Source organism: Streptomyces sp. 8N616, from assembly GCF_052246385.1.
Lineage (GTDB): Bacteria > Actinomycetota > Actinomycetes > Streptomycetales > Streptomycetaceae > Streptomyces.
On sequence record NZ_JBQQBY010000003.1, the window covers coordinates 1 to 115343 of the forward strand.

Consider the following 115343-nt stretch of genomic DNA (forward strand, 5'->3'; position numbering starts at 1 on the left):
CTTCAAAGGAACCTCGCCCCAGACCATCACGGCCCGGAGACGGGGTATCAACATATCTGGCGTTGACTTTTGGCACGCTGTTGAGTTCTCAAGGAACGGACGCTTCCTTCGAAACCACAGTACTTCGATTAACCGCAGTACCGGTTTCTCCGGGCGCTTCCCTTCGGTGTTTCCAACTCTACCAGATTCTCATCCCGGTCTTTTCCGACCCGAATTTTTCTGATGGCCGTTGGAAGGCCATGACGCGCCCCAGCAGAAAGTTCTGTCCGTCTGAAGCGCAGTGGATTCTAGCTCCTGCGGTTGAGCCTGTCCAGCTCCCCGCAACCGTTCGAATCTACCTCCCCAGTCTACCCATGTCAACAGGCTCCCGGGGCGAAGAGGACAGTACCAGCTCACTGCCGCCCGACGCACATCAGGCCGCCGTCGGGAGCTCGGCGCTGCGGTCCGCTGCCTCCACGTCCCCAGTCTCCCCCGTACGAGCCGCGCAGCGGCCGACCACGTACACGTACACAAGGAAGGCCGCCTCGGCCGTGACGCCGATGGCGATGCGGGCCCATGGGGGCAGCCCGGACGGGGTCACGAAGCCTTCGAGGGCGCCCGATACGAAGAGCACCACGGCCAGCCCGATGGCCATGCCGATCGCGGCCCGCCCCTCCTCGGCGAGGGCGGAGCGCCGGGAGCGCGGACCCGGGTCGATGACGGTCCAGCCGAGCCGGAGTCCGGTGCCTGCGGCGACGAAGACCGCGGTGAGCTCCAGCAGGCCATGCGGCAGGATCAGGCCGAGGAAGGTGTCGAGGCGGCCTGCAGCGGACATCAGGCCGAGTCCGACCCCGAGGTTGAGCATGTTCTGGAAGAGCACCCAGAGCACGGGGATGCCGAGGAAGGCACCGAGGACCAGGCAGGTCGCGGCGACCTGGGCATTGTTGGTCCAGACCTGGGCGGCAAAGGATGCCGCGGCGTTGCTCGAGTAGTACGTCTCGTACTCGCCGCCCGGGCGGGTGAGCTCGCGTAGTTCCTCGGGGGCGGCGATGGTGGCCTGCACCTCGGGGTGCGTCCCGATCCACCAGCCGATCAGGACCGCGAGCACCGTCGAGACGACTGCCGTCGAAACCCACCACCACCGTGTTCGATAAAGCGCGGCCGGGAACCCCGCGGCAAGGAAGTGGGTGGCGTCGCGCCAGCTTGCTTTGCGGGCCCCGGTGACGGCGCTGCGCGCGCGGGCGACAAGCTGGGTGAGGCGGCCCGTGAGCTGCGGGTCCGGGGCACTGGACTGGATCAGGGACAGGTGGGTGGCGGTGCGCTGGTACAGGGCCACGAGCTCGTCGGCTTCCGCGCCGTTAAGGCGCCGCTGGCGGCGCAGCAGCGCTTCCAGGCGGTCCCACTCGGCTCGGTGGGCGGCGACGAAGACGTCGAGGTCCATAGGGCGCTGCTCCTCAGGGTCCGGATGCCGACTCAGCTTGGCAGACGGGCACAGGTGGGCGGCAGACTGGTCGTACGGGCGTACGGTCCGTACGGGTCAGGGGTGTGGGTAGGACCCGGGGAGAGGGAGGACACCGCACGTGAGCGAGTTGGTGACCGGTGAGGCGGTCGTTCTGGGGCTGCGGCCCGCGAAGCTGCCGAGCCGCGCCCTGGCGGTCTTCATCGATCTGGTCATCGTCTTCGCCGTCTACATAGCGGTGTCGGCAGGGCTGGTCGCCGCCACGGCGTCGCTCGACAGGGCGGCACGCGCTGCGGTGGCTGTGGCGACGTTCGTACTGGTACTGGTCGGGGGCCCGATCGCGGTCGAGACGCTCAGCCACGGGCGTTCGCTCGGGAAAACGGCATGCGGGCTGCGCGTGGTGCGGGACGACGGGGGGCCGATCCGCTTCCGGCACGCTCTGGTGCGCGGCGCCATGGGGATGGTCGAGATCCTGATGACGTTCGGCGTCGTCGCGGTGATCGCCTCACTGGTGTCGGCACGCGGGCGGAGGCTGGGGGACGTCTTCGCGGGGACTCTGGTCGTACGGGAGCGAATACCGGTGCCCCATGCGGTCCGGATGCCTCCTCCGCCGCCTTGGCTGGGCGGCCAGTTCGGGAGGCTCGACCTGTCCCGGGTGCCTGACGGGCTGTGGCTGGCGGTGCGGCAGTACCTGACGCGGATGGGGCAGCTCGATCCGCAGGTGAGCTGGAATCTGGCCCAGCGGCTTGCGGGCGACGTGGCGGCGTTCACGGGGGCTCCGGTACCGGTCGGGGTGCCGCCTGCGGTCTATCTGGCGGGGGTCGCGGGCGAGCGGCAGGCGCGGGATGCGCACCGGGCGTTCGGCGGTGTGCACCGGAACGGGGCTGGGGCGGGCGGCAGTGCATGGACGGCGAACGCCGGCGCCTGGGCTGCCGCCGGTACGTGGGGTGCCGCCGGTACGTGGGGTACCGCCGGTGCCTGGGCTGCGCCCACTGAGCCCGCTCCGACCGGGCAATCCGTACGGACGGCGCCTCCCGTTGTGGGTTCCACGCTGAGTTCCGTAGGTCCCGGGGGCGATTCCGGGGTCAATTCCGGCGTGCATCCCGCTGGTCCGGGCGGTGTCGAGGTCGCACGGTCCGAGCCTGTCGACGAGGTGTCGGCGACGGCGGCAACAGCGGCGGCGCGGACGGGGTTCGTACCGCCCGCGTAAGTCGCATTGCGGCCGTCCGCGTGTGAGTCGTCGAGCTGCGCGGCCGGCGTCGCGGCGGGCCGTTCTCACCGGGCCGGCGCTCAGGTGAAGACGGACGGCGGGGATTCGAGCTCTTCGAGTTCGATGCCGGGGGCGGCGAGGACCACGTCTCCGGCGATGTGGACGGCGTGCCGTTCGCCTGTGTCCAGCTCGGTGACCTGGTATTCGTCCACGGTGAGCGGGCCGCTGTCAGTGGCGTGTGCTTCGCTTTTCAGCAGGGCCCAGGACTGGTCGAGCGTTCGGGGGGCGAGTACGGGCTCGGTGAAGGCGACGAGGCGGACGCGGGTGGCGGGGGCGCCGGGGGTGAGGCGCAGCAGCCGGGCCGTGGCGACGAGGAAAGCGGGGGATGCACCGGTGAAAGCGTGGGCTCGGACTTGGCCTTCCGTGGCGTGCTCGCCGGTGGGGTCGGTGCGGACCCAGGTGACGCCCTCGAGGGCCGCTCCGCGGACCTGCCAGCCACCGGCGTGGAGTTCGAGGCGGACAGGGCGGCCGAGTTCGTCGGTGGTGAGGTCGACGGAGCCGGTGACTGTGCTTTCCCGGGGAGCGCCGTTGTCCCGGGGAGCACCGCCGGATCCTGGGCCAGTGGGAGCGGTGATCTGGGAGACGTAGCGCCATCCGGAGGTGCCGGTGGCGCAGTGGAAGTGCTCTTCTCCGAGGGGGGTGTGGTCGTGTGTGTCGTGGCGGGAGTAGCGGCCGCGGGGCATGGTGGGGTCCTTGAGGGGCCGGGCCCCCGCCGGCGGCGGGGGCCCGGTCTCATCGGCTGGAGGCTGTTGTGCCGTCTGCTTTTGGCAGCGCTCCTGGTAGCGCCTTCAGTGGCGCACTGGGCAGCGCTCTTAGTAGCGGTAGTGGTCCGGCTTGTACGGGCCCTCCACCGGGACGCCGATGTAGGCCGCCTGTTCCGGGCGGAGCGTGGTCAGCTTGACGCCGAGCGCGTCCAGGTGCAGCCGGGCGACCTTCTCGTCCAGGTGCTTGGGCAGCACGTAGACGCCGATCGGGTAGGACTGCGGCTTGGTGAAGAGCTCGATCTGCGCGATCGTCTGGTTCGCGAAGGAGTTGGACATCACGAACGACGGGTGACCGGTGGCGTTGCCGAGGTTCAGCAGGCGGCCCTCGGACAGCACGATGATCTTCTTGCCGTCGGGGAAGGTCCAGGTGTGGACCTGGGGCTTGACCTCGTCCTTGACGATCCCGGGGATCTTCGCGAGGCCGGCCATGTCGATCTCGTTGTCGAAGTGGCCGATGTTCCCCACGATCGCCTGGTGCTTCATCTTGGCCATGTCGGAGGCCATGATGATGTCCTTGTTGCCGGTCGTGGTGATGAAGATGTCGGCGGTCTCGACCACGTCGTCGAGGGTCGCGACCTGGTAGCCGTCCATGGCGGCCTGCAGGGCGCAGATCGGGTCGATCTCGGTGATGATCACGCGGGCGCCCTGGCCGCGGAGCGACTCGGCGCAGCCCTTGCCCACGTCGCCGTAGCCGAAGACGACCGCGGTCTTGCCGCCGATGAGGACGTCGGTGGCGCGGTTGATGCCGTCGATCAGCGAGTGGCGGCAGCCGTACTTGTTGTCGAACTTCGACTTGGTCACGGCGTCGTTGACGTTGATCGCCGGGAAGAGCAGCGAGCCCGCCTGCTGCATCTCGTAGAGGCGGTGGACGCCGGTGGTGGTCTCCTCGGTGACACCGCGGATCTCGGACGAGAGCTGGGTCCACTTCTGCGGGTTCTCGCCGAGGGTGCGGGTCAGCAGCTGCAGGATGATGCGGTACTCGTCGTTGTCGGCGGAGGCGGGGTCCGGGACGGCCCCGGCCTTCTCGAACTCCACGCCCTGGTGGACCAGAAGCGTGGCGTCACCGCCGTCGTCCAGGATCATGTTCGGACCGCCGGTGGCGGCGTCCGGCCAGGTCAGCGCCTGCTCCGTGCACCACCAGTACTCCTCCAGCGTCTCGCCCTTCCAGGCGAAGACCGGGATGCCCTGGGGGTTCTCCGGGGTGCCGTTCGGGCCGACGGCGACGGCGGCCGCGGCGTGGTCCTGGGTGGAGAAGATGTTGCAGGAGGCCCAACGCACCTTGGCGCCGAGCGCGACGAGGGTCTCGATGAGCACGGCGGTCTGCACGGTCATGTGCAGGGAGCCGGTGATACGGGCGCCCGCCAGGGGCTGGGCGGCTGCGTACTCCTCGCGGATCGCCATCAGACCGGGCATCTCGTGCTCGGCGAGGTTGATCTCCTTGCGGCCGTAAGCGGCGAGGGACAAGTCGGCGACCTTGAAGTCCTGACCGGTGGCGGCTGTCGTCATACGGGCTGCTCCTCGTGGATTCCAGCGAGAGGTGGACACGGCTCGTCTGCGGCAGTGGGGACACGGGTCCCCCGGCCGCAGCGCAGTCCGTCGGAGGCCCTCTCTCCCTCGGCCGACCCGCAGCGCGGACCGCCCGACCGCCATCAGCAGCGACGTCTGTCTGGTGACGAATCTACACCGATCGGCCCGGCGGGCCCCAGCCGGGACCCCCGGGCCCCGCAAGGCTTTCGGCCACATCGGGGTCTCGGGGCGGCGGTCCCAGGTTTGATCCCGTCCGCAGGTATTGCAGGATGCGGGCCCCGCGAGAACACTTGCACGATCTCGCGTGCGCACAGCTGTAAGGAGAACCACGTGACCAGTCCGGCTGATCCCCCCAGGGCTGCGGGGACGAGAGGGCAGGGGCTGAAACTGCTCGCAGTGACCGCCTGCCCCACCGGCATCGCCCACACCTATATGGCCGCAGAGAAGCTGGCTCAGGCCGCGGAATCGCTCGGCCACCACATGAAGGTGGAGACACAAGGCTCGATCGGGGCCGAGAATGTCTTGTCTGACAACGATGTCAAAAACGCGGACGGCATCATCATCGCGGCCGACAAGGACGTCGACCGCAGCCGCTTCGTCGGCAAGAGGGTGCTCGTGGTCGGTGTCGCCGAGGGCATCCACCACCCCGAGCAACTGATCGAGCAGGTGCAGAACGCGCCCGTGTACCGGGGCGGCGGGGGCGGTGCGTCCGCCGGAGCCGCGGCGGCCACCGGCGGCGGCAAGCAGCGCAGCACCACGTACAAGGCGCTGATGAACGGCGTCTCGTACATGATTCCGTTCGTCGTGGTCGGCGGTCTGCTGATCGCGGTGTCCCTGGCGCTCGGCGGCGACCCGCAGGCGGACGGCGGCCTGGTCATCCCGGACGGCTCGTTCTGGAAGCACGTCAACGACATCGGCGTCATCGGCTTCACGCTGATGATCCCGGTCCTCTCGGGCTATATCGCGTACGCGATCGGCGACCGGCCCGCGCTCGTACCGGGCATGATCGGCGGCTGGATCGCCAACACCGGAGCGCTGTACGACTCCGAGGCGGGCGCCGGCTTCATCGGCGCCATCGTCACCGGCTTCCTCGCCGGCTACATCGTCCTGTGGATCAAGAAGGTCAAGGTACCGAAGTTCGTCCAGCCGATCATGCCCATCATCGTGATCCCGATCGTCGCGACGACCTCGCTGGCCCTGTTCTTCGTCTACGTCATCGGCAAGCCGATCTCATGGGTCTTCGAGCACCTCACCAGCTGGCTCGGCGGCCTGACCGGGACCAGCGCGGCGCTGCTCGGCATCATCCTCGGCCTCATGATCGCGTTCGACATGGGCGGTCCGGTCAACAAGACGGCGTTCCTCTTCGGCGCGGGCCTGGTCTCGAAGAACCCGGAGATCATGGGCATGTGCGCGGCGGCCATTCCGGTGCCGCCGCTCGGCCAGGGCATCGCCACGCTCATCCGCCGCAAGTTCTTCACCGAGCAGGAGCGGGAGACGGGCCTGGCGGCACTCTTCATGGGCTTCTTCGGCATTACGGAGGGCGCGATTCCGTTCGCCGCGGCGCGGCCGGCTCGGGTTATTCCGGCGAACATGCTCGGCGGCGCCGCGGCCGGTGCCGTGGCGGGTCTCGCGGCGGTCGCGGACAGCGTGCCGCACGGCGGGCCGATCGTGGCGGTGCTGGGTGCGGTCGACGGGGTTCCGATGTTCTTCGTCGCCGTCGCCATCGGCTCGGCCGTGACCGCGCTGACGACCGTGACGCTCATGACGCTCGGCACGAGCGCCATCGGCGCGGAGGAGGCGGCGCCCGGCGGGCCGACGCTCGCGGCGCCGGAGCCGGTGCTCGCCGGAGTGGGCGTGGGCGGGGCCGTCGGTACCGGGGGCGGGGCCGTGGCGACGGTCGTCACGCCCGCACCGGCTCGTACGGCTGCGGCTGCGGTTCCGGCCACGGCTGCAGCCACCGGTACGGCCACTGCAGACGCGGCAGCAGCTGAAGGAGCCGACCCCGGGGAAGCTGCCGCTGACGAGACGCCAGTCCTGTCCGGGCATCTCACCGCGCAGACCGTGAAGGAGCAGCTCGCCGCGGACACCAAGGACGCCGCGATCCGGGAGCTGGCCGGGCTGCTGGCCGCAACCGGCAAGGTCGCGGACGTCGAGGCCCTCGTACGGGCGGCGTTCGCCCGCGAGAAGCAGGGCACCACCGGGCTCGGCGAGGAGATCGCCATCCCGCACGCCAAGACGGACGCCGTGACGGCCCCCGTCGTCGGCTTCGCGCGCTCCGCCGACGGCATCGAGTGGGGTTCGCTGGACGGCACGCAGGCCAAGCTCATCTTCATGATCGCGGTGCCCGAGGCCGCGGCGGGCGACGAGCATCTGCGGATCCTCGCGCTGCTGTCCCGGAAGCTGATGGACACAGGCTTCCGGGAGCGGCTGACGGCTGCCGAGGGGAAGCCGGAGATTCTGCGGATTCTGGGCGAGATCCGGTAGGCCCCGACGGTTGGTACAGCCCGCAACGGGCGAAGCGAAGGCCCCCGCATCGCGCGGGGCCTTCGCTTCATGGGTGCGAGTTACGGGTGCGGGCCCGCGGTCGGTCCGCAGGTGCGGGCCGGTGGTCGGGCTGTGCCCACCCGTTCCGCCCTGCGGAACGACTGCCCACACCCGCCGCTCAGGTCTTCGCCGGGTCCTGGCCCGCCGCCGCGGTGGCCTCGTCGTAGATGTCCGGCTCGAGGTAGATCACGCGGGCGATCGGAACCGCCGCACGGATGCGGTCCTCTGCCGCGTTGATCGCCGCCGCGACCTCGGCCGCGGTGTTCTCGTGCCGCAGCTCGACCTTGGCGGCGACGAGCAGCTCCTCCGGGCCGAGGTGCTGCGTGCGCATGTGGATGAGCCGGGTCACCGTCTCGCCGTCGACGACCGCCTCGCGGATCTTCTCGTCGGTCTCGGGCCCTGCCGCCTCGCCGAGCAGCAGCGACTTGGTCTCGGCCGCGAGCACGAGCGCGATCAGGATGAGCAGAATGCCGATGAAGAGGGTGCCGATGCCGTCCCAGACCCCGTTGCCCGTGGCGATGGCGACGCTGACACCGACGAGCGCCAGGACGAGGCCGACGAGCGCTCCGAGGTCCTCCAGCAGCACGACCGGCAGCTCGGGCGCCTTGGCACGGCGTACGAACTGGGGCCACGACTGCCTGCCGCGCAGCTCGTTCGACTCCTTGATGGCCGTACGGAAGGAGAAGGCCTCGGCGATGATCGCGAAGACGAGAACGCCGATCGGCCAGTACCAGTCCTCGATCTCGTGCGGGTGCTTGATCTTCTCGTAGCCCTCGTAGATGGCGAACATGCCGCCGACCGAGAAGAGCACGATCGAGACGAGGAAGGCGTAGATATACCGCTCGCGGCCGTAGCCGAAGGGGTGCTCGGGGGTCGCCTCGCGCTTGGCCTTCTTGCCGCCGAGCAGCAGCAGTGCCTGGTTGCCCGAGTCCGCGATCGAGTGCACGCCCTCGGCCAGCATCGACGACGAGCCACTGAAGGCGAAGGCCACGAACTTCGCTGCGGCGATGGCCAGGTTGGCGCCCAGCGCCGCGACGATCGCCTTGGTTCCGCCTGATGCACTCATGAGTGCCGAGTGTCCCTTCCGTCGGCCCGACCCGGGAGCTTTGCTGCCCCTTTACTGAGCGGACATTCTTGCAGCCCCGCCAGTGGCCGTCGCGCCGGGCCCGGCCCCGCCCGCTCCCCGGGCCCGCGAGCCCGGCTCAGACCACCACCGTCGCGCGGAAGAGCGTGCCCCGACCGCTGAGCACGATTTCCTCGCCCGCCGGGACGAAGGCCGACTCGCCCTGCCCGAGGCTCAGTTCCTTCGTTCCCTTCGTTCCCTTCATGGCATTCATGGCATTCGTGGCCGCCGGGTCTCCCGTCTCCCCCGTGCCGCCGGAGCGCAGCATGGCCGTCCCCGCCGTGCAGAGCAGGATCTGCGGGGCGCCGGACGTGAGCCGGCGCGGCTCGCCGCCCTCGGCCAGGACGTACCGCGACAGCCGGAACTCGTCGATCGGGGTCTCGTACGTCTCCTCGCCGTCGACGGCCTCGGGGCGCAGCACGCCCGGCGCGGTGGGCTCGAAGCGCACGATGCGCAGCAGTTCGGGTACGTCGATGTGCTTGGGGGTGAGGCCGCAGCGCAGCACGTTGTCGGAGTTGGCCATGATCTCGACGCCGAGGCCGCTGAGGTAGGCGTGCGGGACGCCGGCGCCGAGGAAGAGGGCCTCGCCCGGCTGCAGCCGTACGTAGTTGAGGAGCATGGCCGCGATCACGCCCGGGTCGCCGGGGTAGTGGCGGGCGATCGAGGCGTAGGCGGCGTACGCGTCCCGGTGCGGCCCTTCGACGGCGGCGAGCCGTTCGGCGGCCGCGGAGGCCTGGGCCACGGTCTCGGCCATGGCGGTCTTCTCGGCGGAGAGGACAGCGGTGAGGACCTCGCGCAGCGCGTCCGTCTCCGGGTGGGCGTGCAGGAGGTCGACGTACGGCTTGAGGGAGTCCACGTCCAGGCCCGCGAGCAGGTCGGCCGCCTCCGTCTCGGGCCGGAAGCCGCACAGCCCGTCGAAGGGCGTGAGCGCGCAGATCAATTCGGGCTTGTGGTTGGCGTCCTTGTAGTTGCGGTGCGCGGCGTCGGCGGGGACGCCGCGGTGCTCCTCGTCGGCGTAGCCCGCCTTGGCCTGCGCGAGGTCGGGGTGCACCTGGAGAGAGAGCGGGGAGTCGGCCGCGAGGACCTTGAACAGGAACGGAAGCCGGGGTCCGAAGCGGCGGACCGCGGCCTCGCCGAGAACGCCTTCGGGGTCGGCCGCGATCACCTCGGAGAGCGCCACGGGTCCCTTGGCGCGCTCGACCCGCGAAGGTGCCCCGGGGTGCGCGCCCATCCACAGCTCGGCCTGCGGCTCACCGGTCGGCTCGGTGCCGAGCAGCTGCGGAATGGCGGTGGTGGAGCCCCAGGCGTAGGGGCGCACGGTGTTGGCGAGGCGGTCCATGCGGTGCGGTTCCTGACTGTGCGTACGAGAGGGGGCCGGGGTACGAAGGGTGCCCCGGGTACGGGGGGCGCCCCCGGGCACGGGAGGTGCCCTGGCGGCGTGCGGTCGCGCCGCGCTACGGCCGGCGGCTGCGACTGCTCATGATCTCTCTCCCGAGGCGAGCGCCAGGTAAACGGCGGCGAAATCCGTGATGGCGAGCAGTTCAGCGGCGGATTCCAGCACACCGCCACCGGACGGCTCCAGCTCGCTGATCGCGGTGTCGTGGCTGAGGGCCAGCTCGCGGGCGGCGGGTGTAGGCGAGTGGTTGCCCAGCAGGGGCTGATCGCGCAGCAGGACCACGCGCGCGTGCAGCGGCTGGGCCTCCTCGACGCGGTCCCGGAAGAAGTCGTCGGGGTCGGCCCCGGCTGCGAAGGCCCCGGCGAGCAGCGTGCCGTGGGCGGTCAGAGCGTCGGGCAGCTCCGCGGCGAGCGCCGGGCGGCCCGCCACGGCCGCCAGGGCGCGCGCGAAGTGCCGTCCCACGGCGCCCGCGAGCGCACCTTCGCTCCAGAGGAGCGGGAGGGTGTCCGCGAGTTCGGCCGCGAGGGTCTTCGCCGGATTGCTGTAGGTGGCGATGGCGGGCCCGCAGCGCTCGGCGGTCCGGTCCAGGCGGTCGGCGACCGACTGGATGGCGGGCTGTGCGGCGGGGAACAGGCCGATCCGGTCGATGAGCACGAGCAGCGGCGTGAGCAGGGCCCACAGCGTCCCCGGCGGTTCGGTGTCCGGCGCGGAGCGCAGGCCGGTCGCCGGGAGCGGCTGGTCCTCGGGCACCTCCTCGTACGACGTGGGGGCCAGGGGCACCACCAGACCGTGCCGGCCGCCGGCCTCGTCGGTGAGCGGGGAGCGGGGCGGGGTCACGGTCACGACGGCGCAGCCGCGCCGGTACGCCTGCTCGACGAGCGCGGAGAGGCCGGGTTCTGTGCCGTCCGTGGTGATGACCAGCAGCAGGTCGAGCGGGCCGACCCAGCCGGGCAGTGTCCACAGCAGCGCGCCGGGGGCGGCGAGCGCGCCCGTCGGGCGGATCAGGCTGACGGGGGCGTTGCCGCCCGCGAGGGCGGACAGCAGGTCGGCGATGCAGCCGGTGGTCGGTCCTGAACCGGCGATGTGCAGGGCGCGGGGACGGCCGTCGGGCTTGAGGTCGGCGAGCCCCGACTCGGCGGCGGCGCGGACAGCCGTACGCACCCGGGCCCCGGACTCGGCGACGCCGCGCAGGAGGCCTCGGTTGTCTGCGCGGGCCAGCGCCTCGGGGGCGTCGAGCAACGACTCGTCGAGCATCGTGGGGAGCCTCCGATCGCCGGTGTGGGGCGGTGGTTTCCGGGGTTTCCGGGCGCGGCGTCCGTACTCGGACCGGCTCTCAGGCCGGGCGTCGGGCCTCGTCGACGAGCAGGACCGGGATGCCGTCGCGGATGGGGTAGGCCAGGCCGCAGCCGGCTCCCGTGCACACCAGCTCGCCGGCGGCGGAGTCTGCCGCGGAGTCTGCGGAGGTCTCGCGGAGGGGGGCGTGGCACGCCGGGCAGGCGAGGATCTCCAGGAGACCGGCTTCGAGCGGCATGGGGGATTTCCCTTCGGGTGAGCCCCTCCTGCCCGGAGGCTGGGGGAAGGAGTGTTCGGCCTGGCCAGCGTACCGCCGGGCCGCGCCGCGAGCGCGGGGCGGCCGGGCGGTAAACCTTGCCGGGCACCACTGGTACGGGCGTCGGGCGAGAGGTCCTTACGGACGTCAGGCGCGGACGATGGCGAGGACCTCGTCGCGGACCTTCTCGACGGTGGCCGCGTCCCGCGCTTCGGCGTTCAGGCGCAGCAGCGGCTCGGTGTTGGAGGGGCGGAGGTTGAACCACCAGTCGGCGGTGGAGACCGTGAGCCCGTCCAGCTCGTCGAGCTCGACGCCCGGCCGCCCCTCGTACGCCGCCTTGACGGCAGCGGCCCGGCCCGCCTGGTCGTCGACCGTGCTGTTGATCTCGCCGGAGGAGGCGTAGCGGTCGTACTGCGCCACCAGCGCGGACAGCGGGCCCTCCTGGCCGCCGAGCGCGGCGAGCACGTGCAGCGCGGCCAGCATGCCCGTGTCGGCGTTCCAGAAGTCGCGGAAGTAGTAGTGCGCGGAGTGCTCGCCACCGAAGATCGCGCCGGTGCGGGCCATCTCCGCCTTGATGAAGGAGTGCCCGACGCGCGTACGGACGGGGGTGCCGCCGTGCTCCTTGACGACCTCGGGGACGGACCAGGAGGTGATGCAGTTGTGGATCACCGTGCCGCTGCCGTGCTTGTCCAGCTCGCGGGCGGCGACCAGGGCCGTGATCGCGGAGGGGCTCACCGGGTCGCCGTTCTCGTCCACGACGAAGCAGCGGTCGGCGTCGCCGTCGAAGGCGATGCCGATGTCGGCGCCGGTCTCGCGGACCTTGGCCTGGAGGTCGGTGATGTTCTTCGGGTCGAGGGGGTTGGCCTCGTGGTTGGGGAAGGTGCCGTCCAGCTCGAAGTACATCGGCACGAGATCGACGGGCAGCCCGTCGAAGACGGTGGGGACGGTGTGGCCGCCCATGCCGTTGCCCGCGTCCACGACGACCTTGAGGGGGCGGACGGCGGTGAGGTCGACGAGCGAGCGGAGGTGGGCGGCGTAGTCGGCGAGGACGTCCCGCTGGGTGATCGCGCCCGGGGTTTCCGCGGGCTCCGGCGCCCCGGACCCGGCCCACCCTTCGACGAGGGAGCGGATCTCGGCGAGCCCGGTGTCCTGGCCCACGGGGGCGGCGCCGGCCCGGCACATCTTGATCCCGTTGTACTGCGCGGGGTTGTGGCTGGCGGTGAACATCGCGCCGGGCAGGCCGAGTTGACCGCTCGCGAAGTACAGCTCGTCGGTGGAGCACAGGCCGATCTCGGTCACGTCCACGCCACGGGCGGCCGCGCCGCGGGCGAAGGCCCGGGAGAGGCCGGGCGAGGACGGCCGCATGTCATGGCCGACGACGATCGCGGTCGCGCCGGTCACCTGCGCGAACGCGGCGCCGAAGAGCTCGGCGAGCGACTCGTCCCACTGGTCCGGAACCACGCCGCGTACGTCGTAAGCCTTTACGATCTGCGACAAGTCGGGCACGGTGCACGCCTCCTGGAGTTCTGTTGTTCCCCGGTGTGTTCCCCCAGGAAGCACAGTACTCGCAGGGGGTTACGGGCCGGTTCAGGACTCGGGCGAGCGCAGGACGCGGAGGTGGCCTCGGCGGGCGACCTCCATCGGGTCGGCCTCCCGGCCGCCCATGCCGACGCCCCCGCCGCCGGCCGCGCCCGCGGCGCGCTCCTGCGGGCGGGCGGCTTCCCGTACGGCGTTGGCGAGCGCCTCGAGGTCGTCGCCGGTGGGGCGGGCGGGGCCCGAGTCGACGGCGAGGCGTACGACGTCCCAGCCGCGGGGGGCGGTCAGCCGGTCGGAGTGCTCGGCGCACAGGTCGTAGCAGTGCGGTTCTGCGTAGGTGGCGAGCGGTCCGAGGACGGCGGTCGAGTCGGCGTAGACGTACGTCAGTGTCGCAACGGCAGGGCGTCCGCAGGCGGTGCGCGAACAGCGACGTACAGGGCTCACGACGTTGGACGGTACCGCACTCTTGAGCGGGCCGCGACGACTCTCCACGAGCTCACTCCGCCGTGTCGTTCCGGCCTCCATACCCGCCCTGACCTGCGGACAACCGAGCTGACCTGCGGGGAGGCGGGGACCCCGGAATGACGCCGACGATGAATGCGGTCACCACTCGATCCAAATAGTGTCATTCGTCTCGAGATCGGCGGTCTCAAGACCGAACAGATTCGGGCGCAACTATGGCTGGAATGCTCATCTCCCGACATGACGCGGGGTGCCCGGCCTGGGCATCCAGCGCCTGGGCGGACAGCTACCCTCAGAGGTGATGGACAGCCGCGTACCTCCCCGCCCGCCCGAGCCGCGACCACGACGGCGTGACCGTCACGGACGCGGCATGCGTGGACCGGTCGCCCCGCCTCAGGTGCCTCTTGCGGCCAGCCGGGCGGAGGCCTTCATCGATCTTGTGCACGACTCCGTCGACCGGCTGGAGCGGCGCTGGCCGCAGCTGTCGGACGTGGAGTTCACGGTGCGCGAGGTGCCGCCCCCGGACGGCTCCGATCAGGACGGCGGGAGCTCCTGGGACGACGGGACGGTGCCGCTCGGCCGGCTGGTCACCGCGGGCGGGAGGCGGCCCGCGCGGATCGTGATCTACCGGCGGCCCGTCGAGATCCGCACCAAGAGCAGGGACGAGCGCGCGCTGCTCATCCACGAGGTCGTGGTCGAGCAGGTCGCCGAACTGCTGGGCCTGGCGCCCGAGTCCGTCGATCCGCGGTACGGGCAGGACTGACCGGCTGGATCGGACCGGATCCGGCCGAATCCGGGGGGTGGGTCGGAGCCGGGCGGATCGGGTCGGAGCCGGGCCGCGGCCCGGGCTCGGTGGTCCCGCTCAGTCGTTCAGCAGCGACAGGTCCTCGCCCGCGTCCGGAACCGCGACCGTCCCCCGGTCGTCAGGGAGGGTCTGCACCGTAAACATCGGAACGCCACCCTCCGGAAGCTCCAGCATCCGGGAGGCGTGCACGGCCCCGCCGGACTCCCGTACGACCGTGACCGCGAAGCTCCCCTTGACCCCGGACGGGACCGGCGGCGTGACGGAGAGCGTCGTGCCGCCCTTGACCGCGTACGTCTTGCTCGCCGTCGCGCCGCCCGCGCTCCCCGCCGAGGAGACGACCTTCACCTTGGCCGCCTTGCCCGGTGCCACCAGGGAGAGGACCGACCCCTTGGCCCGGTTGTCGGCCGCGGTGGCGCGCTCCTCGATCGCGGCGGTGGCCGGGATGAACGCCGTCTCCTGCTTGTCGCCCTTGCCGCGGGTGACACGCAGCGCCGCCACGAACGGGACCGGGTCGCTGCCCTCGGCCGGGCTCAGCACCAGCGAGCCGGGCTCGCCCTTGGTGACGTCACCGAGGTCCACGGCCGTCGTCATGCCGCTCTTCGCGTTCAGCGTCTCGTGACCGGCCGGAGTGATCGGCCCGGAGGGCCCCGCGAGCCGCACTGTCAGGTCGGCGTCGTCGTCGCCGGTGGCCATCGCCACCAGCCGTACGGAAGTGGCGTCCTTGGGGATGCCCGGCAGCACGGCGGTTCCGGCGGGGTCGGCAGAGGCCGGCAGCCAGTCGCCGCCGAGCTTGTCGTCATCGGCCTGTACGGAGGCGCCGACGCGGCCCGCGCGCGCCACGACATGCAGGGTGACGTTCGCTGTCGGCTCGTCGGTGAGGGTGGAAAGCAGCACCGGGACACTGCTCTTGCCCGGGATCGTGATCTCCTCGCCAGCCGTGGTCTTCAGGAGGCCGTCCTTGCCGTACATCTCGAGGTCCACGACGGCCGCGCCGTCGTCCGGGTTCGTCAGGTGGACGTAGTCCTGGCGCTCCCTCACGGTGCTCGCGCCCGGGAACCAGAACTCGCTGTCCGGCGCAGTGCAGGTCGCACCCAGCACCGCCCGCCCGCTGCCCGCGCCGATCACCGTGGTCTGCTGGGTACTCCAGCCGGGGGCCAGAGCTCCGTCCGCCGTACCGATCAGGGCGGGTGCCTCGGGGTCCGAGGAGGTGGCGGTGACCGGCTTGCCGGGCTCCTTCAGCGCCACGACCGGCTTCTGCGCACCGCCCTTCCGCTCCTGGCCCTGCCGCTCGCCGTCCTTCTTCTCCGCGGGCAGGAGTTCCGCACTGCTCTTCTGCGCGGCCGCGCCCGCGACCTCGCCCTCCGGCGTAAAGGAGGTGTACGTGGTCTCGGCGAGGTCGGAGGAGGACGGCGCAGGGCAGAGCAGGGCCGAGCGTTCGACGGGCAGCCGGGCCGCGGTGGCCCGGGAGTCGCCGGAGTCCGCGTCGGGGACGGTGAGGGCGGCGAACCCCGTGACGGCTGCCAGCGCCGATGCGGCGCAGATCAGGGACAGGGTCGTGCGGTTCACTGCTGGTCGCTCCCGTCGCGGCGGGGGCCGGGCTCGGTGCCGTCCCCGTACGTCGTGTCGCCGTAGGCCGTTTCGCCGTACGCCGCGTCTCCCGGGCCCTGGCCCTGGGCCGGGTAGGCGCCGTCGGCGTAGGGCTGCTGGGCGGCATAGCCGTACGGGTCGGCGTACTGGCCGCCTCCGTACTGGCCGTACTGCCCGGCCTGGGCGTCGTACTGCCCGCCCTGGTAGGCATCGGCGGGATAGGACGCCCCCTGATACTGGTCCGGATACTGGCCCTGGTAGGTGCCCTGGTCGCCCTGGCCGCCGTACTGCTGGCCGGGATCGGCGTACGCCTGCGGGTCCCACTCCCCGTACGGCTGCTGCTGCGGGACGGCGGCGTACGCGTCCTGGTACCCCTCCTGTACGGGCGCGGGCTCCTGCCCGGCCGGCCCAGCGGGCTCCGGCACCGGCGCCCCATGCCCAGCGGGCACCGGCGCCCCCGGCTCGTCCGCCCCCGGTCCACCGTCCGCGCCCTGCCATGCGGCCGGTTCCGCCTCCTGTCCCCCCTGGGCCGCCTGCTCCGCCTCCGCGGCCGCCCGCAGCCTGCGCGCCCGGCGCCCCTCGCCCTCGACCGCCTGCGCGGGCACGGCCGCTGCCTCCTGGTCCGGCATGTCGTCGTCGACGTCCCGCCGCCGCCCCGGCAGCGCCAGCACCAGCACCACGAGCGCGAGCAGCCCCTGCGCCCATACCCAGGCAGTGCGGGTGAACGGGGTGTCGTACGTCAGGTCCAGCCGGCCGCCGCCCGCGGGCAGTTCGAAGCCCTGGGCCCAGTCGTCGACGGTCGTCGGGGTCAGCTGTGTGCCGTCGAGGGTGGCCTGCCAGCCCGGGGCGGCCCGGTCCGCGATCCGCAGAATCCGGCCCTCCTGACCGGCCGGGATGTCGGTGTGCACCTCGACGGGCTCGGCGGCCACCGGCACCGCCTCGACCTCCTGCGCGGTCCCCCCGCCCTGCTCGCCGCCCTCGCCGGGCACGATCGTCACGCGCGCGACCTTCTCGTCCACCCGCCACAGCGCGCTGCCGTCCTCCTGGCTGAGCCTGGTCAGCCCCGGCGTCGCGTCCAGCACGCGGCTCATCTCGCGCGGCGCGCCGTCCCGTACGAGCACATAGCGCACGGAGTAGCCACCCAGCTGCCGGGTCTGGTCGGCGCCCGAGCCCGCGACGAGGTTGGCGACGATGCCGGCGAGCCGGGTGTCTCCGCCGCTCGCCACGGCCAGTTCGGCGTCGCCGAGCCGCGCGCCGGAGCCCCGCACGAGCGCGTACGAGACCTCGGCCGCCCGGTCGCCCCCGATGACGAGGGTGCGGGGCTGGTCGCGGGTACCGCTCTCCTCGGCCACGAACGCTGGGACCTGCACCGGCTCGCGCCGCTCGACCGGGCCGTCTGCGCCGCTGATCATCCAGCCGAACGCGGCGAACAGCGGGGCCGCCGCCGCGGCGAGGGCGACGAGGCCCGCCACCGGCTGTCGCCAGCCGAAGCTCTGCGCCTCGACGCGCTCGCGCGCGCCCTCCGCGCCCACCGCGGCAGCCGCGATCAGTGCGAGGCCGTAGACGAGGGTGGCGGGCCCCGCCCAGCCCGAGCTGTTGGCGAGTGCCGCGAACAGCAGGCCGGTGAGGGCCACGGCCCACGCGGTGCGGACCGCCTGCTGCCGCTCGCCGCGCAGCAGGGCGGCGAGCGCGGCCAGCACGACTCCGATCAGCAGCAGCCCGCCCGTGGCCTTCGGGCCGCCGGGGCTCAGCGCCAGCAGGTCGAGCGCGGAGGCGGAGCCGGTGCCGTAATTCAGCCCGGCCTCGCGGAAGAAGCCGGAGGGGCTGGTCAGCAGGGACAGCGACCAGGGGGCGAGGACGGCCATCGGCGTCCCGAGCGAGACGGCGAAGCGCAGCACGTACGCCGTCAGGTTGTCCCGCCGGCGGGCGCGGAGTACGAGGAGGGCGATGCCCAGGACGAGGGCGATCAGCCAGACGATGGGCGTGAAGGCGGTGATGAGGGTCAGCAGCAGCGCGTACGCCCAGGCGGCGCGCCAGCTCGGCCGCGTGCCCCCGCTGCCCTGCCGCCTGAGGCGCAGCCCGGTCGCCGCCACGCCCGCGCGCGCGAGCAGCGGCAGCAGCACGGCGAGCATCGCGGTGCCGAGCCTGCCGCCCGCGAGCGCGCCGGTGGCCGCGGGGAGGAAGGCGTACGCGACGCTGCCCCAGGCGCGCAGCAGCCGGGAGTCGGTGAGCGGCCGGGATGCGAAGTACGCGGTGAGCCCGGCGAGCGGCACCGAGCAGACGAGCAGCAGCGTGATGGCGAGGCCGGTGCTGCCGAAGAGCAGGGTCGCCAGGGACGCGACGACCGCCAGATAGGGAGGCGCGGACGCGGTGCCGCCGACGCCGACGGGATGCCAGCCGGAGGTATACGTGTCCCAGAGCGCCGAGGCGTCGGCAGGGGCGGGCAGCAACGCGCCGCCGGACAGGGCGCCGGGGCCCAGCAGTCCGCGGCAGGCGATGAGCGAGACGAGCAACAGGACGAGGAAGAGGACCGGGCCCGGTTTGCGCGCGATCCGCTTGAGCCGCGCGAACTGCTCGACCTCCATGAAGTCCGCGTCGTCGCCGCCGGGCCCCGACTCGACGGCGCCGTGGCGTCCGCCGGACGCCAGTTCGGGCTCGGAGCGCCCGACGAAGTTCCCCGCGACCGACTCCACGGTGGCCCGCAGGGTCGCGCCGGGCGGCGGGAACAGCGGCCGCAGCTCACTCGCCTCCACCAGGGCTCTGCCGCGCCGCCTGCGCGCGCCGAGAATCCGCCCGGGCCGCAGCAGTACGCCGAAGAGCCCCGCGACCTCGTCCAGCGCCTGCCCCGGCACCTTGCCCACCAGATAGGCGAGGGTGCGCAGCAGGGTGCCGAGGACGAGCCGCAGCAGTACGTACGGCAGCACGGCGCCGCGGCTGTTGACGAGCATCGTGTAGACGGCGCCGGCCTTGTCGACGCGGTGCGGGCTGGCGACCGACCGGCCCGCGCAGTCGATGGGCCGGCGCTCGCGGGCGGACGCCTCGGCGTGCCGCACCACGGCGTCGGGGGCGATGAGGACCCGGTGCCCCGCGGCCTGGGCGCGCCAGCACAGGTCGACGTCGTCGCGCATGAGCGGCAGCCGCCGGTCGAAGCCGCCGAGCTCCTCCCACACATCGCGCCGGATGAGCATGCCGGCGGAGGAGACGGAGAGGACGGGCCTGACCTGGTCGTGCTGGCCCTGGTCCTGCTCGCGCCGCTCGAGGCCGGTCCAGCGGCGGCCGCTGTTGGCGATGGTGACGCCGACTTCGAGCAGCTGCCTGCGGTCGTACCAACCGCGCAGCTTGGGTCCGACGATGACGGTGGAGGGGCTGGCCTCGACGACGCGCAGCAGCTCGGCGAGCGCGTCCGGCTCTGGGGCGCAGTCGTCGTGCAGCAGCCACAGCCACTGGACCGGCTCGCCGTAAGGCAGCTCCGGCATCTCGTACGCCTCGTCGCGCCAGGTCCGGTTGACGGGGTCCCAGCCGCTGGGCCGCTTCAGATAGGGCAGCTCGTCGGGGGTGAGCACACCGGCGGTGCGAACCGCCTCCTCGACGGCCGTGCCGAAGCTGCTACGGCGGGCGAGGTGGAGGACCCGCTCTGGCCCGAGGGAGTCGGTGAGCAGTGCGGCCGATTCGTCGGCGCTGCCGGTGTCCGCGGCGATGACGTTCTGGACCGGGCGCTCCTGGCCGATGAGTCCGGAGAGCGCCCGGGGCAGCCAGCGGGCGCCGTCGTGGGAGACGAGCACGGCGGTGACGACGTGCCGCGGGAACTCGGGAGCGGCGGCCCCGTAGTGGGCCGTCGGGTGGCTGTGCACGGACATCGAGGTACGGGCCCCTCCGGCCGGGGTACGGGGTCGCCCCCGGAAGACGGCTCTGCTGACTGCGGTCGACGCGCACGGCCCATGGGGGTGTTGGCGCATCGTGGACGGCCACCCACACTAACGGCTCGCCAGGACCCGGCGACCGCCCTGTGGACAGCGGTCCGCCTCCCGTGCGGAGGGCACGGGAGGCGGACCGGGTGGATTTGTCGTGGATTACCGGATGGCCGGCCGAAGGGCCGTCAGACCGCCGCCTTCTTCAGGCGCCGGCGCTCGCGCTCCGACAGACCGCCCCAGATGCCGAACCGCTCGTCGTTGGCGAGGGCGTACTCGAGGCACTCGGAGCGGACTTCGCAGGCCAGGCAGACCTTCTTCGCCTCACGGGTGGATCCGCCCTTCTCCGGAAAGAACGACTCGGGATCGGTCTGGGCGCACAGTGCGCGCTCCTGCCATCCGAGCTCCTCGTCCGCCTCCTCGACCAGCAGTTGCTGGAACAGCTCGGTCATGTGCGCCCCTCGTCAGTCTTTACGTCCCCGTGATGCTGCCGTTACCGATGCCCCGTTCAGTCATCGCGGGCGGTGAACGACACGAGTGAAATTACAAGTGTGCGTATCCAGGCCAGTCAAGCCGAGATCTGCTATTGGGGCCCTTATTCACTCTGCGGAACCAAGGCCATGCGGAAAGTGTGCCAATCGTCATAAACCATGACAGCACCGCAGGCCCTCATCCGCGGTCCACGTCCTCGCATATAGGGACGCGAGCATCGCCCATCCCGTTGCGATCCGATCACGGAAGCGAAGCGGATCACAGTGTGATCACGAGACGGCAACGGCGTTTGCGGGTACGACTGCTGAGCGGTCGCCGAGCGATTGGTGCGCCACCTCTCCGCGGCCAGAGCTGAACAAACCTTTCAGCGGGCACAGCAACCGGATGAGGTGAATCATTGCCGCCGAATCGGGCACCAAGTTGACACGGCGGGGCCGAACCGCTCCACTTAAGGGCATGCCAGTGACCCACGCGCCCTTCGGGACCCGCCCTCGCACTCTCTGCGATGCCGCGGCCCGCTGCGCCGTGCAGGCTCACTGTCGCTGTTCCAGCTGTTGATGCCACCGCGCTCCAGCTATCTGTGCCCAAGCACTTCTGCCGAGGAAACCTTCCGCACATGAACAGCGACGTCCAGATCGCCGGCGACCCGCTCGCCATCCCCCACCTCCTGCCGCCCGTCCCCGTACACCCGGCCACCGTCGCCGAGTTCGCGGGCCTGGCCCGTACCATCGCCGCGGACCGCGCGAGCTGGGCGCACCTCGTCCAGTACGACGCCACCAGCCGCTGGTACCACCGGCTGCGCACCGGGCCCGGTTACGAGGTCTGGCTGCTCAGCTGGGTGCCGGGCCAGGGCAGCGGGCTGCACGACCACGGGCGCTCCTCCGGCGTACTGACCGTCCTCGAGGGCGAGTTGACCGAGCACACCGAGCGCGGCCCCCGCTCGCTCGGGTCCGGCGCGCAGCGCGTCTTCGCGCCCGGATATGTGCACGAGGTGGTCAACGACGCGCTGACTCCCGCCGTCAGCCTGCACATCTACTTCCCGGGCCTGACCGAGATGACGATGCACGCGGCTGGGGTCTCCCACGCACATTGCCAGGGGAGCTCGCCCAGTGCTCTGGAGACCGTCTCCGGCTGAAACCCCCGCCCATCACCCACCGCCACCCTCAACGGAAGCCTTCGGCTGACAGACTGTCCCCATGCGCATTGTGGTTCTGGCCGGCGGCATCGGCGGCGCCCGCTTCCTCCGCGGTCTCAAGTCGGCCGCCGGAGACGCGGACATCACGGTCATCGGCAACACCGGTGACGACATCCATCTCTTCGGGCTCAAGGTCTGCCCCGACCTCGACACCGTGATGTACACGCTCGGCGGCGGCATCCACGAGGAACAAGGCTGGGGGCGCGCCGACGAGACCTTCACCGTGAAGGACGAGCTCGCGGCCTACGGCGTCGGCCCCGAGTGGTTCGGGCTCGGCGACCGCGACTTCGCGACGCACATCGTCCGTACGCAGATGATCGGCGCGGGCTATCCGCTCAGCGCGGTCACCGAGGCGCTGTGCGCGCGCTGGCAGCCGGGGGTGCGGCTGCTGCCGATGACGGACGACCGCGTCGAGACTCACGTGGCCGTCACTCTGCCCGACAGCGGCTCCGCCGCGGGTCCGGGCGAGCGCAAGGCCATCCACTTCCAGGAGTACTGGGTGCGGCTGCGCGCGTCCGTGCCCGCGCACGCGGTCGTGCCCGTCGGCGCGGACCAGGCCAAGCCCGCGCCCGGCGTGCTCGAGGCCATCGCCGACGCGGATGTCGTCCTCTTCCCGCCGTCCAACCCGGTCGTCAGCATCGGGACCATCCTCGCCGTACCTGGCATCCGCGAGGCCATCGCCGACGCCGGGGTGCCGGTCGTGGGCCTCTCCCCCATCGTCGGGAACGCCCCCGTGCGGGGCATGGCCGACAAGGTGCTCGCCGCGGTGGGGGTCGAGTCGACGGCCGCCGCTGTCGCCCAGCACTACGGGTCCGGGCTGCTCGACGGCTGGCTCGTCGACACGGTGGACGCCGGCGCTGTGGACGAGGTCGAGTCGGCGGGCATCCGCTGCCGGGCCGTACCGCTGATGATGACGGACGTCGAGGCCGCGGCCCGGATGGCGGCCGAGGCGCTCGTGCTCGCCGAGGAGGTACGGGCGTGACGGGGGCGGGTGCGGCGGACGTGCCGTCGTATCAGGTGTGGGCGCTGCCCGGGTTCCCTGAGGTGGCGTCCGGGGACGACCTGGCCAAGCTCATCGCCGACGCGGCCACCGCGCACGGCCTGCCCGGGCTGGCGCACGGCGACGTCCTGCTCGTCACCTCGAAGATCGTCAGCAAGGCGGAGGGGCGGATCGTGGAGGCCCGGGACCGCGAGGCGGCGATCGACGCCGAGGCCGTACGGGTCGTGGCGCGGCGCGGGCCGCTGCGGATCGTCGAGACCCGGCACGGCTTCGTCATGGCGGCGGCCGGGGTCGACGCGTCCAACACCCCTGCGGGAACCGCGCTGTTGCTGCCGGAGGATCCGGACGAGTCGGCGCGGCGGATCCGGGAGGGTGTACGGGACGCGCTCGGCGTGGAGGTCGGGGTCGTGGTCACGGACACGTTCGGGCGGCCCTGGCGCAACGGGCTGACGGACGTCGCCATCGGCGCGTCGGGGGTGCGCGTGCTCGACGACCTGCGGGGCGGAACGGACGCGCACGGCAATCCGCTGAGCGCGACCGTCGTCGCGACCGCCGACGAGCTGGCCGCGGCCGGGGACCTGGTGAAGGGCAAGGCCGCGGGGCTGCCGGTCGCCGTGTTGCGCGGGCTGCCGCACCTCGTGGAGGAGGACGCCCAGGGCGCGCGGGCCGTGGTGCGCACCCCCGCGGACGACATGTTCCGGCTCGGAACCTCGGAGGCCGTACGGGAAGCGGTGACACTGCGGCGTACGGTCCGGGAGTTCACGGACGAGCCGGTGGACGCGGCCGCGGTACGGCGCGCGGTCGCGGCCGCGGTGACGGCGCCCGCGCCGCACCACACGACGCCGTGGCGGTTCGTCCTGCTGGAGTCGCCGGAGTCGCGGAAGCGGCTGCTCGACGCGATGCGGGACGCGTGGGTCGCGGACCTGCGCGGGGACGGCTTCTCGGAGGAGAACATCGCGAAGCGGGTGCGCCGGGGCGATGTGCTGCGGAACGCGCCGTATCTGGTGGTGCCGTGTCTGGTCATGGACGGCTCGCACACGTATCGCGACGAGCGGCGCAACGCGGCCGAGCGGGAGATGTTCGTGGTCACGGCGGGAGCCGGGGTGCAGAACCTGCTGGTGGCCCTGGCGGGCGAGCGGCTGGGCTCGGCGTGGGTGTCGTCGACGATGTTCTGCCGCGATGTGGTGCGGGAGGTGCTGGGACTTCCGGGCGACTGGGATCCGATGGGGGCGGTGGCGGTCGGGCATCCGGCCGCTGCGCCGAAGGCGCGGCCCGCGCGGAATGCCGACGCGTTCGTGGAGGTTCGGTAGCGCCTCCCGCTGTGGGGCGCGTCGGCGGCTGACCCTCGTCTCGGCTACAGGACGCTGATGTCCTTCGGCGCGAAGCGTGGGGCGCGGCGGGGTGGGGTGCGGCCGGACAGGAGGATCAGGCGGCAGGCGCGGTGGCGCTGGCCGTCGCCCTGCTCGGCGTACGGGGCCAGCAGCTCCAGCATCCGTTCGTCGTCCGCACCGCGCTCACCCGTCAGCGCGTAGCCGACGATCTTCGGCACGTGCAGGTCGCCGACGGTGATCGCGTCGGCGGCGCCGTTGCTGCGCTGGAGCGTCTCGGCGGCCGTCCAGGGGCCGATGCCCGGGATCAACTGGAGGCGTGCCAGGGCGTCGGGGAGGTTCATGGCCGTGGCCTCCTCGAGGCGGCGGGCCACGCGCGCGGCGCGGACGATCGTCGCCGCGCGCTTGCCGTCGACGCCGGCACGGTGCCACTCCCAGGACGGGAGCATGGCCAAGCCGCGCGCGTCGGGCATCGCGTACAGCCGGTCGAGCGGGCCCGGGGCGGGCTCGCCGTGGCGCTGGAGGAGCAGCCGCCACGCGCGGTACGCCTCGTCGCTCGTGACCTTCTGCTCCAGGATCGCGGGCACGAGGGATTCGAGGACCAAGCCGGTGCGGGTGAGCAGAAGGCCGGGGCAGCGGCGCTGCATCTCGTGCACCAGGCGGTGGCGCGGGGTGAGGGCCGACGGGTCGTCGTCCGCGCCGAGCAGCGTGGGCAGGCGGTCGAGCATCCAGTCGCCGCCCGGCCCCCAGGCCTCCGCCTCGACCTCCCCGCAGCGGACGGACAGGCGCAGGGTGCCGGGCCCCGCAGGCGTACGGCTCGCCCGCCAGACCGAGCCGTCGGGGGTGACGCGGAAGGCCGGGTCGCCGGGGCCGCGGCGCAGCGGACCGACCGTCAGGCCGAGATCGAGGGCTCCCGGCGGCGTCCAGCGTCGGCACCGGGACGCGGTCGGCGTCTGTCGCGGCCGCGGAACAGCCGCGGGCACCTGCGAGGCCCCGCCGCGCACGGCGGTCCGGGGCGCGCGATGGGCTCGTCGGTTCACGGGGGCCTTCCTCCAGTCGCCTACGAGCCTAGGGCCAATGGCGGTGACTTAGCGAGCCGTTCGAGGCTCTGACGTGCGCAAACATCGCTTCTGAGCGCATTCCACGGGATGGCGGACAGCCGCCGACGAGACGGCCCGCGACCCGCTACTCGTCCGACGAGAAGCGGATCGCCCGCTCGGCGATCCGCGCCCCGCACCAGACCCGCACACCGTCCCGCAGCTCGTTGTCCGCGCCGATCACCGCCCCGTCGCCGATCACCGCGCCCGCCAGGACCGTACGGGCGCCGATGTGGGCGCGCGCTCCGATGAGGGAGTCGTGGATCTGCGCGCCGGGTTCGACGACCGCGCCTTCCAGGACCGTGCTGCCCTCGATCCGCGCGCCCTCGCCGATGACGGCGCCCGCGCCGACCACCGTGCCGCCGGTCAGCTTCGCGTCGCTCGCCACCTCCGCGCCGTCGAGCACGAGCCGGTCGCCGCAGCGGCCCGGGACCGCGGGCGACGGCGCGCGGCCGAGGACGAGGTCGGCGGAGCCGCGGACGAATGCCTGCGGGGTGCCGAGGTCGAGCCAGTACGTGGAGTCGACCATGCCCTGGAGGTGGGCGCCCGAGGCGAGCAGTCCGGGGAAGGTCTCGCGCTCGACGGAGACGGGGCGACCGGCCGGGATCGCGTCGATGACGGAGCGGTTGAAGACGTACGCGCCCGCGTTGATCTGGTCGGTGACGATCTCCTCGGGCGTCTGCGGCTTCTCCAGGAAGGCCGTGACCCGGCCGTCGTCGTCGGTCGGTACGAGGCCGAAGGCGCGCGGGTCCTCGACGCGCGTCAGGTGCAGCGAGACGTCCGCGCCGCAGGACGCGTGGGTGTCGACCAGGGCGCGGATGTCGAGTCCCGTGAGGATGTCGCCGTTGAAGATGAGCACCGGCTCGTCGGGGCCCGAGCGGAGGTGCGAGGCGACGTTGCGGATCGCGCCGCCCGTGCCGAGCGGCTCCCGCTCGGTGACGTACTCCAGGTGCAGCCCGAGCGAGGAGCCGTCGCCGAAGTACGGCTCGAACACCTCGGCGAGGTACGACGTGGCGAGCACGATGTGCTCGACACCGGCCGCCCTGGCGCGCGCCAACTGGTGGGTGAGAAACGGCACGCCGGCCGCCGGGACCATGGGCTTGGGCGTGTGCACCGTCAGCGGGCGCAGCCGCGTACCCTTGCCGCCCACCAGGAGGATCGCTTCTGTCACCTTGTCTTCTCTGCTTCCTGCCGGGGCCGGTCGTGGTCGGCGGCCAGTGTATGCAGACGGCGGACGGCCGACGTGGACTGACGCAAGCCCCCACGGAGGCGGCCCCGGCATCGGCGGCTCAGCGTGCCGACGGCTCAGCGGCTCAGCGTCCCTGGAGCTTGGCCGAGGACCAACGCGCCGCGCCCAGCTTGCCGTAGAGGCGGGCTCCCGGGCAGTCCGTGACGAATCCGTCCCGGTGCCCGGAGATGACGTTGAGCTGGACGTTGGCTCCCTTTCTGTACTTGTTGCTCCCGCCCGAGACGAGTGTGACCTTGCCGCGTGGATTGATGCCGAACAGCCCGAGTTTCCAGGCGGTGAGGCGGGCGACGGCGCCGACCGCGGCGGTCGGCGGCTCGGATCTCGAATACGTCCCGAGAACGGCGATGCCCATGCTGTTGGTGTTGAAACCGAGCGTGTGTGCGCCCATGACGGGTCTGGCCACGCCACCGGCGCGCCCCTCGTAGATGGTTCCGCACTTGTCGACCACGAAGTTGTAGCCGAAGTCGCGCCAGCCGCTGCTCTTGACGTGGAAGCGGTAGATGCCGCGCAGGATCGACGGGACCTGCCTGCAGGTGTAGTTGTTGCCGGTCGCGCTGTGGTGGACGAAGGCGGCCTTGACCGTCTTGGTGTAGAGGAACTGCCGCTCGCGCAGCTTCTCGTCGGCGCCCCAGCCCGCCCGGGTGACGATGCGCGGCCGCGGGCCGATGTAGGGCCGGCTCGCAGCGGAGCCGCTGGTGCCCGTCACCTCGTCCGCTTCCGCAGCCGTCGCCTCCTTGCCGAGGGCCGTGATCTCGGCGGCGCCCAGCGGGGCGAACTCGGCGTTGACTGCGGAACTCGCGGACTCCTCGGGGGACAGGGAGGTCCGGCTCTTGGGGTTCTCGTCCTCGGGATCGTCACCGGGGTTGACGAGTTCGATGCGCAGGCCGCGCGGAAGCCCGCCGGGGCTGGTCCGACCGTGTGAACCCTCGGCCAGAGCCCGTACCTGTACGCCGATGGAGTCGCCGACCCACAGCGGGGCAGTGCTGCCGCGCGCCCGCCCGGACCGCCGGTCGGGCGAGCCGGGGTCGGGCAGGTCGTCGTTGTGGGTCTGGATGTCCTGCCAGGGCGACCACTTGCCCGTACCGGCGTTTCGGGTACGGACCTGGGCCCGGCCGTGGAACTCGGTGGCGGCGTCGTCCCAGACGATGCCGACGAGGGAGAAGGGTTTGACGTCCCGTGCGGCGAGTCCTGCCGCGGCGGAACGCCGGGGTACGGCGCGGGCGGAGGTCTTCAGCGGTTCGAGCGGCAGCGACTGGGTGCTGCCGGGGACTTGGGGGGTGGGGGCGGCGGGGTTGGGGTGTGCGGCGGTCGCTCCGGAGGGCAGGGCAAGCGGAAGCGCGAGTGCGGCCGTGCAGGCCACGCCGATCGAGGAAGCAAGAAGTGCACGCATAAATACGATCGTGACCTTGCTACGACATCTATGTCTATTCGTGACATGACGGTCAGTCGGCCGAACCGGTGCCCCAAAGGTGTACGCCCGCCCGGCCCAGCGCGGCCCGGACGCGTACGCTTGCGCGGGTGAATGCCACCGACCGCACCCCTGCCGACCTGCTGCGATCCGCACTCGCCGCGGACCCGGCCCGCCCCCTGGTCACCTTCTACGACGACGCAACCGGGGAACGCGTCGAACTCTCCGTGGCCACCTTCGCCAATTGGGTGGCGAAGACCGCCAACCTGCTGCAGGGCGACCTCGCCGCCGAGCCCGGCGACCGGCTGGCGCTGCTGCTGCCCGCCCACTGGCAGACGGCGGTCTGGGTGCTCGCCTGCTCCTCGACCGGAGTCGTCGCGGACCTCGGAGGGGACCCCGCGCCGGCCGAACTGGTCGTCAGCGGCCCGGACCCGGACACGCTGGAGAAGGCGCGGGCCTGCGGCGGCGAGCGCGTGGCGCTCAGCCTGCGCCCGCTCGGTGTCCGCTTCCCGCAGGCCCCGCAGGGCTTCCTCGACTACGCCGTCGAGGTGCCGAGCCAGGGCGACCGCTTCGCGCCGTACGCCCCGGTGGACCCGGACGCGCCCGCGCTGGCCTTCGCGGGCGGCGAGCAGCTCACGGGTGCCGAGGTGGTGGAGCGGGCGCGCGCCGACGCGGCGGCCCGCGGCCTCACCCCCGTGTCCCGGCTGCTGTCCGGCCTGCCGTACGACACCTGGGACGGGCTCTCTGCCGGACTGCTGGCCCCCCTGGCGTCCGGCGGCTCCGTGGTGCTGTGCCGCCACCTCGAACAGCTCGGCGCCGAGGCGCTGGACCAGCGGCGGGAGAGCGAACGGGTCACCGTGACCGCGATCTGACGGGTCTTTTACGGGGTCGGCGCGATGATGGCGTACGTACAACCATGCGAGGGGTTCGGCGGTCTGCTCCTTATGACCCGGGGGGGACCCGCGCGGCGTGACGCCGCCTGACTCCATGAGAGATGGACGCACACGTGACCGAGAGCGCTGGCACGCCCGACGGCCCGGAGGGTGACGGATCCGAGAGCTCTTCCGAGCACGGTCGCAGAAGGCACTGGCTGCGCTGGGGGGCGCTGGGCGCTTCTGTGGTGGTCCTGGCGGCGGCCGGGGCGGGCTGGATGCTCTACCAGAAGCTCGAGGGCAACATCACGACCGACACGGGCACGGCCGCCGAGCTGAAGCGGTACGAGGCCGAGCGGCCCGCCGCGTTGGTGCACGACGCCGAGAACATCCTGCTCATCGGGTCCGACAGCCGCGCCGACAAGAACGCCGAGTACGGCAGGGACAGCGGCACCCAGCGCTCGGACACCGCGATCCTGCTGCACCTCGCGGCCGACCGGAAGAGCGCCACGGCGGTGAGCATCCCGCGCGACCTGATGACGGACGTGCCGCGCTGCCGCAAGCCGGGCGGGCAGGAGAGCCAGGCACGGTTCGCCCAGTTCAACTCGGCGTTCGAGCAGGGCGGCGCGGCCTGCACGATCCGCACGGTCGAGAACCTCACCGGCATCCGCATCGACCACCACATGATCGTGGACTTCACCGGCTTCAAGCGGATGGTGAACGCGGTGCACGGCGTGGAGGTCTGCCTGAAGGAGCCCATAAAGGATGAAGAGGCACATCTCGAACTGCCCGCGGGCCAGCAGAGGCTGAACGGCGAGCAGGCGCTGGGGTACGTACGCGCCCGCTACAGCCTGGGCAACGGCAGCGACACCGAGCGGATGGGCCGGCAGCAGCAGTTCCTCGGCGCGCTGGTGAAGAAGGTGCAGAGCAACGGCGTCCTGCTCAACCCGACCCGGCTCTACCCGGTGCTGGACGCCGCGACCTCCTCGCTCACCACGGACTCCGGCCTGGACTCGCTGCGGGAGCTGTACGAGCTGGTGCGCAGTCTGCGCGGCATTCCCACGGAGAAGGTTCAGTTCCTGACCGTCCCGCGGCGCCCGTACTCGCTCAACGCGAACCGGGACGAACTCGTACAACCCGATGCGGCCCAGCTGTTCAACCTGCTGCGCAACGACCTCGGCGTGACCGTGTCCGCCGAGCCCCGGGAGGCCGAGGCCGAGGGCACGGCGCCGCCGGATAACGAGCCGGAGGCGATGGGCAGGGACCGGAAGCCCGACGCGGCCGAGCCGAGCGGTGAACCAACCGGCCAGGCACCCACGTACAAAGGAACGACGGCCGCAAACGGCATGTGTGCATAAACGGCACAAAAGGGGCGCGGTCCGACTCGAAGGTATCGGGTGTATTGCCCAGTTGTAGGGGAGGGGAATTTGTCACCGGCGTCGCTTGGCGCTGAACTGGGCGGATAGTGTGAGCGATCCCGTGTCACCGACGGAGGATGCAGGCAACCGTGGACGCGCAAGGACGTGGGCGGGCGGGCGACATCGACCCCGCGGACCAATGGGTGTTCAACCCGGACACCGGCGACTACGAGCTGCGACTGGGTCATTCCGCTGAGCAGCCGTCCGCCCCCACGCAGCGCAGAGCTGCGTCACGGCGGACGACGGCCGTCTCGCGGACCGAGGCCCCGCCCGAGGAGCCCACGCGCCGCCGCAAGGCCGTCCCCCCGCAGCGCGGCCGGCGCGGCGCCCAGCCCAGCCGCCGCAGGCCCAAGCCCAAGGCGTCGGGCAGGAAGAAGGCGCTGTACTGGACCGGGGGCGTGATGGCCGTCGTGCTGATCGCCGGGACCGCCGGGGCCGTTTACCTGTACCAGCACCTCAACGGCAACATCAGCAAGGTCGACGTCGGGGACGCGGGAGCAACCAGCGACGGACCGCTGAACGTTCTTGTCATCGGCACCGACGTCCGTACCGGCAAGGGCAACGAGGGCTACGGGGACAGGGGCAGCGTCGGCCACGCCGACACCACGATCCTCTTCCACGTCTCCAAGGACCGCAGCAACGCCACGGCCCTGAGCATCCCGCGCGACCTCATCACCGACATCCCCGACTGCGAGACCAAGCAGGAGGACGGGTCGACCAAGAACATTCCCGGCACACCGCAGACCCGGTTCAACAACAGCCTCGGCCAGGATGGCCGCGACCCGGGCTGCACCATGCGCACGGTCAAGAAGCTGACCGGCCTGCCGGTGCACCACTTCATGATGGCCGACTTCAACGCGGTGAAGACGCTGTCCTCCGCGGTCGGTGGCGTCGATGTGTGCCTGGGCAAGGACATCAACGACCCGGACTCCCACCTGAAGCTCTCCAAGGGCCACCACACCGTCGAGGGCGAGCAGGCCCTGGCCTTCGTACGGACCCGCCACTCCGTCGGCCTCGGCGGCGACTTGAGCCGGATCGAGATCCAGCAGCAGTTCCTCAGCTCGATGATCCGGAAGATGAAGTCCAACGACACCCTGACCGACCCGGGCAAGCTGCTCGACCTGGCCGAGGCCGCCACCAAGGCCCTGACGGTCGACTCGCGCATAGCCGACCTCAACGATCTGCGGAAGCTCGCCCAGGACATCGGCCGGGTCAACACCAAGAACATCTCGTTCGCGACCATCCCCGTGCTCGACAACCCGGCGGAGAAGGTCCCGAGTACGGTCGTGCTCAACGAGAAACCGGCCCAGCAGCTCTTCTCCATGATCCAGGAGGACACCTCGCTCACCGAGGTGAAGAAGCAGGCGAAGGCGAAGGAGCAGGCCAAGCTGAAGGGCCAGAAGGCCGATCCTTCGGAGGTGCGGGTCGAGGTCCTCAACGGCGGGGGGCCGTTCGGGGCCGCGCAGGACACCGTCGACTGGCTGCAGAACAGCGAGAACGTGCTGAAGTCGAGCAATGGCGGAAACGCAACAGGACCGAAACAGAAGAAGACCACACTGACCTACGCGCCGAACCAGGCTGACCAGGCGCGCCGGCTCGCGGACATGATGGGCCTGCCCGCGTCCGCACTGAAGCCGGGCACCGAGGACGCCGAGCCGAAGGCCGCCATGACGCTCACCCTCGGCGCGGACTTCAAGGGAGCGGGCACGCCGCTGACCGGTCCGGCGAAGGCGCCGGAAGAGGTCCAGAAGGTCAACGCGGACAAACAGGTCTGCGCAAAGTAAACCCGCCCGCTCTTCGGGCCGTCCGTTAAAGCAAGACCGTATGAACGGGGGAGGCCCGATGCGGCAGGACAGCGTTCGCGTACCCAGGGCGCGCGGCAGCGCCCCCGAGGCGCAGGACCTGGGCTGGGACGACAGCCTGTACGAGAGGGACCCCGGCGCGCGGGAGCCCTCGCCCGGCGGCAGCGGTCTCCGCCGCGGCGGGCCCAAGCAGCGCGGCGAGCGCGGCGCTCCGCGCGGCAAGCGCCGGATACTGCGCTGGTTCGCCACCGTGGTGTCGCTGCTGATACTCGGCACGGCGGGCGCCGGATACCTCTACTACCTGCACCTCAACGGCAATCTCGGCAAGGACGACCTCAACCTCGGGGACAGCAAGCTCGACAAGAGCTCGCCGAACGCCGCGGGCCAGACCCCGCTGAACATCCTGCTCCTCGGCTCCGACAGCCGTAGCTCCAGGGAGAACGTGCGGCTCGGCGGGGCCAGGGCCGACCGGGACCGCAAGCCCCTCGCCGATGTGCAGATGCTGCTGCACGTCTCCGCCGACCGCAGCAACATGTCGGTGATCAGCGTGCCGCGCGACACCCGGGTGACCATCCCCAAGTGCACCGACACCGACGACGGCGCGGTCTACCCGGAGAACAGCGCGACCATCAACTCCAGCCTCCAGAACGGCGGTCCGGGCTGCACGGTCGCCACCTGGGAGGAGCTGACCGGCATCCCGGTCGACCACTTCATGATGATCGACTTCGCGGGTGTGGTGGACATGGCCGACGCGGTCGGCGGCGTCCCGGTCTGCGTCGACAACAACGTGTACGACTCCAAGTCCGGGCTGCGGCTCAGGAAGGGCGAGTCGGTCATCAAGGGCGAGCAGGCCCTGCAGTGGCTGCGCACCCGGCACGGCTTCGAGGACGGCAGCGACATCGGCCGGGCCAAGGCCCAGCACATGTATATGAACGCGATGGTCCGGCAGCTCAAGGCGGGTACGAAGCTCACCGACCCGGGGAAGCTCAACGGGCTCGCCGAGGCGGCGACCAAGGCGCTCACCGTCGACAAGGGCCTCGGCACGGTGAAGAAGCTCTACGACCTCGGCAACGACCTCAAGCGGGTGCCGACGGGACGGATCACCATGGCGACCATGCCCTGGGTGCCCGACCCCGACAATGCCGCGCACATCATCCCGAAGCCGGGCGATGCGGAAAAGGTCTTCTCGATGGTGCGCAACGACACCGCCCTCGACGGCAAGGACAAGAAGAAGGCCGCGAAGAAGAGCCCGAAGCCCAGCGACCCTGCCGCGCCGAAGGCCGAGATCCCGGTCACCGTCCAGAACGGTACGGGTACCGCGACCCAGGCCCCCGTGACCGGCCGCGCCGCCCTCATCGCCGACCGGCTCTCCCAGCTCGGCTTCACCCAGGCCGCCACGGACGCGACCCCCAAGTCGCGGGCGGACACCACGGTTTCGTACCCGGAGGAGTCGCTGCGCGGTGACGCGCTCGCGGTGGCCAAGGCGCTCGGCCTACCCGAGAGCGCGGTCCGGCACTCCTCGTCGGTGACGGGGATCACTCTCGTGATCGGCGCGGACTGGCGGGACGGGACGGCCTATCCGAAGCCGGCGGGGTCGGGGGGCAAGGACGACAACAAGGCGCCGGACAGCGCGGACGCGCTCAACGGCGACGACAAGTCGGCCTGCATGAAGGTGAACCCGGCGAACGTCTGGTAGCGGTGGCCCGCTGGTCGCCCACCGCCCCGCGCCCGGGGAGGCCGACCGGCCCCGGGCGCCCCGCGCGGCCGCGGCCCGCTAGCGGGCCAGTACCGCCGGGCGGCGGCTGGCGATGACCTTCTTCGCCAGGGACCGCGGGCTGGTCAGGAAGCCCCAGCCCCACGACATGTGCATCGTGACCAGGGCCACCGGGATCCGCAGCCGCGCCTTCACCGGCAGGCCCCGGCCCGCCGGGACCGAGCCCGCGGCGATCGCCGCGAGGTAGCCGGCCGGGACGGCGAAGGCCCACGGCGTGACCGCCGCGCCCACCACCAGGCCCACGGTTATGGCGGCCAGCGCGGTCGGCGGGGCGAGGTAGCGGAGGTTGATCGAGCCCTCGTGGTAGCGGGCGACGACGTGCCGCCAACGCCCGTAGTCCTTGTACTGCTTGGCGAGCGCGCGCACGGTCGGCCGCGGCCGGTAGGACACCTTCAGCTCGGGCGAGAACCAGATCAGACCGCCCGCCTCGCGGATCCGGAAGTTCAGCTCCCAGTCCTGGGCGCGGATGAACTCCTCGTTGTATCCGCCCTGCTGCTCCAGCGCTTCGCGCCGGAAGACGCCCAGATACACGGTCTCTGCGGGGCCCGCCTCGCCGCCGGTGTGGAAGGCCGCGTTGCCCACGCCGATCTTCGAGGTCATGGCGGCGGCGACGGCCCGCTCCCAGTCGTTCTCGCCCTCGGCGTGCATGATGCCGCCGACGTTCTGCGCGCCCGTTTCGTCCAGCAGCCGCACGGCCGTGGCGATGTAGTCGGGCGAGAGCATCCCGTGCCCGTCGACGCGCACCACGACCGGGTGCCGCGACGCCTTGATCGCCGCGTTGAGGGCGGCGGGCGTACGGCCCGTGGGGTTCGGCACCGTGTGCACGCGCGCGTCCTCCCGTACGAGCTCGGCGGCGAGCTCGTCCGTACGGTCCGTGGACGGGCCGAGGGCGATCACCACCTCCAGCTCGCCCGCGTACTCCTGCTCCAGGATGTGGCGGACCGAAGTGCGCAGATGCCGTTCCTCGTTGAGCACCGGCATGATCACGGAGACCGCGGGTGGCGTCGATCGGGATGCGGGCAAGGGTTTTCCTCGGGGGTACGGCCCGTGGCGGAGCCACTGTCGACAGCTGTGCGCCCCGGGAGATTGCAGTACGGGAGCTCACGTTACCGCGAACGGAGGACACGGCCGTACGCGGCCGAGTGCAGCCCGGCCGCGGGCGGCGTGGGACCTCGGACCCGGAGCGCACGGCCCCTAGCGTGGCGCAGGTCACTTCCCAGAGTTTCGCCTGGGCGGGGGTCCCCCCGGCGAAGCCAGGGGAAGTACCCCCAGCCCCTGCGGAGGAGTCCTACTGGTGACCGCACCGGCCCCCTCATCCCGGTCGCAGCCCCGCACCCGCCGCCCGCGCCGCACCCCGAAATCCCGCCCCCGCTGGGGACTGCGGTGCGCGGCCTGCCTCTCCGCACTCCTGCTGGCGGCCGCGGGCAGCGGGCACGCGGTGGTCTCCGGGCTCGACACCGCCATCGGCCGGATCGATCCCTTCGAAGGGCTGAACGACCGCCCCAGGGGCAGCGACGGGCAGAACTTCCTGCTCGTCGGCACCGACGGCAGGGAGAAGCTCACCCAGCAGCAGCGGAAGCGGTACCACCTCGGCGGCGCCCCCTGCCACTGCACCGACACGATCATGCTGGTGCACCTGTCGGGCGACCGGCGCCGGGCCAGCGTCCTGAGCATCCCGCGCGACTCGTACGTCCAGCTGCCCGCGCACACCGACCGGACGACCGGCGAGCGGCTCCCCGCCAGTCCCGGCAAGATCAATGCCGCGTACGCACACGGCGGTCCGCAGCTGACCGTGCGCACCGTCGAGGAGATGACAGGGCTGCACATCGACCACTACCTCGAAGTGGACTTCGTCAGCTTCATGAAGACCGTCGACGTCGTCGGCGGGGTCGACATCTGCTCGGTGCGGCCGATGCGGGACCGCTACACCGGCCTCGACCTGCCCGTCGGCACCAGCAGGCTGAACGGCGGCGAGGCCCTGCAGTACGTACGCTCCCGGCACATCGACGGCGCCTCCGACCTCGGCCGGATGCAGCGCCAGCAGCGCTTCCTCGCCGCGCTCGTGCACCGGGTGGCCGACGGCGGCGTGCTCATCAACCCGGTGAAGTTCAACCGGGTCGCGACCACCCTCCTCGGCTCGGTGCGCGCGGACCGCGGCTTCGGCACGGACGAGATGGTGGACCTGGGCCGGGCGATGCGGCACTTCAAGCCGTCCTCGTCGGAGTTCGTCTCGGTGCCGATCGCCGACCCCAGCTATCCGGTGCCGGGCCTCGGCTCGACCGTGATGTGGGACAGGGAGAAGGCCGGGAAGATCTTCCGCGCGCTGCGCGGGGACCGGCCGCTGGCCGCCCACCGCCCGGGCCGGCAGCGCACGGCTCTGGTCGACGTGGCGCCCGAGCGGATCCGGGTACGGGTGGACAACGGCACGGACCGGGCAGGGCTTGGGCACCGCGTGACCCGGGCGCTGCGCGCCACCGGGTTCGTCACCACCGGCTCCCCCGGCGACGCCGGCGTCGGCACCCGCCGCACGGTCGTCACGTACGACCCGGCCTGGGACCGCTCGGCGCGTACGGTCGCGGCCGCGCTGCCGGGCGCGGAGCTGCGGCCGGAGTACGGCCACGGGCCGGTGATACGGGTCACGGTCGGCGAGGACTTCCGGCAGGTGCGCAAGGTGCGGCCCGAGGACCCGGTAACGGCGGTCACGGGCGACCAGGTCATCTGCGACTAGGAAAGGCGAAGCCGCACTGGGCCCTTCAGTCGCCGATGCCCTCGGCAGCCCGCTTCGCGCGCAGTTCCTTGATCGCCCGGCGGCGGGCCAGGCGGTGCGTGCGCCGGATCTGGGCCTCCTGGTAGCGCCGCTTGTCCCGCTCGGTCTCGGGTACCACCTGCGGTACGGGCCGCGGCTTGCCGTCCGCGTCGACCGCCGCGAAGACGAGATAGGCGCTTCCGACCTGGCTCGCGGGCGTGGACTCGTTCCAGCGCTCGGCCATGACCCGGACCCCGATCTCCATGGAGGAGCGCCCGGTCCAGTTGCACTGGGCCTTCACATGCACGAGGTCGCCGACGTGGACCGGCTCCAGGAACACCATCTCGTCCATGGAGGCGGTGACCGCAGGACCGCCCGAGTGCCGCCCGGCGACCGCACCCGCCGCGTCGTCCACCAGCTTCATGATCACTCCGCCGTGGACGGTGCCGAGAAGGTTGGTGTCGGCCGCCGTCATGATGTGGCTGAGCGTGGTGCGCGAAGCGGAGGTGGGCTTGCCCGGAATCTCTGCTTCCGGGGCCGCTGCCTGTTCGGTCATGCCCTCAACCTTATGCGGCCATAAACCATGACCCCGGCCTCGTAGCTTTGCATCAGGTCTGCTACAGGCGGGGTGCGATTCGCCACTCGCCCTGTATGACAGTCGCCCCGGAAGGCACACTCCTCCCTATGAACGAGTGGCCCCAGGGATGGACCGGCGACGGCAGGGACGGCTACGGGCGCGGCAGCGCGAGCGCCCGGCCCGAGTCCGCACGCAGCATGCGCCATGTGCAGCGCCCGCGCTCGGGTGGCGGCTACGGCGGTGGGGGCTACGGCGGTAGCGGGCCGCAGGCAGAGCCGCCGCTTCCGCCGGGTCTCTCTCCGCACCGGGGCGCCGTCCCGGGCCAGCGGGGCTATGACGACTACGACGACTATGCGGACGACGGCTACAACCAAGGCCAGGTCTACGGCGGTGGCCGGGGCGATGACTTTTTCAGTCGTGGCCCGGACGGCCGCCCCGCCCCCAACCGGCGCCGCCGCATCAAGCGCGGTGTGCTGACGCTGGTCATCGTCTTCCTCGGCGTCTCCATAGCCACGTACTTCTGGGCCGACTCCAAGCTGAAGCGCGAAGTGGACCTGTCCAAGGTCATCGAGCGGCCGGAGACGGGCGCGGGCACGAACTACCTGATCGTCGGCTCCGACAGCCGTGAGGGCATGTCCGCCGAGGAGAAGAAGAGGCTGCGCACCGGCTCCGCCGAGGGCAAGCGCACGGACTCGATGATGATCCTGCACGTGGGCAGCAACGGGAACACGATGATCTCGCTGCCCCGCGACTCCGACGTGGAGATCCCGTCCTTCAAGGGCTCGGAGTCCGGCAAGCTGTTCCCGGCCGAGGGTCGGCACACCAAGCTCAACGCGGCCTACGCGGAGGACGGCCCGGAGCTGCTGGTCCGCACCGTCGAATACAACACCGGCCTGCACATCGACCACTACGCGGAGATCGGCTTCGGCGGCTTCGCCAAGATCGTGGACGCGGTCGGCGGTGTCGAGATCGACATCGAGCAGGAGATGAAGGACAAGAAGTCCGGATCCAACTTCGAGCCGGGCAAGCACACCCTCAACGGCGAGCAGTCCCTGGCGTTCGTGCGCCAGCGGTACGGCCTGACCGGCGGCGACCTGGACCGTACGAAGAACCAGCAGAAGTTCCTTTCGGCCCTGGCCGGCCAGACCGCCACTCCCTCGACCGTGCTGAATCCCTTCAAGCTCTACCCGACGATGGGCGCGGGCCTGGACACGCTCGTCGTCGACGAGGACATGAGCCTCTTCGACCTGGCCGAGATGTTCTTTGCCATGAAGGGCGTCACGGGCGGCGAGGGCAAGTCGATGAACATGCCGATCTCGGGCAGCTCCGGCGGCAACCTGGTCTGGGACAAGGCCAAGCTCAAGCAGCTGGTGAACGAGCTCAAGAACGACGAGAAGGTCACGGTCTCCGGCGACTGACCTGCTCGATCAGCTCGATCAGCCCGATCAGCTGAGCGAAGCCGTACGACGAAGGGCCCCGCCGATCCGGTCGGCGGGGCCCTTCGTCGTACGGGCGGCGGGCTACGGCAGGTTGCGGGCCATGACGATGCGCTGGACCTGGTTGGTGCCCTCGTAGATCTGGGTGATCTTGGCGTCGCGCATCATGCGCTCGACCGGGTAGTCGCGGGTGTAGCCGTAGCCGCCGAGGAGCTGGACCGCGTCCGTGGTGATCTCCATGGCGGCGTCCGAGGCGTAGCACTTGGCGGCCGCGCCGAAGAAGGTCAGGTCGCTGTCGACGCGCTCGGACTTGGCGGCCGCGGCGTAGGTGAGCTGGCGGGCGGCCTCCAGCTTCATCGCCATGTCGGCGAGCATGAACTGGACGCCCTGGAAGTCGGCGATCGGCTTGCCGAACTGCTTGCGCTCCTGGACGTACCCCTTGGCGTAGTCGAGCGCGCCCTGCGCGATGCCCAGCGCCTGCGCCGCGATGGTGATGCGGGTGTGGTCCAGGGTCTTCATGGCCGTGGCGAAGCCGGTGCCCTCCTCGCCGATCATGCGGTCGGCGGGGATGCGGACGTTGTCGAGGTAGACCTCGCGGGTCGGGGAGCCCTTGATGCCCAGCTTCTTCTCCGGGGCGCCGAAGGAGACGCCCTCGTCGGACTTCTCGACGACGAACGCCGATATGCCCTTGCTGCGCTTCTCGGGGTCGGTCACGGCCATGACCGTGTAGTACTCGCTGACGCCGGCGTTGGTGATCCAGCGCTTGACGCCGTTGAGGATGTAGTCGTCGCCGTCGCGCACGGCCCTGGTCTTCATGCCGGCGGCGTCGGAGCCCGCGTCCGGCTCGGACAGGCAGTACGAGAACATCGCGTCGCCCTTGGCGAGCTGGCTCAGGTAGGTCTTCTTCAGCTGCTCGGAGCCGGAGAGGATGACGGGGAGCGAGCCGAGCTTGTTGACCGCGGGGATCAGGGAGGAGGACGCACAGACGCGCGCCACCTCCTCGATGACGATCACGGTCGCCAGCGCGTCGGCGCCGGCGCCGCCGTAGGACTCGGGGACGTGCACCGCGTGCAGGTCGTTCGCGACCAGCGCCTCCAGGGCCTCCTGCGGGAAGCGGCCCTCCTCGTCCACCTCGGCGGCGAACGGCGCGATCTTCGCCTCGGCGAGCGAGCGCACCGACTCGCGGAGCATGTCGTGCTCCTCCGACGGCCGGTAGAGGTCGAAATCTGTCGAGCCCGCCACGGTGCCTTCACTCCCCAGAATCGCTAATTACCGTTAAGTAACTCAATTCTAGAGGCGGGCAGCGGCCGGGCATACGTGACCTTGCTGACAGCGAACTCCCCACCGCGCCTGGGGACACCTCCCAGGCGCAGCTCTGGGGATGCCCGCCTCACAGCCAGACTATGCTCGGGCCCGCAGTCCAGCCCGACCCACCATGGAGCACACATGGCCCCGAAGATCACCGTGATCGGCACCGGATACCTTGGCGCCACGCACGCCGCCGCCATGGCAGAGCTGGGCTTCGAGGTGCTGGGCGTCGACATCTCTCCGGAGAAGGTGGAGATGCTCTCGGCGGGCCGGGTGCCGATGTACGAGCCGGGGCTGGAGGAGTTGCTGGGCCGACATGTCGCGGGCCTGGAGGGCTCCTCGGGGCGGCTGCGCTTCACCACCTCCTACGAGGAGATTGCGGAGTTCGGCGACGTCCACTTCGTCTGCGTGAACACCCCGCAGAAACACGGCGAGTACGCGGCCGACATGAGTTACGTCGACACCGCCTTCGAGCAGCTGGCGCCGCATCTGCGGCGGCCCTGCCTCGTCGTCGGCAAGTCCACCGTGCCGGTGGGCAGCGCGGCCCGGCTCGCGGACCGGCTCGCCGAGCTGGCCCCGGTGGGCGAGGACGCGGAGCTGGCCTGGAACCCGGAGTTCCTGCGCGAGGGCTTCGCCGTCCAGGACACGCTGCACCCGGACCGGATCGTGGTCGGCGTCACGAGCGAGCGCGCGGAGAAGCAGCTGCGCGAGGTGTACCAGACCCCCGTCGCAGAGGGCTCGCCCTTCATCGTCACCGACTACCCGACCGCCGAGCTGGTGAAGGCCTCCGCCAACTCCTTCCTCGCCACCAAGATCTCGTTCATCAACGCGATGGCCGAGGTGTGCGAGGCGGCCGACGGCGACGTGGTGAAGCTGGCGGAGGCCATCGGGCACGACGAGCGGATCGGCAAGAAGTTCCTGCGGGCCGGAATCGGCTTCGGCGGCGGCTGCCTGCCCAAGGACCTCCGCGCCTTCATGGCCCGGGCCGGTGAGCTGGGCGTGGACCAGGCGCTCACCTTCCTCCGCGAGATCGACTCCATCAACATGCGGCGCCGCGGGCAGATGGTGGAGCTCACCCGCGAGGCGCTGGGCGGCGGCAGCTTCCTCGGCAAGCGCGTGACGGTGCTCGGGGCGACCTTCAAGCCGGACTCCGACGACGTACGGGACTCCCCCGCGCTCAACGTCGCCGGGCAGATCCACCTCCAGGGCGGCCAGGTCACCGTCTACGACCCCAAGGGCATCGAGAACGCCCGCCGTCTGTTCCCGACCCTCGGGTACGCCCCGACGGCGCTGGACGCGGCGCGCGGTGCGGACGTGGTGCTCCACCTCACCGAGTGGCAGGAGTTCCGCGACCTGGACCCGGCGGCGCTCGGCCAGGCCGTCGCGGAGCGGCGGATCCTGGACGGCCGCAACGCGCTGGACCCGGAGCTGTGGCGCGAGGCGGGCTGGACGTACCGGGCCCTGGGGCGCCCGCGGGCGTAGCGCCTTCCGGCGGGTCGTGGCCGCCGTCGGGCGCCGGCGCTAGCCGTCCAGGCGGCCGATCGTCACCGTCGACGGGGCGCGGCGGTGCTGGGTGGCGCGGGCGGTGAACTCCGTGTCCCGCATCACCCGCAGGGCGTTCTGCCAGGTCAGCTTCGCCAGGTCCGACTCCGGCCAGCCGCGCTCCACAAGTTCCGCAATCAGCCGCGGATAGCCGGACGTGTCCTCGAGGCCCATCGGGCGACCGACGCCGCCGGTGTCGTACGAGGCGCCGAGGCCGATGTGGTCCGGGCCCGCCACGGCCCGTACGTGGTCCAGGTGGTCGGCCACATCCCGTACGGTCGCCGTCCCCTCCCCGTCCGGGCACACGTACTCCGCCTCGAAGGTCACCATGCAGACGCCGCCGCGCGCCGCCATCCGGTCCAGCACGTCGTCGGGGACGTTGGCCGGGTGGTCGGTCAGGGCCCGGGCGGCGGAGTGGGAGAAGACCACCGGGGCCTTGCTGATGGCGATGGCGCGCCGCATGGTGGCGGCCGAGCTGCCGGACAGGTCGACGAGCATCCCGATCCGGTTCATCTCCCGGATGACCTCCTCGCCGAAGAGCGTGAGGCCGCCCGCGCGCGGCTCGTCGGCCGCTGCGTCCGCCCACGGGGTGTTCCGCCCCTCGGCGAGCGCCATCCGGCGCACGCCCAGCTGGAACAGGGCGCGCAGCGCGCCCAGCGAGCTGTCGATGCACTGGCCGCCGCCCGCGGCCAGCAGCGAGGCGACACGGCCGCGCCGGCGCGCCTCGATCATGTCGTCCGCGGTGAGGGTCAGGCGCAGCGCGTCGGGGTAGGCGCGGATGAGGGCGTGGACGAACTCGACCTGCTCGAGAGTGACGCTGACCGCGCGGTCGCCCGTCACCACCTCGGGCACGGAGACCGACCAGAACTGCGCGGCCACATGCCCGGCCCGGAGCCGGGGGATGTCGGTGTGCACCCCGCCCTCGCCGGTGTCGAGGTCGAAGCGGCTGGGGGTCAGCTCGTGGCCGGAGCGCAGCCGCAGTTCCCAGGCGAGCCCGTTGAGGCCGTCCACCACGGGGTGCCGGGCGAGCAGGGCCCGGGCGCGCGCCGCCGCGTCGGGCACCCCGGGATCGGGAGACAGTTCCGCCTCGGTGCAGGGGTCGACCGGGGTAGCGGGCGCGGCTGAGGGCGCGGGCGGCGCGTTCAGCGCGGGCGGGTCCAGCAGGTCGGTCGCGTCCAGCAGGACGGGGGCGAGGTCGGCCATGGCGCGGACTTTCGTGCTCGGCGGTCGGGGTTCTTCCGCCACCCTGACACGCTGGTCCGGGCCTTTCGCGGTGGGAGAGGCGTACGGGTGGTGCGCCGCCCAACCGACCTGACGAGCCGTTAGGCCGTCAGCCGTCGAGCTCCTCGATCGTCGCGTTCGAGGGGCGGCGCCGCGGGTCCGCCTGGATCCCGCGTGCCACGTCCTCGGCGGCCCGGAGCGCGCGCACCGCGTTGTGCCACGTCAGCTTGGCGACGTCGGACGGGGACCAGCCGCGGCGCAGCAGCTCGGCGATCAGGTTCGGGTACCCGGCGACGTCGTCGAGGCCCGCGGGCGTGAAGGCGGTGCCGTCGTAGTCACCGCCGATGCCGATGTGGTCGATGCCCGCCGCCTCGCGCATGTGGTCGAGGTGGTCGGCCACGGTGGTGGCGGTGGCGACCGGCCGCGGGTTGGCCTCCTCGTACGCGCGCTGGACCTTGAGCCCGGCCGGGGTGGTGTCGAGCGGGTGCAGACCGTGGGCGCGCATGTTCTCGTCGGCGCCCCGGGTCCACTCGATGGCCGCGGGGAGGATGAACTTCGGGACGAAGGTGGCCATGGCCACGCCGCCGTTGAGCGGAAGAAGCCCCAGGACGTCGTCGGGGATGTTGCGCGGGTGGTCGCAGACGGCGCGGGCCGAGGAGTGCGAGAAGATCACCGGGGCCTCGGTGACGCGCAGCGCGTCGCGCATGGTGTCGGCCGAGACGTGGGAGAGGTCGACGAGCATGCCGGTCCGGTTCATCTCGCGGACCACTTCCTCGCCGAAGCGCGTGAGCCCGTTCGCCCGCGGCTCGTCGGTCGCCGAGTCCGCCCACGGGATGGTGTCGTTGTGGGTGAGCGTCATATAGCGCACGCCGAGGTCGTAGAAGGCGCGCAGGGTGGCGAGCGAGCAGTTGATGCTGTGGCCACCCTCGGCGCCCATCAGGGAGGCGATACGGCCCTCGGCGCGGGCAGCCTCCATGTCGTCCGCGGTGAGGGCCCGGCGCAGGTCGCGCGGGTAACGCCGGATCAGCTGTCCGACGACATCGATCTGTTCGAGGGTGGCGCTGACGGCCTGGTCCCCTGCCATGTCCGAGCGGACGTACACGGACCAGAATTGCGCGCCGACTCCGCCGGCCCGCAGCCGCGGGATGTCGGTGTGCAGGTACGCGCTCTGGTCGGTGGCGATGTCCCGCCGGTCGATGTCGTAGCGGACCTGCTCGCGCAGGGCCCAGGGGAGGTCGTTGTGGCCGTCGGCCACGGGGTGGGCGGCGAGCAGTTCGCGGGCGAGTTCACCGTATTCGGGCACCGTCGCCGTCCTTTACTGGCCGAAACCGAAGCCCGCGGTGCCGTCGACCTTGGCCCGCAGCCGCTTGCCCTTCTCCGTGGCCTGCTCGTTCAGCTCGCCCTGGAACTTCCGCATGCGGGCGAGGAGTTCGGGGTCGTGGGCGGCGAGCATCCGGACCGCGAGCAGGCCGGCGTTGCGGGCGCCCGCGACGGAGACGGTGGCGACGGGGACGCCGGCCGGCATCTGCACGATGGAGAGCAGGCTGTCCATGCCGTCGAGGTACTTCAGGGGCACGGGGACGCCGATCACCGGGAGCGGGGTCACGGAGGCGAGCATGCCGGGCAGGTGGGCGGCGCCGCCCGCGCCCGCGATGATCGCCTTGAGTCCGCGGTCCGCGGCCTGCTCGCCGTACGCGACCATCTCGCGCGGCATGCGGTGCGCCGACACGACATCGACCTCGTAGGGCACCTCGAACTCGTCGAGCGCCTTGGCGGCGGCCTCCATCACCGGCCAGTCCGAGTCGGAGCCCATCACGATGCCGATGGCAGGGGCTGAGCTCATTCCTTGATCGTCCCTCGCAGATAGTCGGCGGCGTGCCGGGCGCGCTCGCGCACGTCGGCCAGGTCGTCGCCGTAGACGTTGACATGGCCGACCTTACGGCCCGGCTTCACGTCCTTGCCATACATATGGATCTTCAACTGCGGGTCGCGGGCCATGCAGTGCAGATACGCGGAGTACATGTCGGGGAAGTCGCCGCCGAGGACGTTGGCCATGACGGTCCACTTCGCGCGCGGGCGCGGGTCGCCGAGCGGCAGGTCGAGGACGGCCCGTACGTGGTTGGCGAACTGCGAGGTGACGGCGCCGTCCTGAGTCCAGTGGCCGGAGTTGTGCGGGCGCATCGCCAGCTCGTTGACCAGAATCCCAGAAGTGCCGTCGTCGCTTCGGGTCTCGAAGAGCTCCACCGCGAGATGGCCGATGACGTCCAGCTCCTTGGCGACGGTCAGGGCCAGCTCCTGCGCCTTGAGGGACAGCTCCTCCGAGAGGCCGGGCGCGGGGGCGATCACGGTGTCGCAGACGCCGTCGACCTGGATGGACTCCACGACGGGGTAGGCGACGGCCTGGCCGTGCGGGGACCGTACGACGTTGGCGGCGAGTTCCCGGACGAAGTCGACCTTCTCCTCGGCGAGGACGGGAACTCCCGCTTTGAACGGGTCACCCGCCTCTTCTGCGCTGCGGACGATCCAAACCCCCTTGCCGTCGTAACCGCCCCGCACGGTCTTCAGGACGACGGGGAAGCCTCCGCCTTCCTCGGCGAAGCGCACGACGTCGGCCGGGTCCGCCACAATCCGGTGACGCGGACAGGGCACGCCGATCGCGTCGAGCCTGGCCCGCATCACGCCCTTGTCCTGGGCGTGGATCAGGGCCTCGATCCCCGGGCGGATGACGACGCCGTCCGCCTCCAGGACCCGCAGGTGCTCGGTCGGCACGTGCTCGTGGTCGAAGGTGACGACATCGCAGCCCTGTGCGAAAGCACGAAGGGTCTCGAGGTCGTGGTAATCGCCAACGACGACGTCGCTGACGACCTGCGCCGCAGAGTCCTGCGGAGTGTCGCTGAGGAGCTTGAACTTCAGGCCGAGGGGGATGCCCGCCTCGTGGGTCATACGGGCGAGCTGGCCGCCGCCGACCATGCCGACTACCGGGAACGTCACCCACCCAGGGTATCCGCACACCGGGACCGCTTCCGCCCCGCGCCTTGGACGATCCTCCAAGCGCTTCGACGTGGGGAACTCCATATGAGAGGCCCGGCCATCCGCGGGTGTCGGCCAGCGTCATGAGGGGCCCCTGGTTAGCATGAGGAAGCCGGGCTGAAGCCGAGACCACGCCAGTAACGGAGCCACACGATCACTATGAGTGAACGGCGCACACTGCGTTCGCGGCTGGAGCAGCTCAAACAGCTGGCCCGCGAGCTCGCCAAGTTCGGGACCGTCGGCGCCGTCGGTTTCCTGGTGAACTTCGTCGTCTTCAACCTGTGTGTGCACGCCGTCGGCCTGGCCGTGGTGCGCTCCGGCGTAATTGCCACCTTCATCGCGATCTGCACGAACTACGTCGGCAACCGCTACTGGACCTACCGGGACTGCGACAAGTCCCGGCGCAGCCGCGAGCTCACGCTCTTCTTCCTCTTCAGCGGTGTCGGCCTGGTGATCGAGAACGGCATCCTGGCCCTCTCCCACTACGGCTTCGGCTTCACCTCGACCGTCGCGGACAACATCGCGAAGAACGTGATCGGGCTCGGCATCGCCACGGTCTTCCGCTTCTGGTCGTACCGGACGTGGGTGTTCCGGGCGCTGCCCGGGCGCAAGGCCGTCGAGACCGCGGAATCGTTCCTCGAGGAGAACACGCTCAACCGGACGAAGTGACGCAGGCTGCCCGCTCGGCTCCGGGCCTCGGCCCCGGCCCTTCTCATGGTCCTTCCCCTGGCGCACCTCCCGGGCCGTTGGGCCCAGGGGGACTACCGCTGGGTGGGGGTGCCCCCATCGCGGCTCAGGAAAAGCGCGAAGACCGGCGGCTGCTGCTGGAGCAGCTCGAGGCGCCCGCCGTCCGCCTCCGCCAGGTCCCGCGCCACCGCCAGGCCGAGCCCCGTGGAGCTCCGCCCGCTGACCGTGCGCTCGAAGACCCGGGCCCCCAGGTCCGGCGGCACGCCCGGCCCCTCGTCCGTGACCTCGACCACCACCTGGTTGCCCGTGACCCGGGTGCGGATGGCCACCGGACCGGCGCCGTGCATCAGCGAGTTCTCGATCAGCGCCGCCAGCACCTGCGCGACGGCGCCCGGGGTGCCCACGGCCCGGAGCCCCTTCTTGCCCGAGCGGACGATGATCCGCCCGGCGCTCCGGTAGGCCGGCCGCCACTCCTCGATCTGCTGCTTGACCACCTCGTCCAGATCGAAGCCGACGGCCGATCCGGTGTGCGGGTCCCGGGAGTTGGTGAGCAGCCGCTGCACCACGTCGGTCAGCCGCTCGACCTGTCCGAGCGCGATCGTCGCCTCGTCCTTCACCGTCGTCAGGTCGTCCGTGGCGGTGATCTCCTCCAGCCGCATGGTGAGCGCGGTCAGCGGCGTACGGAGCTGGTGGGAGGCGTCGGCGGCCAGCCGCCGCTCGGCCGTCAGCATCCGTCCGATCCGCTCGGCGCTCGCGTCGAGGACGTCGGCGACCCGGTCCAGCTCGGGGACCCCGTACCGCCGGTGGCGCGGCCGCGGGTCGCCGGAGCCCAGCCGCTCCGCGGTCTCGGCGAGATCGGTGAGCGGAGCGGTCAGCCGGTGCGACTGGCGTACGGCGAGCAGGACGGCGGCGACGACGGCGAGCAGCGCGACCGCGAGGATGATCAGCAGCGTGCGGCCGATCTCCTCGGTGACCGTGCTCGAGGACGCCTGGACGGTCACCGTCTCGCCCTCCTCGCCGCGCTCCTTCGCCTCGATGGCATCGCCCTCGGGCCGCTCGCCGACTTCGACGGGCGCCCGTCCCGGCATCTCGATCCGGGCGTAGCGGTCGGGGGTGATCTGGTTGCGCAGCACCTCGGGGCTGATCCGCTCGCCGCCCAGCAGGCGGCTGTCGACGATGCTGACCAGGCGTACGGCCTCCGAGCCGACGCTCTCCCGGGCGCTGTTCTCGATCGTCCTGGTCTCGACGATCACCAGGGAGATGCCGAAGACGGCGATGACGACGAGCACTACGGCGAGCGTGGAGTTGATCAGACGGCGGCGCACTTTGCCCTCCGGGCAGGGATCACACGAATCGGCGGGCCGCGCGGACGGCCGCCCCCGAGCCGAGCGCGGCATTCCGCCGCCCCGCCCGGCACTCGATGCTATGCATCACCGCTTCCCGCCCGGAGCGCACTAGCTCTTCTCGAACCGGAAGCCGACCCCACGCACGGTGGCGATGTAGCGCGGGTTCGCGGCGTCGTCGCCGAGCTTCTTGCGGAGCCAGGAGATGTGCATGTCGAGGGTCTTGGTGGAGGACCACCACGTGGTGTCCCACACCTCACGCATCAGCTGGTCGCGCGTGACGACCCGGCCCGCGTCCCGTACGAGCACCCGCAGCAGGTCGAACTCCTTCGCGGTGAGCTGCAGCTCCTCCTCGCCCATCCAGGCGCGGTGCGACTCGACGTCGATCCGCACGCCGTGGGTGGCAGGCGGCTGCGCCTGCGCTTCCGCTGCCCCGCGGCGCAGCAGGGCCCGCACGCGCGCGAGGAGCTCGGCAAGGCGGAAGGGCTTGGTGACGTAGTCGTCGGCGCCCGCGTCGAGCCCGACGACGGTGTCCACCTCGTCGGCCCGGGCGGTGAGCACGAGCACCGGGAAGCCGTGGCCCTCCGTACGGAGCCTCCGGCAGACCTCGAGACCGTCCATGCCCGGCAGGCCCAGGTCGAGGACGAGGAGGTCGACACTTCCCTGGAGACCGGCGTCGAGAGCGGTGGGACCGTCCTCCCGCACCTCGACCTCGTACCCCTCACGGCGCAGTGCGCGGGCGAGCGGCTCCGAGATGGATGAGTCATCCTCGGCGAGCAGTACTCGGGTCATGGAGTGATGGTAGTCCGCACTTTCGCCGGGGCGCCCCGTCCTGACAAGGGCCTCTGGGATGAGGCGGCGAGGTCGTGGGCTACCTTCGAATGTGCCTCGCTGGTTCCGCGTTCACCTGTGATCCATACCTCAAGTCCTTCCATATGTCCCATAACTTGACGTATGGTGACGAAGCGTCCATCCACACGATCAGGGACCTTTGGCTGCGTTCGAAGCGCCGGAGGTCCTTCGTCTGTGCGCGGCCGCCACCTCACCCCCCATTCCGGGCGCTCCCCCCACACACGGGTGCGTCCCGAGCGAGCAAGGAACGACCATGGCGTCCAGCCTGACGAAGGGCGCCGCACAGCAGGGGACCCCTGCAAGCGGCAAGACCTTCTTCGGCCACCCGCGCGGACTGGCCACCCTCTTCATGACCGAGATGTGGGAGCGCTTCAGCTTCTACGGGATGCGGGCGCTGCTCGTCGTCTACCTGATCGCCGGCGGCCCCGACGCCAAGCCCGGCAGCCAGGGCGGCGGTCTGGGCATGTCCGAGGCCAACGCGGTGGCCATCTACTCCGTTTACCTCGCCATGGTCTATCTGCTGGCCATGCCCGGCGGCTGGTTCGGCGACCGGGTCTGGGGCCCGCGCAAGACCGTCGCCATCGCGGGCGGTGTCATCATCTCCGGCCACCTCGCGCTGGCCCTGCCCGGCCAGGCGACGTTCTTCGTCGGCCTGGGCCTGGTGGCGCTGGGCTCCGGTCTGCTGAAGGCCAACATCTCCACGATGGTCGGCCACCTCTACGACGGTCCGCAGGACCCGCGCCGCGACGGCGGCTTCACCCTCTTCTACATGGGCATCAACCTCGGTGCCTTCGCCGCCCCGCTGGTCATCGGCACGGTCGGCCAGACGGTCGGCTGGCACTACGGCTTCGTGCTCGCGGCCGTCGGCATGGCGCTGGGGCTGCTCCAGTTCCTCATCGGCTCCCGCCACCTCAGCGAGAAGAGCAGCGTGGTGAACGCCCCGCTGTCCCGCGAGGAGCGCGACTCCACGCTGCGCAAGGGCCTGCTCTGGCTGATCGTCGCGACCGTCTTCTACGGTGTGGTCGCCTTCTCCGGCAGCTTCACGCTCAACTGGGCGCTGGTGCCGATCACTCTGCTCGGCCTGGTCATTCCGACGGCGGTGCTGTTCCGCATCAAGCGCGACAGGGAGCTGTCGGCGGTCGAGCAGACCAAGATGAGCGGCTACATCTGGTTCTTCGTAGCCGCCGCCGTCTTCTGGATGATCTACGACCAGGGCGGCTCCACGCTGGCCGCCTTCGCCGAGACCAGGACCGCGGACACGCTGCTCGGCTTCGGCTTTCCGTCCTCGTGGTTCCAGTCCCTGAACCCGCTGTTCATCATGGCGCTGGCTCCGGTCTTCGCCTGGCTGTGGGTGTGGCTGTCCCGGCGTGACCGGGAGCCGAGCACGACGGTGAAGTTCGCGGGCGCGCTGGTGCTGATCGGCGCCTCGTTCTTCGTCTTCGTCATTCCGATGCTGATGGCCGAGGGCGGCACGAAGGTCAGCCCGATGTGGCTGGTCTCGATCTACATGGTCCAGACGATCGGTGAGCTCTGCCTCTCCCCGGTCGGCCTGTCGGTGACGACCAAGATGGCCCCGGCGAAGTACGCGAGCCAGATGATGGGCGTGTGGTTCCTCGCGGTCACCGCGGGCGACTGCGCAACCGGCCTGCTGTCGCTGGCGGGTGTGGACCTCAGCGGGTCCGGCGTCGTCGGACTCGAGGCGGCGCTCGCGGCCCTGGCCGGATTCGCGATCTACATGTACCGCAAGCGGGTCGCGGGGCTGATGGCCGACGTCCACTGACCCACTCCGGCCCACCGGCCCACTGGCGTAAGCCTGGTGAGGGCCCCGGCGCACTCGGTGCCACCGAGTGCGCCGGGGCCTTCGCATTCATCGGCCTCCGCCGGCTAGCGGGTACCGCGCAGCCTGCGCCAGGGGGTGAAGGTGAAGACCGCGCCGCCGAGCAGAATGACCGTGCCCGCGACCAGGCCGAGGGCGCGCAGGGCGCCGTTGTCGCTCGCGCCGGTCTCGGCGAGGCCGCCGCTCGCGGACGAGCCGCCTGCAGAGCCGCCGGCCGAGCCGCCCGAACCGCCCGCGGCGCCTCCCGCCGCGGAGCCGCCCGCGGACGAGCCGCCGGAAGCGCCGCCCGGCTGGGCCGAGGTGTCCAGTTCGAGCGAGACGCCCGGGTCCTTCGCCGGCGTGCAGGTGGTGGTCGTGCCCAGGGCCTCGATGGTCAGGACGCCCGGGGTGAGCGTCGCCTTGCCGGTGGCACCCGGCTTGTACGTGCCCTTGAGATCGGGGATCTCGATGGGGTCACCGGACTTGATGGGCTCCTTGTTCGTCGGCCCTGCGACGTGGACCGTGCCCTTGTCGGCGCCGCCCAGCACGACCTCCATGGAGGGCTTGACCGAGTCCTCCGGGATATCGGCCGGGCTGTCCATGACGGACTTGGTGAACTTCACCGTCAGATCGAAACTGCCGCCGTTCTTCTTGCCGTTGATCTGGACCGGTGAGGTCGCCTCCTTGTCGCCGATGGGGGTCTTGCACGTGTACGGGACCTCGACCTCCTTGCCCTTGTACTCGGTGCCGTCGGGGTCTCCCCCGCCGCCGGAGGATCCGCCGGAGGCCGAACCGGACGACGTACCCCCGGACGACGAGCTGCCGCCCGTGGTGTTTCCGCCGGTCGTGTCCCCGCCGCCGTCCGTCACCTTGATGGTGGCGGCGGGCTTCACCTCCTCCTTTGGAGAACACTTGGTGTCCGTGGAGATGGGCTCGTTGACGTTGATGTTGTAGAAGCCGGGCGTCAGCGTCACCTCGCCCGCCTTCTCCAGCTTCAGTGTGCCCTTCATGTCGGACAGCACCATGGGACTGTTCTTGGGGATCGGCGGGTTCTGCCGTGCGCCCTCCACCGGCAGCTCACCGCTCTGCGCGCCCGCCACCGCGATCTTTCCCGTCGGCTTGACGCTGTCCTTCTCCAGGTCGAGGACGTCGGGGTTCTTGGAAGCGGCCTGCACCGTCTTCCACACCACCTCGACGGTGTCCCCGACCTTGGCCGTGTCCGGGGCCTGGATGTCCACCTTGGTGGTGCCCTGCACCGGTGGCATGCCGGAGATCGGCGGCGGTATGCATTCCGTGGCGAACGACACCTCTGCGGCCTGTGCCGGGCTCGCGGCGATCAGGAGCCCCGCACCGCCGAGCATCAGCGCTGAACCGGCCGCGCTCAGCTTCCGTTGGGAATTCACGAGCTTCCTTTCGACGTGGGTCGGTCTTCTGACGGTGCGGAGAGAGGTGCTTCCCGGGACGGAAGCGTGTCGGGGGTGAACCAGGGGAAGGCGGCGGCGGGTTCGCTCGCCGCGGTGGGGTCCGGGGGATCCGGGTCGCCCGGGGGGTCCGGGGGATCCAGGGGGTCCGGGGGGTTCAGGCCGCGCTGCCGGGTGCGGTGACGGCCCGCCGTATGACCCGCCGTACGGCCCGGCGCCCGCGGCCGTACGCGGTCGACGACCGCCATGCCGATCCGGAAGACCGCGGCCGGGACGACGACGAACAGCAGCACCCAGAAGAGCGTCACACCCCACGGGCGCCCGACGCCCCACGGCTGTTCGGTGAGCACCTTGTCCCCGTACTTCAGGGACACGAGGTAGTCGCCGTGCGCGCCCGCGGCCAGCTCGACCGGCAGCCTGATCCGCGCCTTCTCACCTGGCTGTACGGTTCCGCGCCACTGCTGTTCCTCCCACTGAGGGGCGAACACGCCATGCGAGGTGCCGACCCGGAAGACGGGGTTCCTGGCCGGGGCCGAACCGAGGTTGCCGACGGTCAGGACGAGTTGGCGCCGCGCCGGCGCGCCGAACCAGGTGAGCAGCCCGCTCGACCCCTCGAGCCGCGCCGCGAGCACCGCGAGCCGCCCGGTTCCCTCGTCCTCGGGCAGCGGGGCGACCGGGTGCCCGGCGACCTTCAGCGTCGCGTCCGCCGAGGCGGCCTCGCCCGTCACGGTCGCGACGTGCACGACACAGGGGCAGGGCTTGGGCGGTTCCGCGACCGGCAGCTTCCTGGTGAAGGTGCCGTCGGGGCGGGTGGTGACGGCGCGTCCGTCGGCGTTGGCGCAGGCGTTGGTACCGCCGATCATGTTCTGGCCGCAGATGAGCAGCGTCAGGAGAGTGCGGGGCCGCCAGCCCTCGCCTGTGACGGTGATCGTCCCGCCGGCGCCCGCCTCCTCTTCGGAGAGGCTGACGTTCGGGCTCTCGGCGGCCGCGGCGCGCGAGGCGCCTCCGGCGGGGAAGACGACGAACGAGGCGGCGGCCAGGACGGCGAGCAGCGCGGCCAGCACGGAGCGCTGTGCGGGCGGCGCGGCTGCGCGCGTTGAGCGCCTGGCCACGCGCGGACGAGCGAGCACGGAGTCGTCCGTCCCCGTGCCCGGTCGGGCCGGAGGACACCCCGGCCCGGCAGGTCGCCGGATGTCCTTGCTGCCGCTCACCGTGCCGCCCCCGATCCCGTATCCGCCAACGTCCGCTCGCACCCGGCCTCGTGCCCTCCGTCGTCCGCTCCGTCTCCGTCTCCTGCTCCTGCTTGCTCCGCGCCGCTCGCGCGGGACGCCCTTCTGCGTCTGCGGCGCACGTACGTGCCGCCCGCGGCCGCCGCCGCCAGGCCGCCGCCGAGCAGCAGGAACCCGGCCGCCGCCCAGGGGAAGGCGGTGTACGAGGCGGTGGCCGAGCCGTGGGCGCCGCCCGCAGCGGTGGCGGTGAGCGCGACCTGCACCGAGTCGAGCCAGGGCGCCCCGGGCCACTTCTCGGTGAGCCGCACCCGCTGGCCCGGCAGAAGCTCCATCGGGAGGGCGCGGGCGTCTCGCTGGAGCACCTCGTCGCCGAAGAGGCCGTCGGCCCGTACCGCGATCCGGGGGCTCAGCGCGGTGTTGCCGCGGTTGACGAGCGCGTAGTGGATCTCGGCGCCGCTGCCGGTCTCCGCGACGGACACGTCCTCGACCGACAGCGCGGACAGCGTCGGCCCGGTGACCCGCAGATGGATCCGTACGCCCGACTCCCGCCCGCCGCCGGTCACGACGACCGCGCCGGGGTGGTCGCCGGGCACGGCGTCCGGCGGGACGGTCACCGTGAAGGGGACCTCGGCCCGGGTGCGGGGCGGCACCTTCACCTGCGTGGAGGCGAGGGCGACCCACGCGCCGACGCCGGTACTCCGGCCGGTCTCCCGTACGGCGAAGGCCCCGGCGTGCGTGTTGTACGCGTCGGCGCCGCGCAGTTCTACGGTCCGCGGCCGGTCGCCGGGGTTGGTGACGGCGACCGTGTCCTCGAGCACGCTTCCCGGCCGCCCCTCCAGATAGAAGTACGCCCGCCCTCCCGCACTGGGCCTGCTCCCGCCCCCAGGCGCGGGCGCGGCCGACCAGCCCGCGTCCGCGGCGGGCACCCCGTACGCAGTCGCACTGACCAGCACCGCAGCGGCAGCGGCCAGCGCTGCGGCAAGAACCACGGCTCCCCTGCGAGTACGGGACGTCATCGGCGGCTCCTCAAGTGTTCGCTCGCGGACGGGTTGGGCACTGGCGCACCGCGGGGGGGGCACGTGGTGCGCTATCGGCAAGGGGCCGACGGCTCGCCGAACCTCGGTCAGCGTCGGTGATCAGCTGAGCCCGCAGCCCCGGGGCCCAGGCCCGCGGTCGGCGGCCCGCGGTCGGCGGCCGGCAGCGGGGCCGGTCGTGCGGCTCGGCGGTCGGCTCCGTCCGCGGCCGCGCGGGGCGGCGGCACCAGCGCCTCCGCGCGGGAGCGCGCCCGCGCTAGGCCGTCGGCCGCTGGCCGCGGCGGGTCAGCCAGAGCGCTCCGGCCACTCCGGCGAGGAGAACCGTTCCGCCGAGAGTTCCGAGCGCCACCGCCGAGTCCGCAGGCCCGGTCTGCGGCAGCTGCTCGCCGCCCGACGGCTCCGACTGCGCACCGCCCGTACCACCGGTACCACCGGTACCGCCCGCGGCGCCCTGCACGTCGAGCGCCAGCGACGGCTTGGGGTCGTTCACCGGGTTGCACGTGGTCGTCGTGCCCAGCGCCTTGATCGTCAGGGTCGAGGCGGTGAAGGTGACCTTGCCGCTCGCCTTCGGGGTGTAGGTACCCGTCAAGTCAGTGATCTTGATCGGGGTGTTGGCGGGGATCGCCTCGGCGTTCGGCGGGCCCGACACGGGCACCGTGCCGCTCTCCGCTCCGCCCAGCTTGATCAGCGCACTCGGCTTCATCGCCCCCTTGCCCAGCTCGACCGGGCTGGACGAGACGCCTTTCTCGAAGGTCATGGTGAGCTTGTAGGCGCTGCCGTTCTTGACGCTCCTGATGTCGATGGGCGAGACCGCGCCCTTGTTGCCGATCGGCGTCTTGCACTGGTAGTCGACGTCCACGACCTCGGCGTGGGCGGCAGGGGCGGCCAGCAGAACCGCGGACCCGGCCGCCACTGCCGCAGCCACCGCGAGCGCGCCCCCGCGCGCGGCCGCACGGCGCTTCGTACGGGACACCTCGGAAACCTCGGACACCTCGGGATCCCCCTCTCGTCGGTCGGTTGTCGCCACCGGTCAATTACTGACGACACATCAGATCCGGCGCGACAGTACGCCGGGGACCTTGTAGAGGGAAGACAAAGAACACGCCGGATCGGCGTGTTCGGAACAGGCTGGGGGCAGAAGCGGCGTCCTAGGCGGGCGCGGCCAGTTCCGCCCAAACGGTCTTGCCGATGCCGTCGGCGTTCCGCACGACCCCCCAGTCCAGGCACAGCCGCTGGACGATGAACATGCCGTGGCCGCCGGGCCGCCCCGCGCGGTGCGGGGTGCGGGGTGCGGGCGAGCCCGTGCCGAGGTCCACGACCTCGAGCCGCAGGACCTTGGCCGTGCAGCCGACGCGGAGCTCCTCCGGGCCCTCGGCGTGCAGACAGGCGTTGGTGACGAGCTCGGAGACGACGAGCAGCACATCCTCGGCCGCGGCCCGCTGGTCGCCGGTGGCCGCAGGCAGCCAGCCCCAGTCGTAGAGGGCCTGCCGGGTGAAGTCCCGGGCGCTCGGGACGATGCCGCTCGCCCCGTTGAGACGCAGCGTACGCACCTGGCCGGACGCGGGTACGGCAGGGGAAGCACCGCCCGACTCCGGGCCGCGATCACCCGGCGAGTACGGCCGCGTGGTGCTCATCAGCGCTTCACCTCACCGATTCGCCGGTAACACAGGTAACGGGTACCTGACAGATTCATCAGATTCAGCTGTCTCCTGCCCGACCAATGCGCGAGAACACCCACTTCTTCGCTGCGGAACGTGTGACGCATATAACGCGCGTATCACGATTCGCGGCGGGCGGGGGAGCGCTCAGTCGGCCGGCGAGTCGGCGAGAGCCTCGTCGAGCGTGTCATGCACAGTGAAGACGGCCTCCGCGCCTGTGATCTCGAAGACCCTCGCGACCACGGGGAGCATGCCGACCAGATGGACGCCACCACCTGCCGCTTCGGCCTTGAGCCGGGCGCCCAGCAGTACGTTGAGCCCGGTGGAATCACAGAACTCGAGCTGTGAACAGTCCACCACCAGCCGGGATCGCCCCTGGTCGACGCACCCCTCCAGCGGCTCTCGCAGCACCTCGGCGGTGTGGTGATCGAGCTCACCCGCCGGTGTTACGACCGCGCTGGACCCGTGGTGCCGAACCTCGACCTGGAGTCGGCCCCTGTTGGCACTGCCGACCATCCCGCGGTCCATGCGCACCCCTTCTGGTTGCTTGCGACGGCGCACCCCGAACCCTACGCCTTCGATACGCCGTCCGGTAGACGAACATCCCCTCGAAACGGACATAGGGCCATAATCAGACCTTGCTTTCCGCTGGCCGGAGCGGGTAGGGCTAGTAGGGACACGTTCAACCACAGCCGGCTTCGGAGGCGCCGCACACCGCAGGAAGAGAATCGGCACCCGGCAGCCATATGCCGAGAACGATGGAGGAGACAATGTCACCCCGGCTCGACGAGCTGCGTACCGCCGACGACGCCCCCCACGGGCCCCGGTCCGCGACGTCGACAACCGAACCCGAGCAGCCGGAGCAGGCGCTCGCGCGGCTCGAACCGCTCGAGCACCAGATCGGCGCTCACGAGGGTCACGACGAAGACGTCTTCGCGGACCTCCCCGAGATCCCTCCGTACGACGAGGTGGCCCCGCTCGACGCGAGGGCCCTGTCCAAGACCCTCTTCGCGCGACTCGAGTCGCTCGAGGAAGGCACCCACGAGTACGCGTACGTCCGTAACACGCTGGTCGAGCTCAACCTCGCCCTGGTGAAGTTCGCGGCCTCCCGGTTCCGCTCCCGCAGCGAGCCCATGGAGGACATCGTCCAGGTCGGCACGATCGGCCTGATCAAGGCGATCGACCGCTTCGAGCTGAGCCGCGGCGTGGAGTTCCCCACCTTCGCGATGCCGACGATCGTCGGCGAGATCAAGCGGTTCTTCCGCGACACCAGCTGGTCGGTGCGCGTTCCGAGGCGGCTGCAGGAGCTGCGGCTCGACCTGGCCAAGGCGGGCGACGAGCTGTCCCAGCAGCTCGACCGCGCGCCGTCGGTGGCCGAGCTCGCCGAGCGCCTCGGCATCACCAAGGACGAGGTCGTCGAAGGCATGGCCGCGAGCAACGCGTACACCGCGAGCTCGCTCGACGCCCAGCCCGAGGAGGACGACACCGAGGGCGCCCTGGCGGACCGCATCGGTTACGAGGATCACGGGCTCGAGGGCATCGAGTACGTCGAGTCGCTGAAGCCGCTGATCGCCGAGCTGCAGCCGCGGGACCGGAAGATCCTGTCGCTGCGCTTCGTGGCCAACATGACGCAGTCCGAGATCGGCGAGGAGCTCGGCATCTCGCAGATGCACGTGTCGCGGCTGCTGACACGCACCCTCGGCCGATTGCGCAAGGGCCTGATGATCGACGAGTAACCCCCCATTGTGGACGTGTGGGCAGTTGTTCCGCTGAGCGGAACTGCTGCCCACACGTCTGTCACACGAGTTCGCCGCGGTGCCAGACGGCGGCCGCGAGGGGGACGCCGGGGCGGTAGGCGAGATGCACGTGCGAGGGGGCGTCCAGCAGCACCAGGTCGGCCAGGGCGCCCGGCGCGATGCGTCCCACGTCGGTACGGCGCAGCGCCGCGGCCCCGCCCGCCGTCGCCGACCACACCGCCTCGTCCGGCGTCATCCGCATCTCGCGTACGGCGACGGCGATGCAGAAGGCCATGGAGCTGGTGAAGGACGAGCCGGGGTTGCAGTCGGGGGACAGTGCGACCGTGGCGCCCGCGTCCAGCAGGCGGCGCGCGTCGGGGTACTGCGCGCGCGTGGAGAACTCCGCGCCGGGGAGCAGGGTGGCGACCGTGTCGCCGTTCGCGAGGGCGTCGACGTCGGCGTCGGTCAGGTGCGTGCAGTGGTCGGCCGAGGCCGCGCCGAGCTCCACGGCGAGCTGTACGCCGGGGCCGTACGAGAGCTGGTTGGCGTGCACCCGCGGGGTCAGGCCGCGGGCGGCGCCGGCCGTGAGAACGGCGCGTGCCTGGTCGCCGTCGAAGGCGCCCTTCTCGCAGAAGACGTCGATCCAGCGGGCGTAAGAGGCGCAGGCGTCGAGCATCGGGCCGGTGACCAGGCCGACGTACGCGGCCGGGTCGTCGGCGAACTCGGGGGCGACGATGTGCGCGCCGAGGTATGTCACTTCGTCGGTGTGGGCGGCCGCGATGCCCAGAGTGCGGGCCTCGTCCTCGACGGTGAGGCCGTAGCCGGACTTGATCTCGATGGTGGTGGTGCCCTGGCGCAGCGCCTCGCGGACGTAGCGGCCGGCGTTGGCGTGCAGGACGTGGTCGGAGGCGGCGCGGGTGGCGGCGACGGTGGTGCGGATGCCGCCCGCGGTGTACTCGCGGCCCGACATGCGGGCGTTGAACTCCTCGGTGCGGTCTCCGGCGAAGACCAGGTGGGAGTGGGAGTCGACGAAGCCGGGGATCACGGCCCGGCCCTCGGCGACGATCCGGTTGTCAGTGGTGGGTGCTTTGCTGGTTTCACCGACCCAGGCGATGCGGTCGCCGTCGATGACGACGGCCGCGTCCTGGATCAGACCGAGGGGGCCCGAGCCGAGGGAGGGGGTATTCGTGACGAGGCTCGCGATGTGGGTGATGGCGGTGGCCATGGTCGCGCTGTTCTCCAACCGTTCGCTGGTGTCCGGGCGTTGGCGGTGGTCCGGGCGTTGGCGGTGGTCCGGGCGTTGGCGGTGGTCCGGGCGTTCGCTCATGTCCTGGCTTTCGCCGGGGTCCGGCCGCTCGCTGTTCTCCGCCCGTCCGATGGCCGTCAGACCCGCAGTGCCGCGATCGCTTCGGCCAGTGACGCCGGGACGTGCGGGACGAGCTGGTGGACTCCGTCGCGGACGATGTGGCGTCCGGCGACCACGGTGTGGCGGACGTCCGCGCTGGTCGCCGCGAATATCGCGGTCTCGGTGGCCAGTCGGGGCATCGGCCCCACGGTGCGGACCGAGTCCAGCGCGACCGTGGTGAGGTCGGCGAGCGCGCCCACCTCGATACGGCCCGCCTCGTGCCAGCCCAGTGCGGCGTGTCCGTCCTCGGTGGCCGCGCGCAGCAGCTGAGAGGCGGTCCAGTGGCCGCGGGTCCGGGTGCGAAGCCGCTCGTCGAGCTCCATGGCGCGGGCTTCTTCGAGCAGGTCGATGACGGCGTGGCTGTCGCTGCCGAGGCAGAGCGTGCTGCCCGCATCGTGGAGCTGCTTGGCCGGGCCGATGCCGTCGGCGAGGTCCCGCTCTGTCGTGGGGCACATGCACACGCCGGTGGACGAGCCACCGATCAGGGCGATGTCTCCGGCGGTGAGGTGGGTGGCGTGGACGGCGGTGGTGCGCCGGCCGAGCACCCCGTGGTCGGCAAGCAGCCGGGTCGGGGAACAGCCGTGTGCCCGCCGGCAGGCGTCGTTCTCGGCGGTCTGCTCGGAGAGGTGGACGTGAAGGGGGGCGCGGTGGTCCTCGGCCCACTTGGCGACGGTGCCCATCTCGACGGCAGGGACTGCGCGTACGGAGTGGATGGCCGCGCCGAGCCGCGCGTGGTCGCCCAGCGAGCCGGGGGCGAGGGCCGAGACGCGCTCGGCCCAGGCGTCGGCGCTGCCGTCGCCGAAGCGCAGCTGGTCGTGGCCGAGCGGCGCCCCGCTGCGGCCGGTCCCGAAACCGGAGGCGAGATAGCAGGTGTCGAGGAGGGTGATGCGGATGCCCGCGTCGGCGGCGGCCGCGATCAGGGCCTCGCCCATGGCGTTGGGGTTGCTGTACCGGTCGCCGCCCGGGGCGTGGTGCAGATAGTGGAACTCGCCGACGGCGGTGATCCCGGCCAGAGCCATCTCGGCGTAGACGGCCCTGGCGAGGTCGAAGTACGTGTCGGGGGTGAGGCGGGAGGCGAACTGGTACATCACCTCGCGCCAGGTCCAGAAGGTGCCGGAGCCCACCTGGACCGTGCCCCGCAGGGCGCGGTGAAAGGCGTGTGAGTGCGCGTTGGCCATGCCGGGGACGGTCAGGCCGCGCAGTGTGACCGAGCCGGGCGGCGGGACGGCGGTGTCGGGGTGCACGGCCGCGATCCGCCCGTCGTGGCCGGTCTCGATCAGCACCTGTGGTTCGACCGTGCCGTTCAGCCAGGCGTGTTCGGCCCAGTAGGTCTGCGGTGTCAGGGACACGCAAGGCCCTCCAGTACGTCGGCGAGTGCGGTCACGCCGGCGAGGCAGTCGTCCTCGACGGCCGTCTCTGCGGGTGAGTGCGAGACGCCGGTGGGGTTCCGCACGAACAGCATGGCGGTGGGCACCGAGGCCGACAAAATACCGGCGTCGTGGCCCGCGCCCGTAGGCAGCACCGGGACGGGCGCACCGTCCGTGCCGAGCAGGGCCGCGAGCTTATCGCGCAGGCCGTGCTCGAACTCGACCACGGGGGTGAAGGACTCACGGGTGACACGCACGTCGACGCCCTCGCGCGCCCCGCGCTCGACGGCCGCCCGCTCGATCTCGGCCACGACGGTGGCGAGGGTCTGCTCATCGACGGCGCGGGAGTCGAGCCAGCCGCGGACCAGGGACGCGATGGCGTTGACGCCGTTCGGCTCGACGCTGACCTTGCCGAAGGTGGCGAGGGCGCCGGAGCGGGCCGCCTTCTCGCGGGCGGCGAGCACGGCCGCGGCGTAGGTGAGCATCGGGTCGCGGCGGTCCTCGATACGGGTCGTCCCGGCGTGGTTGGCCTCGCCGTGGAAGTCGAACCGCCAGCGGCCGTGCGGCCAGATCGCGGAGGCCACGCCGACGGGGTGGTTGATCCCCGCGGCGGAGCCGCTGTCGAGCGCAGCGAGGGCGCGGCCCTGCTCGACGTGGAGTTCGACGAACGCGCCGATGCGGGCGAGTTGTTCGGGGTCGGGGCCGATCGCCGACGGGTCGTGGCCCGCGCGCTCCATGGCCTGCGCGAGAGTGACGCCGTCGGCGTCGCGCAGATCGTGCGCCTGCGCAGCGGTCAGCTGCCCCGCGGTGAGGCGGGAGCCGACGCAGGCGAGGCCGAAGCGGGCGCCTTCCTCGTCGCCGAAGTTGACGATCGCGATCGGGCGGGTGGGCGCCGCCCGGCGTGCTCGCAGCTCGTCGAGTGCGGCGAAGGAGGAGACGACGCCGAGGGGGCCGTCGAAGGCGCCGCCGTCGGGGACGGAGTCGAGGTGCGAGCCGGTGACGACGGCGTTGTCCCCTGCGGGGTCGCCGAGCCAGGCCCACTGGTTGCCGTTGCGGTCCAGCTCGTAGGCGAGTCCGCGGGACTCGGCCTGCGCCTGGAACCAGGCGCGGCAGTCGGCGTCGGCGCCGGTCCAGGCATAGCGGCGGTAGCCGCCGGTGGCCGCGGAGCGGCCGATGGGCAGGAGATCTGCCCACATCTCGTGGAAGGAGGCCGGTTGTGGGCATTCGTTCCGCGGGGCGGAACGGGTGGGCACAACCGGCCACCGGCCCGCAGGCGCGCACGAAACGGAATCCCCGGCGGGGGCTGGCGCATCACCGCCGACCGCGGGCCGGTGGTCGGGGTGTGCCCACCCGTTCCGCCCCGCGGAACGATTGCCCACACCGGGGTTCATGCGCCCTCCCGCATCGGGATGCGGACCTCGCGCTCGCGTGCGACCTCGTCCGCACGGTCATAACCCGCATCGACGTGGCGGATGACCCCCATGCCCGGGTCGTTCGTGAGCACGCGGCGGATCTTCTCGCCGCCCAGCCTCGTGCCGTCGGCGACTGTGACTTGGCCTGCGTGAAGGGAACGGCCCATACCGACCCCGCCCCCGTGGTGGATCGAGACCCAGGACGCGCCCGACGCGACGTTGACCATCGCGTTGAGCAGCGGCCAGTCGGCGATCGCGTCCGAGCCGTCGAGCATGGCCTCCGTCTCCCGGTACGGGGAGGCGACCGAGCCGCAGTCCAGGTGGTCGCGGCCGATGGCCAGCGGGGCCTGGAGCTCTCCGGAGGCCACCATGTCGTTGAAGCGCTCGCCCGCGCGGTCCCGTTCGCCGTAGCCGAGCCAGCAGATGCGGGCCGGGAGGCCCTGGAAGTGCACCCGCTCCCCCGCCATCTTGATCCAGCGGGCCAGGGACTCGTTCTCCGGGAAGAGGTCGAGGATCGCCTGGTCCGTCCTGGCGATGTCGGCCGGGTCGCCGGACAGGGCGGCCCAGCGGAAGGGGCCCTTGCCCTCGCAGAACAGCGGCCGGATGTACGCGGGCACGAAACCGGGAAAGGCGAAGGCTCGGTCGTAGCCCGCCAGTTGGGCCTCGCCGCGGATGGAGTTGCCGTAGTCGAAGACCTCGGCGCCCGCGTCCATGAAGCCGACCATCGCCTCGACGTGCCTGGCCATGGACTCGCGCGCCCGCTGCGTGAAGTCCGCGGGCTTCTCGGCCGCGTACGAGGCCATGTCGTCGAAGTCGATGCCCAGCGGGAGGTATGAGAGCGGGTCGTGGGCGCTCGTCTGGTCCGTCACGATGTCAATCGGGGCGTTCATCGCGAGCAGCTGCGGTACGAGGTCGGCCGCGTTGCCGAGGACGCCGATGGAGAGCGGGCGACGGGCGTCGCGCGCCTCGACGGCCAGCTGGAGCGCGTGCTCCAGACTGTCGGCCTTCACATCCAGGTAGCGATGCTCGATGCGGCGGTCGATCGCGCGCGGGTCGCAGTCGATACAGATGGCGACACCGTCGTTCATGGTGACCGCGAGCGGCTGGGCGCCGCCCATGCCGCCGAGACCGGCCGTCAGCGTAGTCGTGCCCGCCAGCGTCCCGCCGAACTTCTTCGCGGCGACGGCCGCGAACGTCTCGTACGTGCCCTGGAGGATGCCCTGGGTGCCGATGTAGATCCACGAACCGGCCGTCATCTGCCCGTACATGGTGAGTCCGAGGGCCTCCAGCCGCCGGAACTCCTCCCAGTTCGCCCAGTCCCCGACCAGGTTGGAGTTCGCGATCAGCACACGCGGCGCCCACTCGTGGGTCTGCATCACGCCCACCGGGCGGCCGGACTGGACGAGCATGGTCTCGTCCTGCTTCAGCGTCCGCAGCGTGCGGACCATGGCGTCGAAGGAGCGCCAGTCGCGGGCCGCCTTGCCCGTGCCGCCGTAGACGACGAGCTTGTCCGGATGCTCGGCGACCTCGGGGTCGAGGTTGTTCTGCAGCATCCGCAGGGCGGCTTCCTGCTGCCAGCCCTGAGCGCTCAGTTCCGTACCACGCGGTGCTCGCACAGGTCGCGGTCCTGACATGAGCCCTGCCTCCCTGCCGTCGATGGATTGAGATATTCACATCCTCTAAGGATGAATAGACGTAGTCAACAGGGGGCTGTGCGACTACAGCGTGAATCCGGCCGGGAAGGGGTCCGCCGGGTCCAGCAGGTACTGGCCCATCCCTGTGATCCATGCCCGCCCCGTGACGGTCGGGACCACGGCCTCGTGCTCTCCGACGCGGGTGGTCCCGGTGAGACGGCCGGTGAAGCGGGTGCCGATGAAGGACTCGTTGACGAAGTCCTGGTGGAGCGGCAGCTCCCCGCGCGCGTGCAGCTGCGCCATACGGGCACTGGTGCCCGTGCCGCACGGCGAGCGGTCGAACCAGCCCGGGTGGATGACCATCGCGTTACGGCTGTGGCTGCCATCCGGGGCACCCGGGCCGCCCCGGCCCGGCTCTCCCGGGGCCGTGAACTGGACGTGGTGGCAGCCCGAGATCCCCGCCTCCTCCGGGTGGACCGGCCGCCGCTGCCGGTTGATCTCGCCCATGATGGCCAGACCGGCCGCGAGGATCTCCCCCTTCCGTTCCCGGGAGAAGGGGAGGCCGAGCCGCTCGAGCGGCGTGATCGCGTAGAAGTTTCCGCCGTACGCCATGTCGTAGCGGACCTCGCCGATGCCGGGCACACGCACGGTGGCGTCGAGCTCGGCGGCGTACGAGGGCACGTTCCGGAGCGTGACGTGCTCGGCGCGGCCGTCGCGCACGGCGACCTGCGCCTCGACCAGCCCTGCCGGTGCGTCCAGACGCACCGTGGTCACCGACTCGGTCACCTCGACCATCCCGGTCTCGACCAGGACCGTCGCCACGCCGATCGTGCCGTGCCCGCACATCGGCAGGCATCCGGAGACCTCGATGAACAGCACGCCCCAGTCGGCATCGGTGCGCGTCGGGGGCTGGAGGATCGCGCCGCTCATCGCGGCGTGGCCGCGCGGCTCGTTCACCAGCAGCCGGCGGATGTGGTCGAGGTGCTCGACGAAGTGCAGGCGACGGGCCGCCATGGTGTCACCGGGGATCGGGCCGACGCCGCCGGTGACGACGCGTGTGGGCATGCCCTCGGTGTGGGAGTCGACGGCGCTGAAGCAGCGGGCGAGGGGGGTACCTCCCACGCCCTTAAGGCTGTGGGGGAGCATCAGACCGCCTCCGCCGCCGGCGCAAACGCATCCAGCGCTCGTTTCATGTCGGCATCCACCGCGGCCAGTTGGGCGTCGGTCAGCGGCCCGCGGGGCGGGCGGCACGGGCCGCCGTACCGGCCGACCAGGTCCATGCCGCGCTTGATCGCCTGGACGAACTCGGTGCGCGAGTCCCAGCGGAATGCGGCGACCAGCGGCTCGTACAGCGCCCTCGCCTCGGCGAGCCGTCCGGCGCGGGCGAGCTCGTAGAGCCGGGCGGACTCGGCGGGGAAGACGTTCGGGAACCCGGCGAACCAGCCGGTCGCGCCCATGAGGAGCGCTTCGAGGACCAGGTCGTCGGCGCCGGCGACGACGGCGAGACGCGGCGCCTGCTCCTTGATGTGGAGGACGCGGCGGACGTCGCCGGAGAACTCCTTGACCGCGACGACGTTGTCGATCGCGGCGATCTCACCGAGCGCCTCGGGGGTGAGGTCGACCTTGGTGTCGAACGGGTTGTTGTACGCCATGACGGGCAGGCCGGCCTTCGCCACCTCCTCGAAGTGGTGCACGATCTCGGCGGTGTTGGCGCGGTAGAGGGTCGGAGGGAGACACAGGACCCCGTCGGCGCCGTCCTCGGCGGCGAGCTCGGCATGCCGCCGGGCCTGGTGCGCGCCGGGCGCGTGCACGCCCACGACGACGAGCGCGTCCCGGCCGACCGCGTCGACGGCGGTACGGGCGACGGCGCGGCGCTCGGCCTCGCTGAGGGAGGAGTACTCCCCGAGCGAGCCGTTGGGGCCTACGCCGTGACATCCACTGTCGACGAGCCAGCGGCAGTGGGCCGCGTAACAGTCGAGGTCGGGGCGGAGGCCTGCGGGGGCGGTGGGGTCGTCGGCGTAGGGGAGGGCGGTCGCGACGATGACGCCGGTGAGGGACTGCGCGTGGGGCTTGGGCATCCGGGGCTCCTTGTGTGCGGGTTGGGGGCGTGCGGATTGCGAGTGCGGGTGCGTGGGTGCGCGGTCTGCCCGGGCCACCCCGCCCCACCCCTGACCCGACGCCGGAGTCACGGCGGCTCCGCCAGGTCGCCGAGACGGATGGGCTGGGCGATGGGGCGGCGGTCCGCGCCGGAGGCGTCCAGGCCCGCGAGCTCGGCCGCGTTGCGGCCGCAGACGCGGCCCTGGCACGGGCCCAGGCCCACCCGGCTGGTGAGCTTGAGCGTCCGCATGCCGTCCGCGGCGCGGTCCCGGACCGCGCTGCGCAGGTCTCCGTATGTGACCTCCTCGCAACGGCAGACCAGGGTGTCGTCCGTCAGCCAGGTCCGCCAGCCGGGGCGGACGCGGTGCGCGTCGGCGAGGGCCTCGGCGAAGCGGCGTCCGGACCGTACCCGGGCCGCCGCCCCTGGCCGGATGGTTCGGCCCGCAGCCGCCAGCCCCGCCACCTCCCCCTCCGCGGCGGCCGGTTCTGCCCCGCCGATGCCCGTGATCTCGCCCGCCGCGTACACGTCCGGTACGGAGGTCGCCTGCGCGGCGTCGACGGCCACGTACGGGCCCTGCAAGGCGCACCCGGCGGCCGCGGCGAGCTCCAGCTGCGGTGTGAACCCGTAGCCGACGCAGACCGCGTCCACACCATCGATCCGGCGCTCGCTGCCGGGCCGGATGTTCCAGTCCGGGTCGAGGCGAGCGACGGTCACCGCCTCAACGCGGTCGCGGCCGTGCGCGGCGACGACCGCACGGCGGGTGCGGTACGGGACGCGATGCACCGCCAACCGGGCTGCGTACGCGGCGAGTTCCGGCAGCTTCGAGAGGCCGTCGCGGAGGGCGGCGACGGGGTGGCGCAGCCAGCGGGCGGGGGTCCCCGCCTCGTACACGCCGAGGCACTCGGCCCCAACGTCGAGCAGGGATGCCATCACCGGCAGCAGGAACGGTCCGGTCCCCGAGACGACGACCCGGCCGCCGACCGCGATGCCCTGCCCCTTGGCGAGGGCCTGGGCCGCGCCCGCGCTGCAGACGCCCGGCAACTCCCAGCCGGGGAAGGGGAGTACGCGGTCGTACGCGCCCGGGCACAGGATCAGCGCGGCGGCCCCGATCGTCCGCACGGGGCGGGCCGCGTCGGCGGGGCCCTGCTGGGTGTGGACGAGGTGGGTGCCCTCCGGGCCCGGTTCGAGGGCCCAGACGGAGGTGCGGGGGCGGTGGTCGATCCGGGGGTGCTCGCGTACGGCCCGCTCGAGCCGGGCACCGGCGCGGACCGTACGCATCCCGGCACGGACCGTCCGCGTGTCCGGCGGACCGACGAGCGGCTGCCGGTAGAACTGCCCCCCGGGCCGCGCCCCGCCGTCGAGCAGCACCACGGAAACCCCGGACTCCGCCGCGGCGAGCGCGGCGGCGATCCCCGCGGGGCCCGCCCCGACCACGACGACGCCCTGCGCCTCTTCGACGATCACAGCGACTCTTCTCCGTTCGGATCCTCACTGTTCGGACCGGTCCGGATGTCGTCCCCGGCCTCCGCCTCGCGGAGGCAGGCCCGGACGGCGGGGAGGCCGTTGACGGTGACCAGGCAGTCGTGGCAGATGCCGATGCCGCAGAAGAGGCCGCGCGGACGGCCGCCGTGACGGGTGGTGCGCCACGACGTACGGCCCGCGGCGATGAGGATCGCCGCGATCGTCCTGCCGGGCACGAACGCGTGCTCCTCGCCGTCGATGGTCACCGTGCGCATGGCTGCTCTCCGACCGACAGTCCTGGCCGCCCCGCCCGGAACGGCTCGGGGTCGACGTGCGGGCGCTCGCCCGCGTACAGCTCCGCGAGCAGCCGGCCCGTCGCCGCCGCGAGGCCGATGCCCGCGCCCTCGTGCCCCGTCGCGTGCCAGAGGCCGGGGCGGCGCGGGTCCTGGCCGATGACCGGAAGGTGGTCCGGGGTGTAGGGGCGGAAGCCGCCGTATGCGCGCATGACGGGGACGTTCCGCAGGGCGGGGAAGAGGCGCACGGCCTTGCGGGCGAGCTGCCGCAGTACGGTCACCCGCACCGTCTCCTCGAATCCGGCGCGCTCCCGGCTCGAGCCGATGAGCACCGTCCCGGCGCGGGTCGACTCCACGACCGTGGACGTCCGCAGGCCCGCATCGCCGCTCCCGGCCGCGCCGGTGTAGTCGGCGTCGTAGACCTTGTGCCGGACGGTGCCGGGCGGCAGCGGCGCGGTGACCAGGATCAGGCCGCGGCGCGGCAGTACGGGCAGCGGGGCACCGGCCGCCGCGGCGAACGAACCGGCCCACGGGCCGCAGGCGTTGACGACCGCTCCGCACGGAACGGGGCCGCTCGTAACGGTGAGGAGGGCGCTCACGCGGCCGTCCCCGCCGTACGCCACGCCCGTCGCCTCCGCGCCCGTACGGACCTCGCTCCCCCGCGCGCGGACGGCGGCGAGCAGCGCCGTGGTGGCGAGCACCGGCTGGAGCTGGGCGTCCTCCGGGTAGAACGCTGCGCCCCTCACCCGGCGCGTCACCCGCGGCTCGTAAGCCGCCACGTCGGCCGGCGTCAGGTCGCGCACGTCGACCCCCGCGGCTCGCTGTGCCGCGGCGAAGGCCCGCAGGCCCGCCGCATCCCGCTCGCCGGTCGGTCCGTCGGGGGCGACGACGAGCCCGCCCTTCGGTTCGTACTCGCAGGCGGCCGCCCGCGGCCCGAGTTCGTCGGCGAGCGCCGCGAGCAGGGCGGGCCAGCGGCGCAGGGAGGCCTGGGCGAGGGCGAGTTCGGGGCCCGGGGCCTTGTCGGACACGAGGAGGTTGCCCTCGCCGCCGGCGGTGGTGCCGGAGGCGAGGGGGGCGCGGTCGAGGACGGTGACGCGCGCGCCGCGCCGGGTGAGGGCCTCGGCGCAGGCCGCGCCGATGATGCCGCTGCCCACGACGACCACGTCGGGGTGTTTCCGGAGGACGTGCATGCACCGCACCGCCGTTCCCTGGCTCGCGTTCCCTGGCTCGGGAGAACCGTTCTCCAGAAAGAACGACGCCGACGCTAATGAGGCGCGCCGGGCGGGTCAATACCCGCGCCGTCCGGGTATTCGATCAACAGCACGGAGACGACCGGGACTTCACCCGCCGTCTCGTAGATGTGCGGCCGCGCGCCCGGCAGGCACACGTAGTCGCCGGGCCCCAGTTCGTACGGTGCACCGGGCGGGCCGACGCGGAGCACCCCCTCGGTGACCACGACGTGTTCCAGGCCCGGGTGCCCGTCCGAGTGCTGGCGCTCCCCCGGCCTGACCCGCTGGTCGTAGATCTCCAGCACGCCGCCCCTCGGCTCGATACGGCGCAGCAGCCGCAGGTCGACGGCCTCGCTGCTCAGCACGTCGAGCCCGGCGGACCGTACGAGCAGCACGTCCTGCTCGGTCCGCTCGGTGACGAGATCGGAGACCGGGACCCCGAGAGCGTTCGACAGAGAGAACACCGTCTGGATGGTGGGGTTGCCGTTGCCGGCCTCGAGCTGCGACAGGGCGCTCTTGGCGACGCCGGACCGGCGGGCGACCTCGGAGAGCGACAGACCGCGCTCGGTGCGCAGCGCGCGGAGGTTGGCCCCCAGCATGCGCCCTGCCCGTCCCTCTGCCCCGGCCACGGCTCCTCCTCGCTCTGCGGCCGCCACTGTAACGAGCGGCTGTGACGGAAACGATGGGCAGGGGCGGCCCGTGGGTGGTGGAGTGGCTGTATGACCACCGAAGACTCCGCAGCCAGGGACCCCGAGGGCAGGGGCGGCGGGCCGGCCGCCGGACGCGACCAGGCCGTACGGGCCGCGGTGGAGCAGGGCCTGATCACGCCGGAGTCCCCGGTCGCCGGGCTGCTGGACGTGACCGGCATCCGGCGCTCGGCGGCCGCGCTGCGTGCCGCCTTCGCCGAGGTCACCGCCCCCGGCACCCCGGTCCTGCACGCCTTCGCCGTGAAGGCGGCGGCCCTCGTCCCCGTGCTGCGGCTGCTGGCGGACGAGGGGCTCGGCTGCGAGGTGGCCAGCCCCGGGGAGCTGGCGCTGGCCAGGGCGGCGGGCCTGCCCGCGGACCGTATGGTGCTCGACTCGCCCGCCAAGACGTACGCCGAGCTGCGCGAGGCCCTCGCCCTCGGCATCGCCGTCAACGCCGACAACCCGCAGGAGCTGGCCCGCCTCGACACGCTCGTGGGCTCGCCGGGCTCGCCGGGCTCCTCGGGCTCCTCGGGCTCCTCGGGCTCCTCGGGCTCCTCGGGCGAGATCGCCTCCCCGCTCGGGCTGCGCGTCAATCCGCAGGTCGGCGGCGGCTCCATCGATGCGCTGTCCACCGCGAAGCCCATCTCGAAATTCGGGTTCGCGCTGCGCGACGAAGGGGCGCGCGAGTGGATCGTGCGCGCCTTCCTGGACCGGCCCTGGCTGACCCGGCTGCACGCCCACGTCGGCTCCCAGGGGATGCCGCTGGAGCTGATGGCCGCGGGCGTGCGCGAGACGTACGAGCTCGCCGAGGCGATCAACGCGGCGGCCGGACGCCGGCAGATCGACACCCTCGACATCGGCGGCGGCCTGCCCGTCAGCTTCGCCTCCGACGAGCCCCCGGCCTTCGGCGACTACGCACGGCTGCTGCGCGCCACCGTCCCCGGCCTGCTCGACGGGCGGTACGGCCTGGTCACCGAGTTCGGCCGCGCGCTGCTCGCCAAGAGCGGAATGGTGCTGGCCCGCGTGGAGTACGCCAAGTCGGCCGGCGGGCGTCCGATCGCGGTCACGCACGCAGGCGCCCAACTCGCCACCCGTACGGTCTTCGCGCCCGAGTTCTGGCCCGTACGGGTGGTGGCGTACGACGCGAAGGGGCGGCCCAAGGCGGGCCCGCGCGTGGCCCAGGACGTGGCGGGGCCCTGCTGCTTCGCGGGCGATCTGGTCGCCGAGAACCGGCCGCTGCCGCTGCTGGAGGCCGGTGACCTGGCCGCGCTGCTCGACACCGGCGCGTACTACTTCACGAACCACTTCGCGTACAACAGCCTGCCGCGCCCACCGGTGTACGGCTTCGCGGCCGACCCGGCTGCGCCCGGCGGCGTGCGCTTCGCGCTCGCCCGCCCCCAGCAGACGGTTGCGGAGATCGTCGCCGAGAGCGGCGGGGCGCAGCGCGACGCGCTGACCAGCGGCGGGCTGGGCGGTGATGCGCTCAGCGGCGGGGGGCGGGGCGGGGGTGAGCAGGGCGGCGGTGCGGATTCCGTCACTTGACCCAGTAGTGGATGTTGCGGAAGCGGGCCTCCGCCTTGCCCTCCCCATGGTGGTAGACGCCGTTCTTGAAGTGCCGGGTCGCGGGACCCCGGTCGTCGGCCGTCAGCACCAGCTCGTCGTCGGCGTAGACCTGGATCTTTCCGGCGTCCGCGTCATGGGCGACCTTCAGGTTCCACCATGTGTCGTAGACACCCTTCTTGATGACCTGGCTGTCGTAGCGCTTGACGGTGCCGCCGTTCTCGTTGTGGATCCGCATCATGATGTCGGTCGCCGGCGTGCCCGCCGGGTGCTTGGCTCGCAGGATCTGCATGAAGTCGGCGCCGTCCGAGCCCGCCGGGATGTAGACGTCGGCGTCCCACATGTGCTTGCCCGAGGTGTACTCCTGGCGCCAGCGCATCTCGGTGCGCGGGTCGGTGCCGCTGCCCTGCTCGAAGGGCTCGTCGGTGGAGTACACCCACATGGTGTGGGTCTTCGAGCCCGAGTCGTACCGGTAACGCTCGCTCAGGTCCAGGTTCCACGGCTTGTGCATCGAATGGCTGAAGGACGCCTGTTCCCAGCCGTCCGTCGGATCCGCTGCAGGTGCGGCGGCCCCATCGGCGGGGGCGGGCGTACCGCCTTCTCCGGCGATGACGGGAGACTCCGCCGCGACGAGCGCCAGCCCGCCCAGCACTGCGGCCGCGGCGACGGATGCCAGGATGCGGCGTTTGGACCTAACGGCTCCGCGGCGTGCGGACATGACGACTCCTCAGCGTGGGGGGATGGGTCAGTCCGGGCCGGCCGCGCCACTCAAGGGCTGGCCCAGACCAATGGGCACCGTAGTGGCGGCTGGATTGTCATGTCTATACCAGTGACGGCGCGCGAGTCCGCCGTGATGCCGGGTGACGCGGGGGCGCGAACGGGGTAGCCGCATTCCATGCAGACCGCGGACACCTCACCCGCCGAAGGCGGCGCGCCCGAAGACGGCACCCCGCTCAAGCGCGCCATCGGCACCAAGCTGATGATCCTGTTCGTCATCGGCGACATCCTCGGCACGGGCATCTACGCCACCACCGGCAAGGTCGCCGGGAAGATCGGCGGGGCACTGTGGGTGCCGTTCGCGATCGGCTTCGTCGTCGCGCTCCTCACGGCGGCCTCGTACGTGGAGCTGGTCGGTAAGTACCCGAGGGCGGCCGGGGCGGCGCTCTACACGCAGAAGGCGTTCAAGGTCCCCTTCCTGACCTTCATCATCGCCTTCATGGTGCTGTGCTCGGGCCTGTCGTCCGCGAGCGCGGCCGCCCGCGCCTTCAGCGGCGACTACCTCCAGGAGTTCGTGGACATCCCGCCCACGCTCATCTCGATCCTCTTCATCCTCACCCTCGCCTCGCTCGCCCTGCGCGGCGTCTCGGAGTCCGTGAAGACGAACGTGGTGCTGACGCTCGTCGAGCTGACCGGCCTGGTGGTCATCCTCTCCATCGGGGCGTGGGCCGTGATCACGGGCGAGGGCGAGCCGTCGCGGCTCGGCGACTTCCACACCGACGGGTCGGGGTACGCGCTGCTCACGGGTGTCCTGGGCGCGACGGCGCTGGCGTTCTTCGCGTTCGTGGGCTTCGAGGACTCGGTCAACATGGCCGAGGAGACCAAGAACCCGGCGCACACGTTCCCCCGGGCCATCTTCCTCGGCGTCACGGTCACCGGCACGGTCTACGTCCTGGTCGGCTTCGTCTCCTCGCTCCTGGTCGACTACAAGGTGCTGGAGACGTCCTCCGGGCCGCTTCTGGAGGTCGTCAAGGCGAGCGGGCTCGACTTCCCGCCGAAGCTCTTCGCGCTCATCGCGCTGTTCGCGGTGACGAACTCGGCGCTCATCAACATCATGATGGCCTCGCGGCTCTGCTACGGGATGGCGAACGAGCGCATCCTGCCCCGCGGCATGGCCCGCGTCCTCCCGCGCCGCAGGACGCCGATCGTCGGCATCCTCTTCACCACCGCGATCGCGGTCGGGCTCGTCTCGACGGGCGAGATCGAGGGTCTCGGCGACACGACGGCCTTCCTGCTGCTGTGCGTCTTCGCGGTGGTCAACGTGGCCGTGCTGGTGCTCCGCAGGGACCGCGTCCCGCACGCCCACTTCCGTACGCCGACGGCCCTGCCCGTATTCGGCGCCATCACCGCCGTGATCCTGGCCAGCCCGCTGGCGGACCGCGCGGCGGACGTCTACATCCGGGCCGGCGTGCTGCTCGCGATCGGCATCGGGCTGTGGGGGGTCAACAAGCTGGTGCTGCGGGCGCGCGGAGAGTGAGGCGACGGGCCGTACGAGCCGTACGCGCCGTACGCGCGCGAACCGGCGGCAGTCATCACCGGCCCCGGGTCACTCCACGAACAACCCCCGTTCCGCCGCCTGTGCGTCGAACTCCTCCAGGCGCGCCTGGGCGTCGGGAAGGGCGTCGCACATGGCCTCCAGGAGGGCCCGGCCGAGCAGCATCGGTGCGCACGCCGTGTCGAAGGCGAGGCCCGTGCCGACCGCCGCGGGCAGCAGCAGGTCGCTGTGCTTGGCGACCGGGGCGAAGGCGCTGTCGGCGACCGTCACCACCGTCAGGCCCGCCTCGCGCGCGTGGTCCAGGGCCTCGACGACCTCGCGCGGGTGGCGCGGCAGCGCGAAGCACAGCAGCGCGCTCGCGCCCGCGCGGCGTGCCGCGTCGATCCGGTCGGCGAGCATCGTGCCGCCCTCGTCGAGAATCCGGACGTCCGGGTGCACCTTGGCCGCGAAGTAGCCGAAGCCACGCGCCTGCGCGGAGGCGGCGCGCAGCCCGAGCACCGGCAGCGGCCGGGAGCCGGCGAGCAGCCTGCCCGCGCGCTCGACCGGTGCCGGGTCGGCGAGCGCGGCCGCCAGGTGCCGCAGGTTCTCGATCTCGGCCTGCACCGCCTGCTGGTACTCGTTGTACGAGTCCGCGCCCGCCGTACGCTCCGCGGGCGCGACCTCCCGCAAGTGCCGCCGCAGCGCCGGGTATCCGTCGAAGCCGAGCGCGACCGCGAAACGGGTCACCGACGGCTGGCTCACCCCGGCCAGCTCGGCCAGCTCGACGCTCGACAGGAACGGCGCGTCCGCCGCCCGCCGCACCATGCAGTGCGCGATGCGCCGCTGTGCCGGCGTCAGCCGGTGCCCTTCGAAGAGCTTCTGCAGCCGCGCGGACGCACTGGCCGTACGGCTGTCCCCGCCCCTGCCCGTACCGCCACCGCTGGTGCTGCTCTCCGCGTCGCTCATGTCCACGTCCTCCCGTCCTTCGTCGCGGAAGCCCCGCGTCCCCCGGCTCACCGTTCCGCCAGTTCCGCGAACCGATCGAGCACCCCGGCCGCTCGCGGCCAAGTCCCGCGCCCCGCACCGCGCGTCCGCGGCGAGCCCCCGTGCCTGCTGGTCGGGAACGTGCCGGGCGGCGTGGTCGACCGGCGTACAAAGTCGGTCACCGATAGGGCCCGGCGTCGAGGACGAAGGCGGCCGGGCTGCGGCGGGAAGCGTCCGTCTATTCAGTCCCCAAGAACTCTGCATGAGCATATGCAAACCGGCGAGGGATGGCCAGTGATCACCTTCGACGCGGCAACCGGCCGCCGCGCCGCGGGCGCCCCGTCAAGCAGGCGGCAGCAGCTTCTTCTGCGGCTTGCCCATGGCGTTGCGCGGCAGCGCGCCGAGGAAGACGACGCGGCGCGGGCGCTTGTGGGCGGAGAGGTGGGCCGCCACGAAGTCCGTCAACTGCCGTTCCGTGACGCCTTCGTCGGCGACGACGTACGCGACGATCTCCTGGCCCAGATCGTCGTGCGGCGCGCCGACCACCGCCGCCTCGTGCACCGCAGGGTGGTCGAGCAGCGCGTTCTCCACCTCGCCCGCGCCGATGCGGTAGCCACCGGACTTGATGAGGTCGGTGGAGGCACGGCCGACGATGCGGTGGGAGCCGTCGGTGTCGATCGCCGCGATGTCGCCGGTGCGGAACCAGCCGTCCTCGGTGAAGGAGGCGGCGGTCGCCTCGGAGCGGCCGAGGTAGCCGCTGAAGAGCGTCGGCCCGGTCAGCTGCAGCTCGCCGATCCCGGCGCCTTCCTCGGTCGCGATGCGGGTGCTGATGCCGGGCAGCGGCGTGCCCACGTACCCCGGGCGGCGCTCGCCGCCCGCCCGCGCCGAGACGGTGATCAGAGTCTCCGTCATGCCGTAGCGCTCCACGGGCCGGTGGCCGGTCAGCGCCTCCAGGTCCCGGAAGACGGGCGCGGGCAGCGGCGCGCTGCCCGAGACCAGCAGCCGGGCTCCGGCCAGCGCCCGCCCCGCGGTGGCATCGCGTACGACACGCCCCCACACCGTGGGGACGCCGAAGTAGAGCGTCCCACCGGCCGCCGCGTATGCCTCCGGGGCCGGGCGGCCCGTGTGCACCAGACGGCTGCCCACCCGTAGCGCGCCCAGCACACCGAGCACCAGACCGTGCACATGGAACAGCGGCAGGCCGTGCGCGAGGGTGTCCTCCGGGGTCCACTCCCAGACCGCGGCGAGCCCGTCCAGGTCGGCCGCCACCGCGCCCCTCGGGATCAGCGCGCCCTTGGGCGCCCCGGTCGTGCCCGAGGTATAGAGGATCAGGGCCGTGGTGTCGGGCCCCGGCTCCGGCTTCGTCCAGGATCCGCGCTCGGAGAGATCGACCGGTACGGATTCGATGCCCGGCGCCACAGGCCCCGAGCCCTCGGCCGCGTGCCCGGGCCCCGCCGCGCTCAGCAGCAGCTCGGCGCCCGAGTCGCGCAGGATGTGGTCGCGCTCGGCCGGGCCCGAGTCCGGCGGCAGCGGCACCACCGGCACCCCGGCCAGCAGGCCGCCGACCACCGCCGCGACCGTCTCGAGCGACGCCTCGGCCCGTACGGCGGCCGCGGAGGCCCCCGCGATACGGACCGCGACCGCGGCCGCCGCTCCCGCCAACCGCTCGCGCGAGCAGGGCCGCCCCGCGACGGTGATCGCGTCGGCGCTGTCATCGCCGTACGGCCCGGTCAGGGACGGCAGCAGAACGTCGGACACGGGCGCTCCTTCTCCTCCGGGGGCCGGCCCCCACTTCGCTTCGGGGGTTACCCCCACCGACACCTTCCATCCGTGACCGTAGCGTGAAGGACATGGAGGCCCGCGACCCCGAGCTGAAGAAGGAACTCGACGCGACCCTGCAAGCTCGCAAGGAGCTGGGGCCGGAGTACGAGCCGGAGCTCGTCGACTCGTTCCTGGAGAAGGTCGGGCAGCGGCTCGACGGGACGATCGACCAGCGGAGGCGCCGACAGCTCGCCGAACACCGGATGGTGGTCGCCCGGGGCGCGCGGCCGCCCGGAGCGGCCGCAGGCGGCGACACCTTCGGGGAGCGGTTCGGCTTCGGCGTCATTTCGCTCATCCTGGCCGTGCCGCTGTCGGCGATCGGCGCGGTGCACGAGGGCCTGCCCGGCCTGGTCGTCTCCTGGCTGGGCATCTTCGGCGTGAACGCCGTGCACGCCATGGGCCGGATGCCGTGGCAGCTGCGCCGCCGGAAGTCCGAGGCCGGCGACCGGGACTGAGCCATCGAGGACCGCGGGAGGCCTCGGGACACCACAGGGCCGACCGAGAGGGAAGCGAGCCGACGGGGACCCGGCCGAGGGAGGACCCGGCCGAGGGGGAAATGACGACCGGGCGGCCCGTATCCGCAGATCACGGGCCGCCCGGCTGCGAGATGTGCGCGGGGACCGCCGCACCCCGGCCGGGCCGGGGGCGGGACGACGGCGGTCCCCGCGAGGGACGCGTGCCGGGTCAGGGCCGGTCTTCCACGTCCGAGGCAACCAGGAGGTCCGGGAGCCGCTCCGGAGGTCCATGGCGCCGTTCTCGGGTGTCGGTTCGTTCACTCGCTTTCGCTTGCTCGCTGCCGCTGTTCCCTTGCCGACGTCCTCTAATGTGCCGGACCCTTGTTAAGTCCGTGCTGCGCGCGCGTGACGCATACGTACCAGTTCTCCGTCGGTGGGGTGGACGGCGCCAACGGCCCTGCCGCGCATGTCACTTGGCCGTGGTCTTGGCCAAGAACGCCAGCAGGTCCTGCCTGCTCACCACGCCCGTCGGCTTGCCCTCCACCAGCACGATCGCCGCGTCCGCGCCCTCCAGCACGGTCATCAGGTCCGCGACCTGCTCGCCCGAGCCGACCTGCGGCAGCGGCGCGGACATGTGCTTCTCGAGCGGGTCGGTGAGCGTCGCGCGCTGGGTGAACAGCGCGTCCAGCAGCTCGCGTTCGACGACCGAGCCGATGACCTCCGCGGCCATGACGTCCGGATGTCCCGCGCCCGGCTTCACGATCGGCATCTGCGAGACGCCGTACTCGCGCAGCACCTCGATGGCTTCGCCCACCGTCTCGTCTGGGTGCATATGGACCAGCGAGGGCAGCGCGCCCTCCTTGTACGCCAGGACGTCGGCGACGCGGGCCGCGGGCTCGCCCTCCTCAAGGAAGCCGTAGTCGGCCATCCAGTCGTCGTTGAAGATCTTCGAGAGGTAGCCGCGGCCGCTGTCGGGCAGCAGCACGACCACGACGTCGTCCGGGCCGAGCCCCTTGGCGACCTTGAGCGCCGCGACGACCGCCATCCCGCAGGAGCCGCCGACCAGCAGGCCCTCCTCCTTGGCGAGCCGGCGGGTCATCTGGAAGGCGTCCTTGTCGGAGACCGCGACGATCTCGTCCGTCACCTCGGGGTCGTACGCGGTCGGCCAGAAGTCCTCGCCGACGCCCTCGATGAGGTACGGCCGCCCGGAGCCGCCGGAGTAGACGGAGCCCTCGGGGTCCGCGCCCACGATCCGTACCCGCCCGTCCGAGACCTCCTTCAGGTAGCGGCCGGTGCCGGTGATGGTGCCGCCGGTGCCCACGCCCGCCACGAAGTGAGTGATCTTCCCCCGGGTCTGCTCCCAGAGTTCGGGGCCTGTCGACTCGTAGTGCGACCGCGGGTTGTTCGGGTTGCTGTACTGGTCGGGCTTCCAGGCGTTCGGTGTCTCCCGCACCAGCCGGTCCGAGACGTTGTAGTACGAGTCGGGGTGCCCGGGGTCGACGGCGGTCGGGCAGACGACGACCTCGGCGCCGTAGGCCCGCAGCACGTTGATCTTGTCAGTAGAGACCTTGTCCGGGCACACGAAGATGCACTTGTAGCCCTTCTGCTGGGCCACGATCGCCAGGCCCACACCGGTGTTGCCGGAGGTCGGCTCGACGATGGTGCCGCCGGGCCGGAGTTCGCCCGACTCCTCCGCTGCCTCGATCATCCGGAGGGCGATGCGGTCCTTCACCGACCCGCCGGGGTTGAAGTACTCGACCTTGGCCAGGACGGTCGCCCGGATCCCCTTGGTCACGCTGTTGAGCCGCACCAGCGGGGTGTTGCCGACGAGCTCAATCATCGAATCGTGATACTGCACGACGTTCTCCAGGTCAGGCGGGGTCTCCGCGGTTCGGCCGGACAGCCGCGCTCGTACTGCCGGTGCGACCAGCCTATTCCGCCGGGAACCCGGCGGACCCCCCGTATGGGGACGGGGGGAGTTGCGGGGCGGTCCACAACGGGCAACCAGTCAGTAGCAGGGCGTACGAGCGAGTGCGGCGGGAGGCGGGCCGGCAGATGTCGAGGTCGAGGGCGAGGGTGGCACGGCGGATCGCGGCCGCGGCGGCGTACGGCGGCGGCGGGATCGGGCTGCTGGGCGGGGCCGCGGTCGGGCTGCTGATGACCGAGGTGCAGTTGGCGAGGCGGTCCGTGGGCGGCTCGGGGGACGCGCCGCCGAACGCGGACGGGCGGTACGGGGCGGTGTTCGCGCGCCACTCGGAGCAGCGGCCGCTCCGGCTCGCTCTCGCCGGGGACTCGACAGCAGCAGGGCAGGGCGTGCACCGCCCCCGGCTGACGCCGGGGGCGCTTCTCGCGTCGGGTCTTGCGGCCGTCGCGGAGCGGCCGGTGGACCTGCGGACGGTGGCGCTGCCGGGTGCGCAGTCGGACGACCTGGAGCGGCAGGTGACGATGCTGCTCGCGGACAGCAGCCTGGTCCCGGACGTCTGCGTGATCATGATCGGCGCGAACGACGTCACGCACCGCATGCCGCCGGCGCGCTCGGTGCGGCTGCTCGCGGACGCGGTGCGGCGGCTGCGCCAGAGGAACTGCGAAGTGGTCGTGGGGACCTGCCCGGACCTGGGCACCATCGAGCCGGTCTACCAGCCGCTGCGCTGGGTGGCCCGGCGGCTGAGCCGCCAGCTGGCGGCGGCGCAGACGATCGGGGTGGTCGAGCAGGGCGGCCGTACGGTCTCGCTGGGCGACCTGCTCGGCCCGGAGTTCGCCGCCAACCCCCGCGAACTTTTCGGCCCGGACAACTACCACCCGTCGGCGGAGGGCTACGCGACGGCCGCGATGGCCGTCCTGCCGACGCTGTGCGCGGCGCTGGGCCTGTGGCCGGAGGCCGAACGCCCGGACGCGGCGCGGCGCGAGGGCATCCTGCCGGTGGCGGAGGCGGCCGCCCAGGCGGCTTCGGAGGGCGGCACGGAGGTCGCGGCGGCGGCCCCGGTCGGCATCCGCGGACCGTGGGTCCTGCTGAAGCACCGCCGCCGTCGGCGCCTGCCCACCGGCGAAGCGGCCACGGCGGAGGCGGAAGCCGAAACGGTCCGCGACACGAAGTCGTAGCCCTTCGGGCGCCGCGGAGTCATACTGGTAGCGAGCACTGAGCAAGCGCTTAGAAAAGAGGCCCTCGTCACAGCCCACAGGCCGTGACCTCTCGCCATACGTACGGGTAACTTCCCACACAGTCCTGCCGAACGTCCCGCCCGCCGCCCGACCACCGCCCCTCAACGAGGCGCTCTGCGCCGTACCTTCCCTCTGGAGCCGTGATGCCCGAAGCCGTGATCGTCTCTGCCGCCCGCTCGCCGATCGGACGGGCCTTCAAGGGTTCCCTCAAGGACGTCCGCCCGGACGATCTGACCGCCGAGATCGTCGCTGCCGCGCTCGCCAAGGTTCCGGAGCTGGACCCGCGCGACATCGACGACCTGATGCTCGGCTGCGGCCTCCCCGGCGGCGAGCAGGGCCACAACCTGGGCCGGATCGTCGCCGTGCAGATGGGCATGGACCACCTGCCGGGCTGCACGATCACCCGCTACTGCTCCTCGTCCCTGCAGACCTCCCGCATGGCGCTGCACGCCATCAAGGCGGGCGAGGGCGACGTGTTCATCTCCGCAGGCGTCGAGACGGTCTCGCGCAGCGTCAAGGGCAACTCCGACACGCTGCCCGACACCCACAACCCGCTCTTCGCCGAGGCCGAGGCCCGTACCGCGGCGCGCGCCGAGCAGGAGGGCGCGGACTGGCACGACCCGCGCGAGGACGACCTGATCCCCGACCCGTACATCGCGATGGGCCAGACCGCCGAGAACCTGGCCCGCCTGAAGGGCATCACCCGCCAGGACATGGACGAGTTCGGCGTCCGGTCCCAGAACCTCGCCGAGGAAGCCATCAAGAACGGCTTCTGGGAGCGCGAGATCACCCCGGTCACGACCCCCGACGGCACGGTCGTCGCCAAGGACGACGGACCGCGCGCCGGCGTGACGCTCGAGGGCGTGCAGGGCCTGAAGCCCGTCTTCCGGCCCGACGGCCTGGTGACCGCGGCCAACTGCTGCCCGCTGAACGACGGCGCCGCCGCGCTGGTCATCATGTCCGACACCAAGGCGCGCGAGCTCGGTCTGACCCCGCTGGCGCGGATCGTGTCCACCGGCGTCTCCGGCCTCTCCCCCGAGATCATGGGTTACGGCCCGGTCGAGGCGTCCAAGCAGGCGCTCGCCCGCGCCGGTCTTGGGATCGGCGACATCGACCTGGTCGAGATCAACGAGGCCTTCGCCGCGCAGGTCATCCCCTCGTACCGCGACCTGGGCATCGACCTCGACAAGCTGAACGTCAACGGCGGGGCCATCGCCGTCGGCCACCCCTTCGGCATGACGGGCGCCCGGATCACCGGCACGCTGATCAACTCCCTCCAGTTCCACGACAAGCAGTTCGGCCTGGAGACGATGTGCGTGGGCGGCGGCCAGGGCATGGCCATGATCATCGAGCGGCTGAGCTGACACCACGGGCCTTACGGCACACCGGCCCCATCAACCACACCGGGCCCAGCCACCACCGGGTCGTGACCGAATCTCCCCCAGGATGTGATGTATGTCCTGGGGGACTTCGTTTTAGCAGGTCAGGGTGGCTGGGAGAGGAATCGGGAGCACCGGGGGCCTGCCCATTTCGTGACGTTTTGCACTGACGGCGGGCAGCGGTCCACGACAACCTGTTGTAGGAATTCGGGGGACCTCTTTCAATCCCGGGAGTACGTCAGTGAGCGCCATGTCCCTTGCCCTGCTGCTGGCGGCTGCCACGGCCGCGGCCGTGGGCGCCGCCGCCCTGCACGCTGCGCATGGGCTGCGCAAGCAGCTCACCGCTCTGCGTGCCGAGCTCGCCACCTCGGACCGGGCGGCAGCCGCCTCCGTACCCGCGGCCCGTACGACGCCCGCCGAGGAGATACGCGCCGCCGTGGCCGACGCCCTCGCCGAGGAGCGGGAGCGGGAGCTGGCCGAGGCCCGCGCGTTCTGGGCCGCCCAGGAGGCGCGCGACGCCGCGGACGCGCCTCCGATGCTGGGCAGCCCGGGCTCACTGGGCGACGAGGTCCCGGTGTACCTGCCGCGCCAGGCCGACTTCGCGGGCCTGGAGCCGGCGCTGGGCGCCGAGGTCGCCGAGGTCCTGGAGAGCATCGACGCCGTGGACGCATCCATCGAGGCGTACGAGCAGGGCTCGGCCGCAGGAAGCCCGGCCGAGGGCGGCGGCCCGGCGGAGGCCGAGGAGTCGCCGGAGCTGGCGGCCGCCCGCCGCCGCCATCCCTCGCACCCGGCCAACTCCCACGATTCAGGCGGCTCGCCCACGGTGCCGCCGGCCGTCGCCGGCCACGACCGCACCATGTCCCGGCTCGAGAAGCTGGCCGAGGACGCCACCCCGCTGAGCGACGTGCGCCCCGGCCCGCTCGGCACACTGGACGTCTACGTCTTCGCGGACGGCACGACGATCTGCATGACCCCCGGCCACCGCGAGACGGCGGAGCAGCTGGCTCAGGCACTCCGCGAGGGCAAGGAACCCGTACTGCTGGGCGGTTCCGGCATTTCAGGCGCTTACGCCCTGACCTTCGCATACGGCGATGAGCATGAGGAGAGCGTCTATATCCTCGCGGACCGGGTCATCGCCTCGCTCTGACACCGCCCGTCGAACGGAAATCCGGCGCATTTCCGACGACACCCACCGGCCGGAGCGGACCCGGTCTAGATGCGGTCGGCCGCTTTCTCGACGAATGCCACGGCCTCTGCCAGTTCCTCGGCAGAGGCCGTACGCAAGGCTTCGGCCAAATCGTGTCCGGCGACCGCGACCTGGTCCGCAACCGCGAACATCCCCGCGTCCGGCATCGGCCAGGGCTCCTCGCCGGGGAACTCCAGGCGGTGCGCCCGCGCCGCCAACTCCCTCGCCAGCGCCAGTCCTTCCGCCGCAGCGCCGCGCTGCAGCCTGCTCTGCGGAGCCGCCCGCAGCCGGTCGGCGATTCGGTCCACGGCGGCCACCAAGGGCGTCACATCGAGCACGGCGCGAGCCTATGCGCCGACCCCTGCCTGTTGCCAACAGGCGAACACTCAGGCACGGTGTCGTGAAGGACCACTCCTGGGCCAGGTGAATGACCCAGCAATGGACGCGTCCGGAGGCGCCGATGTCCCAAGTCTTCTCCGAAGAGACCCACCGGAACCTGCTCTCCCGTATCCCCCAGTGCACCGGCCGTGAAATCTCCGACTGGCTTCGCACCGTCGACGAAGGCCCCGCCCTCTTCCGTTTCGAGGAGAAGGTCAACTGGCTGCGCGGCGCGCACAACCTCGCGTACGGCCACGCGAAGGCGATCATCCACGAGTACGACCTGCGGCGCGCCGCGCGAAAGTTGCTCTAGCAGCGCCCGCGCACACCGCCCGAGCGAGAAGGCCGAAGGGCCCGGAGGCGGCGCCTCCGGGCCTTTCGCGGTGGTCCGTGCAGTGGCTGTGTCCGTGTGGTCCCCGCACCGTCTCCGTGCGGACCCGTGCGGACGGTCAGTCGCCGCGCAGGATCGAGATCAGGCGCAGCAGCTCCAGGTAGATCCACACCAGGGTCATGGTGAGGCCGAAGGCCGCCAGCCAGGACTCCTCGCGCGGAGCGCCGTACGCGATGCCGTCCTCAACCTGCTTGAAGTCCAGGGCCAGGAAGCAGGCGCCGAGGATGACGCCGACCACGCCGAAGAGGATGCCGAGGCCACCGCTGCGGAAGCCGAGGCCGTCACCGCCGCCGAAGGCCATGAACAGCAGGTTCACCGCGGTCAGCAGCACGAAGCCGATCGCGGCGGCCATCACATAGCGGTAGAAGCGCCGGTTGACCCGGATCAGCCGGGTCCTGTACGCGATCAGCACGCCGACGAAGACCGCCATCGTGCCCAGCACCGCCTGCATCGGGGCGCCCGCGAACCGCTCGTTGATCGCGCCGCTCAGCGCACCGAGGAAGAGGCCCTCGAAGCCCGCGTACGCCAGGATCAGCGGCGGCGAGGGCCGGCGCTTGAACGCCTGGACCAGGCCCAGGGCCATCGCGACGAGACCGCAGACCACGGCGAGCCCGAGCGGCATCTCCATGAGCCATGCGACGGCCGCGCCCACGACGACGGTGCCCAGGGTGATGCCGGTCCGCATGACGACGTCGTCCATCGTCATCCGGTCGGTCAGCGGCGGCGCTGCCGGCGGCGCGCCCTGCGCGTACGGATCGGCGGTCTGGGCGTACGGGTTGCCGGACGGCTGCTGCGCGTACGGGTTACCAGGCTGCTGTGCGTACGGGTTGCCGGTGGCGTACGGGTTGCCCTGCTGAGCGGCGGCGGGGCCCCCGGCCTGCTGCGCCGCGTTGAAGCCCGCGAAGCCGTTGTCGCGGCTGAATCCCCGTCGCGAGAAGACCGGGTTGCTGCTCCTCATCTCACTCCTCCATGGCCGCCGGGCGCGACCTTGCCACAAGAGTAATGGGTGGGCAAAGAATGCACCCTAGTACCAGAGGAGGATCTTAGAGAAGAGAGGGCGAATCACCGGGGGCCGTGGAGTGCGCGCCCGGGGGATTACGGGTGCCCGCAGCCGGACTTGAACCGGCACGGCCCTTAAGGCCAGTGAGGTTTAAGCTCACCGTGTCTGCATTCCACCATCCGGGCAGGGTCCCGGACCTGCGGTCCCCCCAGGGCGCATCCAGAGCCTATCCGGGTCGATCCCCCGAACTGCGGGCGGACGGACCGATGTTGTCTTATTTTATTGGCAACTGAGGGTGCGTCAGACAAGGGGTACCTGCGGTAGGCACATGCCTGGGCGGTTGCGCACGTGCATCTGCACGGGCCCCGGAATGACGGAAAGTCGTCGCCCTTCTCAGGGGTGCCCCAGGGCCGCCGTCATCCCCAGGTAGGACCCGGCGGCGCCGGGCTACCTCCCAGGGCTTCCCCGGGAACGGGAACGTGGACTGATCCTGACGGGGATTCCGGCCACCACCATGGAAGCCGACCATCCGGACCACGTCCCGACAGGAGACAGACCCGTGCCCCTCTCCCCCACCGGCTTCCCGACCGCCGCCCGGGCCACCACCACCGCGGTGGCCGCCCGCGCCACGGACCTGACGAAGGTGTACGGCCAGGGTGAGACCCAGGTGGTCGCTCTGGACAGCGTGTCCGTCGAGTTCCGGCAGGCCGAGTTCACCGCGATCATGGGTCCTTCCGGCTCCGGCAAGTCGACGCTGATGCACTGCGTCGCGGGCCTCGACTCGATCTCCTCGGGCTCCGCGCGCATCGGCGAGACCGAGCTGACGGCGCTGAAGGACAAGCAGCTCACCCGTCTGCGCCGGGACAAGGTGGGCTTCATCTTCCAGGCATTCAACCTATTGCCGACGCTGAACGCGCTGGAGAACATCACCTTGCCGATGGACATCGCCGGCCGTAAGCCCGACCGTGCGTGGCTGGAGAAGGTCATCGACACAGTCGGCCTGTCCGGGCGGCTGAAGCACCGGCCGACGGAGCTGTCGGGCGGTCAGCAGCAGCGCGTGGCCGTGGCCCGCGCGCTGGCGGGCCGACCCGAGATCATCTTCGCGGACGAGCCGACCGGCAACCTCGACTCGCGCTCCGGTGCCGAAGTGCTGGGCTTCCTCCGCAACTCGGTCCGGGAGCTGGGCCAGACCATCGTGATGGTCACCCACGACCCGGTCGCCGCGGCGTACGCGGATCGCGTCGTCTTCCTCGCCGACGGCCGGATCGTCGACGAGCTGTACGGGCCGACGGCCGACGCCGTCCTGGACCGTCTGAAGGCGTTCGACGCCAAGGGCCGGACCAGCTGAGCCGGCGCGCACGACCGACCACCACCGGCCCCATCTCCCAGGACTGACACAAGCCCATGTTCCGTACTGCCGTGCGCAATGTGCTCGCACACAAAGCCAGGCTGCTGATGACCGTGCTCGCCGTCATGCTCGGCGTCGCGTTCGTCTGCGGCACGCTGGTCTTCACCGACACCATAGGCGAGGCCTTCAAGAACAAGTCGGCCAAGAGCTTCGACAAGGTCTCCGTCGCCATCCAGTCCACCAACTCCTACGCCGAGCCGTTCGACACCGGCCAGCAGGCGAAGCAGGACCCCGTACTCACCGACCGGCTGCTGAAGAGGATCGAGGACCTGCCGGGCGCCGAGTCCGCGACCGGAACCATCTCCGGCTTCACCGCGCTCGCCGACAAGGACGGCAAGCTGGTCGGCCAGGGCTGGGGCAGCAGCGGCGCCAACTACTACCCCGGCGCCGGTGGCGAGGACTACCGCTACAGCTTCACCGACGGCCGGGCTCCCAAGGCCGCCGACGAGATCGCCATCGACAGCCGCACCGCCGAGCGCACCGGCTACAAGACCGGCGACACCGCGCGCGTGTCCACCGACGGCCCGGTGATGAAGCAGAAGATCACCGGCGTCTTCGACACCGACGACGGAAGCGTCGCGGCCGGCGGCAGCCTCGTCCTCTTCGACAACGCCACCGCCCACAAGGTCCTCGGCACCGGGGGCGAGTACCACGAGATCACCGTCCAGGCCGCCCCCGGAACCTCCGACGCCGCGCTCAAGACCGCGGCCGAGAAGATCCTGCCGAAGGACACCGAGGTCACGACCGGCAAGGTGCTGGCCGACGAGCAGGCCGCGCAGATCGCCGACCAGACGAAGCAGTTCGGCCAGGTGTTGCTGTACTTCGCCGGAATCGCCTTGTTCGTCGGCGTCTTCATCATCGCCAACACCTTCACCATGCTGGTCGCGCAGCGCACCAAGGAGCTGGCCCTGCTGCGCGCGGTCGGTGCCTCCCGCCGCCAGGTGACCCGCTCGGTCCTCCTGGAGGCGCTCATCGTCGGCCTGGTGGCCTCGGTGACCGGCTTCGTGCTCGGCCTCGGCATCGCCGTCGGGATGCGCTCGGGCCTGGGCGCGTTCGGCGCCTCGCTCCCCGACGGCCCGCTCGTCATCGCCCCGAGCACCGGCGTCTACGCCCTGCTGGTCGGCGTCATCGTGACCATGCTCGCCGCGTGGCTGCCCGGCCGGCGGGCGGCGAAGATCCCGCCGGTCGCGGCGATGAACAGCGTGCACGCCACGCCCACCACCCGCAGCCTCGTCGTACGCAACAGCATCGGCTCGGCCATCACCGCACTCGGCACGGCCCTGCTCTTCAACGGTGCCTCGGGCTCGGGGAACACGTACCTCGCGGGCGGTGCGCTGTCCATCCTCATCGGCGTCATCGTGCTCACGCCGCTGCTGTCCCGCCCGGTCATCGCGGCCGCGGCCCCGCTGCTGCACCGCTTCGGCGTCTCGGGCAAGCTGGCCCGGCAGAACGCGGTCCGTAACCCGCGCCGTACGGCCGCCACCGCCGCCGCGCTGATGATCGGCCTCACCCTCATCACCGCGATGACGGTGCTCGCCACCTCCATGCAGGGCGCCATCAACAAGATGGCCGTGGGCTCCCTGAAGTCCGACTACACCGTCAGCATGGCCAACTTCACCCCGCTGTCCCCGGACGTGCGCAAGAAGCTGGACACACTGCCCGACGTCGAGACGAGCAGCCCGCTGCGCACGGCGTACGGCGAGGCCGACGGCGTGGCCACGGAGATCTCCGGCGTGGACCCGGAGTCCATCGACGACCTGCTGGGCCTCGAGTTCAGCAGCGGCTCGTTCGACGGCCTGACGGGGAACGGCGCGCTGGTCGACCAGAGGACGGCCGACCGCAAGAACCTCAAGGCGGGCGACAGTTTCCCGTTCAGGTTCGAGGACGGGAAGACCACGACCCTGAAGGTCGCCGGGGTGTATGAGGGCAACGACATGATCCAGGGCCTCTTCGTCCCCACCCCCGTCGTGGACAAGCACCTCGACAAGGTCACGGACCGGCAGGTGCTGGTGAAGATGAAGGGCGGTGCGTCCGACGCGGCCGAGGAAACCCTCGTCAAGGCCCTGGGCGGGAACCCGGCCATCGAGGTCAAGGACAAGCAGGCCACCAGCGACGAGATCGGCAAGCAGATCAACCTGGTGCTGAACATGCTGTACGGGCTGCTGGCGATGGCCGTGCTGATCGCGGTGCTCGGGGTGGTCAACACCCTGGCCATGTCGGTCTTCGAGCGGAAGCACGAGATCGGGATGCTGCGGGCGATCGGCCTCGACCGGGCGAAGGTCAAGCGGATGGTCCGGCTCGAGTCGGTCGTGATCTCGCTGTTCGGCGCGGTGCTGGGGATCGGCCTGGGAATCTTCCTCGCCTGGGCGGCCGGGACGTCCATCGCGAAGTCGGTCTCGACATACGCGATGACGATCCCGTTCGACCGGATCGCGGTCTTCCTGGTCCTGGCGGGCCTTGTCGGCGTACTGGCCGCGCTGTGGCCGGCACGGCGGGCGGCCAAGCTCAACGCCCTGGAGGCCATCAAGGCGGAGTGATCTCCCCGGGCCCATTCGTGATCTCGCCCGCCCGGGCTCCGTGCGCCCGGGCGGGCGGGGTCATGACTGCGGTGGGGCGGACGGAGGGCTAGCCCCGCCAGTCCCTGGTGCGAAGGGGGATTCCGGACGTGCCGGACTCCGGGGTGCGGACGGCCAGGATCTGGTTGACGCCGATCCGGTTCCGCTCGAAGGAGACCGCGGAGGCGGCCATGTAGAGCTTCCAGACGCGGGCACGGCCCGGGGAGCTGAAGCGCACGGCCTCGGCCCAGTCCGCCTCCAGGTTCGTCACCCACTGGCGCAGCGTCAGCGCGTAGTGCTCGCGGATGGCCTCCACGTCGCGCACCTCGAATCCGGCCTCCTCCAGGAGCGAGACCGTGGTGCCGACGGGCGCCAGTTCCCCGTCGGGGAAGACGTACGCGTCGATGAACTCGTCGACGTGGTAGCTCTCTTCGTTTCCCGGGTCCAGCGGGCGCCGCGCGATCTGGTGGTTGAGCAGCCGCCCGCCGGGCTTCAGCAGGGAGTGCAGGCTCGCCGCGTACTCCCGGTACTGGGCGGAGCCGACGTGCTCGGCCATGCCGATGGAGGAGACCGCCTCGTACGGGCCGTCGCGCACGTCGCGGTAGTCCTGGACCCGGATCTCGACCCTGTCGGTGAGGCCCTCGTCGGCGATGCGCTTGCGGGCGTACGCGGCCTGCTCGGTGGAGAGCGTGATGCCGACGGCCGCTGCGCCGTACTCGCGCGCCGCGTGCAGCACCATCGAGCCCCAGCCGCAGCCGACGTCCAGCAGCCGGTCGCCCGGCTTCAGCGCGAGCTTGCGGCAGATGAGGTCGAGCTTGGCGCGCTGGGCGTCCTCGAGCGTCGCCCCGTCCTCCCAGTAGGCGCAGGAGTAGACCATGGACGGGCCGAGCACGCGCTCGTAGAAGTCGTTGCCGACGTTGTAGTGGTGGCTGATGGCGGCCTTGTCGCGGCGCGGGCTGTGCAGGACGCCGCGGCGGCGGCGCACCTCTTCGCGGGGCGGGGCCGGCGGGAGGCCGGCACCGGCGAGGGCGATCAGCTCGCGGGCGGCGGCGCGCAGCCCGGGGTCGCGCAGGGCGGCGGCAGTGGTGAGGGCGCTCCGGCCCTTACCGGTAGCCGGATTGCGCTCCCAGAAGAGGCCGGCGAGCCGGTCGAGCGCCTCGTACACGTCGCCCTCGATATCGAGTTCGCCGGCGACCCAGGCACGGGCGAGGCCGAGCTCACCGGGCCGCCACAGCAGGCGGCGCAGGGCGCGGCGGTTGTGGACGACGAGGGTGGGGGCGCCTGGCGGGCCTGCCTCGCTGCCGTCCCAGGCGCGGATGCGGACGGGGAGCGGGGCTCCCAGCAGTTCCTCGGCAAGAGCGGTGAGCCGCGGCGCGGCTTCGGCCATGTCGTACACCTCCATGACGGCGGAATCGACGGGGAGGACCTTCACCTACGTAAACCCAACGGACACGTTTCGCAGTCCAGTTCTCACGTAAGAGAACGGTAAAACCCGCAAATATCCATACGCCACGGTGCGGTGGTGAAACACCGGAAAGGGGCCCGCACCACCCCTCACCTCGCCGGGGAGGCCGCTCCACGCCGGGAGTTCGCCTGGTCGGCGCCAGGTCGGAGGAACGGCCTCGCCGACCGGCCGGAAACACCCGAAAGGGCGCCCGCACCACGGATGGCGGGCGCCCTTTCGGGATCAGGTGAGTACGACCTCGGCTGCGGTCAGCCGGCCTTGGCCTTCTCCGACTTGCCGGCCGGGGCCGGCGCTGCGGAGACCGGGCGGGCGGCCTCGTAGAACTCCTCGCGCGGCTTCTCCATCGCGCCGAGCGAGACGACCTCGCGCTTGAGGAACATCGCAAGCGCCCAGTCCGCGAAGACCCGGATCTTCCGGTTCCAGGTCGGGACCGCGAGGCCGTGGTAGCCGCGGTGCATGTACCAGGCGAGGCGGCCCTTGAGCTTGATCTTGGCCTTGCCCAGGACGATCATCGCGACGCCCTTGTGCAGCCCGAGACCGGCGACCGCACCCTTGTTGGCGTGCTTGTACTCCTGCTGCGGGAAGCCCCGCATGCCGGAGATCACGTTGTCGCCGAGGATCCTGGCCTGGCGCAGCGCGTGCTGGGCGTTCGGCGCGCACCACTTGCCCTCGCCCGCGGCGAGATCCGGGACCTGGGCGTTGTCGCCCGCGGTCCAGATGTAGTCCGTGCCCTTGACCTGGAGCGTGGGCTCCGCGTCCACGTGGCCGCGCGGGCCGAGCGGCAGGCCGAAGCGGGCCAGCGCCGGGTTCGGCTTGACGCCCGCGGTCCACACGATCGTGCTGGAGTCGACCTCGAGCCCGTTCTTGAGCACCACGTGGCCGTCGACGCACGACTCCATCGACGTGTTCAGGTAGACCTCGATGCCGCGCTTCTTGAGGTGCTCCAGGCCCCACGTACCGAGCTCGGGGCCGACCTCCGGGAGGATCTTGTCGGCGGCGTCGACGAGGACGAAGCGCATGTCCTCGCGCTTCACGTTCGTGTAGTACTTGGCGGCGTCCCGCGCCATGTCCTCGACCTCGCCGATGGTCTCCGCACCGGCGAAGCCACCGCCCACGAAGACGAAGGTCAGCGCCTTGCGGCGGACGTTCTCATCGGTGGTCGAGTCGGCCTTGTCGAGCTGCTCGAGGACGTGGTTGCGCAGGCCGATGGCCTCCTCCACGCCCTTCATACCGATGCCCTGTTCGGCCAGGCCGGGGATCGGGAAGGTGCGGGAGACGGCGCCGAGGGCGACGACCAGGTAGTCGAAGGGCAGCTCGTAGGCCTCGCCCACGAGCGGCGCGATCGTGGCCACCTTGCGGTCCTGGTCGATGGTGGTGACGCGGCCGGTGAGGACCTCCGCCTTGGGGAGCACGCGTCGCAGGGGGACAACGACGTGGCGAGGGGAGATGCTGCCGGCGGCGGCTTCGGGAAGGAAGGGCTGGTACGTCATGTACGAGCGCGGATCGACGACCGTGACGGTCGCCTCGCCGTACCGCATCTTCTTGAGGATGCGGCGCGCCGCGTACAGGCCTACGTACCCACCGCCTACTACGAGGATCCTGGGACGCTCCGTGGTGCTCATGTTTCGAGTATCCAGCACCCCCCATAGGGGTGCTCGTGAGCCCCTTCACAAGCATCCCCGGCACCTCTGCTACACTCCGCCGCCGCCGTGACCGAGGCCATAGCGCGGGTGGGGAACCACGGTATAGGGGAGGGCATCGAGTACGGCCCCTGAACTGGCCTTGTGGACAGCCGTACGACTGGACCACCGGCACCGTACACGGGGCCGCAACACCCCAGAAATGGCGCGTCCCTGCGATTGGGCGGCCGGACGGGCCGTTGATCCGGGCTTTGGGAGCCTCCGAGGCCGCGATCGGCCCACTTTTTCATGTGAAGAGTTTCACGAAGTTTTTTCGGCGGGGGCCCGGGACGGCATCTCAGACCAGGCTCCAGGCGATGCCGTCGAGGATGTCGTGCTCGCTGACGACCACCTCCCGGGCCCCGGTCCGCTCCATGACGGACAGCAGAACGAGGGCTCCCGCGGCGATCACATCCACCCGGCCCGGGTGCATCACCGGGATCGCGGCGCGCTCGGCGTGCGTCGAGGACAGCAGGTTCCCGGTGATCTCCCGGACCTGGTCCAGGGAGATCCGCGAGTGGTGGATCGCGGCCGAGTCGTAGGCGGAGAGGCCGAGGGCGATGGCCGCGACAGTGGTGACGGACCCGGCGAGCCCGACGAGGGTGCGCGCCTCGGAGAGCGGCACGGTCTCCTCGGCGAGGTCCAGGGCCGCGGCGATGTCCGCCTCTATGGCGGTGACCTGGCCGAGCGTCGGGGGGTCGCTGATGTGCCCGTCCCGTACGAGATGACGCTCCGTCATCCGGACACAGCCGATGTCGACGGAGCGCGCGGCCCGCACGTGGTCGTCCCCGACGACGAACTCGGTCGAGCCGCCGCCGATGTCGACCACCAGATACGGCTTCTCGAAGTGGTCCCGGCCTGCCAACTCCTTGGTGGCGCCGGTGAAGGAGAACTCCGCCTCCTGGTCGCCGGTGATCACCTCCGGCTCGACACCGAGGATGTCCACCACGCCGCGCACGAAGTCCTCGCGGTTCTCGGCGTCGCGGGAGGCGGAGGTGGCGACGAACCGGGTGCGGTGGGCGCCGAGTTCGCGGATGACTTCCGCGAACTCGCGGCAGGCGGCGAAGGTGCGGTCGAGCGCCTCGGGCGCGAGCCGCCCCGTGCGGTCGACGTCCTGGCCGAGGCGGACGATCGTCATCCGCCGGTCGAGCTCCTTGAGATCGCCGGTGGCGCCCGCGCCGGAGGCGCTATCGAGCACAGTGACGTCCGCCACGAGCAGGCGGATCGAGTTGGTGCCGCAGTCAACGGCCGCGACGCGTGTCATGCGCACTCCTGCAATCGTCGGGGGGCGGGGGCGGGGCCGGGGAACATCACGCTTCGCCGGTGCACGGGGTCACGCAGGGGCCCTTGCGCCACCACTCGGGCAGCATCGCGATGGCCTCGTCCCCGAGGGGGTTCACCCCGGGGCCCGCGGCCAGGGAGTGCCCGACCAGGACGTGCAGGCACTTCACCCGGTCCGGCATGCCGCCCGCGCTCGGGAAGCCCTCGAGCACCTCGATGGCGTCCCGGCGCCGGATGTAGTCCTCGTGCGCGGCGCGGTACGCGGCGGCCAGCTCCGGGTCCTCCTTGAGCCGGGCCGTCATGTCCTTCATGACGCCGTCCGCCTCCAGCGTGCCGATGGCGGAGGCGGCGCGCGGGCAGGTCAGGTAGTAGAGCGTCGGGAAGGGAGTGCCGTCCTCCAGGCGCGGCGCGGTCTCCACCACGTCGGGCAGCCCGCAGGGGCAGCGGTGCGCGATGGCGCGCAGCCCGCGCGGCACGCGGCCCAGCTGCTCGCCGATCGCCTCGATGTCGGCGTCGGTGGGCGGGGTGGGGTCGGTCTGGGGAGGGGGCGTTTCCATGCCTGCGGGGGTTCTCTTCTTCGGCTCGGATCGGTTCGGTCAGGAGGCGGTTCGGGTCGGTTGTCGGCCGGGAGCGGACCTGGCTCAGTCGCGGGCGTCGACGCGGTCGACGCCGTCCCAGAGGTTGCTGTACCAGGCGCGGTCGGCCCTGCCCTGTCCCTTGGGGCGGCTGCTGTCGTACGTACTGCCGTCGACCACGGTGTAGCCGGTCTCGCCCGGCCTTATGAAGTGCAGGTGCTCGCGCGCCTGCCGCTCCACGTACGCCGGGTCCTGCCAGCGCGCCTTCTCGTCGCGCAGCTTCTCCACCGCCTTGCGCGCCTGCTCGGCCTGCCGCTGCTGCTCGGCGATCTCCGAGCGCTGGGACACCCACTGCCGCATGGGGTAGGCGAGGGCGACGACGAGCGAGCAGACGACGAGCGCGAGCAGCGCGGCGCGGCCGGTGAGCCGGCTGCGGCGCGGGGCTCTGCGGGCCTGGGCCCGGTAGACCCGGGCGGCCGCCTGCTCGCCGAGCGCCTTGAGCCTGGTCGCGGTGGAGAATCGCTCCCGGTCCGCGCCCACGTCGCCTCCCTGCTGTCACGAACGTACGTCCCCGGCCACGGTACGGGACCGCCGCCGGGGACGTACGAAGGACTGGCTGCCTTTGAACTCAGCCGCGGGGCTCAGCCCGTGCGGCTCAGCCCTTGAAGCGGGGGAACGCGCTGCGGCCCGCGTACACCGCCGCGTCGTCGAGGATCTCCTCGATGCGCAGCAGCTGGTTGTACTTGGCGACGCGCTCGGAGCGGGCAGGGGCGCCGGTCTTGATCTGGCCGCAGTTGGTGGCGACGGCCAGGTCGGCGATGGTGACGTCCTCGGTCTCGCCGGAGCGGTGGGACATCATGCACTTGAAGCCGTTGCGCTGGGCGAGCTCGACGGCGTCGAGGGTCTCGGTCAGGGAGCCGATCTGGTTGACCTTGACCAGCAGGGCGTTGGCCGTGTTGTTCTCGATGCCGCGGGCGAGGCGCTCCGGGTTGGTGACGAACAGGTCGTCGCCGACCAGCTGGACCTTGTCACCGAGCTGCTCGGTGATGGTCTTCCAGCCGTCCCAGTCCTCCTCGTTCAGCGGGTCCTCGATGGAGACCAGCGGGTACGCCTCGACCAGCTCGGCGTAGTACGCGGTCATCTCGGCGGCGCTGCGGGACTTGCCCTCGAACTCGTAGGAGCCGTCCTTGTAGAACTCGGTGGCGGCGACGTCGAGCGCGAGCGCGATGTCCTGGCCGGGCTGGAAACCGGCCTTCCTGATGGCCTCGACGATCAGGTCGAGGGCGTCGCGGTTGGAGTCGAGGTTCGGGGCGAAGCCGCCCTCGTCGCCGAGGCCGGTGGACAGGCCCCGCTCCTTCAGGACGGACTTCAGGGTGTGGTAGACCTCGGCGCCCCAGCGCAGGGCCTCGGAGAAGGACTCCGCGCCCACGGGCGCGATCATGAACTCCTGGATGTCCACATTGGAGTCGGCGTGCGAGCCGCCGTTGAGGATGTTCATCATCGGGACCGGCAGCAGGTGGGCGTTCGGTCCGCCGAGGTAGCGGAAGAGCGGCAGGTCGGACGCCTCGGAGGCGGCGTGCGCGACGGCGAGCGAGACGCCGAGGATGGCGTTGGCGCCGAGCGAGGACTTGTCCGGGGTGGCGTCCAGGTCGAACATCGCCTGGTCGATCAGCCGCTGCTCGGTGGCGTCGTACCCGACGAGCTCCGGGCCGATCTGCTCGATGACGGCGAGCACGGCCTTCTCCACGCCCTTGCCGCCGTAGCGGTTCTTGTCACCGTCGCGGAGCTCGAGGGCCTCGAACGCTCCGGTGGAGGCACCGGAGGGGACGGCGGCACGACCGGTGCTGCCGTCGTCGAGGCCGACCTCGACCTCGACGGTGGGGTTGCCTCGCGAGTCGAGGATCTCCCGGGCTACGACGACGTCGATGGACGGCACGAGCATCTCCTTCTGGGATGTGACGCTGGAATCGCAGGGACTGTGGATCTCTGTGGATCGCTGTCTCTGCGGCACGAGCCTAACCGCCCCAGGGGCATCGGTTGGCCTTCGCCCGCCCGGCGAGACGAAAAGGCCCCCAAAGGTCCGCAAAGCGGGCCTTTGGGGGCCTTGAGCGCGGGCTCGTACGGGCGGGACTCAGCTCAGCTGCAGCTGCTGGCCCGGGTGGATCAGGTCCGGGTCGCCGCCCACGACCGCCTCGTTCGTCTCGTACAGCTCGGGCCAGCCCCCGTCGAGCGAGTGCTCTTCGGCGATCTCCGACAGGCTGTCGCCCGGCCGGACGGTGTAGTCGCCGCCCTTCCCGGCGCGGCCGGAGTCGCCGCCGCGGGAGGCGTGCCCCTCATCCTCGCGGCCCTCGGCGCCCGCACCGGCGTCGCCGCCCCTGCCGTCCTGGAGTTCCTCGTCCGCGGGCTTGCCGCGGTGCTTGCCGGCGCCCGAGCCGTCGGCCGGGGCGGAGGCGCCGGACCCGTCGGGCTTCTCGTACGAGCCCCCGGAAGGCTCGCCGGAGTCCGCACTGCCGCCCGTACGGTCCTCCGTACGGCCGTCCGAGCCGCTGCCGCTCGTGCCGTCGGCCTCGTCCGGACCGTCGGTGGGCGCCTGGTCCCCGGAGTCGGGCACGAGGGAGTCGACCGTCCCCGGGAGATCGATACCGGGGTTCACGTCCGGGTCGGCGCCGTCCTCGGTGAGCCCCGCGTTCGTCGCGCAGTTGGGCCACGCCTCGGGGCCCTCGGCGGCGAGCACCTTCTCGGCGACGGATATCTGCTGGGCGCGGCTGGCGAGGTCGGCGCTCGGCGCGTAGTCGCGGCCGCCGTACTGCTCCCAGGTCTCCTGGGTGAACTGCAGCCCGCCGAAATAGCCGTTGCCGGTGTCGGCGCTCCACATGCCGCCGCTCTCGCACTGCGCGACCCGGTCCCAGGTGTCGGTGTCCGCGGCCTGAGCGCCGCTCGCGGCCAGCAGCGGCATGGCGATCGCCGAGCCGGTCACCCCCGCTGCGACGAAGATGGCCGGAGCTTGACGGGGGCGGCGGTGCCGACCGGTCCCGGAACGCATGCGGTTGCCTTTCGTGCGACAGGTGGTGCGAGAGGTGCATGAGCTGCGGCATGAAAGTAGCGAGACCGAACTGCTGTCACAAGTCGATGTAGTGGAGATCACGCGAAGATCACGAAATTGAACGCCGCTCACCTTTCATGGGGCCGAACGGCGCTGAACTCCACAGGAAGCGTGCGCAATCCACGCATGATGAGCCCGCCGCGCCAGCGCAAATCGGCAGGTTCCACCGCGAGTCGCAGGTCGGGAAGGCGGCGGAGGAGCGTGGCGAGGGCCGCCTGCGCCTCCAGTCGGGCGAGCGGTGCACCCAGGCAGTAGTGGATGCCGTGGCCGTATCCCAGGTGCTGGTTGTCGCGCCGGGCGAGGTCGAGTGTGTCGGGGTCCGCGAAGCGGTCGGGGTCGCGGTCGGCGGCGGCGAGGACGACGAGTACGGGGTCGCCGGTGGCGATGCGCTGCCCGCCGATGGTGAGGGGCTCGGTGGCGAACCGCCAGGTGGCGAGCTCCACCGGCCCGTCGTAGCGCAGCAGTTCCTCGACTCCGGTCGCGAGGAGCGTCTCGTCGCCCGCGACGAGGGCCTTGTGGAGCCGCTCCCGCTGCTCCGGGTTGCGCAGCAGCGCGTACGTCCCGTTCCCGATCAGATTGACCGTCGTCTCGAACCCGGCGAACAGCAGGATGAACGCCATCGCCGCGGCCTCGCCCTCGGTCAGGTGCTCGCCGTGATCACTGGCCCGGATCAGTCCGGAGATCAGGTCGTCGCCGAGGTCGGCGCGCTTGCGGTGGATCAGCTCGGCGAGATAGCCGCGCATCTTCTTCACCGAGCGGGCCACCCCGCCGCGCGGTCCGCCGCCGTGGCCTCCTCGGGTGCCCGGGGGTCGTCCCCCGGAATGTCGCAGCATCATGCCCGCCCAGTCGCGGAAGTCGTCCTGGTCCTCGGCGGGAACGCCCAGCATGTCGCAGATCGCGTAAATGGGCAGGGGAAAGGCGAACTCATGGATGAGATCGGCTTCGCCCCGCTCCGCGAAGGCGTCGATCAGCCGGTCGGTCAGCTGCTGCACGCGCGGCGCGAACTCCGCGACCCGGCGCGGTGTGAACGCCTTCGATACGAGGCGGCGCAGGCGGGTGTGGTCGGGCGGGTCGATGTTCAGCAGATGCGTCATCAGCTCGGCGCTGCGCTCGCCGGGAATGCCGACCTTTCCCTTGGCGTGGGCCGACTTGGCTGACCTACATGTCATCTCATCGTTATCCGAGCGCTCGCGATGACGTGCAGGGTTCTTCGACAGCCGGGGGTCCGCCAGAGCCTGCCGGGCGTCTCCGTACCGGGTGACGAGCCAGGCGTTCACGCCGCTGGGCAGTGTCGTCCAGTGCACCGGGGAGTGCTCGCGCAGCCAGGCGTACGCGGGGTACGGGTCGGCGGCGAACTCCCAGGTGAAGAGCTCGGGCGGGGTGGGGGCAGTGGAGGCGTCATGCACACTTCGACCGTAACCGGCCGTCTCCAGGGTCGGGACACTCCTCGGCCTTCGCGGTTTTCTCACGGGAACCCTCTGGTCTGTTTTCGGCAGGGGGAGCGGGAGCCACTCGGGCAACACCAATGGGAGCCACGGCGCTCCGTCCGTGGAGGCGATGTACATCTACGCAGGTCCGTGATCGGCAATGAGACGGGAGCCACCCCTGTCGAGTGATGCCAGGCAGCCGCTCCCGGCTACCTGGCCGAGCTCCCTTCGCTGGCGGCGCACGAGTCGTGAGGCTGAGCCGCTCGACGACCTCGTTCACCGACTTGTCCTCGACCGGCTCGGCGGCCTGGGTCTCGTCGTCCTTCATGTCTGGGGGCACCGACGAAATGCGCTGTCAGGCACTACCGTGAGCCATAGAAGATCGTTTCCCGCGCACCCGAAGATCCTTTCCCACCGCCCAGGTGGGAGCGCCGCTCACTGCTGCCGTGCGCTGCCCGGGTGCCGGAACTCTGCCGCTGCGGTCCTGATCACCACCCCGTTTCAGTCGTTGCGGGTGGGGCCCGACGCGGGGCCGCCCGCGCTGTGCTTGTAGACGTCGGGGATGCCGTCGGCGTCCTCGTCGCGGTTCTCCGCCTCCCACAGGCTGCGGTAGATGCCGTTACGGCGTTTGACCAGCAGGGCGGCCAGGCCCGCGGCGAGCAGTGAGCCGAGCAGGACGGCGGCCTTGATGTGACCGACGTCGGCCGGGTCAGGGAAGGCCACCTCGCCGATCAGCAGGGCGATGGTGAACCCGATCCCGGCCAGCACCGCGAGGGCGAAGACGTCGGCCCAAGCCAGGTCCGGGTTGAGCTGGGCCCGGGTGAAACGGGCGGCGAGGTAGGTTCCGGCGAAGATCCCCACCGTCTTGCCGATGACCAGGCCCAGCACCACGCCCAGCGGCTCCGGGCGGGTGAACACCTCGCCCAGCACGGGGGCCGAGACGCTCACCCCGGCAGCGAACAGGGCGAACAGCGGCACGGCGACACCTGCCGAGACCGGCCGCAGAAGGTGCTCGGCTCGCTCCCCGGGCGAGGCATCCTCCCCCGTGTCCTGGTCGCGGGCCGTGCGCAGGATCAGGCCCATCGCCACCCCGGCCACGGTGGCGTGCACCCCGCCGTTGTACATCAGCCCCCAGATGGCCACGCCCAGCGGCACGTACCACCACCAGCCACGCACCCGGAACCGCTGCAGCAGGTAGAACACGACCAGCCCGGCGAACGCTCCTGCGAGGGCGGCCGGGTTCAGATCGCTGGTGAAGAACACCGCGATGACCAGGATCGCGCCCAGATCGTCGACGACCGCCAGGGTCAGCAGGAAGGCCCGCAGAGCGGTGGGCAGGTGGGTACTGAGCACAGCCAGCACGGCCAGGGCGAAGGCAATGTCAGTGGCCATCGGCACCGCCCAGCCCCCAGCACGCCCGCCGCCGACCGTGACCGTCGTCAGATAGATCGCTGCGGGCACCACCATGCCGCACACTGCGGCGACCACTGGCAGGGCCGCCGTGGCCGTGGTACGCAGCCCGCCGGCCACCAACTCCCGCTTGAGCTCGATCCCGGCGACCAGGAAGAAGATGGTGAGCAGCCCGTCGGCAGCCCAGTGCTCCACCGACAGATCCAGCCCGAGCGCGGGCATGCCGAAGTGGAAATCGCGCAGTGCCTCGTAGCTGCCGCTCCAGGGGGTATTCGCCCACACCAGGGCCACCACAGCGGCAGCGAGCAGCACCAGACCGCCGACAGTCTCCGCCCTCAGGGCCCGGGCCACCTGCACGCGCTCCGGCCAGGGCAGCAGCCCCAGGAATACGGAACGCTCACGCGGGGCAGAACACATCGGGAGGAACCTCCGGGGCATCGACACACGGGCACACGGGCCCCTTCGATGCCGACCAGACTTCCCGGCACACCCCGCGCCTCTTGACGCGTTCTTTACACCCTATCCGCAACAGCTCTCGGCGGCCCAGCGCCTGACCCGCACACCGGCACCCCACAGGCCGCCGCTGGGCGTCGATGAACAACGATGGCCCGAGGCCGACAGCACGCACTCAGCCCCTACTGCGCAACGGGGGCATCTGACCGACTCCCATGAGGGCCAGCCCGGAGAACATAAGGGCGGTCACGCCAAAGAAGCGGATCTCCCAGGACAGGGTTGGCGCGATTCGGAAGTAGAACAGACCCTGTATTACGCAGGGCGCGCCCACGAGCAGTGCTCCGAGTCCGTAGACCGAGGACCGAGTGACGCGGTGGCCCGCCCAGGGCAGCGTCCAGCCTGTGCGTATCGACGCCGTCCCCAAGACAATCAGCAGCAAGCCCCCGAGCATGCCAACTCCAACGACCCACTCCATGGGCCCCTCCCACCGTCCCCTGAGCGCCCGCATCCATTCACCCGCGCGTGACCCCACACTGCCGATCATCCAAGCAGGCCGAGACAATTACCAGCTTTCAAAGACAAGCCTCAAGGCCGAAGATGCCCACCACACGCCGGACGATCTCGGCCGGTTGAACCACACCCGGCTACCGTTGCTGGCCGGCTGGGTCACGGTCATGATCGCCACCGCGCCCCGCGTACCGAAGATCGCAGCGAATACCGGCAGCACCAGCACCCCGCCGCCGAACCCGGCAACCGCTGACGGCGCGGCCGCGCCAAAGGCTGCCATGATCACCAACGGCGATCTCCCCAGGGCCATATCGCCGCCGACAGCGCGGCCCCGACGAGAGCGGCCCCCAGGCGAGCGACCACACTGGCGACGACGATGACCGCGGCCAACAAACGCGCGCCGGTCTACCGCCTGCCGGGTCCGGTGGATCTGCTCAACACCTGGCCTCGTCGAGGTCTTCTTTCCGTGGGTACGGTCTCTCCTGACTGCTGCGCGCTGCTCACTGCCTAGGGCGGCTCGCTGCCGCTGATCGTGCAAACAAGGGGAGTGGGTACCGGCATGCCGTCTCACGCGGGTCGGGAAGCGGAAGAGGGGTTCACGTCGGAAGGGGCTGATCAGCTGATGGCGACGGCGTGCCGGACGGCCGGGTTCTCCAGCGATGGGGCGACCTTGATCCGCTTCGGTGAGAACGCGCTGTTCCGGCTAGCGGCACACCCGGTGATCGTTCGCATTGCCAGGTCGTCGGAATATCTGCCATCGGTCCACGGCGAGGTGGAGGTGTCGCGCTGGCTGGCGCGAGAGGGCTTCCCCGCTGCGCGCGTCGTGGACGACGTGGAACAGCCCATGATCGTGGATGGCCATCCGGTGACCTTCTGGCACTTGATCGACGAGGGCGACCGAAAGGCGACTTACGGGGAGTTGGGCGCGATCCTGCGGGACCTGCACGCCCTGGGGCGCCCGGATGGGCTGGACCTGCCGCCGTATGCCGTCTTCGGTCGCGTTGATCTGCGCATTGAGAAGGTTGCCGGAATACCGGAGGACGATCGGGAGTTCCTGCGGAAGCGTGGGCGGGAACTCCGTGATCGGTTCGCTAAACTGCGCTTCGACTCAGCGAAGGGTCCTGTCCATGGTGATGCCCACGTGCAGAACCTCATGGTTGATCGACGTGGTCAAGTGATCCTGATCGACTTCGAGAGCTTCTGTTTTGATCATCCTGAGTGGGACCTGATGGTTACCGCCACCGAACACGACAGTCTGGGGTGGCAGACGCCAGAGCAATACGCGGCATTCGTTGGCGCGTACGGCCGTGATCTGCGGGACTGGCCTGGGTTCGCGACACTGCGAGCGATCCAGGAATTCAAGATGACCACGTGGCTGATGCAGAACATTGCCGAGAGTCCTGAGGTGGCCCAAGAGTACGCCCGACGTATCGCCTCGCTGCGCGATGACGATGCGCCGCGGAACTGGCAGCCGGGCTGATACTGGGCTACTCGTCGTCCAGCTGGGTCATTGCGTCGCGAACCTGCTCGTTGAAATCCCGGACAGCAGGGTTACCCGCGTGCACTGAGACCTCTCGTTGGAAGTCGGCCACGTATCGCTGAAACCGGGCGGACTGGAGTGCGTCGCCTCCTGCGACGGCGAGGCCGGCCGTGGTGACTGCCGCCTCCAGCTCACCGTTCAGAAGCTGGCTCTGCGCAAGAACCATGCGGCAGAAGCCAAGCGTGCGCGCGTACTGTGGATCAGTGAGAGCAACGGCTCGCTCGGCGAACCGCACAGATTCGGAGCCCAACTTCAGATCACGGAGGCAGTGGCAGAACTCGCCGACGAGCTCCGCCTCGTCCATGTAGGACAACCACTCCGGATCGTCCGCTGTCTCTGCCCGCTCGAAATACTTCTCTGCCTCGCTCATCGCGCGGGTCGCGCCTTTGCGGTCTTGGGCGGAAGACAGCGCTCGGGCCTCGTGGGCGGCGAATAGTGCCATGGCCCGTGGAGTCGCGTGGCCCTTGCCGCCCTCGGTTGAGGCGCGAGCCAATCGAGTTGCCCGCGAAATGTCGCCAAGGTAGTTGGCTTGGTGGCTCATGTTGGTCAGAATGCGCGCGCCCATCATCCGGTCGTCTGCGACCTGCGTGAGGCGGAGAGTCGAGAGCAGGTAGCGGTTCGCGAGGGCGTGGTTTCCTGTGTCGTACGCGGTCCAGCCGAGAAGTTGGGAGATCTCTGCCGCAGCTTCGAACAGGGCGCTCCCCACTTTCGCGCTGTAACTGGCTTTCAGCAGTGGCAGAACCTCCTGACGGAAGTAGTGCCGCAGTGCCCTGTGTCCGTGGCCTCCGCCGTACAGGAAGTCGAGACGCATAAACATCTGACTGAAGGTACGGATTGCCGCAACATCCCGCATTCCCACGCGGCGCGGCGCGGAAGTGTCGGCCGGTAGTCCGTCGGGGCGGGAGACGAGCCATGAAAGGACGGAAGAGTCCACTTCCCCCTCAGACAGGAGGAGTTCTGAGGACTGCCCGTTGTCGATGGTGTGCTGTGTCAGACCGTCTAGCACTTCCAGGGCTTCGGGCACCGACGCTGCGTAGCTGGTCCTGACTGCCGGGGCCGCTGGCGCCGCGTAGGGGAATCCGATATCTGCTGGTGTGATCCTTCGCTGCAGCTTCGCGCTCAGCGCTTCGGCTACGAACGATGCTGTCTGTGGCCGGATGCCCCCGCCGTCGAGCCATCGCTGTACGGCCACATGCGTTGTCCGTACGTGGGGCGCGCCACGTCGGGCCGCAACCTCTTGGACGCGCCTCGCTAGTCCCTTGTTCGATGCCCCAGCTTCAGCCATAAGAGCGGCCAGCCGGTGGTTCGGCTCTCTGGTCATGCTCCTTGCCATCCCCGAGATGACTTCAAGTGTTCATCGTGTCACAGGACTTGGCGGGATGGGGGTTCGTGGGTGAACCCCCCTTGGGAATCCGTGAACCCTCCGGTGTACACGCGAACCCCCCTATGAACACTCCCGACTTGCACGCCTGCGCCGTTCACTGGACATCTCACGACGGCGGAGCGCCACTCCGCTGATGGATGAAGGGGACGGCGATGGACGCGCACGAGATGCGAGCGCTACCGAAGCGGTCGGATCACCTTGCCCCCATGGAAGCGGCGATCTTCTCCACTGCTGACCGGTTCCGCGCGATAACGCTGCTCGCGGACTCGTCCGACTCAGCTCGTGTCGCGCGCCGGATGGCAGCGGACATCCTTCGGGACTGGGCTCTGGAGCTTCCCGCTGACGATGTGGCGCTGTGCGTCTCGGAACTGGTCGGCAACGCTGTCCATCACGCCGTACCGGACAACTGGCTTGCGCAGCCTGGCGGTGCGCGTCGCGTGGCAATCGCCTTCCGGGCCTGGCCGAAGTGGCTGTTCGTGGAGGTCGGCGATGAGGATTCCACGCCGCCGACGCTCCCCGTTGGGGAGTTCCTTGATCCCGAACTGTCCGGGGAGCTGCCGGAGGCGTTGCTGGCAGACAGCGGACGTGGGTTGCCCATCGTTCAGAGCCTCGCCGATGCGGTGTGGTGGGCGCCTCGTGAGTCCGGAGGGAAGAGCGTCTTCTGTCGCTTCGACCTGGCCGGGAGGGCGTACGCCTGATCGGTGTCAAGAACTCCGGAGACGTCATAGGCAGCCCCACCCTTTCGCAATGAAGGGGGAGGGAGACGACTCCGGGGGCCGCTGGAGATCAGGAAGACCTCCGAGCGGTGGGCAGCCTCCCGGCTTGCTGGGGTCCCCTGCCACGACCGGGAGGCTGCCCGAGACCTGCGCAGCTTCGAGAGATGGGGCGTACGCGCTGGTCAGAGTTCAACAGATTTGTGTGGGTCGGCGTGACGGCTCGCTGCGGAATTGGGGATTGGGATGGCTCGTGATCGGGACCGTGTCCGTGCGCTGAAGGTGCGGAGCGGAGACAAGGTGAGTGCGCGCGGCGGCTTCCGCGAAGTGAAGGCAGTTCGCTCTGACCGCCGCGGCTCGGGCGGTCCGGCCGTGGTGCTGGTGTTCAAATCAGGTCCTGGACTGCGCGTTCGTGCGACGGACACTGTCGCCGTGGATCGCAGCGTGCGGCGGGGTCGTCGGGGGGCCCGGTGATGGCGGCGAGGTCAGTGATCAGGTTCGCTGACTGGTCGCTGAGTGCGGACCTGTCGGGCAGTGGACCGATCTTCGAGTCGGAGTGCACGACGTGTGGTGAGTCCTCAGGGGCGGCGGATGCGAAGGAGGGCCCGGAGACCTGGTGTCTGCGGCATGCGGGCAGTACGGGGCACACGGGCTTCCGAGGCATCATCACTTCGTTCTTCCGGGCCGAGATGGTGAGCGTCCAGTGAGCGGCGGCGAAAGGCTCTGGGTTGCGGGCCGGTATGGGCTCACCCGTGCGCGGGCCCTGTCGCTACTGGCTGCGCACGGGGTGCGGGTACGGCTGCACGACGTCGCAGTTAGCGCCGAGCAGCTGGCCAAGTACGGCGAGCTACGCGCCCAAGGGGTCCGGCATGAGGAGATCGCGGATCGGTTCGGCGTCAGCCGGGGCGGTCTGTATGAGGCGATCAGGCGGCATCGTGAGGCGCGGTTGAGGCCCTGTCCGCCGTAGAGAGCTGGGCGGGGCCTGCCGCGATTACGCCAGCGGTAGCCCTCGCCCTTCCAACTCCCCGGGATCACGCGACCAGGTGGGTGGAGCACCGCTGGGGGCACTCCGTCTGCCGATGTGTGGCGTGTTAGGGAGCGGCAACGGACCGTCAACCCTTCGTTGCCGAAGCGGTCCGGCTCTCTGGAGACACCCCGAGATGCAGGGGGCCGGACCGCACATGTACGAACCCATGGCGACCGATTCGGGTCAGGGTCGCAGACAAACACATACGAGACCGGACCACCCCCGAGCCTGGCAGCAACCGAGGTGGTCCGGCCGGAGTCCTCGCTGAGAACCCCGGTGCCGAATGGTACCGGGGCAGGCGCCGTTCGCCGACGCGATGTGGCAGAGCCATGCCCCAGATCAGCTACCCACAGGGAAAGGGACTTGAGAGGTGGATGACCCAAGGGACCCGGGTTTCGGGAGTGAAGAGCTGGACCCGGATGCAGTGCTGTGGGTGCGCGGGGTGGATTACGTCGCGGGCTGGCGGGAGGCGAAGGACGCAGCGGCGGAGCTGACTGACGCCCTGACCATGGCGGGCATTGAGGCAACCGGAGTGCAGGCACGTGCGGACGCTTCGGCGGACGGTGACGGGGTGGTCCACCTGCGACTGTCGGCGGCGACGGTGCGCGATGCGGCGGCGCTGGTGAGGGACTTCGCGGCCTGGCGGGAGGCTTGCTGACGTGTGGCGCGGTGCCGTGTGGGGCGCTGTGGGCACGCGCCGGCCGGAGAGACTTTGGGCGGGAGTCTCAAGCTCGGCGCAACCTGCCGGAACCGCCGTCTGCGGGGGCTATCCGGTCCTCTCGCGGTCGGCCTGATCCGTCGCCGTCCGAGGACGTTAATGTCACGTTGTGACGTGGGGTGGTGAATATGGGCACGCGCGGCGTCCCGGGGGTCGTGGGCACGGCCACTGACGGCATCGAGGAACTGCGTAGGGCTTGGTCGAGCCTGCAATACAGCGTCGCTGGCAGGTGGCCGTGACGCTGATATCGACAGCCGAGCGCTGGCTCCGCTCCAACGGCGAACTCGACGGCCTGGAGGCAGCGACTGGCCTACCAATGCGAGACGCACCGCGGCTTCCGAACGAGCCTCGGCCGTATCCCGTCGTTGACTGCTATGTCATGGCACGGGGGAGCGCTAACTCGGATGCCAAGCTGGCATCAGGCATCGCGGACAACCAGGCTCTCACGCAAGTGAACGAAGCTGTCGGCACCCCTAGCGTTCTGTGTGTTGTTTCCCCAAGTGAACGCAGCCCACGTCCGGCCGCGTAGTTAACAGCTCCGCAACAGTGGTTCAGACGCAACGTCAGCCACGGCACCCTGGGCCGGTGACCTTTGATCCCAACGCCCTGATCGGCGTCGCGGGCACGCTCGCCGCCGTCCAGCTGGGCGCACGGATGAACGCCCGCGCCACCGCCCGCGCCGAGGCTAGGGCTGAACGCGACAACCTTGGTGCCCAGTTCGACGCCATGGTGCTCGCCGTAGCCGGACTGCGGGCCGCCGTCGAAGCCGACCGCGCCCTGTGGAGAAACCGCCTGGAAACTGTGCGCGCAGGCACCCTGGCCGCCATGACCGGACTCGGCCCGGCCGCGTTCGCCAAGGGATCGGACTGGCGCCAGATCGCCGCGGCCTTCGGCGGTGCCGGCTGGTTCCTGGCACAAGAACGCAACCAGACGAAGGCCGCAACAGCCAGCCTCACACCAAAACTCGCAGCGGTCGCCGCCGCTGCCGCGCCTCTCATGCGCCACTCCGATGTCGGAGTCAGGGAAGCGACCGACCGCTTGATGTCGGCTGCCTTCAGCTATCACGAGACGAGGAGCGCCGAACAACTCGAAGCGACAACTGCCGACTTTGGGACTGCGGTGCGCGCCGTTCTCTATTCGGACAGTTGGCGCCCGATGCTGCCGTGGCGTCGCAGGCCTCGGTAGACGCCTGCTGGACAAGGCCGGTTAGCCAAACCTCAACTTCTGCTCTGAGTCGCCCTGTTCTGCGACTGAGGGGCCATGCTGGTCGTCATGAAGGCGAAGACGAAGCGGATCGCGCTCCCTGCGGTCCCCGCCCTCGGAATTGTTGGGTACGCCCTGCTCCTATGGCGCGGCCCTTGGTGGATTGACGGCGCCCACCTCCGCACGAAGAACCTTCAGCCAGCCGACGGTGTCGTTATCACGGGCTTCCGCACTATGCTCGTCGCTCTTGGCGCCGGAGCCGTCGCTGCCCTTGGCCTGCACTACACGCACCGCAGCCACAAGCAGACCGAGAAGCTGTTTGAGCACACCCGCGAGAGGGACCGCGAACAGGCCGAACTGACGCGTGAAGGTCAAGTGAATGAGCGCTATGTTGAAGCAGTCAAGCTCCTATCGTCCAACAATGTCACTCAGCGGATCGGTGGTATTTATTCTTTGGAGCGCATCATGCGCGACTCAGAGAAAGACCACTCCACCGTCGTTGAGGTGTTGGCCGCTTTTATAAGGCAAATGGCGAGCCCAGAGGCCAGCGAACCTACTCGTGATGAGCCGCCCGCAGACATACAGGCCGCCCTAACTGTATTGGGGCGTCGTCCTGGCCTCGGCCGAGATGAACCCCGGATTGACCTTCGCGGAGCTGATTTGCGGGGGGCTGATCTGTCTTACGCTCGATTGAATGGCGCGCTGTTGTCTGAATGCTGGCTAGACGAAGCAATCGCCTTTGTTGCAGACCTTCGTGACACTGTTCTCATTGGCGCGTCGATGAGGGGAACGCTAGTAGTGGAGGGCAAGCTCAGCGCAGCTAACCTTGAAAGAGCAAACCTCCACGGAGCAACTCTCAATACTGCGTGCGAAGGCATCAGACTTCACGATGCTGACTTGCGCGATACCACTCTAATCAATGCCAGCGGACTGACGGCACGGCAAGTCGTGCAGGCCAAACTCTACTCTTCAACAGTCCTCCCACCCGATCTAAGAATGATCCAGGAAGTACAGAAGCGCATCGAGGAATGTGAGGCCAGTGAAGAAGGGGCACAACGTTAGCGCGGCAGGGGGTGCCTCACAATCGGGGCGTGAGGGCTGCCCGCAAGGCGTACCCTGATGCACGCATTGCCTGATGAGCCCCGGCCGCAGGCTCGTTGCCGTTATTGCCATCGGCGTCTTGGTGCGTGACCACCTCTTTAGGAGTTCGATCGCCCTCCGGGGCGGCCTCCTGAAACGGGGCTCGGCAGTCACCCGTCGATCCGGCTGCGGCCGTTTCAGTCCGCCATTGTTCGCGGCCGTTGATGTCAGCTGGTGATGTCAGTCTGAGGGCCTATGCGCTGATGGGCGACTCTTGTGCGTGCTGGCGTGCTTGGGCCCGCATCTCTTTGAGACGGCCGTGGAACGCTTTGTGGCGGTTCTTGCCGAGATTCAGTGGTAGGTCGAGTTGAGAGATGAGCTCGGACTCCATGATCCACGGTTCGCTTTGCTCGATCCAGCACACTCGGGCGTTCTCCGCCATCCACTGACTGAGGGCGGCTTCCCCAGCTTTGCCGAAGGTCATGTGCAACGCGGCTGGCTCGACGCTGCGACTCAGACAGCTTCGGACGGCGGGGCTCTGCTGCCTGCTGCATCGATGACCGGCGCAGGGCTCGAGTCACCCTTGGTACCCGGGCATGAGACTCCACTGCGCGCAGGAGGGCGTATCGCCCCCGATGGAGTACCAACAATTGCCACCTTGAGCGGGCGCAGCCAGACTCGGCTTATGTTCCAAGCAAATGCGGTCCGTGTGTTCATTGCATCGCCCGGCGATGTACTGCTGGCACGTAAAGCCGTTAGGGAGGCCATTCATCACTGGAACGCAGTTCACTCCATGCGTCGGCGAGTCGTCATGCTCCCAGTGGGGTGGGAAACCGATGCAGGTCCCGATACGCGCGCCGACACACAGGACGTGATCGATACACAGTTGCTCAACGACTGTGACGTTCTTGTCGGGCTGTTCCACACGCGGATCGGAAGGCCAACCAAGGACACAATCTCGGGAACAGTTCACGAGATCGACAAATTTCGGGGCGTCGGAAAGAGGGCAGCGATCTATTTCTGCAGCAAGAACGTTCCGCAAGCGCAACTAAATAGCGCCCGACTCGTGGCGAAACTCCGCTCGCAATTGCAGAACAAGGACAGGGTGCTGACGGGGTCCTTTTCTACGCCAGGATCACTTAAGCCGAGTTTGGATCTACTCCTTAATCAAGTGGCGGACGAGCACCAGCCTTAGCTCCGCCACCGCATAGCCGAGAGGTACCCGCCGGTTGGTGCTCCGTCGCCCCTCACAGCCCAGAGACGGGGTTGTCCTCCCACTTGTCGCCCCTTCGAAGTGCCGCGAGAGCGATGTGAAGTTGTCGGTGCATCCACCCTGGCCCGCGGTGCGGATGATGCTGCGCCTGGCCCTGAATATGGCAGTGGCGAACCCTCGGCGGAGTGAGTGACCACGCCAGTGCTCCTCAAGGCCGGTCGCGTCCGCCAGGCGCTCGACGAGGTCAGAAGCCGCGCCACACCCAGATCGATTCAAGACTTCGCGACTTCGCGCCCTCTGCCAGGCTTCTGTCAGTCCTGCTTGCAGCCTCATCTTGCCCAGAAACACCCAATGACATCATGGGTTACCGATTGGCCGAATTTGCACGCTTGTCCGATCTCGGGGATCGTCCTCAGACTTCCTGAATGGTGTACCGATGCCGTGCGCAGACAGACGATGGGACGTTATGCAAGAACCGTGTGACCGGCCCCGACGTGCGGTGTCATCACCACAGGGGCAGGCCGGCCGGACGCGTTCCCGCGCCACGTAAGCAACCTGCGAAGCGTGCTCAAGTCCCACTGCGAGCACCTCGGCCAGCACCTCCACCCAGGGCCGCGTTACGGCCTCAACAACGTCCTCAACTTCCGTCGGAGGCCACTTGGGAGCGCCGGAGAGCAGAAGGGGCCGCAAAGCTATGCGTGGACGTCATAGAACGCGGTGGCACTGCCGTCATTCCTGAGCGCGCGGCCGCCTATGTCTCGGATGAGACGTGGAAGAGGCTGGTGAGGCGGCACCGCAAGAGGGGCTGTGACGATCTCGCTCAGCTGGCACGTAACATCCTCAAGGGCAAAGATCAGCTGCATGAGGCCGTTGGCCGCGCGGCCGGTGGTCTCTTCGGGCTGTTGGGACGCCCCAAGATCGAGCGGATCTTTGCACAGGAGCTGGCTCGGAGGATCCCGCTGCCTGTCGATGCAAAGCTCTCAGCGGCCGCACGGGGTTTGCAGATCGCGGGCATCTACGTCTGCATAGTCAGCGGCAGGGACCTGGCCGACTGCGCCTGCCTGCGAGACGTCCTTAAAGTCGAGGGTAAAGATCGGCTAGAGCGATTGATACATGGCGCGTTGGAGGACTGGCAGTCGCTGCCGCGGCGTATGCGAGATTATGCTGCCGGGTGATGAGAGTTTTCGTGCCGCGTAGGAACGCCGACGCTGGCTCCTAGCTTGGGCGCTTAGGGGCCGATTGCTCGCCTGAACTGTGGCGGAGCGGACTCGGACTGTAGCTGGCTTCTGCCTTGGCCTCCCGGTGTTCCCCATGGTTGCCCGTCCGATCTGGCACGAATCTGGTACGCCCGTCGTTGGTTGTTGCTCCAGGAGTCGTGAAGCCGTCTCGGGTGCTAATGGATCAGTTTCTCTTCGACTTCTTTCTCTCCCAGAGGAGAGATGTGGACCATTCCTTTTGAGCGGTCATATTCGATCAGCCTTGATCGATGAAGGCGATCAAGTACCCGTCGATAGTTCCCTAGCTTGTCCTGCTCCAGATTTTTGGCGAGATCTGCTTCCGATTGCGCACCGAGTTCGGAATAAAGGAGGAGCAGGGTCGCGTTCGCGAGGGTCATCGACGGAGCAAGAATCCGACTAACATCCCCAATTTTCCAGACGGCCGGAACGGTGCGATCTGTTAGATTCTTTACCACTTCGCTGGCTGTCGCAGTGTCCGTCTTGTGGAAGATGCGGACGAGTTCAGCCATCACCCATTGAGCTGTATGGAGAACAAAAGTCGCATCCATGTGGTTGGCGTTCACCTCGCCGCCAACGTGACCCACCCCTCGACGATTGCGCACGTCGTATAGGGGGACTAGGACGCGAGGAATGGTAAGGCGTGCGGACTCAGAATACGTTGTGGGTGCGTTTGAAAGTTTCTCGCACGAGTCCTTGAAACGTGAAGGCTTTTTAGCGTTGACCGGGAAGTTATCTCCATCCAGGTGGCCAGCAAGGATGGAGTAAACAATCTCGCAGAATCTACCACCGTTTAGCTCGGACGCCTCCCATCGCCCTTCTCTGTAGTTTCTGGTGATCTTGTCGAACTCTTCGATTAGCTCGGCCCGAAGAGAGGAAGGGAGGTTTCCCAGAGCGCTAGCTGAATCGATCTTCACGGGAGCGACTCAGCCTCTACTTCTTCTTGGCCGGCATGTCGTGATCCACGAAGTCTCGTCCTCGCTGCGTGGTCTTGATCACCCTCATGTTTGATGTGTCTAGCCAGTGATGCCTGCTGGAGGTTGCTTGGAGGGCATTTTCCGGGTTGCTCGGGTTTCTCCAAACTGCTTCCTTGTATGCGGCCATCACGTGTCCGACGCCGATTTCCTCCAGCTCTAGGATTTGTTCGAAGTAGTAGACCGCCAGCAAGCCCTTCTGGTCGATGGTTGTGGGCTGCTTCGCTTCGATGAAATCCTTGAATGACGTCTTACCTTCAGGTCGAAACCCGATGTCTTTTACCGCCGTCCAATTCCGCTTAGGCTTTACCTTCCTTCGCTTTCGTTCTGCGACGTTTGGCTCCCCGGTGGGCTCATCGTCTTCGGTGCCCTGGATGTTCTCGGCAAGTGTTTCACCTGGAATTGCGGCCACAGCCGAACCATTTCCATTCGCTGTGGCGCTCCCTTGACTGGATCCTATGATGCTCGCCGAAGGGATGTTCAAGGAGCCCACGAGAGCCTCGAACGCCTGTCGTTGAACCTCTTCGGAAGTGAACGCATTGATGGCTTCGGCAATGCGAGGCATGGAATCCAGCAGCTTGTCGAACTCCTGCTCACCCATAACGCCCCCCGGGCTTGCTTGTTGAAGTGGCATCTGCCATTTGCAGTCTCGGTGCCCCCGCCGTCCGGTTGGCCCATGGTCGCCCCAACCGGAAAGGTTCGCAACCCATTCGGATCAGTTTGAGTCCACATAGTTTTTAATTAAACGTTAGTTCGAATCGAGGGTGGCCGTGTCCAGGTCGGTGGAACGGCTTTGGGGTGGCGCTGCTTTGGCGCGAGTGATCATGGCCCCGTAAGCTTGCGGCGCGTCGGGCAGTCTGTGGACCTGCCCGGTAAAGCACGACGTTGGGGCCATGATCTTCGAGGCTCGCGCCAAAGTGGCTCCGTAAAGCCGTGGAGCCGACCGCCCCAGCCACGACATACCCCTTCTCTGGCCTTCGGCGGCTGATCGCTGTGAGCGCGGCACGGGCGCCGGCCGGGCTGGAGCGGGGCGGAGACAGGAGCGCAGGCCCGGCCGGGGGCCGGGCCGCGCGCGGTGAGCGGAGCGAGCCGCCTTGAGTAAGTAAAGGCAGGTTTCGACAGTTCAACGGTGCGTGGTGGCACGAGCCAGTGTCAGCGTTGGTTGGAACGTGCCTGTGCCTGTGCCAAGTTGCCTCGTACGATGCGGGTGAAGGGATGGTCTCGGCCGAGGATCCGCTCGCAGTCCGCGAGATTCTCCTCATGGATGGGGATGGCGCGGTCTAGATCACCCGCTACCTGGAAGGCGCCTGCGAGGTTGTTGCGGGAGATCAGGGTGTCGGGATGCTCGTAACCAAGGACCAGCTCCCGTTTGGCGAGGGTCTGCTCATGGATGGGGATGGCGCGGTCTAGATCACCCGCCGCCTGGAAGGCGCCTGCGAGGTTGTTGCGGGAGGCCAGGGTGTCGGGATGATCGTGGCCGAGTACCCGCTCGCAGGCGGCGAGGGTTTGCTCATGGAGAGGGATGGCGCGGCCCAGATTCCCCGCCTCTTGGAAGGCGTGGGCCAGGTTGTTGCGCGAGTTCAGGGTGCTGGGATGGTCGTGGCCAAGGACCTGTTCCCGTTCGGCGAGGGTCTGCTCAAAAAGGGGAATAGCCCGGCCCAGATCCCCCACCGTTCGGTAGGCGTGGGCGAGGTTGTTGCGCGAGTTCAGGGTGTCGGGATGGTCGTGGCCAAGGACCTGTTCCCGTTCGGCGAGGGTCTGCTCAAAAAGGGGAATAGCTCGGCGCAGATCCCCCGCCGCTTGGAAGGTGGTTGCGAGGTTGTTGCGGGAAACCAGGGTGTCGGGATGGTCGTGGCCGAGGACCCGCTCGCAGGCGGCGAGGGTCTGCTCAAAAAGAGAGACGCCGCGGCCCAGATCCCCTGCCTCCTGGAGGGCGTGGGCGAGGTTGTTGCGAGACTGAAGGGTGCTGCGGTCATCGTGGCCAAGGACCTGTTCCCGTTCGGCGAGGGTCTGCTCAAAAAGGGGAATAGCTCGGCGCAGATCCCCCGCCGCTTGGAAGGTGGTTGCGAGGTTGTTGCGGGAAGCCAGGGTGTGGGGGTGGTCGCGCCCATGTAGGCGTGCTGACGCACTGGCGGAGCGCTGGGCGTATTTGGTGGCTTGGCCAAGCCTTCCCTGACTGCACAGGAAACGGGAGGAATAGTAGGAGATCAGTTCGGTATCGGCGGTGTCGCTGTCGGGCGGCGTGTGAGTGAGGTAGACATCGATGTGGGGAAGCAGGGCCCGCCAGCGCGGCCATTCAGCAAAATTGGTCTCTGGGGCGGATGGAAGTGCGTTGCGAAGGGCGGTGGCAACGGCGCAGTGAGCTTCGTGGATGGCCTGTTCTGACCGGTGGGGGTCAGTGGCATCCGCAGTGCGGGCAACGACCTGGACCAAACGGTGTGCAGCGGCTGCGTCCTCAGTGAGGTTGATCATGCTGAAGTCATTGAGGAGGGCAAGGGCGTCATCTTCCGCGCCGGGCTCGTCGGCGAAGCCGCTCAGTAGGTCGCGGGGAATGTCGTTGGCGGCGAGCCATGCCATAACGCGCAGAAGGTGGACAGCGAGGCGGTCGCGTTCGGCGATGGTGTCGAGCGTGATGCGCCAGGTCCGAGCGATGGTGGCGCCGTGAGGATCGCCGTCACCGGGGGTGCTCAGCATCCGGGCGGTCTGGGTGCGGAAGCGCTCGAGGTAACCGGAGTAGGTGCCGCGAGTGCGGCGGATATGGGCACCTGCTTGTTCCAGGGCGAGCGGGAGATGTCCGAGTTCATCAGCCAGTCCTCTGGCCGCGGCGTGTTCATCGGGCTGGTTCCGCCCGGCGAGGTGGCACAGCAGGCGGGTGGCTTCCGGTGGGGTCAGTACGTTCAAGTGCAGGGGGTGGGTAGCCAGGTCGTGCCAGCCGTGGGTACGGCGACTGGTGATGAGGTGGTCGCCGCCGGTGAGCCGGGCCAGGTACGGGGCTATGTCGTTGGGGTCGGTGGCGTTGTCGAACACCAGGAGCCACCCGGCGTGGGCCTCAAGCCACGCCAGGGCCCACTGGGCTAGGTCTGTACTCGCCGTGGTGCTGGTGTTGATCCCGCTATTGACCCGCCTGGTGAGCTGGGCGAGGGAGTCAGTGATGGCCTCGGATGTCTCGGCGTTGATCCACCAGACCAGGGTGTAGCTGTCGCGGTGGACATGGGCGTAGTGCAGGGCCAGGGTCGATTTCCCAACCCCGCCAAGCCCCGACATAGCCTGGGTCACCACCTGAGTGGCTGCCCGCTCCTTCTTGGGTCCTAAAGCCTGCTCCAGGGTGTCCATTTCCGCCGACCGGCCGACGAACTGGTGAGGATCGGGCCGGGGAAGGTTGTGCACGCCCTTCGGCGCGGGAAACTCGTTGGGTAGCGGCAGGACTGCAGGCGCGTGGACAGTGATATCACCGGTCATGATCGGGGCGTAGCTGGCGCCGACGGCTGGTGACCGAGCTCCTGTCGTAGCGGGTCCGGGTGTCTGTGACGGGAAGGTTGGTGGAAGCGCTTCGGCCATGATGCGGGCTCAGAAAGTCCTGTCGCCGGTGTGGATGGTGGCGTAGTTGTACTGCACGGCAGGTGACCTCTCACCCGAGGTACTGATCGTGATGGTGGCCGGTGTTGTCGGGCGTGGCCATCCGGCAATATCGGCAGCGAGATCCGGATCTGCCGCCAGGAGACGGCGGATCTGGACCCGGAGCACAGTCTTCAGATCTGCATCCTCGGGGGCGTTGGCCATGTCGAAAACCGTGGTGGCGAGGGCTTCCTGTTCGGCCGTCGGATTGTCTAAGGACGCGTCTCGGCCGGTGAGGTGTCGCAGGAGGCGCTGCCCAAAATTCACGGTGGCGTCGGCAGCGTCGCTCTCGACGCGGGCCAGGACTGCGGCCCCGTAGCCCGTAATGGCCGCGGTGGCGTATGGCGTGAGCTCCTGCGCGAGTTGGACGGCGTCTATGGACACGACTGCATCCCCCCAGTGTTGAGAGCCGCTTTGCGTCCCGGTGCACAGCGGCACGTGGGCAACCCAGCGTAGCCACCATCTCGACGGCCAGTCCCGCGAATGCACCGACCCCGCGTGCCCTGAGCCCGACACTGCCGCGTAGGGCGCCCGGTCCTGGTCTGGTGTTAGGTGCGTGCTGCCCGGAGGGGCCTGTCTGCGGTGATGCGGTAGGAGAGTTGGGCGCGGTCGCCGCTGGCACGTAGCTCTTCGAGGATGAGGGGGGCGTCGTCGGTGCCGTGGGTGATCCGCAGGGTGTGGACGACCGGGGTGGCGTCGGGGAGTTCCAGGACGGTGCGTTCGTCGGGGAGGGGCATGCGGGCGCGGACGGTTTCGGACCACCAGAGCTTGTGTCCGGCCTGGGTGAGTAGTCCGTAGATGGCTGCGGGTTCGGTGTCGGGTGCGTCGGCGAGCGGCGTGCCTTCCGCAACGGCGAACGGGATGAGGGTGCGGTGCAGGAGCCGGGTTCCGGTGGCGGGGTCGATGAGCAGTCGGTCGCAGCCGAAGAGGGCTTCGTCTTCGTCGAGTTGGAGGAGCAGGCCGGTGGCGGCGGTGGTTTTGGTGCGGTAGACGGCCGGTTCCTGCTCGTGGTCCCAGACGGTGCCAGTGGGGGCGATGTACCGGCCGGAGCCGTTGCGGGTGATGTTCCGCTCGATGGTCACCGCGGGTGTGGCGGCTGCGCGGACGAACGAGCCTTTGCCGTGGCGGACTTCGATGAGTCCTTCTGTGCGGAGGGCGGCGATGGCGTTGCGGACGGTGGGGCGGGAGACCTTGTAGCGGTCGATGAGTTGGGTCTCGGAGGGGAGCGGGCTGCCGGGCGGGAATTCGCCGGCGGTGATGGCGTCGCGGATGGCTGCGGCGACCTGCTGGTACAGCGCTCCGGGCCTCTGGATCTCTCCCATGCGTGGGTCCCCTGTCATGTGTCGTCTGTCTCCCTTATGTCACTCGTCAGCATAAGTGCTTGACTCTCCCGGCGCCAGAGCCGCATAGTCGCACTCATAAGGACGAGTGACGACAGCGTGAGTACTG

At 70.5% G+C, this 115343-nt stretch carries 96 protein-coding genes and 1 tRNA gene; 33 read left to right on the plus strand and 64 right to left on the minus strand.

Annotated elements, in window-relative coordinates; genetic code table 11:
- Nucleotides 1-412: 412 nt before the first annotated feature.
- The gene (locus ACTWQC_RS03170) at nt 413-1420 is read right to left on the minus strand and encodes a stage II sporulation protein M (protein WP_443313942.1); all 1008 of its coding nucleotides are present in this window, start codon (nt 1418-1420) and stop codon (nt 413-415) included.
- A gap of 139 nt (nt 1421-1559) precedes the next feature.
- Here ACTWQC_RS03170 and ACTWQC_RS03175 point away from each other — a divergent pair, with 139 nt between their 5' ends.
- Nucleotides 1560-2648, plus strand: a complete 1089-nt coding sequence (locus ACTWQC_RS03175) for an RDD family protein (RefSeq protein ID WP_443313943.1) — start codon at nt 1560-1562, stop codon at nt 2646-2648.
- A gap of 80 nt (nt 2649-2728) precedes the next feature.
- Here the strand turns inward: ACTWQC_RS03175 and ACTWQC_RS03180 are convergent, their stop codons facing one another.
- Both ACTWQC_RS03180 and ahcY read right to left on the minus strand, forming a co-directional pair.
- Nucleotides 2729-3391 (minus strand): hypothetical protein, encoded by a 663-nt coding sequence (locus ACTWQC_RS03180; RefSeq protein WP_443313944.1) that lies wholly within the window; start codon nt 3389-3391, stop codon nt 2729-2731.
- A 129-nt stretch (nt 3392-3520) separates the two neighbouring features.
- Nucleotides 3521-4978 carry an adenosylhomocysteinase gene (ahcY, locus tag ACTWQC_RS03185; RefSeq protein ID WP_443313945.1) on the minus strand — a complete coding sequence of 486 codons (1458 nt, stop codon included), beginning with the start codon at nt 4976-4978 and terminating at the stop codon, nt 3521-3523.
- A 351-nt stretch (nt 4979-5329) separates the two neighbouring features.
- Here ahcY and ACTWQC_RS03190 point away from each other — a divergent pair, with 351 nt between their 5' ends.
- Nucleotides 5330-7483 (plus strand): fructose-specific PTS transporter subunit EIIC, encoded by a 2154-nt coding sequence (locus ACTWQC_RS03190; RefSeq protein ID WP_443313946.1) that lies wholly within the window; start codon nt 5330-5332, stop codon nt 7481-7483.
- A 178-nt stretch (nt 7484-7661) separates the two neighbouring features.
- On the opposite strand, the gene ACTWQC_RS03195 is transcribed toward ACTWQC_RS03190, so the two are convergent.
- From ACTWQC_RS03195 to ACTWQC_RS03220, 6 genes are all read right to left on the minus strand, one after another.
- Nucleotides 7662-8609, minus strand: a complete 948-nt coding sequence (locus ACTWQC_RS03195; RefSeq protein WP_443313947.1) for a cation diffusion facilitator family transporter — start codon at nt 8607-8609, stop codon at nt 7662-7664.
- Between the two features lie 136 nt (nt 8610-8745).
- On the minus strand, nt 8746-10005 hold the full coding sequence (gene manA, locus ACTWQC_RS03200) for a mannose-6-phosphate isomerase, class I (protein WP_443313948.1): 1260 nt from the start codon (nt 10003-10005) through the stop codon (nt 8746-8748).
- A 138-nt stretch (nt 10006-10143) separates the two neighbouring features.
- The gene (locus tag ACTWQC_RS03205) at nt 10144-11316 is read right to left on the minus strand and encodes an SIS domain-containing protein (protein ID WP_443313949.1); all 1173 of its coding nucleotides are present in this window, start codon (nt 11314-11316) and stop codon (nt 10144-10146) included.
- 79 nt (nt 11317-11395) lie between these two features.
- Nucleotides 11396-11593, minus strand: coding sequence for a Trm112 family protein (locus ACTWQC_RS03210; RefSeq protein ID WP_443313950.1), 198 nt, complete (start codon nt 11591-11593; stop codon nt 11396-11398).
- Between the two features lie 165 nt (nt 11594-11758).
- A complete protein-coding gene (locus ACTWQC_RS03215; RefSeq protein ID WP_443313951.1) occupies nt 11759-13117 on the minus strand; it encodes a phosphomannomutase/phosphoglucomutase in 1359 nt (452 codons plus the stop codon).
- An 81-nt stretch (nt 13118-13198) separates the two neighbouring features.
- Nucleotides 13199-13639 carry a DUF3499 domain-containing protein gene (locus ACTWQC_RS03220; RefSeq protein WP_443313952.1) on the minus strand — a complete coding sequence of 147 codons (441 nt, stop codon included), beginning with the start codon at nt 13637-13639 and terminating at the stop codon, nt 13199-13201.
- A 271-nt stretch (nt 13640-13910) separates the two neighbouring features.
- Between ACTWQC_RS03220 and ACTWQC_RS03225 the strand changes: the two genes are divergently transcribed.
- A complete protein-coding gene (locus ACTWQC_RS03225; RefSeq protein ID WP_443313953.1) occupies nt 13911-14372 on the plus strand; it encodes a metallopeptidase family protein in 462 nt (153 codons plus the stop codon).
- Nucleotides 14373-14471: 99 nt separating this feature from the next.
- Here the strand turns inward: ACTWQC_RS03225 and ACTWQC_RS03230 are convergent, their stop codons facing one another.
- The 3 genes from ACTWQC_RS03230 to ACTWQC_RS03240 form a co-directional block, all read right to left on the minus strand.
- Nucleotides 14472-15980 carry a DUF5719 family protein gene (locus ACTWQC_RS03230; protein ID WP_443313954.1) on the minus strand — a complete coding sequence of 503 codons (1509 nt, stop codon included), beginning with the start codon at nt 15978-15980 and terminating at the stop codon, nt 14472-14474.
- Nucleotides 15977-19858, minus strand: coding sequence for a glycosyltransferase (locus ACTWQC_RS03235; RefSeq protein ID WP_443313955.1), 3882 nt, complete (start codon nt 19856-19858; stop codon nt 15977-15979). The genes ACTWQC_RS03230 and ACTWQC_RS03235 overlap by 4 nt, the downstream gene beginning before the upstream one ends.
- A gap of 239 nt (nt 19859-20097) precedes the next feature.
- Entirely contained in the window at nt 20098-20361 is a 264-nt protein-coding gene (locus tag ACTWQC_RS03240) for a WhiB family transcriptional regulator (protein ID WP_004952403.1), read from the minus strand.
- Nucleotides 20362-21017: 656 nt separating this feature from the next.
- Between ACTWQC_RS03240 and ACTWQC_RS03245 the strand changes: the two genes are divergently transcribed.
- The 3 genes from ACTWQC_RS03245 (at nt 21018) to ACTWQC_RS03255 (ending at nt 23906) form a co-directional block, all read left to right on the plus strand.
- On the plus strand, nt 21018-21536 hold the full coding sequence (locus ACTWQC_RS03245) for a cysteine dioxygenase (RefSeq protein ID WP_443313956.1): 519 nt from the start codon (nt 21018-21020) through the stop codon (nt 21534-21536).
- A gap of 61 nt (nt 21537-21597) precedes the next feature.
- Complete coding sequence (gene cofD, locus ACTWQC_RS03250; protein WP_443313957.1) at nt 21598-22578, plus strand: 2-phospho-L-lactate transferase; 981 nt, start codon at nt 21598-21600, stop codon at nt 22576-22578.
- Complete coding sequence (locus ACTWQC_RS03255; protein WP_443313958.1) at nt 22575-23906, plus strand: coenzyme F420-0:L-glutamate ligase; 1332 nt, start codon at nt 22575-22577, stop codon at nt 23904-23906. Before cofD ends, ACTWQC_RS03255 begins: the two co-directional genes overlap by 4 nt.
- A 44-nt stretch (nt 23907-23950) precedes the next feature.
- Here the strand turns inward: ACTWQC_RS03255 and ACTWQC_RS03260 are convergent, their stop codons facing one another.
- From ACTWQC_RS03260 to ACTWQC_RS03270, 3 genes are all read right to left on the minus strand, one after another.
- A complete protein-coding gene (locus ACTWQC_RS03260; RefSeq protein WP_443313959.1) occupies nt 23951-24964 on the minus strand; it encodes a DNA-3-methyladenine glycosylase family protein in 1014 nt (337 codons plus the stop codon).
- A gap of 145 nt (nt 24965-25109) precedes the next feature.
- Entirely contained in the window at nt 25110-26192 is a 1083-nt protein-coding gene (locus ACTWQC_RS03265) for a sugar phosphate nucleotidyltransferase (RefSeq protein WP_443313960.1), read from the minus strand.
- A 142-nt stretch (nt 26193-26334) separates the two neighbouring features.
- Entirely contained in the window at nt 26335-27660 is a 1326-nt protein-coding gene (locus ACTWQC_RS03270; RefSeq protein WP_443313961.1) for a peptidoglycan recognition protein family protein, read from the minus strand.
- Between the two features lie 128 nt (nt 27661-27788).
- Between ACTWQC_RS03270 and ACTWQC_RS03275 the strand changes: the two genes are divergently transcribed.
- The 4 genes from ACTWQC_RS03275 to ACTWQC_RS03290 all read left to right on the plus strand — a co-directional run bounded on the left by ACTWQC_RS03275 (nt 27789) and on the right by ACTWQC_RS03290 (nt 33466).
- Nucleotides 27789-28550, plus strand: coding sequence for a TIGR03089 family protein (locus ACTWQC_RS03275; RefSeq protein ID WP_443313962.1), 762 nt, complete (start codon nt 27789-27791; stop codon nt 28548-28550).
- A 122-nt stretch (nt 28551-28672) separates the two neighbouring features.
- Nucleotides 28673-29908: an LCP family glycopolymer transferase gene (locus ACTWQC_RS03280; protein WP_443313963.1), complete on the plus strand. Its 1236-nt coding sequence runs from the start codon at nt 28673-28675 to the stop codon at nt 29906-29908.
- Nucleotides 29909-30057: 149 nt separating this feature from the next.
- Nucleotides 30058-31752, plus strand: coding sequence for an LCP family glycopolymer transferase (locus tag ACTWQC_RS03285; protein WP_443313964.1), 1695 nt, complete (start codon nt 30058-30060; stop codon nt 31750-31752).
- Nucleotides 31753-31810: 58 nt separating this feature from the next.
- Entirely contained in the window at nt 31811-33466 is a 1656-nt protein-coding gene (locus tag ACTWQC_RS03290; protein WP_443313965.1) for an LCP family protein, read from the plus strand.
- A gap of 78 nt (nt 33467-33544) precedes the next feature.
- Here the strand turns inward: ACTWQC_RS03290 and ACTWQC_RS03295 are convergent, their stop codons facing one another.
- Complete coding sequence (locus ACTWQC_RS03295) at nt 33545-34567, minus strand: glycosyltransferase family 2 protein (protein WP_443313966.1); 1023 nt, start codon at nt 34565-34567, stop codon at nt 33545-33547.
- Nucleotides 34568-34838: 271 nt separating this feature from the next.
- Between ACTWQC_RS03295 and ACTWQC_RS03300 the strand changes: the two genes are divergently transcribed.
- Complete coding sequence (locus ACTWQC_RS03300) at nt 34839-36272, plus strand: LCP family protein (RefSeq protein WP_443313967.1); 1434 nt, start codon at nt 34839-34841, stop codon at nt 36270-36272.
- 25 nt (nt 36273-36297) lie between these two features.
- On the opposite strand, the gene ACTWQC_RS03305 is transcribed toward ACTWQC_RS03300, so the two are convergent.
- Nucleotides 36298-36846, minus strand: a complete 549-nt coding sequence (locus ACTWQC_RS03305; protein WP_443313968.1) for an acyl-CoA thioesterase — start codon at nt 36844-36846, stop codon at nt 36298-36300.
- 128 nt (nt 36847-36974) lie between these two features.
- Between ACTWQC_RS03305 and ACTWQC_RS03310 the strand changes: the two genes are divergently transcribed.
- A complete protein-coding gene (locus ACTWQC_RS03310) occupies nt 36975-38285 on the plus strand; it encodes an LCP family protein (RefSeq protein ID WP_443313969.1) in 1311 nt (436 codons plus the stop codon).
- Between the two features lie 102 nt (nt 38286-38387).
- On the opposite strand, the gene ACTWQC_RS03315 is transcribed toward ACTWQC_RS03310, so the two are convergent.
- Nucleotides 38388-39545, minus strand: coding sequence for an acyl-CoA dehydrogenase (locus tag ACTWQC_RS03315; protein WP_443313970.1), 1158 nt, complete (start codon nt 39543-39545; stop codon nt 38388-38390).
- A 204-nt stretch (nt 39546-39749) separates the two neighbouring features.
- Between ACTWQC_RS03315 and ACTWQC_RS03320 the strand changes: the two genes are divergently transcribed.
- On the plus strand, nt 39750-41093 hold the full coding sequence (locus tag ACTWQC_RS03320; RefSeq protein ID WP_443313971.1) for a UDP-glucose dehydrogenase family protein: 1344 nt from the start codon (nt 39750-39752) through the stop codon (nt 41091-41093).
- Between the two features lie 39 nt (nt 41094-41132).
- Here the strand turns inward: ACTWQC_RS03320 and ACTWQC_RS03325 are convergent, their stop codons facing one another.
- From ACTWQC_RS03325 to ACTWQC_RS03340, 4 genes are all read right to left on the minus strand, one after another.
- On the minus strand, nt 41133-42356 hold the full coding sequence (locus tag ACTWQC_RS03325; protein WP_443313972.1) for a dipeptidase: 1224 nt from the start codon (nt 42354-42356) through the stop codon (nt 41133-41135).
- 127 nt (nt 42357-42483) lie between these two features.
- Nucleotides 42484-43677, minus strand: a complete 1194-nt coding sequence (locus ACTWQC_RS03330; RefSeq protein WP_443313973.1) for a dipeptidase — start codon at nt 43675-43677, stop codon at nt 42484-42486.
- A 12-nt stretch (nt 43678-43689) separates the two neighbouring features.
- Nucleotides 43690-44217: a 5-(carboxyamino)imidazole ribonucleotide mutase gene (gene purE / locus ACTWQC_RS03335; RefSeq protein WP_443313974.1), complete on the minus strand. Its 528-nt coding sequence runs from the start codon at nt 44215-44217 to the stop codon at nt 43690-43692.
- The gene (locus ACTWQC_RS03340) at nt 44214-45365 is read right to left on the minus strand and encodes a 5-(carboxyamino)imidazole ribonucleotide synthase (protein WP_443313975.1); all 1152 of its coding nucleotides are present in this window, start codon (nt 45363-45365) and stop codon (nt 44214-44216) included. The genes purE and ACTWQC_RS03340 overlap by 4 nt, the downstream gene beginning before the upstream one ends.
- Nucleotides 45366-45563: 198 nt before the next feature.
- On the opposite strand from ACTWQC_RS03340, the gene ACTWQC_RS03345 reads away from it, so the two are divergent.
- On the plus strand, nt 45564-46073 hold the full coding sequence (locus tag ACTWQC_RS03345) for a GtrA family protein (RefSeq protein WP_443313976.1): 510 nt from the start codon (nt 45564-45566) through the stop codon (nt 46071-46073).
- 92 nt (nt 46074-46165) lie between these two features.
- On the opposite strand, the gene ACTWQC_RS03350 is transcribed toward ACTWQC_RS03345, so the two are convergent.
- Both ACTWQC_RS03350 and ACTWQC_RS03355 read right to left on the minus strand, forming a co-directional pair.
- Nucleotides 46166-47416: an ATP-binding protein gene (locus tag ACTWQC_RS03350; RefSeq protein WP_443313977.1), complete on the minus strand. Its 1251-nt coding sequence runs from the start codon at nt 47414-47416 to the stop codon at nt 46166-46168.
- Nucleotides 47417-47545: 129 nt separating this feature from the next.
- A complete protein-coding gene (locus ACTWQC_RS03355; RefSeq protein ID WP_443313978.1) occupies nt 47546-48226 on the minus strand; it encodes a response regulator transcription factor in 681 nt (226 codons plus the stop codon).
- Nucleotides 48227-48539: 313 nt separating this feature from the next.
- On the opposite strand from ACTWQC_RS03355, the gene ACTWQC_RS03360 reads away from it, so the two are divergent.
- Nucleotides 48540-50066, plus strand: a complete 1527-nt coding sequence (locus ACTWQC_RS03360) for a peptide MFS transporter (protein WP_443313979.1) — start codon at nt 48540-48542, stop codon at nt 50064-50066.
- 104 nt (nt 50067-50170) lie between these two features.
- Here ACTWQC_RS03360 and ACTWQC_RS03365 read toward each other — a convergent pair whose 3' ends face one another.
- From ACTWQC_RS03365 to ACTWQC_RS03390, 6 genes are all read right to left on the minus strand, one after another.
- Nucleotides 50171-51463, minus strand: a complete 1293-nt coding sequence (locus ACTWQC_RS03365) for a hypothetical protein (protein WP_443314194.1) — start codon at nt 51461-51463, stop codon at nt 50171-50173.
- Nucleotides 51464-51501: 38 nt separating this feature from the next.
- The gene (locus tag ACTWQC_RS03370) at nt 51502-52635 is read right to left on the minus strand and encodes a hypothetical protein (protein ID WP_443313980.1); all 1134 of its coding nucleotides are present in this window, start codon (nt 52633-52635) and stop codon (nt 51502-51504) included.
- A 95-nt stretch (nt 52636-52730) separates the two neighbouring features.
- Complete coding sequence (locus tag ACTWQC_RS03375) at nt 52731-53768, minus strand: COG1470 family protein (RefSeq protein WP_443313981.1); 1038 nt, start codon at nt 53766-53768, stop codon at nt 52731-52733.
- 274 nt (nt 53769-54042) lie between these two features.
- Nucleotides 54043-54759, minus strand: coding sequence for an LPXTG cell wall anchor domain-containing protein (locus tag ACTWQC_RS03380; protein ID WP_443314195.1), 717 nt, complete (start codon nt 54757-54759; stop codon nt 54043-54045).
- Between the two features lie 175 nt (nt 54760-54934).
- Complete coding sequence (locus tag ACTWQC_RS03385; protein WP_443313982.1) at nt 54935-55420, minus strand: ATP-binding protein; 486 nt, start codon at nt 55418-55420, stop codon at nt 54935-54937.
- 171 nt (nt 55421-55591) lie between these two features.
- Nucleotides 55592-55972: an STAS domain-containing protein gene (locus ACTWQC_RS03390; protein ID WP_443313983.1), complete on the minus strand. Its 381-nt coding sequence runs from the start codon at nt 55970-55972 to the stop codon at nt 55592-55594.
- 230 nt (nt 55973-56202) lie between these two features.
- Here ACTWQC_RS03390 and ACTWQC_RS03395 point away from each other — a divergent pair, with 230 nt between their 5' ends.
- A complete protein-coding gene (locus tag ACTWQC_RS03395) occupies nt 56203-57180 on the plus strand; it encodes an RNA polymerase sigma factor SigF (RefSeq protein ID WP_443313984.1) in 978 nt (325 codons plus the stop codon).
- 61 nt (nt 57181-57241) lie between these two features.
- Here ACTWQC_RS03395 and hutI read toward each other — a convergent pair whose 3' ends face one another.
- The 10 genes from hutI to ACTWQC_RS03445 all read right to left on the minus strand — a co-directional run bounded on the left by hutI (nt 57242) and on the right by ACTWQC_RS03445 (nt 68708).
- On the minus strand, nt 57242-58405 hold the full coding sequence (gene hutI, locus ACTWQC_RS03400; protein WP_443314196.1) for an imidazolonepropionase: 1164 nt from the start codon (nt 58403-58405) through the stop codon (nt 57242-57244).
- Nucleotides 58406-58563: 158 nt separating this feature from the next.
- The gene (locus ACTWQC_RS03405; RefSeq protein WP_443313985.1) at nt 58564-59934 is read right to left on the minus strand and encodes a formimidoylglutamate deiminase; all 1371 of its coding nucleotides are present in this window, start codon (nt 59932-59934) and stop codon (nt 58564-58566) included.
- The gene (locus ACTWQC_RS03410) at nt 59925-61148 is read right to left on the minus strand and encodes an allantoate amidohydrolase (protein ID WP_443313986.1); all 1224 of its coding nucleotides are present in this window, start codon (nt 61146-61148) and stop codon (nt 59925-59927) included. The genes ACTWQC_RS03405 and ACTWQC_RS03410 overlap by 10 nt, the downstream gene beginning before the upstream one ends.
- A gap of 191 nt (nt 61149-61339) precedes the next feature.
- The gene (hutU, locus tag ACTWQC_RS03415) at nt 61340-62998 is read right to left on the minus strand and encodes a urocanate hydratase (protein WP_443313987.1); all 1659 of its coding nucleotides are present in this window, start codon (nt 62996-62998) and stop codon (nt 61340-61342) included.
- Nucleotides 62999-63082: 84 nt separating this feature from the next.
- Nucleotides 63083-64144 (minus strand): proline racemase family protein, encoded by a 1062-nt coding sequence (locus tag ACTWQC_RS03420; RefSeq protein ID WP_443313988.1) that lies wholly within the window; start codon nt 64142-64144, stop codon nt 63083-63085.
- Nucleotides 64144-65076 carry a dihydrodipicolinate synthase family protein gene (locus ACTWQC_RS03425; protein WP_443313989.1) on the minus strand — a complete coding sequence of 311 codons (933 nt, stop codon included), beginning with the start codon at nt 65074-65076 and terminating at the stop codon, nt 64144-64146. Before ACTWQC_RS03425 ends, ACTWQC_RS03420 begins: the two co-directional genes overlap by 1 nt.
- A 107-nt stretch (nt 65077-65183) precedes the next feature.
- Nucleotides 65184-66560, minus strand: a complete 1377-nt coding sequence (locus ACTWQC_RS03430; protein WP_443313990.1) for an FAD/NAD(P)-dependent oxidoreductase — start codon at nt 66558-66560, stop codon at nt 65184-65186.
- A complete protein-coding gene (locus ACTWQC_RS03435; RefSeq protein WP_443313991.1) occupies nt 66557-66832 on the minus strand; it encodes a (2Fe-2S)-binding protein in 276 nt (91 codons plus the stop codon). Before ACTWQC_RS03435 ends, ACTWQC_RS03430 begins: the two co-directional genes overlap by 4 nt.
- Entirely contained in the window at nt 66820-68040 is a 1221-nt protein-coding gene (locus ACTWQC_RS03440; protein WP_443313992.1) for an NAD(P)/FAD-dependent oxidoreductase, read from the minus strand. Before ACTWQC_RS03440 ends, ACTWQC_RS03435 begins: the two co-directional genes overlap by 13 nt.
- Nucleotides 68041-68114: 74 nt before the next feature.
- Complete coding sequence (locus ACTWQC_RS03445; protein ID WP_443313993.1) at nt 68115-68708, minus strand: helix-turn-helix domain-containing protein; 594 nt, start codon at nt 68706-68708, stop codon at nt 68115-68117.
- 90 nt (nt 68709-68798) lie between these two features.
- On the opposite strand from ACTWQC_RS03445, the gene ACTWQC_RS03450 reads away from it, so the two are divergent.
- On the plus strand, nt 68799-70307 hold the full coding sequence (locus tag ACTWQC_RS03450) for a diaminopimelate decarboxylase (RefSeq protein ID WP_443313994.1): 1509 nt from the start codon (nt 68799-68801) through the stop codon (nt 70305-70307).
- On the opposite strand, the gene ACTWQC_RS03455 is transcribed toward ACTWQC_RS03450, so the two are convergent.
- Nucleotides 70300-71043 carry a cinnamyl alcohol dehydrogenase gene (locus ACTWQC_RS03455; RefSeq protein ID WP_443313995.1) on the minus strand — a complete coding sequence of 248 codons (744 nt, stop codon included), beginning with the start codon at nt 71041-71043 and terminating at the stop codon, nt 70300-70302. The genes ACTWQC_RS03450 and ACTWQC_RS03455 overlap by 8 nt on opposite strands.
- A gap of 177 nt (nt 71044-71220) precedes the next feature.
- Here ACTWQC_RS03455 and ACTWQC_RS03460 point away from each other — a divergent pair, with 177 nt between their 5' ends.
- On the plus strand, nt 71221-72579 hold the full coding sequence (locus tag ACTWQC_RS03460) for an APC family permease (protein WP_443313996.1): 1359 nt from the start codon (nt 71221-71223) through the stop codon (nt 72577-72579).
- Nucleotides 72580-72648: 69 nt separating this feature from the next.
- Here ACTWQC_RS03460 and ACTWQC_RS03465 read toward each other — a convergent pair whose 3' ends face one another.
- Both ACTWQC_RS03465 and ACTWQC_RS03470 read right to left on the minus strand, forming a co-directional pair.
- Nucleotides 72649-73542, minus strand: coding sequence for a MurR/RpiR family transcriptional regulator (locus ACTWQC_RS03465; protein ID WP_443313997.1), 894 nt, complete (start codon nt 73540-73542; stop codon nt 72649-72651).
- A gap of 360 nt (nt 73543-73902) precedes the next feature.
- Nucleotides 73903-75318, minus strand: a complete 1416-nt coding sequence (locus ACTWQC_RS03470) for an acyl-CoA synthetase (protein WP_443313998.1) — start codon at nt 75316-75318, stop codon at nt 73903-73905.
- Nucleotides 75319-75410: 92 nt separating this feature from the next.
- Between ACTWQC_RS03470 and ACTWQC_RS03475 the strand changes: the two genes are divergently transcribed.
- Nucleotides 75411-75836 (plus strand): hypothetical protein, encoded by a 426-nt coding sequence (locus ACTWQC_RS03475; protein WP_443313999.1) that lies wholly within the window; start codon nt 75411-75413, stop codon nt 75834-75836.
- 469 nt (nt 75837-76305) lie between these two features.
- Here ACTWQC_RS03475 and ACTWQC_RS03480 read toward each other — a convergent pair whose 3' ends face one another.
- Entirely contained in the window at nt 76306-77694 is a 1389-nt protein-coding gene (locus tag ACTWQC_RS03480) for a cystathionine beta-synthase (protein ID WP_443314000.1), read from the minus strand.
- Between the two features lie 197 nt (nt 77695-77891).
- On the opposite strand from ACTWQC_RS03480, the gene ACTWQC_RS03485 reads away from it, so the two are divergent.
- The 3 genes from ACTWQC_RS03485 (at nt 77892) to ACTWQC_RS03495 (ending at nt 81521) form a co-directional block, all read left to right on the plus strand.
- On the plus strand, nt 77892-78935 hold the full coding sequence (locus tag ACTWQC_RS03485) for an SGNH/GDSL hydrolase family protein (RefSeq protein ID WP_443314001.1): 1044 nt from the start codon (nt 77892-77894) through the stop codon (nt 78933-78935).
- Nucleotides 78936-79138: 203 nt separating this feature from the next.
- On the plus strand, nt 79139-80359 hold the full coding sequence (locus ACTWQC_RS03490) for an acetyl-CoA C-acetyltransferase (RefSeq protein ID WP_443314002.1): 1221 nt from the start codon (nt 79139-79141) through the stop codon (nt 80357-80359).
- 265 nt (nt 80360-80624) lie between these two features.
- A complete protein-coding gene (locus ACTWQC_RS03495; protein ID WP_443314197.1) occupies nt 80625-81521 on the plus strand; it encodes a hypothetical protein in 897 nt (298 codons plus the stop codon).
- A 65-nt stretch (nt 81522-81586) separates the two neighbouring features.
- Here ACTWQC_RS03495 and ACTWQC_RS03500 read toward each other — a convergent pair whose 3' ends face one another.
- Entirely contained in the window at nt 81587-81898 is a 312-nt protein-coding gene (locus ACTWQC_RS03500; RefSeq protein ID WP_443314003.1) for a hypothetical protein, read from the minus strand.
- 122 nt (nt 81899-82020) lie between these two features.
- Here ACTWQC_RS03500 and ACTWQC_RS03505 point away from each other — a divergent pair, with 122 nt between their 5' ends.
- Entirely contained in the window at nt 82021-82251 is a 231-nt protein-coding gene (locus ACTWQC_RS03505) for a DUF4287 domain-containing protein (protein ID WP_443314005.1), read from the plus strand.
- A gap of 136 nt (nt 82252-82387) precedes the next feature.
- On the opposite strand, the gene ACTWQC_RS03510 is transcribed toward ACTWQC_RS03505, so the two are convergent.
- Both ACTWQC_RS03510 and ACTWQC_RS03515 read right to left on the minus strand, forming a co-directional pair.
- A complete protein-coding gene (locus ACTWQC_RS03510; RefSeq protein ID WP_443314006.1) occupies nt 82388-83287 on the minus strand; it encodes a Bax inhibitor-1/YccA family protein in 900 nt (299 codons plus the stop codon).
- Nucleotides 83288-83431: 144 nt separating this feature from the next.
- A tRNA-Leu gene (locus ACTWQC_RS03515) sits at nt 83432-83514 on the minus strand.
- 374 nt (nt 83515-83888) lie between these two features.
- On the opposite strand from ACTWQC_RS03515, the gene ACTWQC_RS03520 reads away from it, so the two are divergent.
- The gene (locus tag ACTWQC_RS03520) at nt 83889-84677 is read left to right on the plus strand and encodes an ABC transporter ATP-binding protein (protein ID WP_443314007.1); all 789 of its coding nucleotides are present in this window, start codon (nt 83889-83891) and stop codon (nt 84675-84677) included.
- 56 nt (nt 84678-84733) lie between these two features.
- The gene (locus ACTWQC_RS03525) at nt 84734-87274 is read left to right on the plus strand and encodes an ABC transporter permease (protein ID WP_443314008.1); all 2541 of its coding nucleotides are present in this window, start codon (nt 84734-84736) and stop codon (nt 87272-87274) included.
- An 88-nt stretch (nt 87275-87362) separates the two neighbouring features.
- Here the strand turns inward: ACTWQC_RS03525 and ACTWQC_RS03530 are convergent, their stop codons facing one another.
- From ACTWQC_RS03530 to ACTWQC_RS03575, 10 genes are all read right to left on the minus strand, one after another.
- Nucleotides 87363-88679 carry a class I SAM-dependent methyltransferase gene (locus tag ACTWQC_RS03530; protein ID WP_443314198.1) on the minus strand — a complete coding sequence of 439 codons (1317 nt, stop codon included), beginning with the start codon at nt 88677-88679 and terminating at the stop codon, nt 87363-87365.
- A 326-nt stretch (nt 88680-89005) separates the two neighbouring features.
- Complete coding sequence (locus ACTWQC_RS03535) at nt 89006-90379, minus strand: NAD(P)/FAD-dependent oxidoreductase (protein ID WP_443314009.1); 1374 nt, start codon at nt 90377-90379, stop codon at nt 89006-89008.
- 355 nt (nt 90380-90734) lie between these two features.
- Nucleotides 90735-91700 (minus strand): Ppx/GppA phosphatase family protein, encoded by a 966-nt coding sequence (locus ACTWQC_RS03540; RefSeq protein ID WP_443314010.1) that lies wholly within the window; start codon nt 91698-91700, stop codon nt 90735-90737.
- Nucleotides 91701-91746: 46 nt separating this feature from the next.
- Nucleotides 91747-92274 (minus strand): DUF501 domain-containing protein, encoded by a 528-nt coding sequence (locus tag ACTWQC_RS03545; RefSeq protein WP_443314011.1) that lies wholly within the window; start codon nt 92272-92274, stop codon nt 91747-91749.
- Nucleotides 92275-92358: 84 nt separating this feature from the next.
- Complete coding sequence (locus tag ACTWQC_RS03550; RefSeq protein WP_443314012.1) at nt 92359-92832, minus strand: FtsB family cell division protein; 474 nt, start codon at nt 92830-92832, stop codon at nt 92359-92361.
- A gap of 115 nt (nt 92833-92947) precedes the next feature.
- Complete coding sequence (gene eno / locus ACTWQC_RS03555) at nt 92948-94228, minus strand: phosphopyruvate hydratase (protein WP_443314013.1); 1281 nt, start codon at nt 94226-94228, stop codon at nt 92948-92950.
- A gap of 195 nt (nt 94229-94423) precedes the next feature.
- Complete coding sequence (locus ACTWQC_RS03560; RefSeq protein ID WP_443314014.1) at nt 94424-95335, minus strand: transglycosylase family protein; 912 nt, start codon at nt 95333-95335, stop codon at nt 94424-94426.
- 128 nt (nt 95336-95463) lie between these two features.
- Entirely contained in the window at nt 95464-96801 is a 1338-nt protein-coding gene (locus ACTWQC_RS03565) for a cytochrome P450 family protein (protein ID WP_443314015.1), read from the minus strand.
- A 522-nt stretch (nt 96802-97323) separates the two neighbouring features.
- Nucleotides 97324-98649 (minus strand): Na+/H+ antiporter NhaA, encoded by a 1326-nt coding sequence (gene nhaA / locus ACTWQC_RS03570; RefSeq protein WP_443314016.1) that lies wholly within the window; start codon nt 98647-98649, stop codon nt 97324-97326.
- Between the two features lie 598 nt (nt 98650-99247).
- The gene (locus tag ACTWQC_RS03575) at nt 99248-99481 is read right to left on the minus strand and encodes a hypothetical protein (protein WP_443314017.1); all 234 of its coding nucleotides are present in this window, start codon (nt 99479-99481) and stop codon (nt 99248-99250) included.
- Between the two features lie 270 nt (nt 99482-99751).
- On the opposite strand from ACTWQC_RS03575, the gene ACTWQC_RS03580 reads away from it, so the two are divergent.
- The gene (locus ACTWQC_RS03580; protein ID WP_443314018.1) at nt 99752-100672 is read left to right on the plus strand and encodes a phosphotransferase enzyme family protein; all 921 of its coding nucleotides are present in this window, start codon (nt 99752-99754) and stop codon (nt 100670-100672) included.
- Nucleotides 100673-100679: 7 nt separating this feature from the next.
- Here ACTWQC_RS03580 and ACTWQC_RS03585 read toward each other — a convergent pair whose 3' ends face one another.
- Nucleotides 100680-101756 carry a sporulation protein gene (locus ACTWQC_RS03585; RefSeq protein WP_443314019.1) on the minus strand — a complete coding sequence of 359 codons (1077 nt, stop codon included), beginning with the start codon at nt 101754-101756 and terminating at the stop codon, nt 100680-100682.
- A 512-nt stretch (nt 101757-102268) separates the two neighbouring features.
- On the opposite strand from ACTWQC_RS03585, the gene ACTWQC_RS03590 reads away from it, so the two are divergent.
- The 5 genes from ACTWQC_RS03590 (at nt 102269) to ACTWQC_RS03610 (ending at nt 106839) form a co-directional block, all read left to right on the plus strand.
- Nucleotides 102269-102814, plus strand: a complete 546-nt coding sequence (locus ACTWQC_RS03590; protein ID WP_443314020.1) for an ATP-binding protein — start codon at nt 102269-102271, stop codon at nt 102812-102814.
- 488 nt (nt 102815-103302) lie between these two features.
- Nucleotides 103303-103536, plus strand: a complete 234-nt coding sequence (locus tag ACTWQC_RS03595; protein ID WP_443314021.1) for a DUF7848 domain-containing protein — start codon at nt 103303-103305, stop codon at nt 103534-103536.
- A 690-nt stretch (nt 103537-104226) separates the two neighbouring features.
- Nucleotides 104227-104514 carry a hypothetical protein gene (locus tag ACTWQC_RS03600; protein WP_443314022.1) on the plus strand — a complete coding sequence of 96 codons (288 nt, stop codon included), beginning with the start codon at nt 104227-104229 and terminating at the stop codon, nt 104512-104514.
- Between the two features lie 645 nt (nt 104515-105159).
- Complete coding sequence (locus ACTWQC_RS03605) at nt 105160-105759, plus strand: hypothetical protein (RefSeq protein ID WP_443314023.1); 600 nt, start codon at nt 105160-105162, stop codon at nt 105757-105759.
- Between the two features lie 87 nt (nt 105760-105846).
- Nucleotides 105847-106839, plus strand: coding sequence for a pentapeptide repeat-containing protein (locus ACTWQC_RS03610; protein ID WP_443314024.1), 993 nt, complete (start codon nt 105847-105849; stop codon nt 106837-106839).
- Between the two features lie 271 nt (nt 106840-107110).
- Here the strand turns inward: ACTWQC_RS03610 and ACTWQC_RS03615 are convergent, their stop codons facing one another.
- On the minus strand, nt 107111-107347 hold the full coding sequence (locus tag ACTWQC_RS03615; RefSeq protein WP_443314025.1) for a GIY-YIG nuclease family protein: 237 nt from the start codon (nt 107345-107347) through the stop codon (nt 107111-107113).
- 195 nt (nt 107348-107542) lie between these two features.
- Between ACTWQC_RS03615 and ACTWQC_RS03620 the strand changes: the two genes are divergently transcribed.
- Entirely contained in the window at nt 107543-108052 is a 510-nt protein-coding gene (locus ACTWQC_RS03620; protein WP_443314026.1) for a DUF4062 domain-containing protein, read from the plus strand.
- Between the two features lie 716 nt (nt 108053-108768).
- Nucleotides 108769-109245: a hypothetical protein gene (locus ACTWQC_RS03625; RefSeq protein ID WP_443314027.1), complete on the plus strand. Its 477-nt coding sequence runs from the start codon at nt 108769-108771 to the stop codon at nt 109243-109245.
- A 218-nt stretch (nt 109246-109463) separates the two neighbouring features.
- On the opposite strand, the gene ACTWQC_RS03630 is transcribed toward ACTWQC_RS03625, so the two are convergent.
- The 5 genes from ACTWQC_RS03630 to ACTWQC_RS03650 all read right to left on the minus strand — a co-directional run bounded on the left by ACTWQC_RS03630 (nt 109464) and on the right by ACTWQC_RS03650 (nt 115216).
- Nucleotides 109464-110222 (minus strand): hypothetical protein, encoded by a 759-nt coding sequence (locus ACTWQC_RS03630; protein ID WP_443314028.1) that lies wholly within the window; start codon nt 110220-110222, stop codon nt 109464-109466.
- Nucleotides 110223-110238: 16 nt separating this feature from the next.
- On the minus strand, nt 110239-110880 hold the full coding sequence (locus tag ACTWQC_RS03635; protein WP_443314029.1) for a hypothetical protein: 642 nt from the start codon (nt 110878-110880) through the stop codon (nt 110239-110241).
- 551 nt (nt 110881-111431) lie between these two features.
- Nucleotides 111432-113738 carry a tetratricopeptide repeat protein gene (locus ACTWQC_RS03640; RefSeq protein ID WP_443314031.1) on the minus strand — a complete coding sequence of 769 codons (2307 nt, stop codon included), beginning with the start codon at nt 113736-113738 and terminating at the stop codon, nt 111432-111434.
- Between the two features lie 108 nt (nt 113739-113846).
- Nucleotides 113847-114278: a hypothetical protein gene (locus ACTWQC_RS03645; protein WP_443314032.1), complete on the minus strand. Its 432-nt coding sequence runs from the start codon at nt 114276-114278 to the stop codon at nt 113847-113849.
- Between the two features lie 164 nt (nt 114279-114442).
- Nucleotides 114443-115216, minus strand: coding sequence for a GntR family transcriptional regulator (locus tag ACTWQC_RS03650; RefSeq protein WP_443314033.1), 774 nt, complete (start codon nt 115214-115216; stop codon nt 114443-114445).
- Between the last annotated feature and the right edge of the window lie 127 nt (nt 115217-115343).

Bases quoted from the DNA above. Each gene is read 5' to 3' on its own strand.
- ACTWQC_RS03170 (WP_443313942.1), bottom strand. From the start codon at position 1,420: ATGGACCTCGACGTCTTCGTCGCCGCCCACCGAGCCGAGTGGGACCGC.
- ACTWQC_RS03180 (WP_443313944.1), bottom strand. From the start codon at position 3,391: ATGCCCCGCGGCCGCTACTCCCGCCACGACACACACGACCACACCCCC.
- ahcY (WP_443313945.1), bottom strand. From the start codon at position 4,978: ATGACGACAGCCGCCACCGGTCAGGACTTCAAGGTCGCCGACTTGTCC.
- ACTWQC_RS03195 (WP_443313947.1), bottom strand. From the start codon at position 8,609: ATGAGTGCATCAGGCGGAACCAAGGCGATCGTCGCGGCGCTGGGCGCC.
- manA (WP_443313948.1), bottom strand. From the start codon at position 10,005: ATGGACCGCCTCGCCAACACCGTGCGCCCCTACGCCTGGGGCTCCACC.
- ACTWQC_RS03205 (WP_443313949.1), bottom strand. From the start codon at position 11,316: ATGCTCGACGAGTCGTTGCTCGACGCCCCCGAGGCGCTGGCCCGCGCA.
- ACTWQC_RS03210 (WP_443313950.1), bottom strand. From the start codon at position 11,593: ATGCCGCTCGAAGCCGGTCTCCTGGAGATCCTCGCCTGCCCGGCGTGC.
- ACTWQC_RS03225 (WP_443313953.1), top strand. From the start codon at position 13,911: ATGGACAGCCGCGTACCTCCCCGCCCGCCCGAGCCGCGACCACGACGG.
- ACTWQC_RS03235 (WP_443313955.1), bottom strand. From the start codon at position 19,858: ATGTCCGTGCACAGCCACCCGACGGCCCACTACGGGGCCGCCGCTCCC.
- ACTWQC_RS03240 (WP_004952403.1), bottom strand. From the start codon at position 20,361: ATGACCGAGCTGTTCCAGCAACTGCTGGTCGAGGAGGCGGACGAGGAG.
- ACTWQC_RS03245 (WP_443313956.1), top strand. From the start codon at position 21,018: ATGAACAGCGACGTCCAGATCGCCGGCGACCCGCTCGCCATCCCCCAC.
- cofD (WP_443313957.1), top strand. From the start codon at position 21,598: ATGCGCATTGTGGTTCTGGCCGGCGGCATCGGCGGCGCCCGCTTCCTC.
- ACTWQC_RS03270 (WP_443313961.1), bottom strand. From the start codon at position 27,660: ATGCGTGCACTTCTTGCTTCCTCGATCGGCGTGGCCTGCACGGCCGCA.
- ACTWQC_RS03280 (WP_443313963.1), top strand. From the start codon at position 28,673: ATGGACGCACACGTGACCGAGAGCGCTGGCACGCCCGACGGCCCGGAG.
- ACTWQC_RS03290 (WP_443313965.1), top strand. From the start codon at position 31,811: ATGCGGCAGGACAGCGTTCGCGTACCCAGGGCGCGCGGCAGCGCCCCC.
- ACTWQC_RS03305 (WP_443313968.1), bottom strand. From the start codon at position 36,846: ATGACCGAACAGGCAGCGGCCCCGGAAGCAGAGATTCCGGGCAAGCCC.
- ACTWQC_RS03310 (WP_443313969.1), top strand. From the start codon at position 36,975: ATGAACGAGTGGCCCCAGGGATGGACCGGCGACGGCAGGGACGGCTAC.
- ACTWQC_RS03320 (WP_443313971.1), top strand. From the start codon at position 39,750: ATGGCCCCGAAGATCACCGTGATCGGCACCGGATACCTTGGCGCCACG.
- ACTWQC_RS03325 (WP_443313972.1), bottom strand. From the start codon at position 42,356: ATGGCCGACCTCGCCCCCGTCCTGCTGGACGCGACCGACCTGCTGGAC.
- purE (WP_443313974.1), bottom strand. From the start codon at position 44,217: ATGAGCTCAGCCCCTGCCATCGGCATCGTGATGGGCTCCGACTCGGAC.
- ACTWQC_RS03345 (WP_443313976.1), top strand. From the start codon at position 45,564: ATGAGTGAACGGCGCACACTGCGTTCGCGGCTGGAGCAGCTCAAACAG.
- ACTWQC_RS03355 (WP_443313978.1), bottom strand. From the start codon at position 48,226: ATGACCCGAGTACTGCTCGCCGAGGATGACTCATCCATCTCGGAGCCG.
- ACTWQC_RS03360 (WP_443313979.1), top strand. From the start codon at position 48,540: ATGGCGTCCAGCCTGACGAAGGGCGCCGCACAGCAGGGGACCCCTGCA.
- ACTWQC_RS03365 (WP_443314194.1), bottom strand. From the start codon at position 51,463: ATGCTCGGCGGTGCGGGGCTCCTGATCGCCGCGAGCCCGGCACAGGCC.
- ACTWQC_RS03375 (WP_443313981.1), bottom strand. From the start codon at position 53,768: ATGACGTCCCGTACTCGCAGGGGAGCCGTGGTTCTTGCCGCAGCGCTG.
- ACTWQC_RS03385 (WP_443313982.1), bottom strand. From the start codon at position 55,420: ATGAGCACCACGCGGCCGTACTCGCCGGGTGATCGCGGCCCGGAGTCG.
- ACTWQC_RS03390 (WP_443313983.1), bottom strand. From the start codon at position 55,972: ATGGACCGCGGGATGGTCGGCAGTGCCAACAGGGGCCGACTCCAGGTC.
- ACTWQC_RS03395 (WP_443313984.1), top strand. From the start codon at position 56,203: ATGGAGGAGACAATGTCACCCCGGCTCGACGAGCTGCGTACCGCCGAC.
- hutI (WP_443314196.1), bottom strand. From the start codon at position 58,405: ATGGCCACCGCCATCACCCACATCGCGAGCCTCGTCACGAATACCCCC.
- ACTWQC_RS03410 (WP_443313986.1), bottom strand. From the start codon at position 61,148: ATGTGGGCAGATCTCCTGCCCATCGGCCGCTCCGCGGCCACCGGCGGC.
- hutU (WP_443313987.1), bottom strand. From the start codon at position 62,998: ATGTCAGGACCGCGACCTGTGCGAGCACCGCGTGGTACGGAACTGAGC.
- ACTWQC_RS03420 (WP_443313988.1), bottom strand. From the start codon at position 64,144: ATGCTCCCCCACAGCCTTAAGGGCGTGGGAGGTACCCCCCTCGCCCGC.
- ACTWQC_RS03425 (WP_443313989.1), bottom strand. From the start codon at position 65,076: ATGCCCAAGCCCCACGCGCAGTCCCTCACCGGCGTCATCGTCGCGACC.
- ACTWQC_RS03435 (WP_443313991.1), bottom strand. From the start codon at position 66,832: ATGCGCACGGTGACCATCGACGGCGAGGAGCACGCGTTCGTGCCCGGC.
- ACTWQC_RS03440 (WP_443313992.1), bottom strand. From the start codon at position 68,040: ATGCACGTCCTCCGGAAACACCCCGACGTGGTCGTCGTGGGCAGCGGC.
- ACTWQC_RS03450 (WP_443313994.1), top strand. From the start codon at position 68,799: ATGACCACCGAAGACTCCGCAGCCAGGGACCCCGAGGGCAGGGGCGGC.
- ACTWQC_RS03455 (WP_443313995.1), bottom strand. From the start codon at position 71,043: ATGTCCGCACGCCGCGGAGCCGTTAGGTCCAAACGCCGCATCCTGGCA.
- ACTWQC_RS03460 (WP_443313996.1), top strand. From the start codon at position 71,221: ATGCAGACCGCGGACACCTCACCCGCCGAAGGCGGCGCGCCCGAAGAC.
- ACTWQC_RS03465 (WP_443313997.1), bottom strand. From the start codon at position 73,542: ATGAGCGACGCGGAGAGCAGCACCAGCGGTGGCGGTACGGGCAGGGGC.
- ACTWQC_RS03475 (WP_443313999.1), top strand. From the start codon at position 75,411: ATGGAGGCCCGCGACCCCGAGCTGAAGAAGGAACTCGACGCGACCCTG.
- ACTWQC_RS03485 (WP_443314001.1), top strand. From the start codon at position 77,892: ATGTCGAGGTCGAGGGCGAGGGTGGCACGGCGGATCGCGGCCGCGGCG.
- ACTWQC_RS03490 (WP_443314002.1), top strand. From the start codon at position 79,139: ATGCCCGAAGCCGTGATCGTCTCTGCCGCCCGCTCGCCGATCGGACGG.
- ACTWQC_RS03495 (WP_443314197.1), top strand. From the start codon at position 80,625: ATGTCCCTTGCCCTGCTGCTGGCGGCTGCCACGGCCGCGGCCGTGGGC.
- ACTWQC_RS03505 (WP_443314005.1), top strand. From the start codon at position 82,021: ATGTCCCAAGTCTTCTCCGAAGAGACCCACCGGAACCTGCTCTCCCGT.
- ACTWQC_RS03510 (WP_443314006.1), bottom strand. From the start codon at position 83,287: ATGAGGAGCAGCAACCCGGTCTTCTCGCGACGGGGATTCAGCCGCGAC.
- ACTWQC_RS03525 (WP_443314008.1), top strand. From the start codon at position 84,734: ATGTTCCGTACTGCCGTGCGCAATGTGCTCGCACACAAAGCCAGGCTG.
- ACTWQC_RS03530 (WP_443314198.1), bottom strand. From the start codon at position 88,679: ATGGCCGAAGCCGCGCCGCGGCTCACCGCTCTTGCCGAGGAACTGCTG.
- ACTWQC_RS03535 (WP_443314009.1), bottom strand. From the start codon at position 90,379: ATGAGCACCACGGAGCGTCCCAGGATCCTCGTAGTAGGCGGTGGGTAC.
- ACTWQC_RS03540 (WP_443314010.1), bottom strand. From the start codon at position 91,700: ATGACACGCGTCGCGGCCGTTGACTGCGGCACCAACTCGATCCGCCTG.
- ACTWQC_RS03545 (WP_443314011.1), bottom strand. From the start codon at position 92,274: ATGGAAACGCCCCCTCCCCAGACCGACCCCACCCCGCCCACCGACGCC.
- ACTWQC_RS03560 (WP_443314014.1), bottom strand. From the start codon at position 95,335: ATGCGTTCCGGGACCGGTCGGCACCGCCGCCCCCGTCAAGCTCCGGCC.
- nhaA (WP_443314016.1), bottom strand. From the start codon at position 98,649: ATGTGTTCTGCCCCGCGTGAGCGTTCCGTATTCCTGGGGCTGCTGCCC.
- ACTWQC_RS03580 (WP_443314018.1), top strand. From the start codon at position 99,752: ATGCCGTCTCACGCGGGTCGGGAAGCGGAAGAGGGGTTCACGTCGGAA.
- ACTWQC_RS03590 (WP_443314020.1), top strand. From the start codon at position 102,269: ATGGACGCGCACGAGATGCGAGCGCTACCGAAGCGGTCGGATCACCTT.
- ACTWQC_RS03595 (WP_443314021.1), top strand. From the start codon at position 103,303: ATGGCGGCGAGGTCAGTGATCAGGTTCGCTGACTGGTCGCTGAGTGCG.
- ACTWQC_RS03610 (WP_443314024.1), top strand. From the start codon at position 105,847: ATGAAGGCGAAGACGAAGCGGATCGCGCTCCCTGCGGTCCCCGCCCTC.
- ACTWQC_RS03620 (WP_443314026.1), top strand. From the start codon at position 107,543: ATGTTCCAAGCAAATGCGGTCCGTGTGTTCATTGCATCGCCCGGCGAT.
- ACTWQC_RS03635 (WP_443314029.1), bottom strand. From the start codon at position 110,880: ATGGGTGAGCAGGAGTTCGACAAGCTGCTGGATTCCATGCCTCGCATT.
- ACTWQC_RS03640 (WP_443314031.1), bottom strand. From the start codon at position 113,738: ATGACCGGTGATATCACTGTCCACGCGCCTGCAGTCCTGCCGCTACCC.
- ACTWQC_RS03650 (WP_443314033.1), bottom strand. From the start codon at position 115,216: ATGGGAGAGATCCAGAGGCCCGGAGCGCTGTACCAGCAGGTCGCCGCA.